Below are 115,343 nucleotides of genomic sequence, written 5' to 3' on the forward strand. Positions count from 1 at the left end.
ATCCCAGCCGAATTTTATGGCAAAGCGGCTCGCCTGCTTCTGGCAGACGACGCGTTGACCGTTCAACCGTTGAATTGATCCCTTTTTAACAAGGAATTTCTATGGCACGCATTATTGTTGTTACTTCGGGTAAAGGAGGCGTTGGCAAGACCACCTCCAGCGCGGCCATCGCTACTGGTTTGGCCCAGAAGGGAAAGAAAACCATCGTTATCGACTTCGATATCGGTCTGCGTAACCTCGACCTCATCATGGGATGTGAGCGTCGCGTCGTGTATGACTTCGTGAACGTCATTCAGGGCGATGCCACGCTGAACCAGGCGATGATCAAAGACAAGCGCACCGAGAACCTCTACATTCTCCCGGCATCTCAGACGCGTGACAAAGACGCCCTGACCCGTGAAGGGGTGGAAAAGGTGCTCGACGATCTGAAAAAAATGGATTTCGACTTCATCGTCTGCGACTCCCCTGCCGGCATCGAAACCGGTGCCCTGATGGCGCTCTACTTCGCGGATGAAGCGATCATCACCACCAACCCTGAAGTTTCATCCGTGCGTGACTCAGACCGTATTCTGGGGATCCTCGCCTCTAAATCCCGTCGTGCGGAAAATGGCGAAGACCCGATTAAAGAACACCTGCTGCTCACCCGCTACAATCCGGGCCGCGTGAACAAAGGTGACATGCTGAGCATGGAAGACGTGCTGGAGATCCTGCGCATTAAGCTGGTGGGCGTTATCCCGGAAGATCAGTCCGTGTTACGCGCCTCTAACCAGGGCGAGCCAGTGATCCTTGATACAATGGCAGATGCAGGTAAAGCTTACGCCGATACCGTTGACCGTCTGCTGGGAGAAGAACGTCCTTTCCGCTTCATTGAAGAAGAGAAGAAAGGTTTCCTCAAACGCCTGTTCGGAGGATAAGTTATGGCATTACTGGACTTTTTTCTCTCGCGGAAAAAGAACACCGCCAACATCGCAAAAGAACGTCTGCAAATTATCGTTGCGGAGCGTCGCCGTAGCGACGCCGAGCCTCACTACCTGCCGCAGCTGCGCAAGGACATCCTGGAAGTGATCTGTAAGTATGTGCAGATTGACCCGGAGATGGTCACGGTGCAGCTGGAACAAAAAGACGGGGATATTTCGATTCTGGAGCTGAACGTTACGCTCCCGGAAGCGGAAGAGTCGCGTCCGTAGGTTTGTGGTTTCATAGCCCCGGTAAGCGCAGCGCCACCGGGGGAATATGCCGGGTTTATCACCCGGCATATTTTTTATCGCGGATAGCCTTCCAGCAGCGAATTCAGGCGATCGGCCATCAATTCCCCGCGCCATCCCGCCATCATTTCCGGCACGCCATTCTGCGGCTTCAGCTTCCAGTGCCAGTTCAGCAGCTGGTTAATCTGACGACGTGAGGCGAGCAGTTCCGCGCTCAGTTTGCTTTCGGTTGCAACTGCCTGCACCAGCGCTTTGATGTCCTTGAAAGCCTTGCGATAGCCCGGCATGTCCATCAGGTTCAGCAGCGGTTCCGGCAGCGCGTCTTCCGGCAGCTCCTGCGCTTTTGCGACCAGCGCCAGCAGGGTTTTACCGTGGAAGCGGATCTCGCTGCCCGAAAGGCCAATGCTGTCCAGCTCGCCCAGGCTGCCCGGCATATAGCGCGCGATTGCCCAGAGATGCTCTTCGCGAACCACAAAGTTAACGGCCAGATCGCGCTCGCGCGCTTTACGCAAGCGCCAGTCTGCCAGCAGCTGCAGGCATGCCAGCTGACGCGTGCGCAGCTGCCAGGCGTTGCTGATATCGCGCCAGGCCTCTTTCGGGTCAACCACTTCCTGACGACGCTGCTGGGTCATACGGCATTCGTCCAGCGCAGCAGCGAGCCAGCCGGAGGCTTCCGCCTCTTTCATCAGCTGCCCGGCGATCGGCAGCAGGTAAAACACATCTGCCGCCGCGTATTCCAGCTGACGCTCGGTAAGGGGGCGCGCCAGCCAGTCGGTACGGGATTCACTTTTATCCAGCGTCAGGCCCGTATACTCCTCCACCATGGCAGCAAAGCCCCATGAGAGCGGACGATTGCTGAATGCCGCGAGGATCTGCGTGTCAATCAGCGGCTGGGGCATGATGCCAAAGGTGTTCAGAAAGACTTCCAGATCCTCACTGCCTGCGTGCAGGTATTTCGTCACGGCCGTATCGAGCAGCAGGTCACGCATCGGCGTCCAGTCGGTAATGCCGAGAGGGTCAATCAGCGACACGTGTTTACCGTCGTACATCTGAATCAAACCCAGCTGCGGATAATAGGTCCGGGTACGGACAAACTCGGTATCCAGGGCAATGGCAGGAAAGTCGCGCGTCACTTCGCACAGCGAAGCCAGCTCGTCGTTGGTCGTGATCATCTGGTAATTCAAAACGGGTTCTCTTATGTTTGCGCCCATAAAAAACGCCGGCTTAACCGGCGTCTGGGCGATTAGCGTGAAGCTCAGGCCTTATTGTCTACTTTGCCACGGGCTTCGTCACGTAATTCTCGTCGTAATATCTTTCCGACGTTGGATTTCGGCAGCTCATCGCGGAATTCAACCAGCTTCGGCACTTTATAGCCCGTCAGCTGGCGACGGCAGAACGTTACCAGCGCCTCCTCCGTCAGGGAAGGATCTTTCTTGACCACAAATATCTTCACCGCTTCACCGCTGCTGCCGGAAGGGACGCCGACAGCCGCCACTTCGAGTACGCCGCTGTGCTGCATGACAACGTCTTCGATTTCATTCGGATAGACGTTGAAGCCGGAGACCAGAATCATATCTTTCTTGCGATCGACGATGCGCAGGAAGCCTTCCTCATCCATCACCGCGATGTCACCGGTGTGCAGCCAGCCGTCTTTGATGATTTCGTCGGTCGCATCGGGACGCTGCCAGTAACCCAGCATCACCTGCGGACCTCTGACGCAAAGCTCACCCGGCTCGCCCGGCGCGACTTCGTTATCGTTATCATCGACCAGTTTGGCCTCTGTCGAAGGAACCGGCAGACCAATGCTTCCACTGTGATAGTCGATATCGTGTGGGTTCACGCTGACCAGCGGAGCACATTCCGTCAGCCCATAGCCTTCCAGCAAATACTGGCCGGTGAGCTTCACCCAGCGCTCGGCGACCGCCTGCTGAACCGGCATGCCGCCGCCCGCAGAGAGGTGCAGCGTGGAGAAATCCAGCTGCTGGAACTCTTTGTTATTAAGCAGCGCGTTAAACAGGGTATTAACCCCGGTCATGGCGGTGAACGGATATTTCGCCAGCTCTTTCACCAGGCCCGGGATATCGCGCGGGTTGGTGATGAGGATGTTCTGACCACCCAGTTCAATAAACAGCAGGCAGTTCATGGTCAGCGCAAAGATGTGATACAGCGGAAGCGCGGTGATCACCACCTCTTTGCCCGGATGCAGCAGCGGCCCGTAGGTGGCGTTCACCTGTTCAAGGTTTGCCAGCATATTGCGGTGGGTAAGCATGGCCCCTTTGGCGACGCCGGTAGTCCCGCCCGTGTATTGCAGAAACGCAAGATCTTCCGCGACCACTTCGGGTTTAACATACTGCATACGGTAGCCCGCATGCAGCGCGCGGCGGAAGGAGATGGCGTCCGGCAGGTGGTATTTTGGCACCAGGCGCTTGACGTATTTGACGACAAAGTTAACCAGCGTGCCTTTGGCGGTGGAGAGCTGATCCCCCATGCGCGTCAGGATGACGTGTTTAACCTGGGTTTTGTCGACCACTTTTTCCAGCGTATGGGCGAAGTTGGACACAATGACAATCGCGGCCGCGCCGCTGTCGTTCAGCTGATGCTCCAGCTCGCGCGGGGTGTACAGGGGGTTGACGTTGACGACAATCATCCCGGCTCGCAGGATACCGAACAGCGCCACCGGGTATTGCAGCAGGTTCGGCATCATCAGCGCGACGCGGTCCCCTTTTTGCAGCCCCAGCCCTTCCTGCAGATACGCCGCAAACGCGCGGCTACGCTCCTCAAGCTTACGGAACGTCATGACCTCGCCCATATTCACGAATGCGGGCTGGTCCGCGTAGCGCCTTACCGAGTGCTCAAATAATTCCACCAGGGATTGATAACGGTCAGGATTGATCTCAGCAGGAACATCTGCGGGATAACGGTTAAGCCAAACCTTCTTCAATGCATCACCTCTGAAATGAGTGTTCGTCGTCATCACAACCCCAATAATAAACAGTTTGTTAACATTATATTAACTCAGCGTACCAGTTTATTAATTGTTCACATTTAAGGTTGCGAAGCGCGTCACTCTTTTTTTTCGTTTTATCCGTAAAAAAACAGAGACAGCGGCTGAGCCGCTGTCTCTTTTCTAACAATAACAGTAAGTTACTCAGTAACGATCGTCTGAACCTGTGCAGGGCCCGGGTTATACCAGCCCCAGCCCGGGTAGCCGTAACGATAAGGATGTGGACCCCACATCCACGGATCCATCGGCTGAGGCGGCATGATCACCTGCTGTGCCAGCCGCCAGCGTTTATACCCGTTGACCTGCATGGTCATAAATTTATACGGCGTGCTGCCGATTTTGCCCTGCACGGCGCCGGTAATCGGCCCGACGACGGTCACCAGCTGCCCGCGAAAATCGACCGGATCGAGGAAACCGCTGACGTCCGCATAGATACGCCCGCGGGAGGCCTCACCCAGTACCGGCCGCGCGCCGCTGTCCAGCGGAACGGTCGCGATCTCCAGACGGGTTTTCCCCTGCTGGTTTTGTACGTCGATGACCTTACCGCCAAAGCGCGCTTCCTGGCCGACGTAAAGCTCAGGCGCATTCATCACTCGCACCAGATCCTGCTGTGGCGTCGGGCTGCTGCCCTTAATCGCATCAGGAACGGAAACGCATCCGCTCAGTGCTATGGCAACCGCGCCTGCCATAATAAGGCGTACTACTTTAGTCTGAACCGCCATGATGCGACTCCTTTTTCTCAGTTCCTGTTACTGAGATTCACTCGCGGCCCGGAAGTTTCTTCCACGCGACGGTGTTTCGCAAATAAACCGGCTCCGCGTGTTCAACGGCAACGGTTTTTCCTGCTGCGAGCAGCTGGCAGGCAATCGGAAGCATATCTTCCGCAGCCGGCAGCAGCATGTTGCCGTCCACCAGCGTCACACCGGTGTCGTTTGCCATGTCAGGCCACGCCTGCCAGCCGGTGCCGACGGTTGCCCACTCACCGGAGAGCTGCTGCAGTCGTTCAGTGACCGCTTCCGGCTTGAGCACGGCTTCCGTCTCTTCGCCGTGCCACACGCCCTGCTCGTCGCGGGTGTATTCGGCCCAGTAAACTTCGCCCATGCGGGCATCAATCGCGGCCAGCACGCGCGTTGCCCCGGTCATGCGCCATGCGCCCTGCGCCATCGTGGCGAGGGTAGAGACGCCGATCATCGGCAGTTCGGCGCCCAGCGCCAGCCCCTGCGCAATGCCGATCCCGATACGTACGCCCGTAAAGCTGCCGGGGCCGCGGCCAAAGGCCAGTGCATCGAGGTCGGTTAAGGAGGTGTTGCCCTGGGTTAAAATGGCTTTTACCAGGGGCAGAATGCGTTGGGTGTGTTCCCGTGGGCACTCTTCGAAATGAGCAGAAACAGCACCGTCGTTCAACAGAGCGACAGAGCAAGCCTCTGTCGCGGTATCAATAGCCAGAATTCGCATCAGTCGTCGCGCTCTCGCAAGGGTCAGTCACAAAATGGCGCGCATCTTAGCATACTCCGGGGTAAATTACTCCGCCGTTGGGTTTGCCAGGAAGCGCACCGCGCGTTTTATGTCCCGCGTCCGCGGCGCGGGCGGCAGGCTGGCAAGGAAGGTGGCGCCGTAAGGGCGCATCACCAGCCGGTTATCGCAAATGACCAGCACGCCGCGATCGGTGACGTCGCGGATTAATCGCCCTACCCCCTGCTTGAGGGTTATCACCGCGTCCGGGAGCTGTACCTCGTCAAACGGATCGCCCCCGCGCAGACGGCAGTCTTCCATGCGCGCCTTCAGCAGCGGATCGTCCGGAGAGGTAAACGGCAGCTTATCAATGATCACCAGCGAGAGCGTATCGCCGCGCACATCCACCCCTTCCCAGAAGCTGCTGGTGGCTACCAGCAGGGCATTTCCGGCGCTGACAAACTGCTGTAACAGCTGGCCTTTGCTGGTTTCCCCCTGCAGCAGCACCGGTAAGGTCATGGTGGCGCGGAACTGCTCGGCGAGATCGCGCATCATGGCGTGAGAGGTGCAGAGCATAAAGCAGCGGCCGTTGTTGGCCTCGATCATCGGTTTTAACATCGCGGCCAGGTGGCGCGCCGCACCCGGCTGGTTCGGCAGCGGCAGATTACGGGGAACGCAGAGCAGCGCCTGTTTTTCGTAATCGAACGGGCTCGGCAGGAGCAGCGATTCCGCATCCTCAATGCCGAGACGTTCCGTGAAGTGATGCAGATCGTCATTCACCGACAGGGTTGCCGAGGTGAAGATCCAGCTTCCCGGTTTTTGCGCCATCACCTCTTTAAATTTATCCGCCACCGTCAGCGGCGTGAGCGCCAGCGTGAAGTGCCGGGAGGTGCACTCATACCAGTAGCTGAACCCCGGCTGGTTAATCTCTTTCAGCCGTTTAAGCCGCCCGCGATACAGCGTGGCGCGTTCGAAGGCCGCATCCAGCAGCGCGGAGCGGCCGAGGGACAGTTTTGCCACGTCGTAGCAGAGTTCGAGGGCATCATCGAGCAGCAGCAGCGCGCGCTGGATGTTTTTGTCCGCCAGAAGCTCGCGCAGGTTACCGCGATAGCCCGGCTCGCCGAGCTGCAAGCGGAAATCCTGCGCGCTTTGCGCCAGACGGTCGGCGCACTTCTGCAGCTGCTGGGTATCTTTGAGTTCGGTCCGGTAAGCGATGGTGAAATCTTTCGCCAGATCCTGCAGCTGGCGGCTGGAAAGCGACTGGCCGAAGTACTGGCTGGCAATGTCCGGAAGCTGATGGGCTTCGTCGAAGATCATCACGTCCGCCTCCGGGATCAGCTCGCCGAAACCGCTGTCCTTGACGACCATATCCGCGAGGAACAGATGGTGGTTCACCACCACCACATCCGCGTCCATCGCCGTTTTGCGCGCTTTCACCACAAAGCAGTCTTTATACAGCGGACAGTCGCTGCCGAGGCAGTTGTCGTTGGTGCTGGTCACCAGCGGCCAGGCAGGCGAGTCTTCCGGCACGCTCGCGCAGGTGCTGATATCACCCTCTTCGGTCTGGTTCGCCCAGGCGCGAAGGATAATAACGTCGCTGAGGGTTTGCACCGGCAGGTCGCCGCCCGCCAGCGCCTGCTGCTCAAGACGTTCCAGGCAGAGATAGTTAGAGCGCCCCTTCAGCAGGGCCAGACGCCCCTTATATTTCAGCGCTTTCGCCACCGTGGGCAAATCGCGGCTGTAGAGCTGATCCTGCAGCGCCTTCGAACCGGTGGAAATAATCACCTTCTTCTTCGCGCGCAGCGCTGGAGCAAGGTAAGCATACGTTTTACCCGTGCCGGTTCCGGCTTCGACCACCAGCGGCTGAGCCTTATCGATGGCGCGTGCAACGGCGTGCGCCATCTGGCGCTGAGGCTCACGGGGCTTGAAGCCGGGAATAGCCTGCGCTAATTGACCTTCAGGGGAAAAATCGTCTGCCACGGTGCTCTCTCACTGTATTTTTGCACAGGGATTATGTCAGCCCATCCTCTCCTGTGCCACCCCAAATAGTGACGACAGGAGAACAATATGGCAGTCTTGCCGCCTGACGACGAAAAATAACGAGGAAACGTTTATGACAATTGTGCGCATTGATGCCGAAGCCCGCTGGTCTGATGTGGTGATCCATAATCAGACGCTCTACTACACCGGCGTACCGGCTAACCTGGACGCGGATGCGTTCGAGCAGACGGCTAACACCCTGGCGCAGATTGATGCGGTGCTGGAAAAACAGGGCAGCGACAAATCCCGCATTCTGGATGCAACGATTTTCCTGGCAAACAAAGAGGATTTCGCGGCGATGAACAAAGCCTGGGATGCATGGGTAGTGGCGGGTCACGCGCCTGTACGCTGTACCGTACAGGCCACGCTGATGAAGCCGGAATATAAGGTAGAGATTAAGATTATCGCGGCGGTGTAGGCCCGATTACTCTTCTGGATCTTCATCTTCATCTTCGAAACGCGCCACGATCCGCTCGCCGGAATGACTGGCGCGAATCTCCTCTGCGACAACGGTAATCGCCTGTCCGCTACTCATCCCCTGGGACATCAGTTCCTGAATTCGCTCAACCGCTTTCTGCTGCTGTTCATGGCTCAGAGAAGGTAAACCTGCAAACATCGTCAACTCCTGCTAAATTATTCGCGCTAATTATTTCACGCTGCCCGGTAGTATGCCACACATGAACATGCGCTTCCCCACTGTTATTACCCTGCCCTGGCGGACAGACGCCGCTGAATACTGGTTTGCCCGCCTGAGCCATCTTCCGTTTGCGATGCTGCTGCACTCCGGCCATGCGGACCACCCCTACAGCCGCTTCGACATTCTGGTGGCCGATCCGCTAAAGACGCTGACAACCGATGACCTGTCCTTAACTGGCGATCCGCTGGCGCAGCTTCAGCAAGCCATTAACGCGCTGGGCCTATCCGCTACGCCAAACCCGGACCTTCCCTTTCAGGGGGGCGCGCTGGGCCTGTTTGGCTACGATCTGGGTCGCCGTTTCGAAGCGCTGCCCGAGCATGCGCAGGCTGATATTCCCCTGCCCGACATGGCCGTGGGGCTGTACGACTGGGCGTTAATTGTCGATCACCTGAAAAAAACGGTTTCCCTGCTGAGCCATCGTGACGTGCAGGCGCGTCTGGCGTGGCTTGAATCGCAGCAGCCTGCACCGGCACAGACGTTCACATTGACCTCCGGCTGGCGCTCAAATATGAGTGCAGCGGAGTATGCCGAAAAATTCGCTCGCGTTCAGGCGTACCTGCATAGCGGCGACTGCTATCAGGTTAACCTCGCCCAGCGTTTCCAGGCGACGTATCATGGGGACGAGTGGCAGGCGTTTTCCCGTCTTAACGCCAGCAATAAGGCGCCGTTTAGCGCGTTTGTGCGTCTGGAACAGGGTGCAATACTCAGTCTTTCACCCGAGCGATTTATTCATCTGGCCGAGGGCACGATTCAAACCCGTCCTATTAAAGGCACCTTGCCGCGTCTTGCCGATCCCGACGCCGATCGCCAGCAGGCGGAAAAACTTGCCGCCTCGCCGAAAGACCGCGCCGAGAACCTGATGATTGTCGATCTGATGCGTAACGACATCGGCCGCGTCGCCGAACCGGGCAGCGTGCGCGTGCCGGAACTGTTTGTCGTCGAGCCTTTCCCGGCGGTGCATCATCTGGTCAGTACCATTACCGCGCGTCTACCCGCCTCTCGCACCGCCTGCGATCTGCTCCGCGCCGCGTTTCCGGGCGGCTCCATCACCGGCGCGCCGAAGGTGCGGGCAATGGAGATCATTGATGAGCTGGAGCCCCACCGCCGCAACGCCTGGTGCGGCAGCATTGGCTATATCAGTCTGTGCGGCACCATGGATACCAGCATTACCATTCGCACGCTGACGGCCTGCGACGGAAATCTTTACTGTTCGGCCGGGGGCGGCATTGTTGCCGATAGCCAGGTTGATGCGGAATATCAGGAAACCTTTGATAAAGTTAACCGTATCCTGAAACAACTGGAGTAATCACGGGTGGAAAAAGAGAACCTGACGCTGGACGATTTTTTATCTCGCTTTCAGCTATTACGACCGCAGGTCAACCGCGAAGCGCTGAACCAGCGTCAGGCGGCCGTGCTGATCCCGGTCGTGCGTCGCGCGCAGCCGGGCCTGCTGCTCACCCAGCGTTCTCCCCATTTACGTAAGCACGCGGGTCAGGTCGCCTTTCCGGGTGGCGCAGTTGACAGCTCCGACGCCTCGCTGATTGCCGCCGCGCTGCGGGAAGCGCAGGAAGAGGTTGCCATTCCGCCGGAGGCTGTGGAGGTCATCGGCGTGCTGCCGCCCGTCGACAGCGTCACCGGTTTTCAGGTCACGCCGGTGGTGGGCATTATCCCGCCTGGCCTGCAGTATCACGCCAGCGTCGATGAAGTGTCCGCGGTGTTTGAAATGCCGCTCGAAGAGGCGCTTCGGCTAAGCCGTTATCATCCGCTGGATATCCATCGTCGCGGGCATGACCATCGGGTCTGGTTGTCCTGGTATCAGCATTATTTTGTCTGGGGCATGACGGCGGGCATCATTCGTGAGCTGGCGCTGCAAATCGGCCTGAAACCTTGACTATACTTTACATTCCACCCTTTTTCGCAGGTTTGCGATCCGCGTCGCGCTATTAGCAAAACCCATCGTTAACCATTAGTTTAATTCATGTGAATAGTTAAGCCGAGGTCGGTGTTCCCTCTTACACTATGCGCAGTTATAACATCGTTACTGGAACCCCGGTAACCCTGTCAGGAGTGTGAAAGTGATTAGTATATTCGACATGTTCAAAGTGGGAATTGGCCCTTCGTCTTCCCATACTGTTGGCCCGATGAAGGCCGGTAAACAGTTCGTCGATGATCTGGTCGAAAAAGGATTACTGGAAAGCGTTACCCGTGTCGCCGTGGATGTTTACGGCTCGCTGTCATTAACGGGTAAAGGCCACCACACCGATATCGCCATTATTATGGGTCTGGCAGGCAATATGCCGGATACCGTAGATATTGATGCCATCCCGGCATTCATCCGCGACGTGGAAACACGCGGCCGCCTGCTGCTGGCAAACGGTCAGCAGGAAGTCGATTTCCCGCAGGATGACGGCATGCGTTTTCGCAGCGACAACCTGCCGCTGCACGAAAACGGCATGACCATTCACGCTTACAGCGGTGAAAAAGAGATTTACAGCAAAACGTACTACTCCATCGGCGGTGGCTTCATCGTGGATGAAGAGCATTTTGGCAAAGACAGCGTCGGCGACGTCAGCGTACCGTACCCGTTCAAATCGGCTACTGAGATGCTGGGCTACTGCAAAGAGACCGGTCTTTCACTGTCCGGCATGGTGATGCAGAACGAACTGGCCCTGCACAGCAAAAAAGAGATTGAAGACTATTTTGCGAACGTCTGGCAAACCATGCGCGCCTGTATCGACCGCGGGATGAACACCGAAGGCGTTCTGCCGGGCCCACTGCGCGTGCCGCGTCGTGCCTCTGCCCTGCGCCGTATGCTGGTGACCACGGACAAGTTCTCCAACGACCCGATGAACGTGGTTGACTGGGTAAACATGTTTGCCCTGGCGGTTAACGAAGAGAACGCCGCCGGTGGCCGCGTCGTGACGGCGCCAACCAACGGTGCGTGCGGTATCGTTCCGGCAGTGCTGGCCTACTACGATCACTTTATTGAGCCCGTAACGCCGGACATCTATATCCGCTATTTCCTGGCGGCAGGTGCCATTGGTGCGCTGTACAAAATGAATGCCTCCATCTCCGGTGCGGAAGTGGGCTGTCAGGGTGAAGTGGGCGTTGCCTGCTCCATGGCGGCGGCCGGTCTGGCAGAGCTGCTGGGCGCAAGCCCTGAGCAGGTCTGCGTGGCGGCGGAAATCGGTATGGAACATAACCTCGGTCTGACCTGTGACCCGGTCGCGGGCCAGGTTCAGGTGCCGTGCATCGAGCGTAACGCGATTGCCTCGGTGAAAGCCATCAACGCCTCACGGATGGCGATGCGCCGTACCAGCGAACCTCGCGTATCGCTGGATAAGGTGATTGAAACCATGTACGAAACCGGCAAGGACATGAACGCGAAATACCGCGAGACGTCCCGCGGTGGCCTGGCCATTAAGGTGCAGTGCGACTAATACTGCCTTTCGCCCATCTGCAACGGATGGGCGAATTTCCCTCTTCTTTCTCGTCTCCTTCTGCTTTCCCCACTACACTTTTACTGTTGCGTCCGGCTTTTGTGGCTGGTGGCTTATCAGGCGACCGTTCATGCAAACTGCACAAACGATCATTAAAAACTATCGCCGAAAACGCGCTATCGTCTGTGTGACGGTTGCGCTCCTCACGCTCATCCTGACGTTAGGCATTCGCTTTATTTCGCAGCGCAATGTTAACCAACAGCGGATCCTCGATTTTACCAGCCACACCGTTCGCGCCCTTGATAACGTCCTGCTTTCTTTAGAGAACCGCCGCAGCGTGCTGCAGCCCCTGGTGGGGCAGCCCTGCCCGCAGGCGCACCTCGCGCTGCGAAAGCAGGCAGCCATTTTGCAGACGGTACGCTCCATCGCCCTGATTAAAGACGGTATTCTGTACTGCTCGAGTATTTTCGGCAGCCGCAATGTGCCCGTTCGCGACTTCCTGAAAGAATTACCCGCCAGCACGGCGAAGCTGATTTTATCGAGCGATCAGTGGCTGCTTAAGGGTAGCCCGATATTGATCCAGTGGTATCCCGTCTCTCAGGACGGTGAAGCTGGCGTTATCGAGATCATCAATATCGATCTGATCGCCAAAATGATCCTGGAGCCCCAGCGCCCGCTCATCAATGACGTGGCGCTGACCGTGGGCGATCGCTTTCTGCGCTATGGACAACGCGTCAGCGACAGCCTGACCTTCGACGAGGAGGGCTCTCTTTTCCAGCAATCTTCAGCCCGAAATCCTTTCACCATTACGGTTAGCGGGCCAGGCCCTGGAGAATTAGCCTTAAAAAGCCTGCCAGCCCAGCTGCCTCTCGGGCTCATGCTTAGCCTGCTGCTGGGTTATCTCGCCTGGCTGGCAACGGCAAACCGGATGAGCTTTACGTGGGAGATCGATATGGGGATTGCGGGGCGGGAATTTGAGCTTTTCTGTCAGCCGCTGGTGAATGCCCGTACCCAGGCCTGCACCGGCGTGGAGATCCTGCTGCGCTGGAATAATCCGCGTCAGGGATGGATCTCCCCGGAGGTGTTTATCCCTCTGGCAGAAGAACATAACCAGATTGTCCCCCTGACCCGCTACGTCATCGCCGAAACGGTGCGCCAGATAGGCTACTTCCCTTCCAGCGCCGGTTTTCACATCGCTATTAACGTCGCCGCCAGCCATTTCCGTCACGCGGCGTTGATACAGGACCTGAACCATCTCTGGTTCAGCGCCCGTCCGCGCCAGCAGCTGGTGATAGAACTTACGGAACGGGATGCGCTGCTGGATGCGGATTATCGCATCGTTCGCGAACTGCATCGCAAAGGGGTAAAGCTGGCCATCGACGATTTCGGGACCGGGAACAGCTCCCTCTCCTGGCTTGAAAAGCTGCACCCGGACGTGCTGAAAATCGATCGGTCGTTTACCACCGCCATCGGCACCGACGCCGTGAACTCGACGGTGACGGATATGATTATTGCGTTGGGCCAGCGGCTGAATATTGAACTGGTTGCTGAAGGGGTCGAAACGGAGGAGCAGGCGCGCTACCTGCGCCGCCATGGCGTACCTGTCCTGCAGGGGTTTTTCTATGCGCGGCCCATGCCGCTACGGGATTTTCCGAAGTGGCTGGCGGGAGGCGCGCCCCCGCCAGCGCATCATAACGGGCACATCGTGCCCTTAATGCCGCTGCGCTAAGCCGGCCTACTCATTTTCGTCGTGGGCTGATTGTTCTTTAACAATGCGAACCATATCAACGCGATAGTCGTTGGCTTCAACGATCGTAATGTGCAGCGGTGCCAGCTCGATAACATCTCCGACGCGCGGGATTTGCCCGTTAACCGCGATAACCAGACCGGCAACGGTCGCGATGTCTTCTTCATCGTTGATGACGTTTTCCAGGCCCAGCGTGTGCGAGAGCGCGTGCAGGTCGGTGGTACCTTTAACCAGCCAGCCTTCACCGTCGGCAACGATCTCTGGCGTTTCGTCGGCATCCGGGAATTCACCGGCAATCGCTTCCAGCACGTCCAGCGGCGTAACCAGCCCCTGCACCACGCCAAACTCGTTGGTGACGATAACAAAGCTACCGCGAGCGCGGCGCAGCACCCCGAGCAGGTTGATAGGATCCAGCGTTTCCGGCACGACAATCGCAGGCGACGCGGCGGCAACGGCTTCCACGTTGACGCCCTCTTCCAGGGCCACCAGCATCTCTTTTGCCCGCACCACGCCGATTATCTCATCCAGCTCACCGCGACACACCGGGAACAGGCTGTGCGGAGAAGAGAGCAGCTGCTGGCGAATTTCATCGACGCTCAGGTTTGCATCAACCCAGCTGATTTCCCCGCGTGGCGTCATGATGCCGCGCAGCGAACGGGAGGCCAGGGAGAGCACGCCGTTAATCATGTAGCGCTCTTGTTCCACAAACGCCCCTTCCGGGACCGGAACCGGGTTATGGTTTTCGGAATCAGACTGGACGTTCACCTGACGACGACCGCCCATCAGGCGCAGTATCGCGTCTGCGGTACGGGCGCGCAGCGGCTGATTCGACTGCTGCTTGATAAAGTTACGGCGCGCAATCTGGTTGAACAGCTCGATCAGAATCGAGAAGCCAATCGCGGCGTACAGGTAGCCTTTCGGAATATGGAAGCCAAAACCTTCCGCCACCAGGCTCAGACCAATCATCAGCAGGAAGCTCAGACACAGCACGACCACCGTTGGATGCTGGTTAACGAAGCGCGTCAGCGGCTTCGAGGCCAGCAGCATGACCGCCATCGCAATAACGACAGCCGCCATCATTACCGGCAGATGATTCACCATGCCGACCGCCGTGATCACCGCATCCAGCGAGAAGACCGCATCAAGCACCACGATCTGCAGCACCACCACCCAGAAGCTGGCATAGCCTTTACCGTGCCCGTCATCGTGCTGACGGTTTTCCAGCCGCTCGTGTAGCTCCGTCGTCGCTTTGAAAAGCAGGAATATCCCCCCAATCAGCATGATTAAATCACGCCCGGAGAAGGTGTAGTTCATGATGGAGAATAGTGGTTTGGTCAGCGTGACCATCCAGGAGATGACGGAGAGCAGCCCCAGTCGCATAACCAGCGCCAGCGAGAGACCAATCAGACGCGCTTTATCACGCTGTTTTGGCGGCAGTTTGTCCGCAAGGATGGCGATAAACACCAGGTTATCAATGCCGAGAACAATCTCCAGCACCACCAGCGTGAGCAATCCCACCCAGATTGACGGGTCCATTAAGAATTCCATGACAAGCTCCTGCTAAAGGAATGACGAAACGGTGCCCCACTCATCGTGGGCAAAACAGAGGCAAACAGAGTTGATACGTGGCGAGGATCGCCGGTGAATAAGGCGCGAAATGGCCTGGCAGATGACTGACGTCGGTGACGGTCCATATAGTGGGCTGTAACCCTATACTCCTGAACGATTAAACGGAGGCTAAACATATCAGAGACACTGTGTTTTTAGCAAAGATTTACGTTCCTTTGCAAAGTTCTGTAACACAGCGGCTTTACGCTACAGATAAATCTGTCACGCGTGGCTAAATTACGGATCTTCATCACATAAATTATTTTTTCACTATCTAAAATAATTCGCGGAAGTCTTAGTTTTTTTGAACTCTAACCCTTATCTGAATCGATTCGGTTCGCCAATACGATTCTCAGTACGGCTGCCTGGCAGGCGTATTAATGATAATAAAAGGAGGTAGCAAGTGACCATTGCTATTGTCATAGGCACACATGGTTGGGCTGCTGAGCAGCTACTCAAAACGGCAGAGATGCTGTTGGGCGAGCAGGAAAACGTCGGCTGGATCGATTTCGTTCCCGGTGAAAACGCCGAGACGCTGATAGAGAAGTACAACGCTCAACTCGCGAAGCTGGATACCAGCAAAGGCGTGCTGTTTCTCGTTGATACATGGGGCGGCAGCCCGTTCAATGCCGCCAGCCGCATTGTCGTCGATAAAGAGCACTATGAAGTTGTCGCCGGGGTTAATATTCCCATGCTGGTGGAAACCTTCATGGCGCGCGACGACAATCCGGCGTTTGATGAGCTGGTGGCGCTGGCCGTTGAAACCGGTCGCGAAGGGGTAAAAGCCCTGAAGGCGCAGCCGGTTGAAAAACCTGCCCCTGCTCCCGCAGCGGCACCAAAAGCGGCTACACCGGCAAAACCGATGGGCCCGAACGATTACATGGTCATCGGCCTGGCGCGTATTGATGACCGCTTAATCCACGGCCAGGTCGCGACGCGCTGGACCAAAGAGACCAACGTTCGACGCATTATTGTGGTCAGCGACGAAGTTGCCGCCGATACCGTACGTAAAACCCTTCTGACTCAGGTTGCTCCTCCTGGCGTTACCGCGCACGTCGTGGATGTCGCCAAGATGATCCGCGTTTACAACAACCCGAAATACGCGGGTGAACGCGTAATGCTCCTGTTCACTAACCCGACAGACGTTGAGCGCATTGTTGAAGGCGGCGTGAAAATCACCTCCGTGAACATCGGTGGTATGGCATTCCGTCAGGGCAAAACGCAGGTCAACAACGCCATTTCAGTCGATGCGAAAGATATCGAGGCATTCAACAAGCTGAATGCGCGCGGTATTGAACTGGAAGCCCGTAAGGTTTCTACGGATCAAAAACTGAAAATGATGGATTTGATCGGCAAAGTTGGGAAATAAGCCCGCGCCGGTTCTCATATAAAGTTTATGTAATAGGAGAAGTGCAATGGAGATTACCACTCTTCAGATTGTGCTGGTGTTCGTCGTCGCATGTATTGCGGGTATGGAATCCGTACTTGATGAATTTCAGTTCCACCGCCCTCTGGTGGCCTGTACGCTGATTGGGGCCGTTCTGGGTGACATGAAAACCGGTATCATCATCGGTGGTACCCTGGAAATGATCGCCCTGGGCTGGATGAACATCGGCGCGGCGGTTGCGCCCGATGCCGCGCTGGCCTCTATCATTTCGACCGTTCTGGTTATTGCTGGTCACCAGAGTATTGGTGCCGGTATCGCCCTGGCGATCCCGCTGGCAGCCGCAGGCCAGGTGCTGACTATCATCGTTCGTACTATCACCGTTGCCTTCCAGCACGCGGCGGATAAGGCGGCCGAAAACGGCAACCTCACGGCACTGTCGTGGATCCACGTTTCATCCCTGTTCCTGCAGGCGATGCGTATCGCGATCCCGGCGGTTATCGTGGCGATCTCTGTCGGTACCAGCGAAGTGCAGAGCATGCTGAACGCCATTCCTGAAGTGGTCACCGGCGGTCTGAATATCGCGGGCGGTATGATCGTGGTCGTCGGTTATGCGATGGTCATCAACATGATGCGGGCAGGCTACCTGATGCCGTTCTTCTACCTCGGCTTCGTGACCGCTGCCTTCACCAACTTCAACCTGGTTGCACTGGGTGTTATTGGTGCGGTAATGGCTATTCTCTACATCCAGCTCAGCCCGAAATATAACCGCGTCGCGGGTGCCCCAGCGCAGGCTGCTGGTAACAACGATCTCGATAACGAACTGGACTAACAGGTGAGCGAAATGGTTGATATGACAAAAACTACCACCGAGAAAAAACTCACTCCGGGTGATATTCGTGGCGTGTTCATCCGTTCTAACCTGTTTCAGGGTTCATGGAACTTCGAACGTATGCAGGCGCTCGGCTTCTGCTTCTCCATGGTTCCGGCGATCAAACGCCTGTATCCGGAAAACAACGAAGCGCGCCGTCAGGCGATCAAGCGTCACCTGGAATTCTTTAACACTCATCCTTACGTTGCGGCTCCGGTTCTGGGCGTAACGCTGGCGATGGAAGAACAGCGTGCGAACGGCGCAGAGATTGACGACGGTGCCATCAACGGTATCAAAGTCGGCCTGATGGGCCCGCTGGCCGGCGTCGGTGACCCAATCTTCTGGGGTACCGTGCGTCCGGTCTTCGCGGCGCTGGGTGCCGGTATCGCGATGAGCGGCAGCCTGCTTGGCCCGCTGCTGTTCTTCATCCTGTTCAACGCCGTGCGCCTGCTGACCCGTTACTACGGTGTGGCCTACGGCTACCGTAAAGGGGTGGACATCGTTAAGGACATGGGCGGCGGCTTCCTGCAAAAACTGACTGAGGGGGCGTCAATCCTCGGCCTGTTTGTCATGGGGGCGCTGGTTAACAAGTGGACGCACGTGAACATCCCGCTGGTGGTATCAACCATCACCGGTCAGGATGGTCAGACCCGCGTCACCACCGTGCAGACGATTCTGGATCAGCTGATGCCGGGCCTGGTGCCGCTGCTGTTAACCTTCGCCTGCATGTGGCTGCTGCGTAAGAAAGTGAACCCGCTGTGGATTATCGTTGGCTTCTTCATCATCGGTATCGCGGGCTACGCTGTCGGCCTGCTGGGTCTCTAAGTTTCAACGCTATTGGCCGGGGGCTTGCCCCCGGTTTTTTTTATCTGGAGGATGAATGACTGTCACGGACATCGTACTGGTTCTATTTATTGCTGCCCTTCTGGCTTACGCGATCTATGACGAGTTCATCATGCCGCGCCGTCACGGCGAGACGCTGCTCTCCCTTCCCCTTCTGCGACGCGGGCGCGTGGATGCGTTTATCTTCGCGGGTCTCATCGTTATTCTTATTTACAATAACGTCACCAGCCATGGTGCAATATTAACCACATGGTTATTATGTGCGCTGGCATTAATGGCGGTTTATCTGTTCTGGATCCGCACGCCGAAAATCATTTTTAAATCCCGCGGATTTTTCTTCGCCAATGTGTGGATAGAATATAACCGTATTAAAGAGATGAATTTATCCGAAGACGGCGTGCTGGTGATGCAATTAGAACAACGCCGCCTGCTTATTCGGGTGAAGAATATTGACGACCTGGAAAAAATATACAAGTTACTTGTTAAAACTCAATGAGTTAAATATATAGCAATGGCTATATTCTGTGTTTATCTTGCGCAAGAAATATAGCCGAAGCTATATCCCCTTCGTTAATTTGTTCTCTATTTGTTAACGATATTTTCACGCTTAAAGACAAATGAAAATCGTTATCACCAAGCATTTTAAATAATGCCTCTTCGTTGTTGTTTTATATTCTCAAAATATGTTAAGGTTGCGCCCGTCGTTGGGGAGTAGCCGATTTCCTGTTCGCAGGAAATGTACGTGTCAACATACTCGTTGAAAAACGTGGCGCGTACGGATCGCTGACAGCACATCTTATGTGCGGCGCGATCAGGCGAGACCATAGATACATCAACTGCTGTTTACTGGGGGCAGTGATGTGTCATATGGATATCCCCGGTCTGGACGCTGTTATGAATATCTCCGCTACGATCCTCCTCGCTTTTGGCATGTCCATGGACGCTTTTGCGGCTTCCATCGGAAAAGGTGCCACGCTCCACAAACCTAAGTTCTCAGAAGCCCTGCGTACCGGCCTCATTTTTGGCGCTATCGAAACGCTGACGCCGCTTATCGGTTGGGGACTTGGCATGCTCGCCAGCCAGTTCGTGCTGGAGTGGAACCACTGGATTGCCTTCGTACTGCTGGTGTTTCTCGGTGGCCGAATGGTGATAGAAGGTTTTCGCGGCAGTGATGATGAAGACGAGGAGCCGCAGCACCGCCACGGGTTCTGGCTGCTGGTCACCACGGCGATTGCCACCAGCCTTGATGCGATGGCCGTCGGCGTCGGTCTGGCATTCCTGCAGGTCAATATTATCGCCACCGCGCTGGCCATCGGCTGCGCAACGCTGATCATGTCCACGCTGGGCATGATGGTCGGACGGTTTATCGGCCCGCTGCTGGGTAAACGCGCCGAGATCCTGGGAGGAATTGTGCTGATTGGCATTGGTGCCCAGATCCTCTGGGCACACTTCGCCGGTTAATCTTCGCGCTGCCAGACGTGGATACTGAAATCCGTCTGGCAGTTAAATATTGATTGTAGAGCTAACGCTTCCCACACTTCCGGTTTTGCCCGCCACGCGAACGGCGTCATCTGCAGCAGCGCGGTTGCTTCTTCCCCTTTCAGCGTCATTTCATACGCTACGGTTTGCTCCTGCTTCAGGGTAAAACCGGCCAGCTGTTCAGAATGAGGGGCATGCAGTCGCACCTCGTCGTAGATCAGGCCTTTCAGCTCCATCAGATGACGCGGGCCCGGCGTCACGGTGACGACCCATCCGCCCGGTTTCACCACGCGAGCCAGCTCTTCCGCCTTGCAGGGCGCGTAAATGCGGATAACCGCATCCATGCTGGCATCGTCAAACGGCAGCCGGTGGCTGGATGCCACGCAGAACGTCACGTCCGCGTAACGCTTTGCCGCCGCGCGAATGGCCACTTTCGACACGTCCAGACCGAATGTCAACGCGCCCTTCTCGCGTGCGATCCCGGCAAACCGTGCGGTGTAGTACCCTTCCCCGCAGCCGATATCGAGCATGGCGGTGGCTGAACCCGGCAGGATGTCATTCAGCATCTGCGCGACGGTCTCCCGCAGCGGCAGATAGTGCCCGGCATCCAGAAACGCACGACGCGCCTGCATCATCTCTGCACTGTCGCCTGGATCGCGGGAGCGCTTATGCTGCACCGGCAGAAGATTCACGTAGCCTTCTTTTGCCATATCAAACTGATGCCCCTGCGGACAGGTATAGCTTTTATCTGAATGCGTCAGGGGGGCGTGGCAAAGGGGACAGCTGAAGGACATGGTGACTCCGGAGCATAATCAAAGGGCGAAGTGTACCGCTATTCGCCCTGGTTATAAACGCCCGGTTAACGCATAACGATAAGGTGGTCGGAACCCGCCGGTAACCCGTCAGGTTTTACATTCTCCAGACGCAGCACGTTACCCATAATCTCGCTGAAAACAGGCGCGGAAACGGCACCGCCGTAGTAGGCGCCATTTTGCGGATCGTTAATGACCACCACCAGGGCAAAGCGCGGATCGCTGGCGGGCGCAACGCCGGCCGTATACGCAACGTATTTATCGACATACTTTCCGCTGTCGTCAATTTTCTTCGCCGTGCCGGTTTTCACCGCCACCCGGTAATCGCGAACGGCGGCCTTAACGCCCCCGCCGCCGGGCAGCGCAACGCTCTCCATCATGTGTTCCACCTCGTGTGCGATCTCTTCCGGCATGACCCGGTGCCCGATAACGGGTGGATCGATACGCGTAATCGAGAGAGGTCGCTCGAGCCCGAAGCCGCCGATCGTGGCGTAGACGTGCGCCAGCTGGAGCGGCGTCACCATCAGCCCGTAGCCGAAGGCAAAGGTCGCACGATCGAGCTGGCTCCAGTATTTACGATTTGGCAACAGCCCCGCGCTCTCGCCCGTTAAGCCAAGCCCCGTATTCGTGCCAAACCCAAAGTTTCGATAGGTATCAATAAGATGCTGGACAGGCATTGCCAGGGAGAGTCGGGATACGCCGGTGTCGCTCGATTTTTGCAGGATCCCGGTCATCGTCAGTTCAGGATAATAGCCCACGTCGCGGATACGATGCCCGTCAAGGGTATACGGGTGAGTGTCAATCACGCTGTCCGGCTGGACCAGGCCCTGCTGCAGGGCCGTCATCAGCACCAGCGGCTTGACCGTCGAACCGGGTTCGAACGTATCGCTGATCGCGCGATTACGAAAATCGTTTATCGTCGCGCCTTCCCGATTATTGGGGTTGAAATCCGGATAGCTCGCCATGGCGAGTATTTCCCCGGTTGGGATATTAATGAGCACCGATGCGCCAGACTCCGCCTTGTTCCAGGCCACGGCATTATCGAGTGCATCTTCGGTGATGGTTTGCAGCCGCTCGTCGATACTTAACTGGATGTTATGCGCCGGCGCGGGCGCCACTTCCGTCAGGTTTTCAACCACGCGACCGTAGCGGTCTTCCCTTACCTGCCGCACTCCGGCCTTGCCGGTCAGCTGCGCGTTAAAGCTTTTTTCCACACCTTCAATGCCCTGCCCGTCAATATTGGTGAAGCCAATCAGGTTCGCTGCCACATGGCCGGCAGGATAAAAACGGCGGGATTCATCGCGTAAATTGATACCGGGCAGATTCAGCTTATCGATCCACTTCGCCTGTGCGGGATCGACCTGACGGGCAAGATAAATAAAACGCCCCTGCGGGTTGGCGTTGATTCGCGCCGAAAGTGTGCCCAGGGAGAGATGCAGCGCGTTTGCCAACGCCTGCCAGCGTTCGTCAATGCCAACGCCCCCTTTTGCCAGCACCGTTTTAGGATCGGCCCAGACGGCCCGGACGGGCACGCTCACCGCCAGGGGGCGACCTTCGCGATCCATTATCATGCCCCGCGGCGCATCAATCGCCAGCTGGCGGAGGGATCGCATATCTTCCTGCTTCACCAGATTGTCAGGCTTGATGATTTGCAGCCAGGCAACGCGGCCCAGCAAAAAAGCCAGACTACAAAAAATAGCTAAACAGAGCAGCACAAAACGCGCTGGCGTGAAATTGCCAGCGGTGGTTATCAATTTCTTCTTCACCTGAACCCCAGGACTGTTAAACAACGCCCTGATTTAACGGGAAAAGATGGGGTTAAGGTGGCAAAACAGTGCTACTAACATCGCAGCTTTGCAACAAGTTACTAACAAGACCGCCAATGGTAATATTTTGAAAGATAAGGGACATAAAAAAGCCCCGCATTATGCGAGGCTTTATGTCTGAGATTGAAGTGCGAAGCGCTTCAGTCAGCAGCGGTTCGATCAGATAGCAGTTACGTTAACTGCAGCTGGGCCTTTCTGGCCGTCCTGAATTTCGAACTCAACGTTCTGGCCTTCAGCCAGAGTTTTGAAGCCGTTACCCTGGATTGCAGAGAAGTGTACGAACACGTCTTTGCTGCCGTCAGCAGGAGTAATGAAACCAAAACCTTTAGACTCGTTGAACCACTTAACTTGACCTTTAATCTTTGCCATTTTGCAAAATTCCTTAGAGTGTTTTCTTAGCCCGCAGGCATTAACTGAGATAAAACTGAGACATTACTGCATGAGGCACTAATATAAGGTTCGGCAGAGAAGCGGTATTCAACGACAACGTGTTTACTCAGGACTTCTTTACTGAAAATGCCACACATAAACAGAACTGTACCTCGTTTGACCCAAAACGTGTTATCACACACTATGTTTAATATGGCAAGCCATTTTTAAACATGTCTCGATCCGCCGCACAAATTCGAACAGTGCCTGTCAGGTTTTGCACAATTATGCGCATCACTTACAGACAGCTCTGCTGCGTAACAAAGACCCAGCGTTGCTTTCACAAGCGCTGTAATCTAAGACTTTTTTAACATAGCTCAATCATTACGAAGCGTCCAGCAAACGGGAAAAGAAATCTTACGTCCTGATTGAGTTAGAACAATTTGTGAAAACTTATGCTTAAATCATTGTAACGCGACCAAATTGTTTCAGAGAAAAAACACTGTTAATAACCCGCGCCGAACTGTATTAAAATGCACCAACTAATAAACAGTGTTATGCACCAAAATAATGAAATTTTTATGACTCTGCATCAAAAGAAGGCAAGCAAAACGTTTCGATAAAAATAAAACATTCCTTCACGCGTTTACATACAGAATATATGCACTACGTTATCGCTTCGCTTATAAGGATAAATATTCACCAACTTTCAGTACCCTGAAAGAATGATTAACTGGTGCTAAATTATCTAGCGCGTCAGTTAACTCCCGCACAGGTTCATCGAGGGCTTCATCTGCCAGTTCAAACACGCCCCAGTGAATGGGAAACGCCAGAGGACAACCCAGCTGCTGCCACAATGCCACCGCAGATTGCGGATCCATATGATGGACAGCCATGAACCATCGTGGGGCATAGGCACCTATTGGTAACGCGGCAGCATCGATATGGCCAAGGCGTTCAGGTATCAATAGCAGTTCAGGCGAATACCCCGTATCTCCGCTGAACCAGAAACGATGATGTCGACCTTCCATAACCCAGCCGCACCATAATGAGCGATTGCGGTTCCATGGCGTGCGCATACTCCAGTGCTGTGCCGGTACGGCGGTCAGCGTCATCCCCTGCCAGGTGAAGCTCTGCCACCAGTCGAGCTCAACCACGCGTTTTGCCCCCCGGCGGCGAAACCAGTCGGCCAGGCCCAGCGGAACAAAAAAACTGACCTCGGGGAAGCGCTTGAGAATACGGCGAATGGTCGCGTCATCAAGATGATCGTAATGATTATGGGAGATGACGACCGCATCAAGCTGATTGAGTTGACAGACTGACAGCGCGGGAGGCGTTTTGCGCTGGGGTCCCAGGAAAGGGAGTGGAGAAGCGCGCTGTGAAAAAACCGGATCGGTAAGGATGATATTGCAGTCCAGCTGCAGCATTACGCTCGCGTGTCCCAGCCACCATACCCCATCTTCATGAGGTTGCGTAAGCTCAACCGGTTGCCACCACTGTTGGATAAAGTCTTCATAGCCCAGCGCGGGTGGCTTCGGTAAACCGGCCTCTTTACGCGCTTTGCGCCAACGGTCAAGATCGCCGGGTTGATGTCCGACAGGATCGGTATTACGAAAACCGTTCGGGGTGTGATGTTTCAGGGAGGGGTCATACCAGGGATTTTTCCAAACCACAGCCACCTCCCAGCATAAAAAGATTAACGCTCAGCCACCAGGCGGATAAAGTCGTCTTCGTCTTTGCTTTCTTCAGCGACCGCGTCTTTCGGCGCGTCTTTCTCTTCCGGTTCGTTAGCCTCACACAGACGGCGTAGCAGCGCATTCTGACGTTTTTGCTGATCGAGCAGCGCTTCCAGCAGTTCAATCTGCTCGTTAGTACGGGAGCTGGCGCGGTTCACAAAAAACCAAATGACCAGGCCCACAAGCAGAACAACCAAAGAAATCATCAGGGATGCCATATTCAGCAGCCCTGAATTCAGTAACTCACCCATTTCACCACCTCAATAAAAACGTCTATTTTACCACTGGCGCGAAGGAAGGAAATCACCTTGAGAAAAAATGCGTATTACCACGGAATAAACTTATTGATTGCGCAAACGCCGCTAAAAAACTGTACATCCTGATCGCACATCACATTGATCGTCTGCGTCCATAACACCACGCACGCTATCAGCACGATAATCAGAATTACCCAGCGTATTTTTTTCACTCCACACTCCGTCTAAAAACCTGATGTAACGAGGTTAACACGCTTATCTTAAACAAGGGCTAACTGTACCGCCATCGCACTTTTTTCAGAATCCTGCACTTGTTTCATCGTGTAAACCATTTACGCTAGCTTTATGATAACAACGACAAAAGAGGTTAATGATGCGCTTCATTATTCGAACAATTATTGCACTGGCTATCGTCTGGATTGGCCTTCTGCTCACGGGTTATGGCGTGCTTGTTGGAAGCACCGAAAACGCAGCCGGGTTAGGGATTCAATGTAAATATTTAACGGCACAGGGCGTGAGCACTGCGCAATATTTGCATACTGACAGCGGGATCGTTGGCTTGACCAACTGTCCGGTCCTGCGAAAGACATCCGTCGTGATTGATAATGGCTAATCAGCCGGTGACATGACTGATATAAAAAACGCCGCAACAGATGCGGCGTTTTTTTATGCGATCAGAGATTAAAACGGGTAGTCGTGATAACCCATTTGTTCAGAAATCTTACGTGCGGCAGTGTGCAGAATAGCCACATACTCATGCAGGCGCTCTTCGGAGAAGCGTAAGGTTGGGAAGGAGATACTTAAGCCCGCGATTACTACGCCAAAGCGGTCAAACACCGGAACGCCGATGCAGCGCAGCCCTTCTTCCTGCTCTTCGTTATCTTCGCCATACCCCTGCTCGCGTACGCGATCGAGCACCGTTAACAGCGCGTCTGTGCTGGTAATGGTTCGCGAGGTACTTTGCTTGTATTCCACGCCTTCGAGGATCTGTTTCACTTCCTCACGATCGCGCCAGGCCAGCAGAACCTTACCAATCGCGGTGCTGTAGAGCGGGTTGCGACGACCAATGCGCGAGTACATGCGCAAATTGTACATGGAGTCGATTTTATGGATGTAAACAATGCTGTCTTCATCCAGCGCACCGAGATGGATGGTCTCTTTGGTCAGGCGAGAGATTTCACGCATCTGGATATCAGCGCTGCGGATCAGGTCAACATTTTGCAGCGCACGAGCGCCCAGCTCAAACAGCTTGAGCGTCAGAGAGTATTTTTCAGATTCGCCTTCCTGGGCAACGTAGCCCAGCGACTTCATGGTTTGTAAAAAGCGATATACGGTGCTTTTAGACATCATCACGCGCTGCGACAACTCTGTAATACCTATTTCACGCTCATCCCCCAGCGCCTGTAAGATGCCAAACACCTTCAGCACGGAAGAAACAGAATCTGGCTGTTTATCCAAATCCGCAATAGCCATTTACCACCTCATAGAGAGTGTTTTATAAAAATCAGAACCGGTTTTTATTATAAGTTCCCGTCATGTCACCTGCAATCAATCCGCGTTTACTTCGTTACAAATCTGCGACATATCGCGGCTGTAACAATGCTAAAATAGTTATCCTGAGAATAATTTCACGCTGAGCTTTTTTAATCCTAATGGAAAAGACCCTTTCCGATGGCCTGCCTTTACCCCAGCGGTATGGCGCTATAGCGACCATCATTATCGGTATCTCAATGGCCGTCCTTGACGGCGCAATCGCGAACGTTGCCCTGCCAACCATCGCCAGCGACCTGCATGCCTCTCCCGCCAGTTCGATATGGATCGTTAACGCATATCAGATTGCGATTGTGGTTTCCCTGCTCTCGTTCTCTTTCCTGGGCGATATGTTCGGTTACCGTCGGGTGTATCAGTGCGGTCTGGTGGTTTTCACCTTCACGTCCTTGCTATGCGCCCTTTCAGATTCGCTGCATACCCTGACGCTTGCCCGCATCGCGCAGGGTTTTGGCGGCGCGGCGCTCATGAGCGTAAACACGGCGTTGATCCGCTTAATTTATCCCCAGCGTCATCTGGGGCGCGGCATGGGGATAAACTCGTTTATTGTCGCCGTCTCTTCCGCCGCCGGGCCGACTATTGCGGCGGCGATCCTTTCCGTTGCGTCATGGCAATGGCTGTTTGCTATTAACGTGCCGCTGGGCATTGTCGCTATATTCTTTGCCCTGCGCTTTCTTCCCGCTAACGGCCCTAAAAGCACCATGCCGCGCTTCGATGTGGCGAGTGCAGTGATGAATGCCCTGACCTTTGGCCTGCTGATTACGGCGCTGAGCGGCTTTGCGCAGGGACAGTCTCTGATGCTTACCGCCGCGGAGCTCATCGCCCTGCTGGCGATCGGCTTCTTCTTTGTTCGCCGCCAGCTCACTCTCCCCGTGCCTTTACTGCCGGTGGATCTGCTGCGTATTCCCCTCTTTTCCCTCTCCATTTGCACGTCTGTCTGCTCGTTCTGCGCCCAAATGCTGGCTCTGGTTTCTCTGCCCTTCTTTCTGCAGAGCGTGATCGGCCGTTCAGAAGTGGAGACCGGCCTGCTGTTAACCCCCTGGCCACTAGCGACCATGGTGATGGCGCCGCTGGCAGGTTACTTAATTGAACGCGTCCATGCCGGTTTACTGGGAGCATTGGGGCTTGCGGTGATGGCGACAGGCCTATTCGCGCTGGCTCTGCTACCGTCATCGCCAACCGATCTGGACATCATCTGGCGCATGATCCTGTGCGGCGCTGGGTTTGGCCTGTTCCAGTCCCCTAACAATCACACCATCATCACCTCCGCGCCGCGCCATCGCAGCGGTGGTGCCAGCGGCATGCTGGGGAGCGCGCGCCTTCTGGGACAAAGCAGCGGCGCAGCCCTGGTCGCCCTGATGTTTAACCTCGCCGGGCAAAACGGCAACCATGTTGCGCTTCTCACCGCGGGAGCCCTTGCCTCGCTCGCGGCGGTCGTCAGCGGCCTGCGCGTGACCCAGCCCAGGGTTCAGGCATAAAAAAAGCCGGGCTGAGTGTTCTCCTGCCCGGCTTATTAGAGTTCTTAGCGTTACTTCAGATATTCCCCACTGCGCAGCGCTTCGATACGTTTATCCAGCGGCGGGTGAGACATAAACAGCTCGCTCAGCGATTTGGATTTACCGTTAATGCAGAAGGCCATCATGCTATTCGCTTCCTGCGGCTCGTAGCTGGTTTTCAGACGCTGCAGCGCGGCAATCATCTTCTCACGACCAACCAGCTTCGCCGAGCCGGCATCCGCGTGGAATTCACGGTGGCGGGAGAACCACATGGTGATGATGCTGGCCAGAATACCGAATACCAGTTCCAGAACCATCGAAACGGCGAAGTAGATCAGCGGGTTGCCGTTGCTCTCTTCACCTTCATCACGGTTTCCGCCCATAAAGCCTGCCGCGATCTGCGCCAGAATACGGGAGATGAAGATCACGAAGGTGTTCACCACGCCCTGAATCAGGGTCATGGTCACCATGTCACCGTTGGCGATATGGCTGATTTCGTGGGCAATAACCGCTTCGGCTTCGTCACGGCTCATGTTCTGCAGCAATCCGGTGCTGACGGCAACCAGTGACGCATCGCGACGGGCGCCCGTGGCGAAAGCGTTGATGTCCGGGGCATGGTAAATCGCCACCTGCGGCATGGCGATCCCGGCCTGACGGGATTGCTGAGCCACCGTGTTCATCAGCCACTGTTCCATATCGTTACGCGGCTGTTCAATAACCTCACCACCCACCGATTTCAGTGCCATCCACTTCGACATCAGCAGGGAGATGAACGAGCCACCAAAACCAAACAGCAGCGCCATAATCAACAGACCCTGAACGCTGCTCGACTGAATTCCTGTCAGGCTTAGCACGAGCCCGAAAACCACCATGACCGCCAGGTTGGTGAGCAGGAAGAGCGCGATTCGCATCATAATTTTCTTTTTACCTCAGTTTAACAAAACGCACTATGCGATTACCCACATCGTATGGGTATTGCGGCTATTTTCAAGCATCCGGCGGGCGTAAGTCACCAGAAAGACACAACTTTACACAATTGGAAATCTGACTGACGGAAGGATGCAGAACAAAAAGAAACAGGCACAATTTCTTGTGCCTGTTGGGAGGTTATTTTGCCGGAGCGGGCTGTACGGCTGGTTTCTCTTTTTCCTGATTCGCCAGGTCGAGAGCGATATGCACCGTCTCGTCCAGATACGGATCCGGCTCCTGGTAATCTTTTGGCAGATCGTCCAGTTTCTTGAGCAGAGGCTTGCCTTCGCGCTTGAAGCGATCGTTGATACGCGCCAGGCGGGTTGCATCATCCTCGTTGTTCTCTTTCTCACGCTGTGCATAGTTCAGAGAAACGATATTCCGCTTATCTTTCAGGGCATTGAATCGTGCAATGTCCTTCATGATGTACTGGAACTCCGGATCTTTCGCGATGCGGTCGTTATGCGCTTTCAGCAGTTCTGGGCCAAATTGCGTCATATCACCCGCTTTCACGTAGGTCGCGGCATTGATGCTGTCCCACGGCAAGGCGTTATCTTCAAACTTCTCGCCGGTTTCCGTCTCTTCCGTGCCTGTCGGCATCATGATGTCCGGCGTTACGCCCTTACGCTGCGTACTGCCGCCGTTCACGCGGTAGAATTTCTGAATGGTGTACTGAACCGAGCCCAGCGCAGGCCATTCCGGACGCAGCATCTGATCGTAAATACGATTCAGAGAGCGATACTGCTGTACGGTACCTTTCCCGAAGGTTGGCTCACCGACAATCAGCGCGCGACCATAGTCCTGCATTGCAGCGGCAAAGATTTCAGACGCGGAAGCACTGAAGCGGTCAACCAGGACCACCAGCGGGCCTTTGTAGTAGACCACACCGTCGTTGTCGGCATCTTCACGCACTTTACCGTTGTTATCGCGCACCTGAACCACAGGGCCAGATGGAATGAACAGACCGGAGAGTGAAACCGCTTCTGTCAGCGCCCCGCCGCCGTTACTGCGCAGGTCGATGATAATGCTGCTGACGTTCTGCTTCTCAAGCTTCTGCAGCTGAACTTTCACATCGTCAGTCAGCCCTACGTAGAAGCCAGGAATATCCAGGACACCGACCTTCTCTTTACCCACGGTTTTCACCGACATTTTCACCGCGCGGTCTTCCAGACGGATACGCTCGCGGGTCAGGGTAACTATACGGGTTTTAGTGCCTTTACCGGCAGGCAGAATTTCCAGACGAACCTTGCTGCCTTTCGGACCTTTGATCAGCGCAACCACGTCATCGAGACGCCAGCCGATCACGTCGACCATGTTCTGGCCTGTTTGTCCTACACCCACAATGCGATCGCCTACGCTAATCGCTTTGCTTTTGGACGCCGGGCCACCCGCGACCATGGAATTGATCACCGTGTAATCATCGTCCATCTGCAGCACCGCGCCGATACCTTCCAGAGACAGGCTCATCTCGGTATTGAACTGTTCGGTGTTGCGTGGAGAGAGATAGTTGGTGTGCGGATCAATTTCGTGCGCAAAGGCGGTCATCGCGAGTGAGAAAACATCCTCACTGTTGGTCTGCGCCAGACGACGAATGGCAAATTTGTAACGACGCGTCAGCGTATCACGGATCTCTTTTTCGTCTTTGCCGGTCAGCTTAAGGCTCAGTTCGTCGTATTTAACTTTACCGTCCCACAGCGCATTCAACTCGGCTTCATCTTTCGGCCAGGGTGCTTTACTGCGATCCAGGTTAAAGGTGTCAGTGCCGGTGAAGTCCATCGGACGTTCCAGCACTTTCAGCGCGTACTGATAGCGTTCAAAGCGGCGCTTTTGCGACAGGTTGTAGAGATCGTAAAACAGATCCAGCTTGCCTGAACGCAACTCATCACCCACCTCGGATTTGCGCTTAGCGAACTGCTCGACATCGCTGGCGAGCAAAACGTTATGGCTGTAATCCAGCAAGTTCAGATAGCGGTCAAAGATTTTGGCCGAAAAGGCCTGATCGAGATCGAACTGACGATAGTGCGAGCGGGTAAAACGTGAGGTCACGCGCTCGCTCACCGTCGCATGTTGCGTCTCTTCCTTGAGTACCGGAATTTGATCAACACGCGTGATATCGTCCACTGCAAAAGCGTGACCTGTTATGGCAAACAGGCCCGCCAGCGCGGTGAGCTTAAAAAAAGTGTTCATGCCAGGCTTGGCCTCCGTTTCAGAACAACAAGTGTTCTGCGCGTACAATCATTGACATACCAGAAGTCAGCTGTACACGAACGCCATCTTTGGTGATTTCCAGTACGGTGGCGTCCATAGCATTGTTACCCGCTTTTACCTTCAGTGCCTGACCTACGCTCAGGGCGTTAATGTCAGAAACCGGCGTATGGCGCGGCTCTTCACGAGGGGCACGCGGGGCTTTTGCTGCTGGTTTGTCTGCACGCGGTTTGCGATCGTTATTATCGTGACGGCGCGGCGCAGGGCGTGGTTTACGCTCACGACGAGGCGCTTCTTCCTGGCCGTTTGCCGCTGCGGCTTCGCGTTTTTTCGCCTGCTGTTCTGCACGTTGTGCCTGAACGCGTGCTTTGGCTTCTTCAAGCTGCTTGCGCGCGTGCTCAACGTGCTGCTCGTCCAGCTCACCGCAAGGGTTGCCGTCGAGGTCCACGCGGGTCGCGCCTGGTTTGATACCGTACAGGTAACGCCAGCTCGAAGTATAAAGACGTAAGGCGGAACGCAGCTGAGTTTTGCTGAGGTTCATTTCCCCTTCAACACGCGCCACCAGATCCTGAAAAATACCGACTTTCAGGGGACGAGCTTCACCTTCCGCGCTGAAGCACTGCGGGAAACGCTCGGCCAGAAATGCGATAACTTCTTTACTGCTATTCAACTTAGGTTGATTTTCCATGAAATTTCCTGATTACAACGGACGTTGCCAACAAGCGCAGGCATGAACAGGCGTCATTATAATGACGCTATCAGTAAATGCTACGTTATCCGTTGATTATCCTGCGACGCTCGCAAAGAATTTTTGATAATCGGTTGCAGCGAGTACGTTTTCCAGATTCGCCACCAGCTCGCGTAGCCCCTGTTCGTCCTCGGTTGTAAAGCGACTGAAGACCGTACTGTCGATATCCAGAACGCCAATAATCTGATTTTTTACCACCAGCGGCAGAACGATTTCAGAATTACTGGCAGCATCACAGGCAATATGCCCGTCAAACGCATGAACATCTTCCACACGCTGGACCTGATTTTCGGCCACCGCCGTGCCGCATACGCCACGCCCTACCGGAATACGCACGCAGGCCAGTTTGCCCTGGAACGGGCCGAGCACCAGCGTTTCACCTTCCAGGAGGTAAAAGCCGGCCCAGTTCACGTCAGAGAGACGTTCAAACAGCAATGCGCTAGTATTTGCCAGAGTAGCTAAGAAGCTGGTCTCACCCGCCATCAATGCCTTAAAATCGCGGTTCAGATCCGCGTAGAATTCTGTTTTGTTCATTATTCAATCACTTAGTTGTCTTACAAATTTACCGCATAGCCTATTAAAATAAGCATTAAATGCGCTCATGCTCAAGATGAATCCGTTCATGAGTTATTATAACTTTCAACAATACTTATTTGTGCGCAGCTGATGGCCTTAAAAACAACCAAAATTACGCCGACAAGAAAGATAACTGTCCATACGGTAAGCGAAGCTTTGCCACGTGCACATTATCAGCGTTGCCCCCAGTGCGATACGCTTTTTATGTTGCCGAAGATGAAATCGCACCAAAGTGCCTTTTGTCCCCGCTGCGACGCCAAAATTCGCGATGGCCGCGACTGGTCGCTCACCCGCCTCGCCGCCATGGCCGTCACCATGCTGCTGCTGATGCCCTTCGCCTGGAGCGAACCGCTGCTGAAACTCTACCTGCTTGGCGTGCGCATTGACGCCAACGTGCTGCAGGGTATCTGGCAGATGACCCGTCAGGGGGATCCCATCACCGCTGCAATGGTGCTGTTCTGTACCGTTGGCGCGCCGCTGGTGCTGGTCGCCGCCATTGCCTATCTGTGGTTTGGCAATATTCTCGGCATGAACCTTCGGCCGGTACTGCTGATGCTGGATAAGCTCAAAGAGTGGGTGATGCTGGATATTTATCTGGTGGGCGTGGGCGTTGCGTCAATAAAGGTACAGGACTACGCCTTTTTGCAGCCCGGCATCGGACTCTTTGCTTTCATCAGCCTGGTATTGCTGAGCATACTGACGCTTATCCACCTGAACGTTGAACAGCTCTGGGAGCGATTTTACCCTCAGCGCCCCGCCACGCGTCCTGATGAAAATCTGCGCGTCTGTCTGGGATGTCACTATACCGGCTTGCCCGACGCGCGTGGTCGCTGCCCGCGGTGCCACATTCCGTTGAGGCTGCGGCGCAACAACAGCCTGCAAAAATGCTGGGCCGCGCTGATCGCCTCCCTGGTGTTTCTGATCCCAGCCAATATGTTGCCGATTTCCATCATTTACGTGAATGGCGGGCGTCAGGAGGATACTATCCTCTCCGGGATTATCTCCCTTGCGCACAGCAACGTCGGGGTGGCGGCGATCGTCTTCATTGCCAGTATCCTGGTTCCCTTTACCAAAGTGGTGGTGATGTTTACCCTGCTCATCAGCATTCACTTTAAATGTGAACAAGGCTTACGGACCCGCATTCTGCTGCTGCGGTTCGTCACCTGGATTGGCCGCTGGTCAATGTTAGATCTGTTCGTGATTTCACTGATGATGTCGCTCATCAATCGCGACCAGCTACTTGCTTTTACAATGGGACCCGCGGCTTTTTATTTCGGCTCTGCGGTGATATTGACTATTCTTGCTGTGGAATGGCTGGATAGCCGCTTACTTTGGGATGCACATGAGTCAGGAAACCCCCGCTTCGCCGACTGAAGCGAGAATTAAAACAAAACGCCGCATTTCGCCATTCTGGTTGCTGCCCGTCATCGCCCTGATGATTGCAGGCTGGCTTATCTGGACGAGCTATGAAGATCGCGGGAGTACCGTCACTATTGATTTCCAGACCGCAGACGGCATCGTCGCCGGGCGAACGCCCGTTCGCTTCCAGGGGGTTGAAGTGGGTACGGTTCAGGATATCTCCCTTGGAAAAGGGCTGAACAAGATTCAGGTGCGGGTCAGTATTAAATCTGACATGCAGGATGCCCTGCGCAGCGAAACGCAGTTCTGGCTGGTGACGCCAAAAGCGTCTCTGGCCGGCGTGTCCGGGCTGGATGCGCTAGTGGGCGGTAACTATATCGGCATGATGCCGGGTAAAGGTGAGCCGCAGGATCACTTTGTTGCCCTGGATACACAGCCCAAGTACCGCCTCAACAACGGCGATTTAATGATCCATCTGCAGGCGCCGGATCTCGGTTCTCTGAACAGCGGTTCGCTGGTCTATTTCCGCAAAATCCCGGTTGGCCGCGTGTACGATTACGCGATCAACCCGAATAAACAGGGCGTCACCATCGACGTGCTGATCGAGCGTCGCTTCACCAATCTGGTGAAAAAAGGCAGCCGCTTCTGGAACGTCTCCGGCGTGGATGCGGACGTCAGCCTGAGCGGTGCGAAAGTGAAGCTGGAAAGTCTGGCCGCGCTGGTGAATGGTGCCATTGCCTTTGACTCCCCGGAAAACTCAAGCCCTGCCACCGCTGATGACTCATTTGGATTGTACGCTGACCTGGCGCACAGCCAGCGCGGCGTGCTCGTTAAACTCGCCCTGCCCGATGCTAAGGGGCTAAAAGCGGGTTCGACGCCGCTGATGTATCAGGGGTTGCAGGTTGGTCAGCTCACCAAAATGACGCTCAACCCGGGCGGCTCGGTCACCGGCGAAATGACTGTCGATCCGAGCGTGGTCGATCTCCTGCGCGAGAAAACGCGTATCGAAATGCGCAGTCCAAAGCTCTCTCTGAACGATGCCAGCCTCAGCACGCTGTTGACCGGCAATACGTTTGAGCTCATCCCCGGCGAAGGTAAACCCAGCAATAGCTTCGTGATTGCCCCGGCGGATAAATCCCTGCTGCAAAAGCCGGGCGTAGTGACCGTCACCCTGAATGCGCCAGAAAGTTACGGAATCGAAGCCGGTCAGCCGTTAATTTTACACGGCGTGCAGGTCGGTCAGGTGCTGGAGCGTAAGCTCTCCGCGAATGGCGTGACCTTCTCGGTCGCCATCGATCCGCAGTACAGCGACCTGGTGCACGGTGACAGCAAATTCGTGGTGAACAGTCGCGTCGATGTGAAGGTGGGACTGGACGGCGTGGAGTTCCTCGGCGCCAGCGCCAGCGAATGGGTTAACGGCGGCATCCGCATTCTGCCCGGCGATAAAGGCCCCGTTCGCGACAGCTATCCGCTGTATGCCAACCTGGAGAAAGCGGTTGAAAACAGCCTGAGCGATCTCCCTACCACCACGCTGACGCTAAGCGCCGAGACGCTGCCGGACGTACAGGCGGGCTCCGTGGTGCTCTACCGCAAGTTTGAGGTCGGGGAAGTTATCACCGTTCGCCCGCGTGCGGATGCGTTTGATATCGAACTGCATATCAAGCCGGAGTACCGCAAGCTGCTGACGCCAAACAGCGTCTTCTGGGCCGAGGGCGGCGCGAAAGTTCAGCTTAACGGTAACGGGCTGACCGTGCAGGCCTCCCCGCTCTCACGCGCGCTGCGCGGAGCGATTAGCTTCGATAACCTCAGCGGCGCGGGCGCGAATCTGCGTAAAGGCGATAAGCGTATTCTCTTCCCGTCCGAAACCGCCGCACGCGCCGTGGGTGGACAGATTACCCTGCACGCGTTTGATGCCGGCAAGCTGGCGGAAGGTATGCCAATTCGCTATCTCGGCATTGATATCGGGCAGATCCAGAAGCTGACGCTGATTACCTCGCGCAACGAGGTGCAGGCCACCGCCGTGCTGTACCCGGAATATGTGCAGACCTTCGCCCGCACGGGTTCGCGCTTCTCGGTGGTGACGCCGCAGATCTCGGCCGCGGGCGTTGAGCATCTCGACACCATTTTGCAGCCGTACATCAACGTTGAGCCGGGCCAGGGCAATGCCCGTCGTGATTTCGAGCTTCAGGAAGCCACGATCACCGACTCGCGCTACCTTGGCGGCCTGAGCATCGTGGTGGAAGTGCCGGAAGCGGGCTCGCTCAGCATCGGCACCCCGGTACTGTTCCGCGGCATTGAGGTGGGTACGGTCACGGGCCTGACGCTCGGTACGCTCTCCGACCGCGTGATGGTGGCGTTACGCATCAGCGAACGCTACCAGCACCTGGTACGCAATAACTCGGTATTCTGGCTGGCGTCCGGCTATTCACTGGACTTTGGCCTGACGGGTGGCGTGGTGAAAACCGGCACCTTCAACCAGTTCATTCGCGGCGGTATCGCGTTTGCCACGCCGCCGGGCACGCCGCTGGCACCGAAAGCGCAGCCGGGTAAACACTTCCTGCTGCTCGAAAGCGAACCGAAAGAGTGGCGTGAATGGGGAACCGCCCTGCCGCGTTAATCTGCAAGGCTCCGGTGTCAACGCACCGGAGCCTTTATGTTACACTGCGCACCTGAACTTTTCCCTGTGGTGTGCCCGTGGCTCAAAACTCCGTATTTCTTCCTGAACAATTCCTGGCGCAGATGCGCGAGGCGCTTCCCTCTCACCTGTCGTTAGACGATTTTATCGCCGCCTGCCAGCGTCCGTTACGCCGAAGTATTCGCGTCAACACGCTGAAAATCAGCGTCGATGATTTTCTGGCGCTGGTCTCGCCGTACGGCTGGCAGCTTACGCCGGTCCCGTGGTGCGCCGAGGGTTTCTGGATCGAACGCGATGACGAAGCCTCGCTGCCGCTGGGCAGTACCGCTGAACATCTGAGCGGTCTGTTCTATATTCAGGAAGCCAGCTCGATGCTGCCGGTGGCCGCCCTGTTCGCCGATGGCAATGCGCCTGAACGCGTGATGGATGTTGCCGCAGCGCCCGGCTCAAAAACCACGCAAATTGCCGCCCGGATGGGTAACCACGGGGCGATACTCGCCAACGAGTTTTCCGCCAGCCGCGTGAAGGTGTTGCATGCCAACATCAGCCGCTGCGGTATTCATAATGTTGCCCTGACGCACTTCGACGGACGCGTGTTTGGCGCCGCCTTACCGGAAGCCTTCGATGCCATTCTGCTGGACGCCCCTTGCTCCGGCGAAGGAGTGGTGCGTAAAGATCCCGATGCGTTAAAAAACTGGTCCGTGGAAAGCAACCTTGAGATCGCCGCCACGCAGCGCGAGCTGATCGAGAGCGCATTTCACGCGTTGCGCCCCGGCGGCACGCTGGTCTATTCAACGTGCACCTTAAACCGCGATGAAAACGAAGACGTCTGCCTGTGGCTGAAAGCGAACTACCCGGATGCCGTGGAGTTTCTGCCGCTTAACGATCTGTTCGTCTCGGCACAGGAGGCGGTCACGCCGGAGGGTTTCCTCCACGTGTTCCCGCAGATTTACGACTGCGAAGGGTTCTTTGTGGCGCGTCTGCGTAAAACGCAGGCGGTTGCTCCCCTGCCCGCGCCTAAATTTAAGGTCGGCAACTTCCCGTTTGCTCCCCTTAAAGGTCGCGATGCAGCACAGCTTGAAGCCGCCGCCAAAAAGGTTGGGCTGGTCTGGGATGAGAGTCTGCACCCCTGGATGCGTGATAAAGAGATATGGCTGTTCCCGGCACAGATCGAGCCGCTCATCGGAAAGGTCCGTTTTTCGCGAATCGGGATCCGCCTGGCGGAAGTGCATAACAAAGGCTATCGCTGGCAGCATGAGGCCGTTATCGCCCTTGCCGGATGCGAGAATAACTTTGCCCTGACGCATCAGGAAGCCGAAGAGTGGTACCGTGGTCGCGATGTCTATCCGGACTGCACGCCGTCAGGCGATGAAGTGATCGTAACGTATCAGGGATATCCGCTGGGGCTGGCAAAAAAAGTCGGCTCAAGGCTGAAAAACAGCTATCCGCGCGAGCTGGTTCGGGATGGCCGTCTGTTTACCGGTAACGATCGCACAGCCTGAAAAAAAGCGCATTTTTTTACTGGCGATTTTGCTCTCCTTGTCTACGATCAAAGATGGGTGATCGTACTGGTCATACCAGATTTTGACAACCGACCCGGAGAGCACTATGACGAAAACCAGCGTGCGTATTGGCGCTTTTGAGATCGACGACGCAGAGCTGCGCGGCGAAGCACAAGGCGATCGAACGTTAAGTATTCCCTGCAAATCCGACCCGGATTTGTGCATGCAGCTCGATGCATGGGATGCAGACACCAGCGTCCCGGCAATACTTGATGGCGAACATTCTGTCCTTTACCGTGAGCATTACGATAGTAAAACCGATGCCTGGGTCATGCGTCTTGCCTGACCTAAAGAGAACCCGCCCGAAGGCGGGTTATTTATTACTGCAGCTGCGCCAGCGTGAAGTAACCGTCGAACACAGCCCCCGTATCAATGTAGTGAAGATTATTAAAATTGTATCTTCTGTCGAGGGGCGTATGCCCAAACCAGAAATGATCCGCGCCGCTGATGCCCTCTCCTTTGCCCACCATAAATCCCATCAGCCTGTCGCGGTTCCATAAGACGCGCTGGGCGCTAACCGGTTTTTGCCAACAGTATTCCGCGGCCGGATAATCCGCATGGGCAATCACATTCAGACCGTTCGCACAGGTTATCTCAATGATATGCGGTAAATCGCGACAGGCGTCGAGCAACGACAGGGCAAGCTGTTGCTGGTCGCGTTCAAGATGCGAAAACCATATTCCACCATTCATCGTCCAGAGAGAAAAATCGTTATTATCCAGACTGTCGAGAGCCATTTGCTCATGGTTTCCACGCACGGCACGAAACCATTTTTCATGAATTAACTGCAGGCATTTAACGCTATCAGGGCCACGATCGATCACATCCCCGACTGAAATAAGTAAATCCTCATATGGGTTAAAATGACGGCGTTTAAGCTCATCCATAAGCCACTGGTAACAACCGTGTATATCGCTGACAACCCAGACGTGACGCCACATCCCACCTTCAATTCGCTGATACATAGGACCTCCTTTAAACAGTATAGCCGCCGCAGAAAAGGCAACAGACAGGCGCGGTCATCACGAAGTCAAACAAACGGTAAACCAAACAGAAATAAAGATCCTCGCGCTATTAATCCCTTTTTATTGGCTCTTTAGAATAAGGGTATAAAAAAAGAGGGGTCTTCACGTGTCTAATACGCACCTGCATAACGATGTTTTTTATCCGCATCGCACAAATATTATTTCCGAGCTGGTGAACGGCAAACGCGTGCCGGGTCCGATCTGGCGCAAACGCGAATATCGTCTGAAGTTCCTTTTACGCTCGCTTCTGTTCTGGTCCTCCACCCATCGCATGCTGGAAGCCCTTTCGGGTCGCGACGATTTCGACAGGCTGCTGGCCTCTCAAATTACGTTGCCCAGTAAGACCCACCGACAATATCTGATGCGCGGCCTGACGGCTAACGATCGCGCCGACGCTATCGTCAACCATTACTACTGGATTGATAGCCTGAAAGAGAGCGGTCTCGCTCAGGCCCTGACGAGCCAGCAGGAGCAAACCGTTGTGCAGTTCCATGCTAAAGACGGCGTAACCTATAGGGTCAATGCTTCCTCTGCGGGAAAAGCCGAGCGCGAAGGAGAAAGCACGCTGTGGCTACACGACAACGAGGATACGCTGCTGGCCAGCCTGACCTTTAGCGTCGCGCGCAGCAACGGTCAACATGTCATGGTCATTGGCGGGCTTCAGGGGCCCCGTCGCTGCGTATCGCGAGACGTCATTAAACAGGCCACCCGCGCCTGTCACGGCCTGTTCCCTAAGCGCGTGTTGATGGAAGTTCTTTTTCAGCTGGCTGCGCAGTCATCTGTCCGGGCGATTTTTGCCGTCAGCGACGAGGGGCACGTTTTCCGCGCGTTGCGATATCGCCTGAGCAAAGGCCGCCATTTCCACGCCAGCTACGATGAATTTTGGGCATCTCTGGACGGTAAAAAGCTTTCGGCCTTCTGCTGGCAGCTGCCGCGGCAGATGGAGCGTAAATCGCTTGAAGAGATTGCCAGTAAAAAACGTGCCGAATATCGCCGTCGCTTTGAGCTGCTCGATGAAATAGAGGTATCCGTTAAGTCCCATTTTTAAGCCTGGCTGGCGCCTTCGCCCACTGCATAGCGGATGCATTCTGTTTAAAAGAGGAATGATAAAGCAGTGCACTCTTGCGCAGGGCGAGTGCGCTCAGTTAGCATTGCGCGAAATGATACCGGCGAATGCGTTGGGAAAAGCGCACTGTGGGCGCATAAAATGAGGGACTTCGGTAATGATCTATGACTGCTTCTTATATTACGATGAAGATATGCTTCTCGAAATCAGACTGAACACGCTCGCGGACGTTGTCGATCGCTTCGTTATCGTTGAGTCAACGCATACCTTTACCGGTAAAAAGAGGCAGCTGCATTTTGACATTAATAAATACAGTCAGTTTAAAGATAAAATTATCTACATTGTGCATGATAAAGAACCGATTACGATAGCCGCCGAAGAATCTCATCCAGCCCGAGAAGTGATTCCGGGTCTGCCAGAGGGTATGGTGGTGGATGCGTGGGCAAATGAAGCCGCGCAGAGGAATGCCATCATGCAGGGTTTGACGCATGCCAACGATGATGATTTGATTTTAGTTTCCGATGTCGATGAGATATTTTCACCCCAGGTGGTAGCATCGATAAACCCCAAAAAGCTCTGCACTACTATTTATCAGAATTTCTATAACTATCAGTTCAACCTGCAGGTTTTTAATACTGACAACACGCCAAGAAAATGCAAATTACCGAGAGCCACACAATATAAAAATCTCGTTAGTTTCTTTGGCGGCGAACCTGAATCATTCAGGAATCTTAAACGCACCCGAAGCGTTAAAAACTGGTCCTGGCTAAAGTGGAACTGGTTCAAGATTAACAACAGCATCATTGAAAATGGTGGCTGGCATTTCTCTTGGGTAATGACACCCGAGCGCATCTCAGAAAAAATGTCGACCATATCCCATACAGAATACGATCTTCCTGAGTTTAACAACCCGGAACACATCATGAAGGTCATTAAAAACGCGGAAGATATCTGGGGGCGCGACAGGACATTAATCAAGCAAGAGCTAACGGTTGAAAACTTCCCGGAGTACATTGTCCGCCACAAAGACAAATTCAGCACGTTCATTATTTAACCTAGGGCTGCCCTTTTGCTCCCCAGAAGGCGTTTGCTCAGCGGTCGCTCGGCCACAAAATTTTAACAAAGATCCCAAAAAACCCTGGACGCACGCGGTCCTGAGTATGTTATGGTTTACAGAGGATATGGAATGTTCGAGTAATTTTCGGGGGATTTCATGTTAAAACCGAAAAAACCATTGAAAAACAAATAGATAAAAAGAGACCGAATACGATTCCTGTATTCGGTCCAGGGAAATGGCTCTTGGGAGAGAGCCGTGCGCTAAAAGTTGGCATTAATGCAGGCTAAGTCGCCTTGCCTTTTAAGAATAGATGACGACGCCAGGTTTTCCAGTCCACAGCTAAAGCGGTCGGAAAAAAAGCGCCAGAGCATCATTAAAAGTGAAAAACCGCAGTGCTTTCGCAAGCATCTGCGGTTTTTTATTGGAAACCCGAACGTTAGCAGAGCTTGTCGGCGCGCTCGATAAACGGTGCCAGACTCATTTTTTGTCCCGGATGCGACGGGTCATCGATTTGAATAATGCTAATCGGCTGGCCGCTGCTCTTGCCGCTGGCTACCTGCTGCTCTGCGGTATCATTCAGGGGGTATTGCACCAGCGTGCTCGGATTGATGGCATACAGCGCATGGCCTGGACGGCAGGTCAGCATCACCTCTTCGCGATTGAACGCCCATTTGTCCTTACCCACCTCGAAACGGCTCACGGTGATGACCTGCGGTGCGGCAAACGCGCTCCCCGTACAGGCCAGCAATAAGAGAGAAAGTACTGTCTTTTTCATATGATATTTAACCTTGTCAGAAGGGTTCCCAGGTGGCGAACAGGCTGACCGTTGCCAGCACCAGCGCCCCCAGCACCACTTCTGCCTGTGTCATCCTGATAAAAATCTGCTTTGCTCGCCCGGTCTCCGGACGAAAACGTGGCACCAGAAAATACCGATTTGCCAGCGCAATTACCACCATCAACGCCACCAGCGCACATTTGAACAACAAAAACTGCACGTAGCCAGCCTGCCAGGGAATATCGAGGCCCAGTATCATGAGTGCATTTATCACCCCGGAGAGCAGCACGCCCGCAACGGCATAATGCCCCACGCGCGAGAAGCGCATCATGGTAAAGATGGCGGCATTCTGCCAGCGCCCTTTCGCCAGTCGCATGCAGAACAGCAGGGGCAGTAATCCGCCAAGCCAGGTGGCGGCACAGATCAGGTGAAAAGCATAATTAAGACGCTGCAGCGCCCCCATCGGACCGTCGTTCATCGCCGCGTGACCTACCCCAGCCAGCAGGATAAGCTGGCCCATTGCGAGCAGCAGCAGACGCGAACCTTTCAGCGGCGCGAGCCATGCGGCACTGACCGTTATCGCAGCGAGGATCATTTGCCACAGCCAGACGCCGCCAAACCGGGTTCCCATCACGCTGAACCAGACCTGTGGCGCAAACACATCTCCCCAGCCGTTGCCCATCAATCCACCCTGCAGCATAAACATCAGGACCGCAGCCGCCAGGCTCACTAGGGCCGCCACTTTCTGCTGAGACTGAAAACGCCGGGACAGCAGACGGTGGAGAGAGGAAGGCGCAAACCAGACGCTATAAAGCGCATTGCCAAACACCAGCATCAGCGCCCCGAAATGGATAAAGCGTAACCCGACATAACACAGCGCCAGCATGCTATTTCACGCTAAAGTGATAGCTGCCTTTGGTTTTATGGCCGTCTACGGAGACCACGTGCCAGTCCACCTGGTAAGTTCCTGCTGCCAGCGTTTGTTCCAGCGGCACGGTAAGCTGAGCTTTGTTCTTTTCGTCGCGCGTAACGGTTCCCGTTTTGATGACCTGATTTTGCGCATCCGTTACCACCACACCGCTAAAACCAGGTTCGATACCTTCCGAAAAATTCAGCGTAAGTGCCTGAGGTGCGGTCACCACGCTGTCTGCTGCTGGGACCTGCTGGTTAAGATGCGCATGTGCAAGCACGGAGGGCGTCATCATTGTCGAGGCCACAAAAACCAGTGCGCAAACTGCGCGGGAAGCGGAGAAACCCATCCAATCATTCCTTTTTGTTATGTCTGTATGCTAAAGAATAACGCTGTATAATAAACGAGTCGAGGATCATCCTGCCTCCGCTTGTCATCATCGTGCAATCGCGGTAACGTTGCCGCCGTATAAAAAGGAGAAGGTAATGAAGATCAATCTGGCCGCCCTTCCGCAGGACGAGATGGATAAAGTGAATGTCGATCTCGCTGCCGCTGGCGTCGCGTTCAAAGAGCGTTACAACATGCCCATCGTGGCTGAAGTCGTGGAACGGGAACAGCCCGCCCATCTGCGCGACTGGTTCCGCGAAAGACTCATCGCCCACCGTCTTGCCTCGGTCAATCTCTCCCGTTTACCGTACGAGCCTAAAGTTAAATAAGCTTAACGAGTCGTTACACTTCCTTACGCGTAATCTGGCAGGATAAGAAAACCCTGATAAATATGGGTCTATTCTTAAATCTCTGCGACTCAGTGTATAAGGAAGTCACGATGTCACATTGGAATATAGCGGCAGCCCAGTATGGCGGGCTGCATCAGACCGTAGATGACCATGTTACGCACCACCTGCGCTTCATCGCCGAAGCAGCGCGGCAGCGGTGCGAACTGCTGGTTTTCCCTGAACTCTCATTAACGGGCTCTGGCGCGCCGACGTTACCTCCCCCGCCCGATGACGCGCAGCTGGAGCCGCTGCTCAACGCGGCACATCTACACCAGATTACCGTTATTGCCGGGCTCCCCCTGGAACAGAATGGCCAGCGCCAGAAAGGCCTTGTGCTGTTTTCGCCCGCCCGCCATCGCATTTTGCGCTATCCGCAAGGGCGCGGTGCCAGCCTCGTGCCGGGGGATAAACACCTTAGCATCCTTGATGCACATCCCGATTCCCCCAATCTCGATCCCCGGGCAACGCTTGTTACCAGCTGCTAGTCGGTAGGGGATAATCGCTGGCGGCAGTCCATCAGTAACCTGCAGCGCTTCGCGCATAAATATGCCATTGCGGTGCTGATGGCGAACGCCTGCGGCGGCAGCGCGCTGTGGGATGAAAAAGGCCAGCTGGTCGTGCGCGCGGATAAGGGCGAGCTTCTGGTGACCGGCACGCTCGGCGGAGAGGGTTGGCAAGGCGATATCATTCCTTTAGGCTAGGCGTTTTAAGCTCAGGAGTTTTCAATGCTGCGCGTCATCGATACCGAAACTTGTGATCTTCAGGGCGGAATAGTGGAAGTGGCCTCTGTCGACGTGGTTGATGGTAAAATCGTCAACCCCATGAGCCATCTGGTGCGTCCCGATCGCCCCATAAGCCCTCAGGCAATGGCTATCCATCGCATTACCGAATCGATGGTGGCGGATAAGCCGTGGATCGAAGAGATCATCCCTCACTACTACGGTAGTCCGTGGTACGTCGCGCATAACGCCAGCTTTGACCGCCGGGTGTTGCCTGAAATGCCGGGGGAATGGATTTGCACCATGAAGCTGGCGCGTCGTCTGTGGCCGGGGATTAAATACAGCAATATGGCGCTGTACAAGTCCCGCAAGCTCAGCGTACGTACCCCTGAGGGGCTTCACCATCACCGCGCCCTGTATGACTGCTATATCACCGCCGCGCTGCTGATTGATATTATGAATATCTCTGGCTGGACGCCGGATGACATGGCGACGATCACCGGACGTCCCGCGCTGCTGACCACGTTTACCTTTGGTAAATATCGCGGGAAGCCGGTGTCCGAGGTGGCGGATAAAGACCCGGGCTATTTGCGCTGGCTGTATAACAACCTCGACAGAATGAGCCCGGAACTGCGCTTAACGCTGAAACATTATCTGGGCGACGCTTAACGCTCCGCACGGCCTGGCAGCGTGTCCTGCGCCAGGCCTATTAAAAAGGCATATTCCAGGGCAACGCCTTCGTACGATTTAAATCGCCCCGATTTCCCTCCGTGTCCGGAATCCATGTCGGTACACAGCAGCAGCAGATTGTCATCGGTTTTCAGCTCCCGCAGCTTTGCCACCCATTTTGCCGGCTCCCAGTACTGCACCTGAGAATCATGCAAACCGGTGGTGACCAGCATGTGCGGGTAGGCTTTCGCCTCAACGTTATCGTACGGGCTGTACTCTTTCATATAGCGGTAGTACATCTCATCCTGCGGATTCCCCCACTCCTCAAACTCTCCGGTGGTAAGCGGAATGGATTCATCGAGCATGGTCGTGACCACATCGACAAACGGTACCTGCGCGACAATCCCCTTAAAGCGGTCGGGACGCTGGTTGATCGCCGCCCCCATTAGCATGCCGCCCGCGCTGCCCCCCATCCCAAAGCAGAGCTGCGGAGCGCCGTAGCCCTGCTCAATCAGCGCATCGCAGACGTCGAGGTAGTCATTGAAGGTGTTTTTCTTTTTCAGGAATTTCCCGTCTTCATACCAGTTCTGGCCCAGCTCACCGCCGCCGCGAATATGGGCGATGGCGAAAACAAAGCCGCGATCGAGCAGGCTTAACCGGCTGCTGCTGAAATCGGCATCCATGCTTGAGCCATACGAGCCGTAGCCGTACACCAGGATCGGGTTTTTGCCTTTCTGGAAATGGCCTTTGTGATAGACCAGCGAGACCGGCACCTCCACACCATCACGGGCGGTGACCCACAGATGCTCGCTGCGGTAGTTTTCGGACTCAAAACCTTTTACCTCGGTCTGTTTAATCACCTGGCGCTGCCCGGTATCCATATCCAGCTCAAACAGGGTGTCCGGCGTGGTCATGGAGGAGTAGCCGTAGCGCAACCGCGACGATTCGGGTTCAGGGTTGAACCCAATCCACGTCACGTAGGCCGGGTCATCAAACGCAATCCCCACCACTTCCCGGGTTTTACGGTTGATTTGCCGGATACTGGTCAGCCCGCGCTGACGCTCTTCCACCACCAGCCAGTCGGTAAACAGGGTGAACCCTTCCAGCATCACCTGATCCCGCGCGGGGATAAGCACCTCCCACTTGCGCTCATCGCGCACTTTGGTTTTATAGAGACCAAAGTTTTTGCCCTCGCGATTGGAGCGCAGATAAAAGCTGTGCTGGAAGTGATCCAGGCTGTACTCGTGATCCTTACGGCGCGGCAGGAAACAGAGCGGCTGGGCGTCCGGCAGTTCGGCATCGAGCAGCAGAACTTCCGACGTCGTCGCGCTGGCAAGGAAGATAATCACATAGTGGCGTGAGGAGGTTTTATGCAGGCTGACATAGAACGTTTCGTCTTTCTCTTCATAAACCAGCTCGTCGTCAGCGGAGTCTGTTCCCACGGTATGTCGCCACACCTGGTAAGGCAGCAGCGTCGACGCGTGCTTTTTGACGTAGTAGACCGTCTCGGAATCATTCGCCCAGACAAAATCCGGGGAGACGTTTTCCAGCATTTCCGGATACCAGTTGCCGGTGTCCAGATTGCGAAACCGCAGGCCGTACTGGCGGCGGGAGAGATAATCCTCCGCCAGCGCCATCACCGCGTTGTCAGGGGAAATGGACATGCCGCCCAGGGTATAAAACTCGCTGTGGGCGGCCCGCTGGTTGGCATCGAGCAGAATATCCCACTCATCCCATTCGGCGCTTAACACCGACTGACGCTGGTAGATGGGATACTCATTGCCGGGCTCGTAAATATGGCGATAGCGATAGCCGTTTTTGGTCCAGGGCGCGGAGATATCGCGCTGGGGAATACGCTGCACCATTTCATTCAGGAGCTGGTCCTGAAGCGTCTGCTGGCTGGACATGACCTTTCGGCCATAGTCGTTTTCCTCGTGCAGGTAGTCGAGTACCTCTGGCCGGGAGCGAGAATCGTCCCGCAGCCAGTAATAGTTGTCTATACGCGTATCGCCATGCGTGGTGATCGCATAAGGAGTACGTCGGGCTTTCGGTGGCATGTCATCATTCTTTTAAGTTTTACACCCTATAAGGTTGGCAAAACCCACGCATGATGCAAGCGAAACAGCGTCGCGACGGCGACGGCTATCCCTGTAACGCCTGTTTTTGCTCCCGGATATCCCGCTCAATACCCTCGCGCACGTCCTGAGGGATCTTTAACGCATCGCCCAGAGCGTTAAGGTAGCTGCGTTCCATAAAGTGATCGATATCGATGGCGGCGCAGCTGAGGAAATAGAGCTCCAGCGCCTCTTCCTCATTTTTCACACTTTGCGCAAGACGCTGCGGCTCGAGCGGCTGTTCTATCGCCTGCGCCACCAGCACTCTTCCCTTCTCTTCAACACCGGCCTCGCGCAGCTGCTGCTCGATCGCCGTTCGTTCCTTATCGTCAATATGCCCGTCGCTTTTCGCGGCAAAGACCAGCGCAAGAATGAGCCGTTCGGTACGCAGATCCAGCGGCGAGGTGTGCTCGCCGTAATGCGGTTCATCGCTGTGCGCGGTCCGTACCCTGTCCTTGTATTTATTCCACAGCACGGTGCCCGCGATGGCGCCGCCGCCGGCCAGCAGCGCGCCTGTACCATACTTTGCCAGCAGCTTGCGTGAGGATTTATTCGCGACCAGCAGGCCTGCCAGCCCGCCGAGCGCCCCGGGTACCAGCAGTTTGCTGAGGCCCCGTTCGCCAGACGATGTTTTCTGCCCTAACAGGGATTGCAATTGATTTAACCAGCCAGACATGGTTTCCCTCACTTAACGGTGAACATGTTCCACAGCGTAAGCGAGCGGGCGTCAGGAAATGTCTGGTCGGGCTAAAGAAGCGCAAATTTCTGCCCTCGCGTTTATCCCTGCGCAAGACAGACGCAAACGTTTTCGTTTATACTGCGCGCAACTTTTTCAGGGGGATTGTTATGATTCGTTTAGGAACTGCGCTGCGACCTGCGGCGACGCGAGTGATGCTGTTGGGATCGGGCGAGCTGGGAAAAGAGGTCGCCATTGAGTGCCAGCGTTTAGGTGTGGAAGTCATTGCCGTAGACCGTTACGCCGACGCACCCGCCATGCACGTCGCCCATCGTTCTTATGTGATTAACATGCTGGATGGCGATGCCCTTCGTGAGCTGATTACGCGCGAGAAACCTGATTTTGTCGTGCCGGAAATTGAGGCCATCGCCACCGATACGCTGATCGCTCTGGAACAGGAAGGCCAGCGCGTGGTGCCCTGCGCGAAAGCCGCAAAGCTCACCATGAACCGCGAAGGCATTCGTCGCCTGGCGGCGGAAGAGCTGGGATTGCCCACCTCGAGCTACCGTTTTGCGGGCGATAAGGCCGCATTCCTGAAGGCCGTCGAAGAGATTGGCTACCCGTGCATCGTTAAGCCGGTGATGAGCTCCTCCGGAAAAGGACAGAGCTTTATTCGCGACAGCAGCACCCTGGATAGCTCGTGGGATTATGCCCAGCAGGGTGGCCGGGCCGGAGCCGGTCGCGTCATCGTCGAAGGCGTCGTGAAGTTTGATTTCGAAATCACCCTGCTGACCGTCAGCGCCGTTGACGGCGTCCATTTCTGCGACCCGATTGGGCACCGTCAGGAAGATGGCGATTACCGCGAATCCTGGCAGCCGCAGCAGATGAGCACCCTGGCGCTGGAGCGTGCTCAGGAGATCGCCCGTAAAACCGTCCTGGCGCTGGGCGGCTATGGCCTGTTCGGCGTGGAGCTGTTTGTGTGCGGTGATGAGGTGATTTTCAGCGAAGTCTCCCCTCGCCCGCATGACACCGGCATGGTGACGCTGATTTCGCAGGATCTCTCCGAGTTCGCCCTGCACGTGCGCGCGTTCCTCGGCCTGCCCGTCGGCGGGATTCGTCAGTATGGCCCGGCCGCCTCGGCGGTGATCCTGCCGCAGTTAACCAGCCAGAACGTCACGTTTGATAACGTCGACGGGGCGGTGGGTGCAGGATTGCAGGTACGTTTGTTCGGCAAGCCGGAGATCGACGGAACCCGCCGTCTTGGCGTGGCATTAGCCACCGGGGATAACGTTGACGACGCCGTGGCGAGAGCGAAAGCGGCCGCTGCGAACGTCAAGGTTGCAGGATAAAAAAACGGGCCGTAAGGCCCGTTTTTCATGCGGCGAATGGCTTACTGTTTCGCACCTTCAACCGCTTCGCGAGCCAGTTTGGTGATGCGATCCCAGTCGCCCGCTTCCAGCGCATCCGCCGGAACCAGCCATGAACCACCGATGCAAAGCACGCTTTTCAGCGCCAGGTAGTCACGGTAGTTGGCAGGAGAGATACCGCCCGTCGGGCAGAAGCGCACCTGAGAGAATGGACCCGCAATCGCCTGCAGCGCTTTGGTGCCGCCGTTCGCTTCAGCCGGGAAGAATTTGAACTCTTTCAGACCGTAGTCCATGCCCAGCATCAGTTCAGAGACGGTGCTGATGCCAGGGATCAGCGGAATGGTACCTTCAGTGGCGGCTTTCAGCAGCGGCTCGGTCAGGCCAGGGCTGATGGCGAACTGCGCGCCCGCTTCGGTCACTTCTGCCAGCTGCTGCGCGTTGAGAACGGTACCCGCACCGATGATGGCGTCCGGCACTTCTTTGGCGATAGCGCGGATAGCATCCATCGCGCAGGCGGTGCGCAGGGTCACTTCCAGAACGCGAACGCCGCCCGCAACCAGCGCTTTCGCCATCGGTACAGCGTGCTCCAGCTTGTTTACCACGATAACCGGCACGACAGGGCCAGTGGTCAGGATTGCTTCTGCACTTGTTTTCCAGTTTTTCATCAGAGTTTTCTCTCGCCAGATCGTTAAAATCAAGTCGTCTTAAAACGTAATACAGGTTGCGCCCTGCTCCGCACCGGAGAGTTTCTCACGCAGCGCGCTGAACATTTCGCGTCCGGTCCCCACGCGCGATGCGCTCAGGTCAGGAATATGGGGCTGACGTGCCGCCAGCTCGGCGTCATCCACCAGCAGGGTTAACTCGCCCGTCTGGCCGTTCACGCGGATCATGTCACCATCGCGTACTTTCGCCAGTAAACCGCCGTCGTAGGCTTCCGGCGTCACGTGGATGGCTGAAGGCACTTTACCGGATGCCCCGGAGAGGCGTCCATCGGTGACTAGCGCAATTTTGAAACGGTGGTCCAATAATACACCAAGTGGTGGCATAAGTTTATGTAATTCTGGCATCCCGTTAGCTTTAGGCCCCTGGTGACGCACCACCACTACGCAGTCTTTATCAAGCAGACCGGCGTCAAAGGCGGGTAATACGTCGTGCTGGCTTTCAAACACCACCGCCGGCGCTTCGATAACCTGGTTCTCTTCCGGTACGGCAGAGGTCTTCATTACCGCACGACCGAGGTTGCCGCTCAGCACTTTGGTGCCGCCATGAGGAGAGAACGGTTTGTCGATCGTGGCAATCACCTGCGCATCAAGGGAAGCGCTCGCCCCTTCACGCCAGTCCAGCTCGCCGTTGTTCAGCCACGGCTCCTGGGTGTAGCGCTGAAGGCCAAAGCCAGCCACGGTATTTACGTCTTCATGCAGCAGTCCGCCTTTCAGCAGCTCCCGCATCAGCAGCGGTACGCCGCCTGCAGCCTGGAAGTGGTTAATATCCGCCGGACCGTTCGGGTACAGACGCGCCATCAGCGGCACTACAGAAGAGATCTCGGAGAAGTCATCCCAGTTAATCAGAATGCCCGCCGCACGCGCCATGGCCACCAGATGCATGGTGTGGTTAGTTGAGCCACCGGTTGCCAGCAGCGCGACAATCCCGTTAACAATGACTTTTTCGTCAACCATTTTACCCATCGGCATCCATTCGTTGCCGTTGCCGGTCAGACGCGTGACCTGACGGGCCGCGGCCTCGGTCAGCGCCTTGCGCAGCGGTGCATCTGGCTGGATGAAGGACGAGCCCGGAAGCTGCATCCCCATAAACTCAACGACCATCTGGTTAGTGTTAGCCGTACCGTAGAACGTACAGGTCCCCGGCGCATGGTAAGACGCAGCTTCCGCCTCCAGCAGCGCCTGACGGTCTGCTTTCCCTTCCGCGTACAGCTGGCGAATACGCACTTTTTCTTTGTTCGGCAGACCGCTCGCCATTGGGCCGGACGGGACGAAGATCGCAGGCAGATGCCCAAACGACAGCGCCGCCATCACCAGGCCCGGGACAATCTTGTCGCACACGCCGAGGTACAGCGCGCCATCAAACATATTGTGTGACAAGCCCACCGCGGCAGACATCGCAATCACTTCGCGGCTCAGCAGGGACAGCTCCATACCGTCCTGCCCCTGCGTCACGCCGTCACACATGGCAGGCACGCCGCCCGCCACCTGGCCCACCGCATTCACGCTGTGCAGCGCGTTACGGATGATAGTGGGATAGACCTCATACGGCTGGTGGGCGGAAAGCATATCGTTATAGGAGGTAATGATGGCGATATTGTTACGCAACATGCTTTTCAGCGACGCTTTATCATCAGGCTGGCAGGCGGCGAAGCCGTGCGCCAGGTTCCCGCAGGCCAGCTGAGATCGGTGGACGGTGCTGCTCTTTGCCTGTTCAATCCGGGCGAGGTAGGCCGAACGGGTCTCTTTCGAGCGCTCGATAATGCGCTGTGTTACGCGTAACAATGTCGGATTCATAAAAGCTCCTCTAAATTATCTGTCCGGCTCGGGAGTTTACAAAGTCGCTGGCAGTTGTTAACAACGCTGAAACGCTTGCTGTCCGGAGCTCAGGGGCAAAATCACTTCCGGCAGTGTAATAAAAAAAGCTCCGCGGGTGAATCCACGCGGAGCTTAAAAGTTGAAAATTGTGCCACTAGCTGTGTTAGATCATGTTACCGGTAAAATAACACTTTCGAGCTAGAGGATTATCTTACTCAAACTCGTTCCAGGAGCGGCCATCGCGGGTGATCATCGCCACCGACGCGACAGGTCCCCATGTACCAGCCTGGTACGGTTTTGGCGCATCCTGATCGGCAGCCCAGGCTTCGGTGATGGAGTCGACCCATTTCCACGCCTCTTCCACTTCGTCGCGACGCACGAACAGCGCCTGGATACCGCGCATGGTTTCCAGCAGCAGACGCTCGTAAGCATCGGCCAGGTGCGTCTGGTTGAAGGTTTCGGAGTAGCTCAGATCCAGCTTGGTGGTCTGCAGGTTGTGTTTATGATCCAGCCCCGGCACTTTGTTCAGGATCTGGATATCCACCCCTTCGTCCGGCTGCAGACGAATGGTCAACTTGTTCTGCGGCAGTTCCTGCCAGGACTCTTTGAACAGGTTCAGTTCCGGGTTTTTGAAGTACACAACCACTTCGGAACATTTAGCCGGCAGACGTTTACCGGTGCGCAGGTAGAACGGAACGCCCGCCCAGCGCCAGTCGTCGATATCCACGCGGATCGCCACGAACGTCTCGGTGTTGCTGGACTTGTTCGCGCCCTCTTCTTCCAGGTAGCCCGGCACTTTTTTGCCTTGCGCAAACCCGGCGGTGTACTGACCGCGGACGGTCTTCTCACGCACGTTGGAGCGGTCGATGCGGCGCAGTGACTTCAGCACTTTCACTTTTGCGTCACGGATGCTGTCAGCCGTCAGGTCAGACGGTGGAGACATGGCAATCATGCACAGAATTTGCAGCAGGTGGTTCTGGATCATGTCGCGCATCTGGCCGGCCTGGTCAAAGTAACCCCAGCGACCTTCAATCCCCACCTCTTCCGCTACGGTGATTTCCACGTGGTCGATAGTGCGGTTGTCCCAGTTATTCACAAACAGGGAGTTAGCGAAACGCAGCGCCAGCAGGTTCAGAACCGTCTCTTTACCGAGATAGTGGTCAATGCGGTAGACCTGGCACTCTTCAAAGAACTCGCCCACCTGGTCGTTGATTTCACGCGAGGTTGCCAGCGACGTACCCAGCGGCTTCTCCATCACGACGCGCGCCGGTTTGGCGTTCAGTTTGGCTTCGCCCAGACCTTTGCAGATGGCGCCGAAGGTGCTTGGCGGCATGGCGAAATAGTTAATGGTGACACGGTTTTTCTGATCCAGCATCGCGCCTAAGCGGGTAAACGCGCTGACGTCGTTGACGTCCAGGTTGCAGAAATCGAGGCGTCCACTCAGGGTATCCCACAAACTTTCATCAATTTTTTCTTTCATGAAAGTTTCGAGCGCCTCGCGGACGACTTTGGTGTAAGCGTCCTTGTCCCAGTCAGCGCGCCCGACACCCAGGATACGGGTATCCGGATGAATTTGGCCCGCTTTCTCCAGTTGATACAGGGAAGGCAGCAATTTTCGGCGTGCAAGGTCGCCTTTCGCGCCGAAAATGACCAGGTCACATGCCTGGGCTGTTTGCGTTACCGCCATGTCATTCTCCTCAGTTGGATCACCTGGTACTTCTGCCAGGTATCGTTGTAATTTTATTACAATGCACTGTACTGCTTTTACGTCATTCCCGAAACCATTAGCGCTTATCGTCGCGTGCGATACCGCGATTTTTCACCATCTGGGTGATTACGACGGCGTAATGACGCAACAACCGCCGTTTCTTTGCGCAACAGGGTCACAGCAAAACCCGACACCGATCAAGTAATGAAAAAAAACAACAACATTATCTTGTCGATTGTTACCCTTAATGGAAGCCACAGGGGTAATATCGGCTAAATCGAATCACGATTTCATCAATTTATGAAATCGTTTACACCCATGAGCATCCTGTTAACATGAACATGCTGGAAAAAATCCAGTTTCAACTGGAACACCTTAGCAAATCCGAGCGAAAAGTGGCCGAGGTCATTCTCGCCTCTCCCGCTCAGGCGATTCATTCAAGCATCGCCGCTCTGGCACAGGAAGCGGGTGTTAGCGAACCCACGGTAAATCGCTTTTGCCGTAGCCTGGAAACGCGCGGCTTTCCTGATTTTAAACTGCATCTGGCACAAAGTCTGGCTAACGGCACCCCATATGTTAATCGTAATGTGGATGAAGACGACAGCGTTGATGCCTATACCGCGAAAATTTTTGAATCGGCCATGGCTTCGCTTGACCACGTGCGCCAGTCTCTGGACATGAGTTCCGTGAATCGCGCGGTGGATTTGCTCACCCAGGCCAAGCGGATTGCGTTCTTTGGTCTCGGGTCGTCGGCAGCCGTGGCGCATGACGCCATGAACAAATTTTTCCGCTTTAACGTCCCGGTTATTTATTCCGATGACATTGTGCTGCAACGCATGAGCTGTATGAATTGCAGTGAAGATGACGTCGTGGTACTGATTTCGCACACCGGTCGCACCAAGAGTCAGGTAGAGCTGGCACAGCTGGCCCGTGAAAACGATGCCATGGTGATTGCCCTCACCACGGCAGGCACGCCGCTGGCGCGTGAGGCGACGCTGGCGATCACCCTCGACGTGCCGGAAGACACCGACATTTATATGCCGATGGTTTCCCGACTGGCGCAGCTTACCGTGATTGACGTGCTGGCAACCGGTTTTACCTTACGTCGGGGCGCAAAATTCCGGGATAACTTGAAGCGGGTCAAGGAAGCGCTGAAGGAATCGCGTTTTGATAAAGAATTGCTTATAAAGAGCGATGTTCCCTGATAGTTGATAACGAAGACGTAACCAATAATTACGATGTAACGATTTACGGCATTCGGTCCACTCTCCGCTGCCTTGCAGCAGATGAAGGCCGATTCAATGTTCACGCAACACCAAAGTTGTTTCAGTCAACGGAGTATTACATGTCCAGAAGGCTTCGCAGAACCAAGATCGTAACCACCTTAGGCCCGGCCACCGATCGCGATAATAATCTTGAGAAAATTATCGCTGCCGGCGCCAACGTGGTGCGTATGAACTTCTCTCACGGTACGCCAGAAGACCATAAGTTACGTGCCGATAAAGTGCGTGAAATCGCAGCCAAACTGGGCCGCCACGTTGCTATCCTCGGCGATTTGCAGGGTCCAAAAATCCGCGTATCGACCTTTAAAGAGGGTAAAGTTTTCCTCAATATCGGCGACAAATTCCTGCTGGATGCCAACCTGGGCAAAGGCGAAGGCGATAAAGAGAAAGTCGGTATCGACTATAAAGGCCTGCCGGCTGACGTTGTGCCAGGCGATATCCTGCTGCTCGACGACGGTCGCGTACAGCTGAAGGTGCTGGAAGTTCAGGGCATGAAAGTGTTCACCGAAGTCACCGTCGGCGGCCCGCTCTCCAACAATAAAGGCATCAACAAACTGGGCGGTGGCCTCTCTGCAGAAGCGCTTACCGACAAAGACAAAGCGGACATCGTCACTGCCGCGCTGATCGGCGTTGACTACCTGGCGGTCTCCTTCCCGCGCTGCGGCGAAGATCTGAACTATGCGCGTCGCCTGGCTCGTGATGCAGGCTGCGATGCTAAAATCGTCGCGAAAGTTGAACGCGCGGAAGCCGTTTGCGATCAGGATGCCATGGACGATGTGATCCTCGCATCCGACGTGGTGATGGTTGCGCGTGGAGACCTGGGCGTGGAAATTGGCGACCCTGAGCTGGTAGGGATCCAGAAAGCGCTGATTCGTCGCGCACGTCAGCTGAACCGCGCGGTGATCACCGCCACTCAGATGATGGAATCGATGATCACCAACCCAATGCCAACCCGTGCAGAAGTTATGGACGTGGCTAACGCCGTGCTGGACGGTACCGATGCGGTGATGCTCTCAGCGGAAACCGCTGCAGGCCAGTATCCGGCAGAAACCGTGGCCGCCATGGCGCGCGTCTGCCTGGGCGCTGAAAAGATCCCAAGCATTAACGTTTCTAAACACCGTCTGGACGTGCAGTTCGACAACGTGGAAGAAGCGATTGCGATGTCTGCGATGTACGCGGCAAACCACCTTAAAGGCGTTACCGCGATCATCACCATGACCGAATCTGGCCGCACCGCGCTGATGACCTCTCGTATCAGCTCTGGTCTGCCGATCTTCGCCATGTCCCGTCACGAACGTACGCTGAACCTGACCGCGCTGTACCGCGGCGTGACGCCGGTTCACTTCGACAGCACCAACGACGGCGTAGCTGCGGCGCACGATGCCGTGAACCTGCTGCGCGACAAAGGCTATCTGGTATCCGGTGATATCGTCATTGTGACCCAGGGCGACGTGATGAGCACCATCGGCTCAACCAACACCACGCGCGTTATGACCGTCGAGTAATAACGTCTGTGTTAAAAAGCCCTCTCCAGATGGAGAGGGCTTTTTTTATTTCCTCGGATAAAGCTCTTTACGTTTATAGGGCTCTGTTTCACCCGGTTTCCGCGTTTTAAGCAGCTTCAGTATCCACGTATACTGTTCGGCATGCGGCCCCACCAGTATCTCCACCTCTTCGTTCATTCGACGCGCGATCGTGTGGTCGTCTGCGGTCAGCAAATCATCCATCGGCGGACGAACTTCAATACTCAAGCGATGCGTTTTCCCGTCATAGACCGGGAACAGCGGGATCACGCGGGCACGGCAGACTTTCATCAGGCGGCCAATCGCGGGGAGCGTCGCTTTATAGGTCGCAAAGAAATCGACAAACTCGCTGTGCTCGGGGCCGTGGTCCTGATCCGGCAGATAATAGCCCCAGTAGCCCTGACGTACCGACTGAATGAAGGGCTTAATGCCATCGTTACGCGCATGCAAACGTCCGCCAAAACGACGGCGCACCGTATTCCAGACAAAATCGTAGATTTTATTTCCCTGGTTATGGAACATCGCCGCCATTTTCTGGCCCTGAGACGCCATCAGCATAGCCGGAATATCAACACCCCAGCCGTGGGGGACAAGGAAAATGACTTTCTCGTCGTTGCGGCGCATCTCCTCGATGATGTCCAGCCCTTTCCAGTCAACGCGATCGACGATTTTATCCGGCCCTTTCAGCGCCAGTTCAGCCATCATCGCCATTGCCTGCGGGGCGGTGGTATACATCTCATCAATGATTGCCTCGCGCTCGGCGTCGCTTTTCTCAGGAAAACAGTAGTAAAGGTTGATCTGCGCGCGGCGGCGGGCGCTCTTGCCTAAACGCCCGGCCAGACGGCCAATTTTACCGAGAACGGGATCGCGAACAGAGGCAGGCAGCATCGCCATCCCCGCAAAGGCGTAAACACCAAGCCAGGCGCCCCAGTTGCGCGGATGGCGGAAGGATTTTTCAAACTCAGGAATGTATTCAATATTGTTTTTTTTGGTTTCCATGCTGGATCCAGGGTCTGATGACGCAAAATTTTATTCAGATAGTGTAGCGAGGCAGTCGTCCACGCACAAAAGAAAAAGCCGGCGTCAGTGTGCGCCGGCTTTTTTAACAAAAACAGAGGGCTTAGTTTAAGCTCAGCTGCGGCATCACCTCTTTCACCTGCGCCAGATAATCAGTACGATCTTTACCGGTCAGGCCTTCGGTACGCGGCAGTTTCGCCGTCAGCGGGTTCACGGCCTGTTGGTTGATCCACACTTCATAGTGCAGGTGCGGGCCGGTAGAGCGTCCGGTATTGCCGGAGATCGCGATACGGTCACCACGCTTCACCTTCTGGCCCGGTTTGACCAGCAGCTTACGCAGGTGCATGTAGCGGGTCGTATAAGTGCGGCCATGACGTACCGCGACATAATATCCGGCGGCACCGCTACGCTTGGCCACCACCACTTCACCATCTCCAACCGCCAGTACCGGCGTGCCCTGCGGCATGGCAAAGTCAACGCCACGGTGCGGCGCGACGCGCCCGGTTACCGGGTTCAGACGACGCGGGTTAAAGTTAGAGGAGACGCGGAACTGTTTTGCCGTCGGGAAGCGCAGGAAGCCTTTTGCAAGGCCCGTACCGGTACGGTCATAGAACTTGCCGTCTTCGGCACGAATCGCGTAGTAATCTTTGCCCTCGGAGCGCAGACGTACGCCCAGCAGCTGGCTTTGCTCGCGCTTGCCGTCCAGCATTTCGCGGGACATCAGGACGGAGAACTCATCGCCCTTCTTCAGCTTGCGGAAATCCATCTGCCACTGCATGGCTTTGATCACCGAGCTGATTTCAGCGCTGGTCAGGCCTGCATCGCGCGCGCTGGAGACAAAGCTCGCGCCCACGGTGCCTTTCAGAACGCTGTTAACCCAGTCACCCTTCTGCATTTCGCTGGTCATCTTGAAACCGTTTGCAGTGCGATCGTAGGTGCGGGTTTCGCGGCGGGACATTTCCCAGGTCAGACGCTGGAGATCGCCATCCGCCGTTAAAGTCCAGGAGAGCTGCTGTCCGATTTTCAGGTTGCGAAGATCTTTATCCGCAGCCGCCAGCTGGCTGATATTGCCCATGTCGATGCCGTACTGGTTCAGCACGCTGCTCAGCGTATCCCCGGTAGAGACAACATATTCGTGGATACCCGCCTCGTTCTCGGTTTTATCGTCCAGCTCATCCTGCGGGATAGCTTCATCTTCCTGAGCCGCCTGGTCGATAGGCTCACTGGCTTCAGGCAGCAAAGAACGGATTTCGCTCTTTTCAAGCTCAATGGTTTTAATGATAGGGGCAGAACTCGGGTGGTAAACATAGGGCCGCCAGACGGCGACCGCTAAGGTGAGAACTGTAAGCGACCCCAGCATAACGCGGTGGGGTCGTGGCAGATTGTTAAATGCCAGGGCGACAGAGCGGGCTATCTGTTGCACGTATTCACTTCCTCGTTAATCTCCTTTCAGGCAGCTAGCATACTGGTTCGCCAGTTGGCTGAGGAACTGCGAATAGCTCGCTTTGCTCAACTGGATATTCGTACCTAGCGGGTCAAGGGTTCCCATGCGCACGGATGTTCCCCTGGCCACGGCTTCTACGACCGCTGGCCTGAACTGTGGCTCAGCAAAAACGCATGTCGCTTTTTGCTCAACCAACTGTGTTCTGATTTCATGTAAACGCTGCGCACCAGGCTGAATTTCAGGGTTGACGGTGAAGTGGCCCAGTGGGGTCAAACCGTAGTGTTTTTCGTAATAGCCGTAGGCGTCATGAAAAACGAAATACCCTTTACCTTTCAACGGTGCGAGCTCATTACCAACCTGCTTATCGGTTGCGGCTAATTGTGCCTCAAAATCCTTCAGGTTGGCGTCTAGTTTGGCTCGACTTTGCGGCATAAGTTCCACTAATTTGTCATGGATTGCAACCGCTGAAAGCCGCGCTATCTCTGGGGATAACCAAAGATGCATGTTGTACTCGCCGTGATGGTGATCTCCATCACCTTTTTCGCCGTCTGCGGCATGATGGTCGTGTTCGTCATCGTCGTCATCCGCCCCTTTCATGAGCAACGGTTTCACGCCGGAGAGTTCGGCAATCGCGACCTGTTTTTCGCCAGCAACCTGTTTTGCTGACTTTTGCATAAACGCTTCCATTTCAGGACCAATCCAGACAACTAAGTCCGCGTTTTGTAAGCGTTTTACATCCGACGGGCGCAGGGAATAGTCATGCTCGGATGCACCATCAGGGAGCAGAACCTGGGTTTCAGTTACCCCGTCTGCAATGGCGGACGCGATGAAACCGAGTGGTTTAAGCGAAGCGACAACCGCAGCGTTAACATCTTGTGCGGTTGTACCCCAAAGGGCAGCGGATAATGCTGCGAAAAGAAGCGTATTTTTATGTAACATAATGCGACTAATCATCGTAGTGAATGCGTGGAATGTGATATTATAACATTCGTTGACTTCTTCAAGCTTAAAATGACATGACGACATTGGTTTCTCTTGAAAATATCTCGGTCTCATTCGGCCAGCGCCGCGTCCTCTCTGACGTGTCGCTCGATCTGAAGCCCGGCAAAATTCTGACGCTGCTCGGTCCCAATGGCGCAGGCAAATCCACCCTGGTGCGCGTGGTGCTGGGTCTGGTCGCACCCGATGAAGGCGTGATTAAGCGCGAGGAAAAATTGCGTATTGGCTATGTGCCGCAAAAACTTCACCTCGACGCCACGCTGCCGCTGACGGTCAGCCGTTTCCTGCGTCTGCGCCCCGGCACCCGTAAAGCCGATATTCTCCCGGCGCTGAAACGCGTGCAGGCGGGCCATCTTGTCGATGCGCCGCTGCAAAAACTGTCCGGCGGTGAAACTCAGCGTGTTTTACTTGCCCGCGCGCTGCTGAGCAGCCCGCAGCTGCTGGTACTGGATGAGCCAACTCAGGGTGTGGATGTGAATGGGCAGGTTGCGCTTTATGATTTGATCGACCAGCTACGTCGGGAGCTTGATTGCGCCGTGCTGATGGTGTCTCACGATCTCCATCTGGTGATGGCAAAAACCGACGAAGTGCTGTGCCTCAACCACCATATCTGCTGCTCCGGTACGCCTGAAGTGGTGTCAATGCATCCGGAGTTTATCTCCATGTTCGGCCCCCGCGGCGCTGAACAGCTGGGTATTTACCGTCATCATCATAATCATCGCCATGATTTGCAGGGACGAATCGTACTGCGTCGGGGAAATGGACACTCATGATTGAACTGTTACTGCCCGGCTGGCTGGCCGGGATTATGCTTGCCTGCGCCGCGGGTCCACTCGGCTCGTTTGTTGTCTGGCGCAGAATGTCCTATTTTGGCGATACCCTGGCGCACGCGTCTCTGCTGGGCGTTGCCTTTGGTCTGCTGCTGGATGTCAACCCCTTCTACGCGGTGATTGTGGTCACGCTGCTGCTGGCCGCCGGTCTGGTCTGGCTGGAAAAGCGCCCTCACCTCGCCATTGATACGCTGCTTGGCATTATGGCGCACAGTGCCCTGTCTCTGGGCCTTGTGGTGGTCAGCCTGATGTCGAACATCCGCGTGGATCTGATGGCCTACCTCTTCGGCGACCTGCTGGCCGTGACGCCGGAAGATCTCATCGCTATCGCCGTTGGCGTGGTGGTGGTGCTCGCTATTCTGCTCTGGCAGTGGCGGAATTTACTGGCCATGACCGTCAGTCCTGATCTGGCATTTGTCGACGGCGTGAAGCTGCAGCGCGTAAAACTGCTGCTGATGCTGGTGACGGCATTAACGATTGGTGTCGCAATGAAGTTTGTCGGCGCGCTGATTATTACGTCGCTGTTGATCATCCCTGCCGCCACGGCGCGTCGCTTTGCCCGTACGCCGGAGCAGATGGCCGGCGTAGCCGTGATTATCGGAATGATTGCGGTAACGGGTGGGTTAACCTTCTCGGCGTTCTATGACACGCCTGCGGGGCCGTCAGTGGTGCTGAGTGCGGCGGTGCTGTTTATCTTAAGTATGATGAAAAAGACCGCGAATTAACATGGAGGGCGCAGAAGCCCTCACCGGCCCTCTCCCTCGGGGAGAGGGAACACAACATTACGGCATTGCCGGTGGCGTAATGCCGAAATGATTCCACGCCCGCACCGTTGCCATACGTCCACGCGGGGTACGCTGCAGGAAGCCCTGCTGGATCAGATACGGCTCCAGCACATCTTCAATCGTCTCACGCTCTTCCCCAATAGCCGCAGCCAGGTTATCCAGCCCGACCGGGCCGCCAAAGAACTTATCCAGTACCGCCAGCAGCAGTTTACGGTCCATATAGTCAAAGCCTTCGGCATCGACGTTCAGCATATCCAGCGCCTGAGCGGCGATCTCCGCGGAAATCGAGCCATCGTGCTTCACCTCGGCAAAGTCACGCACGCGACGCAGCAGACGGTTGGCGATACGCGGCGTACCGCGGGAACGCTTCGCCACTTCAAACGCGCCCTCTTCGCTCATTTCGAGCCCCATATAGCGGGCGCTACGGCCAACGATGTGCTGGAGATCCGCCACCTGGTAAAACTCAAGACGCTGCACGATGCCGAAACGGTCGCGCAGCGGAGAGGTCAACGACCCGGCGCGGGTGGTGGCGCCAATCAGGGTAAACGGCGGCAGATCGATTTTGATGGAGCGCGCGGCCGGGCCTTCACCGATCATGATATCCAGCTGGTAATCTTCCATCGCCGGATAGAGCACTTCCTCCACCACCGGCGACAGGCGGTGGATCTCATCGATAAACAGCACGTCATGCGGTTCGAGGTTGGTCAGCATCGCGGCGAGATCGCCCGCCTTCTCCAGCACGGGGCCGGAGGTGGTGCGCAGGTTGACGCCCATTTCATTGGCAACGATATTCGCCAGCGTGGTTTTGCCTAAACCGGGAGGGCCAAAAATGAGCAGGTGATCGAGCGCATCGCCGCGCAGCTTTGCCGCCTGGATGAAAATCTCCATCTGGGAACGAACCTGCGGCTGGCCGATATACTCATCAAGCAGCTTAGGGCGAATCGCGCGATCCACCACGTCATCTGCCTGAATAGTGCCTGCCGACACCAGGCGGTCTGCTTCAATCATCCTTTACCTCACAATGCAGCGCGCAGCGCTTCACGAATCAGGGTTTCACTGCTGGCGTCCGGTTTGGCAATTTTGCTCACCATACGGCTGGCCTCCTGAGGTTTATAGCCCAGCGCCACCAGCGCGGCAACCGCTTCCTGCTCGGCGTCATCATCCGTCGCAGGGCCGCCAGGTGAGGTCAGTACCAAATCGGCAGCCGGAGTGAACAGATCGCCATGCAGACCTTTAAAGCGGTCTTTCATTTCGACAATCAGGCGCTCGGCGGTTTTCTTACCAATGCCCGGGAGCTTAATCAGCGCCGCAGGATCTTCACGCTCAACGGCATTCACGAACTGTGGTGCCGACATGCCGGACAAAATCGCCAGCGCCAGCTTCGGCCCAACGCCGTTGGTTTTAATCAGCTCGCGGAACAGGATCCGTTCCTGCTTGTTATTGAAGCCGTACAGCAGCTGGGCATCTTCACGCACCACAAACTGGGTAAAGACAATCGCCTCTTTGCCCGCGTCCGGCAGCTCGTAGAAGCAGGTCATCGGCATATGGACTTCATAGCCCACGCCACCCACTTCCAGCAGCACTAACGGGGGTTGTTTTTCAATGATGATGCCTCTGAGTCTGCCTATCACATGACGCTCCTGCGTTCTGGGAGAATTTAACTGTCGACATAATAAAAAAAGGCTGGATGTTTATCCAGCCTGATTTCTGATTATCGTAACCTGCCTCGCGCCAGATTGAGCCGCGACTCGCTCATTTGCATCGCATTCTGGCTGACGTGACAGTGGGTAATCGCAATCGCCAGCGCATCCGCGGCGTCGGCCTGCGGGTTCGCGGGAAGCTTCAGCAAGGTACGCACCATATGCTGTACCTGGCTTTTCTCCGCGCTCCCAATCCCCACCACCGTCTGCTTAACCTGACGTGCCGCGTATTCGAATACCGGCAAATCCTGGTTCACGGCAGCGACGATGGCGACCCCGCGCGCCTGACCGAGCTTTAGCGCCGAATCGGCGTTTTTCGCCATAAAGACCTGCTCGATGGCGAAGTAGTCCGGCTGAAACTGGGTGATGATCTCCGACACGCCCGCATAAATGAGCTTCAGGCGCGAAGGAAGATCGTCCACTTTGGTGCGAATACAGCCGCTGCCCAGGTAGGTTAGCTGGCGTCCCACCTGACGGATAACGCCATAACCGGTGACGCGTGAGCCTGGGTCAATCCCGAGAATAATCGACATCACGCGTCTCCCGTAAAGGGTTTACAGGCTCTCATCAGAGAGTCGCTGCAACCTCATCAGAGATTTCACCGTTGTGGTACACTTCCTGCACGTCGTCGCAGTCTTCGAGCATGTCGATCAGACGCAGCAGTTTTGGTGCCGTTTCCGCATCCATGTCCGCTTTGGTGGACGGGATCATGGACACTTCAGCGTTGTCCGCTTTCAGGCCAGCCGCTTCCAGCGCGTCGCGCACGGCACCCATCTCTTCCCACGCGGTATAAACGTCGATAGCGCCGTCATCGAAGGTCACTACGTCTTCCGCACCGGCTTCCAGCGCCGCTTCCATGATCGCATCTTCGTCGCCTTTCTCGAAGGAGATGACGCCTTTTTTGCTGAACAGGTAAGCCACGGAACCGTCAGTGCCCAGGTTGCCACCGGTTTTGGTGAACGCGTGGCGCACTTCCGCAACGGTACGGTTACGGTTGTCGGACAGGCACTCAACCATCACCGCCGTACCGCCAGGACCGTAACCTTCATAAATGATGGTTTCCATGTTCGCGTCTTCATCACCGCCCACGCCACGTGCGATAGCACGGTTCAGGGTGTCACGCGTCATGTTGTTAGACAGCGCTTTATCCACCGCCGCGCGCAGACGCGGGTTAGAAGCCGGGTCGCCGCCGCCCAGACGCGCTGCTGTCACCAGCTCGCGAATGATTTTGGTAAAGATCTTACCGCGCTTGGCATCCTGTGCCGCTTTGCGGTGTTTGGTGTTGGCCCACTTACTATGACCTGCCATAAAAAGTTCTCCAAAAATCGCGCCTTCTCAGGCTGCGTTAATTACAAATTCTTCAATCGCCTGCCGGTTGCTCCACGACTTGGTCAGTGCGGCGGCATCCGCCGCATTCACCCAGCGGTAGGTCAGGTGTTCGGTAAACACGATCTCCCGTTCATGGGGGAGCGCGAGACAGAACCACGACTCCGTATTGCGCTCGGTACCCGGCGCGTAGCGATGACGTAAATGGCTAAAAATTTCGAACTCCACCGTGCGCTGACAGTCCTTCAGGGTCAGTTGCTCGCGGGCAACGTCGATGGCGACCTCTTCCTTTACTTCACGCGCGGCGGCCTGCGGCGCGGTCTCCCCCTCTTCCAGACTGCCGGTAACCGACTGCCAGAATTCAGGGTCATCGCGCCGCTGCAACATCAGCACCCGCTTCGTGTCTTCTGCATAAATGACCACCAGGACCGAAACGGGGAGCTTATATGTCATATCAGTTTTTCTCTTCCTTCTTCACCACATCAATGCCCAGTTCGGCCAGTGCGGCCGGGTTGGCAAAGCTTGGCGCTTCGGTCATCAGACACGCTGCGGCAGTGGTTTTCGGGAAGGCGATAACATCACGGATGTTATCGGTGCCGGTCAGCAGCATGGTCAGACGGTCAAGACCGAAGGCCAGACCCGCGTGCGGCGGCGTACCGTATTTCAGGGCGTCCAGCAGGAAGCCAAACTTCTCGCGCTGCTCCTGCTCGTTGATGCCCAGAATGCCGAACACGGTCTGCTGCATTTCACCGCTGTGAATACGCACGGAACCGCCGCCCACTTCATAGCCGTTGATAACCATGTCATAAGCGTTCGCGACCGCCTCTTCCGGTGCCGCTTTCAGCTCTGCCGCCGTCATCTCTTTTGGCGAGGTGAACGGATGGTGCATTGCGGTCAGGCCGCCTTCACCGTCGTCTTCAAACATTGGGAAGTCGATAACCCACAGCGGCGCCCATTTGTTTTCGTCGGTCAGGCTCAGGTCTTTGCCGAGCTTCAGACGCAGCGCGCCCATCGCATCCGCCACGACTTTCTTGTTGTCTGCGCCGAAGAAGATCATGTCGCCGTCCTGCGCGCCGGTGCGCTCAAGGATCGCTTCCACGATGTCCGCGTTCAGGAATTTCGCTACCGGGCTGGTGATGCCTTCCAGACCTTTCGCACGCTCGGTCACTTTAATATAGGCCAGACCTTTCGCGCCGTAGATCTTGATGAAGTTGCCGTAGTCGTCGATCTGCTTGCGGCTCAGGGCAGCACCACCCGGTACACGCAGCGCTGCTACGCGGCCTTTAGGATCGTTAGCCGGGCCAGCGAATACGGCAAACTCAACGCCTTTCACCAGGTCTGCTACGTCCACCAGCTCCATCGGGTTACGCAGGTCTGGTTTGTCAGAGCCGTAACGACGCTCGGCTTCAGCGAAGGTCATGATAGGGAAATCGCCCAGCTCAACGCCTTTCACGTCGTTCCACAGGCTACGCACCAGAGCTTCCATCACTTCACGCACCTGCTCGGCGGTCATGAAGGAGGTTTCCACATCGATCTGGGTAAATTCTGGTTGGCGGTCAGCGCGCAGGTCTTCGTCGCGGAAGCATTTAACAATCTGATAGTAGCGATCGAAGCCGGACATCATCAGCAGCTGTTTGAACAGCTGTGGAGACTGCGGCAGCGCGTAGAATTTGCCTTTATGAACGCGGGATGGAACCAGGTAATCGCGTGCGCCTTCCGGCGTGGCTTTGGTCAGCATCGGGGTTTCGATGTCGAGGAAACCGTGGTCATCCATAAAGCGGCGCACCAGGCTGGTGATTTTCGCACGGGTTTTCAGGCGCTGAGCCATTTCCGGACGACGCAGATCCAGGTAGCGGTATTTCAGACGCGCTTCTTCAGTGTTGACGTGGTTGGAGTCCAGCGGCAGCGCTTCTGCACGGTTGATGATCACCAGATCGGACGCCAGCACTTCGATGGCACCCGTCGCCATGTCGGCGTTGACATTTTTCTCGTCACGCGCGCGCACTGTGCCGGTAACCTGAATGCAGAACTCATTACGCAGCTCAGAGGCCAGCTTCAACGCATCTGCGCGATCCGGATCGAAGAACACCTGAACGATACCTTCGCGGTCGCGCATATCGATGAAGATAAGGCTACCAAGATCACGACGACGATTGACCCAACCACACAGGGTTACCTGCTGTCCAACGTGGGACTGACGCAGCTGCCCGCAATATTCTGTACGCATGAGATATCCCTTAATTAGCCGCAGGCTAAATGTCGCCTGGTATGCAGGCTACTATGTCGCAGCTTTCTGTATGTCACAACTGGATGAAAAAAGGCGGCTATTATACTGGAAATTCCGCCGGACGATAAGAGCGAACCACGGCCAGGCGGTCGTTTGCTGCACTCTTATTGCGCATTCTCACAAAAATTAACAAAATTATCCGACCAGGAACAGGCCATGACGTCGTATGGTGTCTGGAAGTGATTCATTTAACGGGAGTAACGATGTTAACACTTGATGCCAGTAAAACCGCACTTGTTGTGATTGATTTACAGGAAGGCATTCTGCCCTTCGCCGGTGGCCCGCATACTGCGGATGATGTGGTCAACCGCGCTGCTCGCCTGGCGGAAACATGTCGTGCCAGCGGTGCGCCTGTTGTCATGGTGCGAGTCGGCTGGTCCGCTGATTACGCCGAAGCGTTAAAACAGCCCGTTGATGCCCAGGCTCCTGCACGCGCCCTGCCGGAAAACTGGTGGACGTACCCGGCCGCACTCGGCAAACGCGACAGCGATATTGAAGTGACCAAACGCCAGTGGGGCGCTTTTTACGGTACCGATCTCGAGCTGCAGCTCCGCCGTCGCGGCATCGACACCATCATCCTGTGCGGCATTTCCACCAACATCGGCGTGGAGTCTACCGCCCGCAACGCGTGGGAGCTGGGCTTTAATCTGGTGATCGCCGAAGATGCCTGCAGCGCGGCCTCCGAGGAACAGCACCAGGGCAGCATGACCCATATCTTCCCGCGCATCGGCCGCGTGCGCAGCACGGATGAGATTGTCAGCGCGCTATGATGTACGTGGGCCTGCCCCAGTGGTCGCACCCGAAATGGGTGCGCCTTGGCATCACCAGCCTTGAGGAGTATGCCCGGCACTTCAACTGTGTCGAGGGTAACACCACCCTGTATGCGCTCCCCAAAGCCGAGATTGTTGCGCGCTGGCGGGAACAAACCACCGACGACTTCCGCTTCTGCTTTAAGTTTCCGTCCACCATTTCCCACCAGGCCGCGCTGCGCAACTGCGGTGATTTGACCGAAGAGTTTTTTACGCGCATGTCGCCGCTCGCGAACCGCATCGGTCAGTACTGGATCCAGCTACCCGCCACGTTTGGCCCGCGCGATTTGCCTGCGCTCTGGCAGTTCCTGGATGCCCTGCCCCGCGAATTCACCTACGGCGTTGAAGTCAGGCATCCTGAATTTTTTGCGAAGGGCGAAGCAGAAAAAGCGCTCAATCGCGGCCTGCTTGAGCGTTCCGTTAACCGGGTGATCCTCGATAGCCGACCGGTGCACAGCGCTGTCCCCCATAGCGAAGCCATCGTTGAAGCTCAGCGTAAAAAACCGAAAGTGCCGGTCCACGCCATCGTGACCGCGCATAACCCAATGGTCAGATTTATCGGCAGCGACAACATGCAGCAAAACCAGGCGATGTTCGCCGTCTGGCTGGAAAAACTGGCCTCGTGGGAACACGCCACCACACCGTATCTCTTTTTGCACACGCCGGATATTGCCCAGGCCCCCGAACTGGTCGATGCTCTTTGGCAGGCCTTGCAGGCTGCGGTGCCGTCCGTGGGCAGCGCCCCTTCCATCCCACAACAATCTTCTCTTTTCTGATATCACCCCCTATCATAGTGAAGTGCCATCTGCCAAAAACAGGGAGTTTGTATGGTCAGCGCGCTGTATGCGGTGTTAGGTGCATTACTGCTGATTAAGTTTTCATTTGATGTTGTGCGCCTCAGAACGCTGTACCGCGTCTCTTACGGTGACGGCGGATTTTCCGAGCTACAAAGTGCTATCCGCATTCATGGCAACGCGGTCGAATACATCCCCGCAGCCTTAATCCTGCTGCTGTTTATGGAGATGAATGGCGCAGAAACCTGGATGGTGCACATCTGTGGCCTGCTTCTTATTGCTGGCCGCCTGATGCACTATTACGGTTTTCACCACCGCTTAATCCGCTGGCGTCGTTCCGGCATGAGTGCGACCTGGTGTTCGCTTTTGCTGATGGTGCTGGCTAACCTGTGGTATATGCCGTGGGAGTTGGTTTTCTCCCTCCATTAGCGCACAATACGCCACTTTATTTTTCCCGGATTTTTACGTTATGTCAGATCGCGACACGCTTTTTTCCGCGCCTATCGCCAGCCTGGGCGACTGGACCTTCGATGAACGGGTAGCCGAAGTCTTCCCGGATATGATCCAGCGCTCTGTTCCCGGTTATTCCAATATTATCTCAATGATCGGCATGCTGGCTGAGCGCTTCGTTCAACCCGGCACGCAGGTCTATGACCTGGGCTGCTCGCTCGGCGCGGCAACGCTGTCGGTTCGTCGTAACGTTCACCACGAAGGCTGCCGAATCATTGCCGTCGATAACTCCCCGGCGATGGTTGAGCGCTGCCGTCGCCACATTGACGCGTATAAAGCCCCTGTTCCCGTAGACGTGGTGGAAGGCGATATCCGCGATATTGAGATCGATAACGCGTCGATGGTGGTGCTGAATTTCACCCTGCAGTTCCTGGTGCCTGAAGACCGTCAGCTGCTGCTGGACAAAATTTATCAGGGGCTGAATCCCGGCGGCGCTCTGGTGCTCTCGGAGAAATTCAGCTTCGAAGATGCCGAGGTTGGCGAACTGCTGTTCAATATGCACCACGATTTCAAACGGGCGAACGGCTACAGCGAGCTGGAGATCAGCCAGAAGCGCAGCATGCTCGAAAACGTGATGCTGACGGATTCCGTAGAAACCCACAAAGCGCGCCTGCGCAAAGCCGGATTTGAGCACAGCGAACTGTGGTTCCAGTGCTTTAACTTCGGCTCTCTGGTGGCGTTGAAAGCGGGAGAATCCGCATGATCGAATTCAGCAACTTCTATCAGCTGATTGCCAAAAACCAGCTCTCCCACTGGCTGGAAACCTTGCCCGCGCAGATTGCCGCCTGGCAGCGCGATCAGCAGCACGGCCTGTTAAAGCAGTGGTCAAATGCGGTGGAGTTTCTGCCCGAACTGACCCCGCATCGTCTGGATCTTCTGCACAGCGTAACCGCCGAGAGCGAAGAGCCGCTTCCGGCCGGACAGATCAACCGCATCGAAACGCTGATGCGTAACCTGATGCCGTGGCGCAAAGGGCCGTTTTCACTTTACGGCGTGAACATCAATACCGAATGGCGCTCGGACTGGAAATGGGATCGCGTTCTGCCTCACCTTTCCGACCTGACCGGACGTACCATACTGGACGTGGGCTGCGGCAGCGGTTACCACATGTGGCGCATGATTGGCGCGGGCGCGCATCTGGCGGTCGGTATTGACCCGATGCAGCTGTTCCTGTGCCAGTTTGAAGCGGTGCGCAAGCTGCTGGGTAACGACCAGCGCGCGCACCTGCTGCCGCTGGGCATTGAACAACTCCCTGCCCTGAAAGCCTTTGATACCGTCTTCTCCATGGGCGTACTGTACCACCGTCGTTCCCCGCTTGAACACCTGTGGCAATTGAAGGATCAGCTGGTCAGCGGCGGCGAGCTGGTGCTGGAAACGCTGGTAATTGAAGGCGATGAACATGACGTTCTTGTGCCGGGCGATCGCTACGCACAGATGCGCAACGTTTACTTCATCCCTTCCGCGCTGGCGCTGAAGAACTGGCTGGAGAAGTGCGGGTTTGTGGATGTGCGGATTGCCGACGTCAGCGTGACCTCGCTCGAGGAACAGCGCCGCACCGACTGGATGATCACCGAATCGCTGGAGCAGTTCCTCGACCCGGCCGACCACAGCAAAACCATCGAAGGCTATCCGGCTCCGATGCGTGCGGTGTTGATTGCGACCAAGCCGTAGCCTTTTAGCCGGGTGGCGGCTACGCCTTAACGGCCTACTCGTAGCACGTTTTCTTCGAAATAGTTCAGGTTGCAGCAAGGCGGCTACGCAGCGAATCCCCGGGAGCTTACATCAGTAAGTGACCGGGGTGAGCGAGGCGGCCAACGCAGCTGCGGCTTGAAGCATGAAAGACAAAAAAAGGCCCCTGTTGAAATTGCAGGGGCCTGGTACAAGCAAGCATCATATTGGGCGACATGATGCGCGGTAAAAATCGGTACGTTGCTACACGTGATGGCGCTCAATCAGCGACTTCATTTCCGCAACCGACTCTCCCTCTACGCCATAGCGTGAATACTCATCCGCTTCAGCATCCGTCGACATTGACAATCCTGTATTGCGATAACGCATGGGCGAAGGTATCCATTTACCCGCGGAGCTGTGCAGCTCTTCTACCCCTGCGTTTAAAAACCGTTCCAGATTGCTGGCGCGGACTCCCGCACCCGCCATTATTATTGGAACACCGGAATGTGCTTTTAGTTCCGTAATTAATTGCAGTCCTTTTTCAGCTGACGCCTGCTGACCCGATGTGAGGATGCGCGCCACGCCAAGTTCTCCAAGCGTTTCAAAGGCCTGAAGCGGATCTTTACACATATCAAATGCGCGATGAAAAGTGACGGCCAGCCCCTGCGCGGCGCTCATAATCTGACGCATGCGCGGTATATCGATATTGCCGTCTTCATCCAGCAGGCCGGTCACCAGCCCTGGAAACCCGAGGTCCCGAACGAGCGCGATATCATCAAGCATGGCACTGAACTCGCCCGCCGTGTAACAAAAATCACCGCCGCGCGGACGAATAATCGGGTGAACGGGAATGGTGACGGCCTGACGGGCAGACTTCAACACGCCGTAAAACGGCGTCAGCCCGCCCTCTTTGGGTGCCGCGCACAGTTCAATGCGGTCAGCCCCGTGCTTTTGCGCGGTCACGGCACACTCCACGCTGTAACAACAAATCTCCAGCAGCGCCATTTAATCCTCCTGAAATTCCACTAAACGAAATATCATGACACGCCGTCCGTTTTCAGTCCCGGCGTGAACTCACATCTCTTACGCTTCGCTGGCAACGATCTGCTCAATGGTCCACGGATGAAACTTCACCGTGACCTGTCCGTCAGTGACGGCCAGCGTCGGGTTAGGTAACCGCTCGCGCTCGCCTTTGGGTGAACTCGTCTTCACAAAAATTCCCGGTTTGCTTAAGCCTTCGTCGGAAAGGAGGGCCAGCGCGCGCGCGTTCAACGTTTCCGGCTCACCCGGCAGGACAATTTCGATATGCTCCCAGCCTTCGTGCGGATAGCGTTTCTCGCCCGGCCACGGCAGTTCAACCACGGTGAATTGCCAGTGCGCCACGTTCACCGGTTCATGCAGTTTGAACAGGCAAATGGGACGGCCATTGATGATGTTCTCGGAGAGCAACTCGCCGCACCGTTCGAACCCGCGACGCCAGCGCTCCGCCGTGGCATTCTGATGACAGCGCAAAGAGATGTGATCGGCCTCAAGCGGCGCGATATCCAGACCGAGACGGGTGGCAAGATCTGTGAACGCCTGGGTGAAGCGCGGTAAATCTGCGGAAATATCATGCAGTTCGTCAATGGATTGCCAGTTCGCCATAAGTCACTCTCTTTTCATGTCGCAAAGCCGCTAATTTACTCTGTTGCCCTGTTTTGACCAACCGCAGAATCTGGCTTTTTGCGACTGCATGATTATGCACACCTTCACCGCCTGGATTCTGAGCAATCTTCAGGCCCCGCAATGCTGACGCCAGAGGGCATTTGCAGTATACTCCCGCCCTAAATTCTTTAACTGGCGCGGGCGGTTGTAAGCCCGCATCAAAAACGTAAGGTATCCAGGTGAATATTCAGGCTCTTCTCTCCGAAAAAGTCAGTCAGGCACTGATTGCCGCAGGCGCGCCTGCGGATTGCGAACCGCAGGTTCGTCAGTCAGCAAAAGTACAGTTTGGCGACTATCAGGCTAATGGCGTGATGGCAGTGGCTAAAAAACTGGGCATGCCGCCGCGACAGCTCGCTGAGCAGGTACTGACGCATCTGGATCTTTCCGGCATTGCCAGCAAAACCGAAATCGCCGGTCCGGGCTTTATCAACATCTTCCTTGAGCCTGCATTCCTGGCAAGCCACGTTGACGCGGCGCTGAAATCTGACCGTCTGGGCGTTTCCCAGCCGGAGGCGCAGACCGTCGTGATCGACTACTCTGCCCCGAACGTGGCGAAAGAGATGCACGTTGGCCACCTGCGCTCCACCATCATCGGTGATGCCGCAGTGCGCACGCTCGAGTTCCTCGGTCACAAGGTGATCCGCGCGAACCACGTGGGCGACTGGGGTACCCAGTTCGGCATGCTGATTGCTTACCTGGAAAAACAGCAGCAGGAAAACGCCGGTGAAATGGCGCTGGCGGATCTGGAAGGGTTCTACCGCGAAGCCAAAAAGCACTACGACGAAGACGAAGCTTTTGCCGAGCGCGCGCGCAGCTACGTGGTAAAACTGCAGGGCGGCGACCAATACTTCCTCGAGATGTGGCGCAAGCTGGTCGACATCACCATGTCTCAGAACCAGCTGACCTATAACCGTCTGAACGTCACCCTGACCCGTGACGACGTGATGGGCGAAAGTCTCTACAACCCAATGCTGCCCGGCATTGTGGCTGACCTGAAAGCGAAAAACCTGGCGGTAGAGAGCGAAGGCGCAACGGTGGTGTTCCTTGACGAGTATAAAAACAAGGAAGGCGAACCGATGGGCGTGATCATCCAGAAAAAGGATGGCGGCTACCTCTACACCACTACCGATATCGCCTGTGCGAAATACCGTTACGAGACGCTGCATGCTGACCGCGTGCTGTACTACATCGACTCCCGTCAGCACCAGCACCTGATGCAGGCGTGGACCATCGTGCGTAAAGCCGGTTACGTGCCGGATTGCGTGCCGCTGGAACACCACATGTTCGGCATGATGCTGGGCAAAGACGGCAAGCCGTTCAAAACCCGTGCGGGCGGAACCGTGAAGCTGTCCGACCTGCTGGACGAAGCGCTGGAGCGCGCCCGCCGTCTGGTGGCCGAGAAGAACCCGGACATGCCTGCCGACGAGCTGGAAAAACTGGCCAACGCCGTGGGTATCGGTGCGGTGAAATACGCGGATCTCTCCAAGAACCGTACCACCGACTATATCTTCGACTGGGATAACATGCTGGCGTTTGAAGGCAACACGGCGCCTTACATGCAGTACGCCTACACCCGCGTGCTCTCGGTGTTCCGTAAGGCGAACATTGATGAATACGTACTGGCGAATGCAACAGTGACCATCACGGAAGATCGTGAAGCACAGCTGGCGGCGCGCCTGCTGCAGTTTGAAGAGACGCTGACGGTTGTCGCGCGTGACGGCACGCCGCACGTAATGTGTGCTTACCTGTACGATCTGGCGGGTCTGTTCTCCGGCTTCTACGAACACTGCCCTATTCTGTCTGCGGAAAACGAATCGGTCCGCAACAGCCGCCTGAAGCTGGCGCAGCTCACGGCGAAGACCCTGAAGCTGGGTCTGGATACCCTGGGTATCGAAACCGTAGAACGCATGTAATACAAAAAACCCGGCAAGCGCCGGGTTTTTTCTTATCAGAAATACTTCCGTAAATATTCCGTCAAACAGAGAATCGCCATCGCCTGTCCGTATGGCATAGACGTCAGCGGGATCTGGCGATAAAACTCAAGATCGCTGCCCATGCCCGTGCCGAACGACGTTTGCAACAGCTCGCCTTCCGCCGAAATATTTTTGACGATACCGCGAATCGCTTTTTCTGCCACTTCGGCATACTCCGCGCCAACGTAGCGCTTGCGCACGGCTTTCAGAATGCCGTAGGCAAACCCTGCCGTGGCGGACGCCTCAAGATAAGAATGTGGATCGTCGAGCAGCGTATGCCATAGCCCGCTGTCGTCCTGATATTTCGCCAGCGCGGCAATCTGCGCATTCAATACCTGCGCCAGGTAGCGGCGCACCGCGTTGCTTTCCGGCAGATCCACCAGCTCAAGGAAGTCCGGGATGACGATGGTGAGCCAGCTGTTGCCGCGCGCCCAGCGGGCACGGGCAAAGTTATGATTACCGTCATAGCTCCAGCCGTGGAACCACAGCCCGGTCTCCCGGTCCATCAGGTTCTGCACGTGCAGCAGGAACTGATAGACCGCCTCTTCAACGTACTCCGGCTTATTGAGCAGCTTGCCGATTTTCGCCAGCGGCAGCACCGTCATCATCAGCGTGTCATCCCACATCTGTTGATGGTTTTCTTCCGCCAGGGTGATGTGCTGCATCCCGCCGTGTTCCGTGCGCGGCATCTCTGCCATCGCCCATTCCGCCCAGCTTTCCAGCCACGGCCACCAGGCCTGATTTTGGGTCTCTTCGTAGCGATAAGCCAGCGTCAGAAACGGCGACATGGTATTCACGTTTTTGGTGGTCGCACCTTCCGCAAACCGGTCGGCAAACCAGCTGTCGATAATGTCTCGCATACCTTCATCGCCGGTCTGGCAGTAATACTGCCAGATACCGTACAGGCCAACGCCGTGCGTCCACTCCCATCCGGCCCAGCCTTTGGTGTCGATCACGCGCCCGTCGTCCAGCCGCAGCAAAAATTCACCCGTTTTGTCGTGGATATTGACCAGGCTATGCGTCACCTTTTGAATCAGCGATTTCAGCTCGTCCCGGGCGATAAAGCGCTCTGGCTGACGCAGTAACGGGCTATGTTTGACAGGCCAAACTTTCATCATCTTAACCTCTGTTGTATGTCGAATTCAGTACCGCGCGCTCTTTCAGAGAGGGTGCCGCTGGCTTGTTGCGATTCAGATAACCGATGTTGTTATTGCCCCACAGTGACTCATAAGGCATACCGGCCAGCATCTCAACGGTGGCGCGGGCGTGTGGCGTCGCTGACTCAGGCATCGCATGACCACACTCGCGCATTTTCGCGGTCTCCTCGCGCAGCGTGCTGTGGGTCTGCAGATTGAGCCTGAAGCGCAGGGAAACGAGGAAGCCGCAGAACAGCACCATGATGGTGCCCACGCTCAGGATCGTCAAAATGGTGTGGCTCACTTCCGCAGGCTGCACTTTCTGACCGCTGACAAAGCCGGACATCTGCATCACAATACCCACCAGCATCACCGCGCCGGCCTGTGACGCCTTACGGGTCAGGGTCATGATGCCCGCGAAGATCCCTTCGCGGCGCTGGCCGGTGATCGCCTCATCCACGTCAGCAATGTAGGTGTAGGTGTTCCATGGCACGTAGTTGATCCCGCCGCGCCCCAGCCCAGCCACCGCAGAGATCAGCAACAGCAGAGCGTAGACGTCGCTCATGCCCGCGTAATAAAGCATGGCGTAAGAGAGAGACGCCAGGCCAAACAGCACCACGGCCATGCGGTAGGACGGCGCGGGTCCGAAGCGGATACACAGCGGGATCATGGCGATAACCGCAAGGAACTGGAAGATGGCCATCGTGCCCAGCAGACTGGACGCCACTGACGCTTCCTGCATCAGCACGAACACTACGTAGTAGGTGAATACCGCGTTAAACACGTCCTGCGCGATATAGCCGCCGAGGTACATGCCCAAATGCTGACGGAAAATCTTGATGCGCAGCGTGGAGCTGAGCTCAACGATCAGGCGGTTGAGGCTTTGCCCTATCGTCAGCTTCTTCTTCTCTTCTTCAGCACGCAGCGCCGCTTCAGACCACTCTTCGCGCGGACGTTCCCAGGTGAAGAACCAGACGAAAGTCAGCATCAGCGCGCAGAGCACAGAGAAAACCAGGCTTGCGTAGAAGAAGGAAACCGCGTTGTCTTTCCCGAACCAAGTCAACAGGATCCCCGGCAGGAAGGAAGCCAGAATGGCGGACATCTGGGCCATAGCGATACGCGCCCCGGAGAACTTGGTTTTCTGTTTAAAGTCATCGGTCATTTCCGGCACCAGCGTTTCGTACGGCACCAGAATCATGGTGTAAACAATATCAAACAGCAGATAGGTCAGCAGGTAGTACCCGAAGCTCATGTCCCCAACCCACATCAGCGAGTAGCTGAACACGCAAGGGATCCCCAGCAGAATAAAGAACTTACGACGGCCAAAGCGCTTGCCGAGCCAGGTCGTACCAAAGTTATCGGTTAAAAAGCCCATCAACGGGCTAACGACGGCATCCAGCACCCTTGCCGCAGCAAAGATGAACGTTGCTTCGATCGGTGAAAGCCCGCAGAAGGTGGTATAAAAATATAAAAGCCAGGCCGCCGTAAGGGCGGTGGTACCCGCCCCGAGAAAATCACCTGACCCGTAAGCAAGATAATTCGCGAGTCCAATTTTACGTGTTTTCATTGCCGTCAACCCTAATCAGTTTCAGGAGACTCCCTGCAAGCACGCTTCGTCCGGGAGCTTTTATACGGCTACAGTAAATGCATCGACCTGTTGATACCTTTCTGTTTCTGCCACTCCTGAGAGGGTGCATGGCAAAAATACAAAGAGTAGGGTCACGCGCGTCACTGATTTATAAAACAGCGTTTCTATTTGATCAAAAGGAGAGGTCAGTTTTGAGAGCCAGCCATCAGAATGGCCTGATGGCTGGTGAAAAGGCAGGGTGTTAGCGATAGTTCACGATGACAGAATTACTCTGCACTTTCAGCGCCGGGATTAAACGTCCCCCACCCGGCACTTCCCAGATGAAACGCAAAGGTTCAATAGCCGGTACGCCGTTGAATGCCTGCGTCGTGCCATTTTCGCCGTCGATTTCCGTGCAGCGAGTCTGAGAACAAAGGCGCACCCGCAGCCCTGCGGGCGTTGGGCCAATCAGCCGGTAATTCCAGACCACAAGACCCATCTGACCGGAAACGCCTTCAGCAGGCGCCAGCGGGTTAGATGACATGGCGACGCCCCGGTTGCTGAGGGTCACCCCCATGCTGCTTGCCTGCCATGTGCCCTCCCCGGCAGCGTGCGCCGCCAGCGGGAAGAGCAAAATCCAGAGCCATTTACGCATTATTTTCCTCCAATCGTCGCGGTCATGCGGATATGACGGTTATCCGACAGCTCCATATTCGACAGCACGACCAGCTGATTCAGACTACGACGCAGGAAACGCGACAGCAGCGGACGCAGCGCATGGTTAACCAGCAGCACCGGCGGTGCGCCCAGCATCTCCTGGCGCGCCAGCGCCTCCTGCGTTTGCGCCAGCAGACGGTCCGCCAGCCCCGGCTCCAGGCCGCCCCCGCCCTGCAGGGCCTGCAGCAGCAGACGTTCAAGCGGCGTATCGAGGCCAATAACCTGCACTTCTCCGGTTCCCGGGAACCACTGCTGGGTGATCGCACGACCCAGCGCCACGCGTACCACCGCCGTCAGCTCGTGCGGATCGTTTTGTATCGGCGCATGCTCGGCAAGGGTTTCCAGAATAGTGCGCATATCGCGGATCGGCACTTTCTCTTCAAGCAGGTTTTGCAGCACCTTGTGCAGCGTGGTTAAGGTCACCACGCCCGGGACCAGATCTTCCGTCAGCTTCGGCATCTCCTGCGTGACGCGGTCCAGCAGCTGCTGCGCCTCCTGACGGCCAAACAGCTCTGCCGAGAATTGCCCAATCAGGTGATTAAGATGGGTCGCCACCACGGTACTGGCTTCAACAACCGTATACCCCTGGATTTGCGCCTGCTCTTTCAGGGCACTTTCAATCCAGATAGCGGCCAGGCCAAAGGCCGGGTCGATAGTTTGCTCGCCCGGAAGCGTGCCTGCGGCGGTGCCCGGGTTAATCGCCAGCCAGCGGCCCGGATAGGCATCACCGCTGCCAATTTCGACACCTTTCATCAGAATGCGATAGCGCGCGGGCGGCAGGTCCATATTGTCGCGGATGTGAACAACCGGCGGCAGGAAGCCCATATCCTGGGCGAATTTTTTACGGATACTGCGGATACGGCCAAGCAGCTCGCCATCCTGCTGGAAATCGACCATCGGAATCAGGCGATAGCCCACTTCCATTCCCAGGGAATCTTCCAGCTGAACGTCGTTCCAGGTCGCTTCGACGGCCTGGGTATTCTCCGGCATTTTTACCTGAACAGGCTCCGCTGCCGGTTTGGTTTCACGGCCGCGCATCCACCAGGCAAGCCCCAGCAGACCCGCAGTAAACAGCAGGAAAACGAGATTTGGCATCCCCGGCACCAGGCCGAGCAAACCCAGAACGGCAGCGGCCAGCAGCATCACGCGCGGGTTGCTGAACAGCTGGCCCACCATCTGCTCGCCAACGTCCTGATCGGTACTCACGCGGGTCACAATCACACCCGCCGCCGTGGAGATAACCAGCGCCGGGATCTGCGCAACCAGACCGTCACCAATGGTCAGCAGCGTATAGCTTTCCGCCGCGTGGCCCATGTCCATCCCGTGCTGCAATACACCCACCAGCAGGCCGCCGACCACGTTAATCACCATGATCAGAATGCCCGCGATGGCGTCACCGCGCACAAACTTGCTCGCACCGTCCATGGAGCCGTAGAAGTCCGCCTCCTGCGTCACTTCCGAACGGCGTTTTTTGGCTTCATCTTCGGCGATAAGACCGGCATTCAGGTCGGCATCGATCGCCATCTGTTTGCCCGGCATCCCGTCCAGCACAAAACGCGCGCCCACTTCCGCAATACGCCCTGCACCTTTGGTGATAACCATAAAGTTGATAATAACGAGGATAACGAACACCACGATACCGATAGCGAAATTGCCGCCCACCAGGAAGTGGCCGAACGCTTCAACCACTTTACCTGCCGCTGCCGCACCAGTGTGACCTTCCATCAGGATGATACGCGTGGACGCTACGTTCAGCGCCAGTCGGAGCAAGGTGGTAAACAGCAGAATGGTCGGGAACGCGGCAAACTCCAGGGTACGCTGGGTGAACATCGCCACCAGCAGCACCATAATGGACAGCGCAATATTGAAAGTGAAAAGCAGATCGAGGATGAACGCCGGGAGCGGGAGTACCATCATCGAAAGAATTAGCAGGATCAGAATCGGCCCGGCAAGGATTTGCCATTGGGTCGATTTCAGGTTGCCGGGCAGGCGCAACATTGCCACCAGATTAGCCATCAGTGTCCTTCTCGTTCATAAAATCCAGCGCGGCAGGCACCGGAAGGTTTTCAGGTTTTACAGGCCGCTGACCGCCAGCCAGACGCCAGCGCTTCAACTGCCACACCCAGGCCAGCACTTCCGCCACGGCGGCGTAGAGTTGTCCCGGGATCTGTTGTCCAATATCCGCATGGCGGTACAGGGCACGCGCCAGCGGAGGGGCTTCCAGGATCGGCACGCGGTTTTCAGTACCAATTTCCCTGATACGGAGTGCGATCAGCCCCGCCCCTTTCGCAACGACTTTCGGCGCGCTCATTTTGTTTTCGTCATAGCGCAGCGCAACGGAATAGTGCGTTGGGTTGGTAACAATGACGTCGGCCTTCGGCACATCGTCCATCATGCGGCGACGGGCGGCGGCACGCTGCATCTGGCGGATACGCCCTTTTACGTGCGGGTCACCTTCCATCTGCTTATATTCGTCACGGATATCCTGACGCGACATGCGCAGCTTTTTGAAGTGGGTATAAAGCTGGAAGATCACGTCAAAACCCACCATCGGGATAATGCTGAGCACCACAAGCAGCGCGCAGAGCCCGACCAGATTCAGCGCGTTGCTCATCGCGGTGAGAGGCGATTCGCTGATAAGACGCATCATTTCTGGCCAGTGGTACCAGAGGTAAAAGCCTGCGGAACTGCCCATCAGCACCGATTTGAGGACGGCTTTGAGCAGCTCAGCCCCGGTCTGCGCAGAGAACATTTTCGCAATACCCGGCAGCGGGTTCAGTTTGGAAAATTTCGGTTGCAGCGATTTGGCACTGAAAACCAGACCGCCGAGCATCACCGGAGAGACCAGCGCGACCAGCACAACCCCGGTAATCAGGGGCAACAGCGCGACCATGGCCCCCTTAATAAGCTGAATAATCTGGCTGAGGATCAGATTCGGATCGTTGACCATGCTGTGGTCAAAACGTAAGCCGGTGGACAACATTCCCGCCAGCTTTCGGGCGAGCGACTCCCCGCCCCACCAGATAATGCACACCCCTACGATAAGGATCAGCAGGGAAGTTAATTCTCGGGATCGGGGGATCTGCCCTTCCTCACGCGCTTTTTCTAGCCGGTGGGGTGTGGGGGCTTCCGTTTTGTCGTCGTTCTCTTCTGCCACAGTGCATGCTCAGCCCATTACGTCACGGGTATCATGCCAGCGCAGTCTTTCATCAATGGGTTGAAAAAACCCTATAACCGGGTCTTCTTTTCGAGTTTACCCCCCTCCGCACGTTGGGTGACGAAAGGAGAGTGAGCAATGATCGAACAAATATAGTCGAGCTTTTATGATGTTTTCGTATAAAAAATGAATTAAGCGCAGTTTCAAAGAAGATTTATGCTAAGAACATTACTGAAGAAAACCAACATAGCCGTCGAATTTAATCATCTGGCATTGCAGAATTGATATAACTATGTAAATTGAAGAATTCAGAGTAACAGGTATTATGTAAACCACTAACATGCTTAATCCAAAAATGGATTCATCTATATAACATTAGTCCTGTAACACACTTAACGGAAGAAAATTAAACGTTATAATTTCACGCGACATAATTTACTTTTCATAAAAAAGCAAAATGTATGCCAGATATTTCTTTTTACTTAAAGGGACAATTAAGATGGAGTTCAAAAAGAATATTATTTCGAGCGTAGTCTTTGCAACAGTCTCGATGAATGGTTTCGCCGCAGAAATGAATGCCGGCACGATCCACTTCACAGGCGAAATTATCGAATCAAGTTGCACCATTCAGGGTGACGATGGCACGGACAGTACAATTCCACTGGGTACCTATCCAATATCATTGTTTACGGATGTTGGTACGGAAACCGCACTTATGCCGTTCTCTATTACGCTGGCGAACTGCCCGTTAAAAAGCGATGGGCTTCCGGCTGTACAGTTGACCTTTAACGGCCCAACAACCCTGACCGGAACCAATACGCTACTGGACGTCAGTAAAATTACCACCACGGGTGAAACCGCGGCCACTGGTGTCGGCGTTGCCGTCAGCCAGGCGGGTAAAAATGATCAACTCATCACCATGGACGGCGCTGAAGAGCAAGTCTATATCGAGCTTGCGACAAAACCCTCAGATACGATTAAGGCTGACTTTAATGCCCGCTATAAATCGTTTGCATCCACAGTGACCGCCGGTCCGGCAGATGCTGATATGACTATAAATATTCTTTACCGTTAATAAATTCACTATTGACATTCAGAATATATATATATGGCATCATGACGTTTAAGGAGTCATGCTCTGATAATAGTCCGAACCCGAATTCGGACTATTATCATTTCCCCTCAACCTCCTTTATTGAAGGTTTCACCATGCGCATTTTACTCCAGGTCTTATTATGGATTCCTGTTATTGCGAGCACCTTTTGTCACGCAGCAGGTGTTCAGATCGGTCGCACACGCATAATCTACGATGCCGCGAAAAAGGAAGTTGCCCTGCCCTTACAAAATAATGATAAAGAACTTCCCTGGTTGATACAGTCATGGACGGATACGGGTGATGGTAAAACGCACGGACCGTTTATCGTGACACCCCCTCTTTTTCGACTCGATCCGCAAAAAGAGCAAAGCCTGCGCATTACCTGGAACGGGACAGCCTTAGCAGGGGATAAAGAGTCGCTGTTCTATATGAACGTGCGAACCGTTCCTGCCACGGCTACGGATGAGGGTGACAAAAACGTCCTGCGGTTAATCTATAAAACGCGTCTGAAACTGTTCTGGCGCCCTGTAGGTCTGAGCGGAACACCCTCTGAAACCTGTAAAAACCTGCGCTTCGCTCGTCATGGTCAGCAGCTCACTGTCATCAACGCGGGGGCGTTCTACAGCGTCTTTGACTCACTTGCGCTGGGCTCGCACAAAGTGGAGAAAGCAGATATGGCTGCCCCTAAATCCCGCGTTGACATTCCTCTCCCTGACAATGCTCAGGGGACGAGCGTCACCTGGCGCTGCATCACCGATTACGGCAACGCTTCAGAAAAATACACTTCCACACTTGCGCAGGATTAAAAGACCGCGATGATGACAGGACGTAATGATTTGTCATACGGGCGGCTCTTTAGACTGAATCCGCTTCTTCGCTGCCTTAGCGGTGTCTTGCTCATGGCGAGCTTCTCGACGCTGGCTCGTGAGTATCGTTTCTCTCCCTCATCGCTGGAAGGGGACATGCTGGCACAGCAGGATATCGACCTTTCACTCTTTTCGAAGTCGAATGCTCAGCTACCCGGCACCTATTCTTCACGAGTGCAGGTGAACGAACGCCGCTTAAGCACCACCAATATCGCTTACGTCAGCTCTCCGGAAGGGTCACTGATACCGCAGCTCACACCGGATATGCTGCGGGCATGGGGGGTTGCGATCGATCGGTATCCCGCCTTGCTTGCGTTACCCGCCAATAAGGCTTTGCCTGAAGATATCAGCAACTATATCCCTCTGGCCTCCGCGCGGCTTGATTTTTCAACCATGACGTTAGCGTTGAGTATTCCTCAGGCTGCGTTAAGTGGGACTGGTCACGATTACATCGATCCCTCGCGCTGGGACGACGGTGTTCCCGTGTTGTTCAGTGACTACGCTTTTTCAGGATCAAAAAATAAGGACAGCGGCGACAGCAGCGCCACCAGTCAGTATCTGAATTTGCGCACCGGCGCCAACCTGGGTGGCTGGCGAGTGCGCAACTATTCTACGTGGAGCAATTCAGAGAGTGAAAACCTGTGGGAAAATATCAATACCTTTCTGCAGCATGATGTTGACGCCCTCAAGGCGCAGTTCACGGCCGGAGAAAGCAGCACGCATGGCGAGGTATTTGATAGCTTACAGTACCGGGGCGTTAACCTTGCGTCGGATGAAGAGATGCTTCCCTATAGCCAACGCGGCTATGCCCCTGTCATACGCGGCATCGCCAGTTCAAATGCAGAAGTCTCGGTGCGCCAGAACGGCTATCTCATCTATCAGCAAAATGTCGCGCCGGGCGCGTTCGAAATCAACGATCTCTACTCCACGACCAACAGCGGCGATCTGGACGTTACGGTGAAAGAGGCTGACGGCACCGAGCATCGCTTTACGCAGCCCTACTCCAGTATCGCGGTTATGCTGCGGCCAGGGCGTATGAAGTATGAAATGACCGCAGGCCGTTATCGTGCTGAAAGCGGGAGCGACCAAAAGGAACCCGACTTTTTCCAGGGAAGCATGATTTACGGTTTAAATAACCTTCTCACCTGGTTTGGAGGAATGACGCTCTCGAAAGACTATAACGCTGCCAATACCGGTGCCGGTCTGGCGCTTGGACCGCTGGGCTCAATGTCAGCTGACGTTACCATGGCCGACACCCGACTTGACGATAACAGCCAGCATACTGGCCAGTCATGGCGCCTGCTTTATACCGGTAAACTAGATTCGACCAACACCAACTTCAGCCTCGGCAGCTACCGATACACCAGCCGCGGGTATTACAGCTTTGCCGACGCCAACCAAAAGCGTGACGGCCACGAAGACGATCTACTGTTTCGTTACAATAAACGCAACCGCATTCAGGCCAGCGTTAGCCAGGCCATTGCAGGGGTGAGTCTGTATCTTAACGGTTATCAGCAGGATTATTGGAGCACCTCTAAAAAAGAGCGCAGCCTGTCGGTTGGCTTCAATACCGTTGTTGCCGGAACGAGTTATCACATGGCCTATTCGTACAGCAAAACCAATGACGAAGAGTCTGACAGGATGGTGTCTTTGGGATTTAGCATTCCGCTCACCAGATGGCTGCCGCGCGCCTGGAGTAGCTATAACATCAGCAATACAAAAAATGGCTATACGCGGCAAAACGTGGGGCTCAGCGGCACACTGCTGGACGACGAGCGTCTGAGCTACTCGTTGCAGCAGAGCCATTCCAACCACGACGGGGAAGATACCAGTAGCGTATATGGCAGCTACCGTTCGCAATACGCCAACCTGACCGCCGGGTATTACGCTTCCACTGATGACTCTCAGCAGCTTAACTACGGCATTAGCGGCGGTATTGTTGCCCATCCTCGTGGCGTCACGCTGGCTCAATCTTTAGGTAGCCAGTTTGCTATCGTGAACGCCAACGACGCTTCCGGCGTTCGTTTTATGAACCAACGGGGTATTCAGACCGACTGGCATGGTAATGCAGTCATTCCATCCCTCACGCCCTACCAGGAGAACAATATTCGTATTGATACCTCGAGCCTCCCGGAAAATGTAGACAGCAGCGATACCGCTATCACCGTCATTCCATCGCGCAACGCGGCGGTGCTGGCCAGATTTGACGCCCACACAGGCTATCGGATGCTGGTCACCCTGAAACGTCCAAACGGTCTCTCCGTTCCGTTCGGTGCCATCGCGACCTCTAGCGCCCCGGTGATGAGCGGCATTGTCGACGAAACCGGCACCGTCTATCTGGCAGGGATTGGAGAGACCGCACAGCTCACCGTGAAATGGGGCAATGGTACGGGCCAGCAATGCCACGCCAGCATTACGCAACAGTCAGCCAACCAAACCGAAAGCCCTAACGGTATTCGCTCGGTTAGCGAGCTTTGTCAGCAGGAATAAGCACATGAGAACTATATTCAAGAAACTGGCTGTCTGGGCGTCATTGACCGCGGCCTTGAGTCTGGCCACAACCAGCCCGTGCGGGGGAGCCGTGACTTTACTGCATAACTGCTTCGGTGCGCCGCAAGCCTACACCACTTCGTTCGACCATGAGTTTTCGGCCAGCGAAAATATTGCCAATCATGACTATGATGTGCCAAATCATCTGGTGGGAGATGGCCCGGCTATAGTTGCCAACTGCACCTGCCCCGGAAATATGTTTTCTTCGAGCATGGTCTATGAAAAAACGTTTGCCGGGAGTCCGTTGAATTCTGGAACAAACGGATACGGCTACCTGACTGAAAAAATCGATGCCGATATCACCGCCTACGCTGATGCCATTAATTCTCCGGACGGCACTTCTTTGACCCCGCTACCTGTCAATGAATACCCGACGTCCAGGGGAAATATGCGTAGCACTACCGAGAATGCGCTCGCCAAAACGGAGGGAGATGCTAACGTCTGCAGTAATGGCACCCAGCCGAGCAATGCCGCTGCAATAAAGCGCAACTTCCGCTGGAACGTCGTTGCGATCATGCTTCACGTTAAAAAACCCATCCTGGGTCAAGAGGTGATCCCTTCGACGATCGTCGCGCAAAACTATGCCTGTCTCTATTTCGGTACGGGGGCAAGCTGCGATCCTGGGCAGGCAGAACAGGTCTCTGATATCTGGTTTAGCGGCACGCTATCTGCGCCGCTAAGCTGCACCATCAATGAAGGCAGCACCATTGAGGTTGAGTTCGGCAGCATTGTCAGCAAGCAATTCGTCATCAAGGGGCAACCGCCAAAACGCTATGCCCTCAAAAACGTTGATATTACCTATCACTGTGATGATAACGCAGTGGGAAACTCGGACCGGATAAAGCTTACGCTCACTGCAGATCAGGGCGTTGTAGATAGCAGTATGCCGTACATTGCAAAACTTCTGGACAGGGACGATCTCGGGGTGCGTATATATGATGAAAACAGTCAGAACGTCGCGCTGGATGGTACTTATGAATTTCCTGTAATGATGGACGGACAGGGAAACGGTAGGGTCAAAATTCAGGCTGCACCGGTCGGCACGACTGATATCCCCCCTGTCCCGGGCCGCTTTGAAGGTAACGTGACAGTGAAGATGAATCTCCGCTAACCGAAATACCCTCAGGTTGACGCCGCAGCCTGAGGGTAATCAGATCAATTAGAAACCGAGGCTGTCCAGCAGGTCGTCTACCTGATCCTGGCTTGCCACAACGCCCGCTTTGCTGGCGTCGAGCTGTGGACCATTGAGCAGGCTTTCGTTCTCGCGTTTTGGACGGGCTGCCGGTTCCGGAATGTTCTCCAGCAGAACCATCAGCAGCTGACGCTCAATCTCCTGGATAACATCCATCATGCGCTTGATCACCTGACCGGTGAGGTCCTGGAAATCTTGCGCCATCATGATGTCCAGCAGCTGGGCGTTGGTGAAACTGGTGTGGCCCGGCACATCACCCAGGTACTGACGGGTATCCGTCACCAGCTCGCGGGCATCCGCCAGCTCGATAGGATTCTCAAACCACTCGTCCCAGCGTTTGCTCAGCGCTTTCGCCCCCTTTTCCATCGCATCCTGGTGCGGCTGTGACGCTTCAACGCTGTTCAGCGCACGTTCCGCGGCCTGAGCGGTCATCTGCACAACATAGTCCAGACGATCGCGGGCATCAGGAATGGCTTCCGCCGCTTCGGCAATCGCCTGATCCAGACCCAGCTCGCGCAGGCTGTCACGCAGCATGCGCGTCAGGCTGCCGATGCGGACGATGATATCGCTCGGCGAGTGTTCTTCAACGGGTTTCATAGCAGGTTGCAACATTTCCATCACCTCACATGCCGAGTTTCTCGAAGATCTTACCGAGCTTCTCTTCCAGGGTTGCCGCGGTGAATGGCTTCACCACATAGCCGCTTGCGCCCGCCTGTGCAGCGGCAATGATGTTCTCTTTTTTCGCTTCTGCAGTAACCATCAGAACCGGCATAGACGCCATTCCCGCATCGGCACGAATGGTTTTCAGCAGTTCCAGACCGTCCATGTTAGGCATGTTCCAGTCGGAGATAACAAAACCAAACCCGCCAGCCTGCAGTTTGTTCAGCGCATCAACGCCGTCTTCTGCTTCTTCAACGTTGTTGAAGCCCAGCTCTTTCAGCAGGTTGCGCACGATGCGACGCATGGTGGAAAAGTCATCCACAACCAAAAACTTAAGCTCTTTATCCGCCATAAAATAATACTCCTGAGTCAAATACGTATTGCCTGTCCGGCACTGATTTTCGCCAGCATCTGCTGGCTTACCTGGCTAAGATCGACCACTTCGCTCACGCCACCCATATTGATGGCCTCGCGCGGCATGCCGAACACCACACAACTTGCTTCATTCTGCGCAATCGTCCAGGCGCCAGCCTGGTGCATTGCAAGCATTCCGGCGGCACCATCGTTGCCCATCCCCGTCAGGATCACCCCAACGGCGTTGCGCCCCGCATGTTTCGCCACCGAATGAAACAGCACATCCACCGACGGACGGTGCCGGTTGACCGGCGGTCCGTCATGAATTTTGATTTGATAGTTAGCGCCGCTGCGCGCCAGCTCCATATGCTTGTCGCCCGGGGCGATATAGGCATGTCCCGGGAGCACGCGCTCGCCGTCTTCCGCCTCCTTCACGCTGATCTGGCACAGCTTGTTCAGGCGTTCGGCGAACGAACGGGTAAAGCCTGGCGGCATATGCTGAGTGATCAGAATACCCGGACTTGAAAGCGGCAATGGCTGGAGTACATGACGAATTGCCTCTGTTCCTCCGGTTGACGCCCCAATGACCAGCAGTTTTTCCGAGCTGAGTAAGGGACCGGCCTTCAGGGTCGCAGGCGCGGCCAATGGCGTATGGGCAGCAAGCTTCGCACGCGACGCGGTGCGGATCTTCTCGGCGATCATTTCGCTGTAGGCCAGCATCCCTTCGCGTATGCCGAGCTGCGGTTTGGTGACAAAATCCACCGCCCCCAGCTCCAGCGCGCGCAGGGTGATTTCCGATCCTTTTCCGGTCAGGGAGGAGACCATCACCACCGGCATGGGCCGAAGCCGCATTAATTTTTCGAGGAAATCTATGCCATCCATGCGCGGCATCTCGACATCCAGCGTTAGCACGTCGGGGTTATATTTTTTAATTAAATCCCGCGCTACCAGAGGATCGGGCGCAGTGGCCACCATCTCCATGTCGCTGTGGCTATTGATAATTTCAGTCATGATCTGACGCATCAGCGCTGAATCATCGACAGACAACACCCTGATTTTACTCATGCTTTTTCCTTACTCAGCGCATATACCGTTTGCCCACGCAGGCTAAACTCACGCGCGAGGTTGCTGAAGTTTTCCGAGTGCCCGGCAAACAGTAAACCGTCAGGCTTGAGCAACGGAACAAACCGACGCAGAATGTCCTGTTGCGTCGTTTTATCAAAATAGATCATGACGTTACGGCAAAAAATGGCGTCGAACGGCCCCGGCACGTTGTACTGCTTATCCAGCAGGTTAACGGGCGCGAATTCGACGCAGTTCGCCAGCTCCTGGCGTACGCGCACCAGGCCTTCATGCGGGCCCGTCCCGCGCATGAAATAACGCTGCAGCTGCTGCGGCGACAGCGTTTTCAGTTCATCCTGGCGATACACGCCGTTACGCGCCTTCTCCAGCACCTCGGTATCGATATCGCTGGCGTAGACTTTCCAGCGTCCGGGCGTCATGCCCAGGGTGTCGGCAAGGGTGATCGCCAGCGAGTACGGCTCTTCACCCGTCGAGGCGGCCGCACTCCATACGCGATACTCCCCGGTGCGACGGCGGGCGTGCTCGGCCAGAACCGGGAAGTGGTGAGCTTCACGGAAAAACGCCGTCAGGTTGGTGGTTAACGAGTTAATAAAAGCCTGCCACTCTGCGCTGTTCTGGTTCGCCTCGAGCATGCTCAGATAGCGGCCAAAATCATCCAGCCCCAGCGTACGCAAGCGCCGCACCAGACGGTTGTAGACCATGTCCCGCTTATGATCCGCAAGCACGATCCCCGCACGCTGGTAGATTAACTGACATATCCGACGAAAATGCGCGTCGGACAGCGCGAGGCGCTGTGTCATCTGCAACAATAATGACGTTTGCCCAGGGGGCATTGGTGATGTCATAGCGCCTTCTTAATTACATTCAGGATACAACTGGCACGGCCTGCGACCGCCCGACTTCTGTTACTGCTTCAACGTGCTCTTTCACATTAAATACCGCGACCAGTCCGGTCAGACGATCCGCCTGGCTGGCCAGCTGGTCGGTTGCCGCTGCCGCTTCCTCAACTAACGAGGCGTTCTGTTGCGTCACCTGATCCATCTGGCTGACGGCCTGAGCAACCTGCTCAATGCCGCGGCGCTGTTCGTCCGACGCCGAGGCAATTTCGCCCATGATGTCGTTCACCCGCGTCACGGAGGTGACGATCTCGTGCATGGTTTTCGCCGCCGTATCCACCAGCGTTGAGCCCTGCTGAACGCGCGAGACCGACTCTTCGATCAGGACCTTAATTTCTTTCGCCGCGTTGGCGCTACGGCTCGCCAGGTTACGCACTTCCCCCGCCACCACCGCAAATCCACGCCCCTGCTCCCCGGCGCGCGCCGCTTCCACGGCGGCATTCAGCGCCAGAATGTTGGTCTGGAACGCTATACCGTCAATCACGCTGATGATGTCGCCAATTTTCTGCGAGCTGGTGGCAATCTCCTGCATGGTGCTGGCGACATGGGACGCCTGGTCCCCGCCTTTCTTTGCCGTCATCGCCGCCTGTTTTGACAGGTCAGACGCCTGACGCGCGTTATCGGCGTTCTGGCTTACCGTCGCCGTCAGCTGCTCCATGCTGGCCGCCGTCTGCGCCAGCGAGGCCGCCTGCTGCTCGGTGCGGGACGAGAGATCGTTGTTCCCCGCCGCAATCTCAGAGATCCCGGTGTGCATGGCATAGCTGCCCTGCCGCACGTCGCTCACCGTTTCCCGCAGCGATCCCTGCATCGCCTTCAGGCTGGCAAAGATCGCCGAAATTTCATTCTTGCCGAACACCGCCACCGGACGCGCCAGGTCGCCTTTCGCAATACTGTCGAAGTGGCTGCTGATAATCGCCAGCGGCTGCACGATCATTCTGCGCGACCAGAGCAGCGCCCCGCCGGTCAGCAGCCCTGCCAGAATCACAACCACGGCAAAGATGATGCCCGACATGTGATAGCTTTGACGGCTCTGGTCACCGGCACGCTGTACAGACTGGTTAATATCCTGCTGCCAGGCGTTGAAGCTGCCGTCAAACGCCGCCTGAGACGCCTGGACCGGTGCGGTCATAAAGTCCGACAGCTGGTTGTTCTCAAGCCACGTCGCCTGGTGGTCCAGATCGCTATACCACTGTTCAAAGTTCGTCTTCATGGCGGCCTTCAGCGCTTTCTCTTTCTCGCTGTCGGCGGCCTGCGCCGTAAAGGCTTTAAACTGTGCGTCAGCCTGCTTCAGGCTGTCGCGCGCGGTCGCCATCAGCGCTTTAATGTCATCCGGCGGATAACTCAGCGCGGTTAAGGTTCCCGCCTTGTTCAGCGCAGTGCTTGCCTGCAACAGCACAGCACGCGTTTGTGCCAGTGCGGAGCGCTGCTGATTACTCGCCTCAACTTCCTGCAAATTCTGATAGCCATCGCGAAACGCCCAAAAAGACAACCCGTTACTGCCAACCTGCAACACACCGCAAAGGATCAGAATCAAAAACAGTGTGGTCGAGATACGAATACGATTTAACATCCACGCTCCCATCAAGCGGCAAGCAGCCGCGGTTTAATTGTCAGTCAAAATGTTTCCCAGTTTTCATCTTGTCCGGTCGTCGCGGTGCGCGTACGGTTTGCAGCCGATTCAGCGGCTGGCGCGCGATACGTCGCCTGCGGGGTGACCGAGTTTCCAGCGAGTGAAGCGAGACGAAACGCCGAGACGGCCATCTTCAGACGGCTCGCCTGGTCTTCCAGAGCAGCGGCCGCCGCAGCGGACTCCTGCACCAGCGCGGCGTTTTGCTGTGTCACGCGATCCATTTCCGATACCGCCAGGGCAACCTGGTCGATACCACGACTCTGCTCATCGGACGCAGAGGCGATTTCACCCATGATGTCCGTCACGCGGGTAACGGCATTCACGATGTCATTCATGGTCTCCCCGGCGCTTTCCACCAGCACGGAGCCGGTATCCACGCGGGAGACGGAATCTTCAATCAGGGACTTGATCTCTTTTGCTGCGTTGGCGCTGCGGCTGGCCAGGTTGCGTACTTCCCCGGCCACCACGGCAAACCCGCGCCCCTGTTCGCCCGCGCGCGCCGCTTCCACGGCGGCGTTCAGCGCCAGAATGTTGGTCTGGAAGGCAATGCCGTCGATGACGCTGATGATGTCGGCGATTTTCTTCGAGCTGTCTGCGATTTCGTGCATGGTTTTCACCACGCCATCCACCACGCGTCCGCCGCGCTGCGCCGTCTCGGAGGCGCTTTCTGCCAGCTGAGACGCCTGGCGGGCGTTATCGGCGTTCTGCTTCACGGTCGCGGTGAGCTGCTCCATGCTGGCGGCCGTCTCTTCCAGGGCGGAAGCCTGCTGCTCGGTTCGGGATGAGAGATCGTTATTCCCCATCGCAATTTCGCTGGTGCCGGTATAGATAGCCTCCGACCCGTTGCGCACGTTGGCGACGGTTTCGATTAACGAACGCTGCATATGGTCAACGCTGTTTGCCAACTCGGTGATCTCATTGCGCCCGGAGACGGTCAGCGTTTTGGTCAGGTCACCGCCGGCGATTTCACGAATATGGGCAATGACGCGGCCGAGAGGGTTTAGCAGGATATGGCGAATGCCGTACCAGACCGCAACCAGCACAATAACCAGCGCCAGCGCCATCACGGCCATCTGCCATTTCGCAAAGCGGTAGTCATTCTGGCTTTCCGTAAAGGCCGAGTGATAGAGATCGCCGCTGGCCTTCGCGTATTCCCCCAGCGCCGCGCCGAGTGCGTTTTGCATCCCCTGCGTCGGCTGCGCGAAATAGGCGTCCATATTGCCGCTCTCCAGGAACTGAATCAGCTCTGCCAGACCGGCATGATAGGCGTTGTATTTTTCGTCAATGTTCTGGCTCACCTGCTCCATTGCAGGCTGTGGGGTAATCTTTTTAAAGGCGTCGTAATGTTTAGCGGCATCAGCGAGGGTGGCACGGGCATTTTTCAACAGATCGGTTTTCGCGCTGCTCTGCTGATTGTTCGGGTCCATCATCATGCGCGCGGACGAGCGGCTCAGGTTGATGCGCGTTTGCAGCATCAGATCCCACGTCGACGTGAGTTCACTCTGCTGCAGGCGGAGATCGTTCGAGGCCGCGAAGCTGTCCTGGTTCTGTTTTAATGACGAGAAAAAAAGCCCGCCGGAGATGAGCTGAAGAAGTGCGAAAATGACCAGCACCATCATGAGCATTGTGACAACGCGGATACGGTTCAACATACAACACCTTCTCATAGATTTATTAACGGTGTTATCGGCACAGCCCACAGGAACTTTACATTTGCGAAAGGGAAAAGCGCGGGGTTAAAACGCCACGTCGACAATCAGCGTGTCGGTGTAGGTTCCGGCGGGCGGCGTGGCCTGATTGGTCAGGACTTTAGCGGTGTAGTTGTAGGTGCGCAGTAAACCGTCGGTACTGACCTGGGACGATACCGCGCTGGACCAGCGCTCGCTGCCGCTGCCGCCCCAGCGGTTACCGGTGGCTTCCTTATAGATGTCGTAGCTCATGGCGTTGCTGCCGCTCACCATCCGCCGCACGTTGTTCAGCGCGTTGGCGCCGTTATTAATGCCGATGGTATACGAACTTCCTTTGGTACAGGTGACGGCAATCGCCTGCGAGACGGTGGGGAAACTTTGCACCAGCGGCGCGCTGTTGAAGTTCACATCTGGCGTTGTCATGGCGCTGCAGTCGTTGGTGACGGTCATATCGAGCAGGATGGTGGTTGTCGCGGTTCCCGTCTGATTGATTGTGCAAACGCCAAGCGCGCCCACGGAGCAGACGCTGTAGTTAATGCTGAAGGTTAACTGCACCTGATATGGCCCGGCAGTCACGTTTTGCCCGGCGACGGTGCGGAAATAGAGCGGAATGTTGTACTGCTTTGACCCCAGCAACCCCAGCAGGGTATTCCCGCTCCAGGTATACGATTTACTAATCTGTACCTCGCTGCTGCTCGCGCATCCTGATAACCCGCACAGCCGGGTGGGGATGACGTCGGTGATGGCCGCATTATCCGTGCGTTTCATCGTTGCCCGACTGCTGCCCGAAACCGATGCCGCGGTGTAGGTCAGCGTTACCGAGTCGCTGGTCAGCAGATTCAGCACGGCATCGCAGGCCACCACCAGCGTGCCGGAGGTTTGAACTTCCCCGGTTCCGCCGAGCGCGAACGAGGTGACGCTGCCAAACGACGCATTAACCGTGCTGACAGTACACGCCGCCCAGCCGCCGCCGGAGAACAGCAGCAGGATCAACAGCAGCAGGCGCGTCATGGCGCCTCCCGGCAAATCAGCGGCCCGTAGGTTTTCAGCTTATGCTCCGGATTGGCCTCCACGGTCAGAGTTGTCTTGCAGCGCCTCCCGTCAGGTGCGATCACCTCCAGCGGGTTCACATCGCTGAGATTTTCCAGCCAGGCGATGCCGTCATACCCCACCACCGCATTGCTGCGCGAGGCGCGTCGAACCTGGCTTCCCACCGGCAACGCCTTCCCGCGCGCGTCATGCAGAATAACGCTTGCCACCCGCTCCTGCTCCATCGGGAAATCGACCAGATAGCCGCTGTGACGCCGAATCGCGATCCGGCGTTCGGTCTCTTTCAGACGGGTATCCGCCGGCAGATTCAGAGTATCAATCCGGTAGCTTGCGGGGTAATACGCCGATACCCCGCTCACCAGCAGGTAGCCGTTGTTATTGGTTTTACCTACGGGCTGGTTCTCATAGCTGACGGGCACGTCAGGGTGGCCGTCGGTACTGATGACCACAAACGCATCGTTGATCTTATTCGCCGCGAACAGCTCGCCGTCCATAAGCACAACGGCGCCCATCGCCTCGCCCCACCAGGTCATGGTATCCCTTTCGCCATAGCCGCCGCCCTGCAGCTCGATATTGTTATTGCGCCAGCCCAGCGTACCCTGTTGATAATCACTGGATCTCGACTGGTTGGCCCAGGCCATGTTCCAGCTGAACCCACCGTCAGAAGGCATGGAGTGGTTGTAGTTAATGCGCTGGGTACTGCCTGCATCCGGAGTGTTTTCGACGGTGACGGCAGCGCTGTCGCGTGCGCCCAGCGGCACCTGCAGCGACAGCGCGACCGTCCAGTCTCCCCACTGCCGATCCCGGCTGCCGGCCAGATAAATGCTGCTCGCCCCCCACAGGTTGCGGCTCCAGGAGAGATTAAGCAGCTCGGTTTTTTGGCTATCAAAACTCTCCACGCCGATCCAGGCTGCACCGATGTTGCCGTACCGTCCCAGATTGAAGGTCAGCGAATACTGGTCCGTATTACGGCTAAAGCTGGCGATGGGCTTATCGTTTTCGTCATACACCGTCGGCTGGTCGTAAAGGGCGAGATTGCCAAAGCCGCGGTCGCGACGCGTGTGCTGGGTGGCGACGCTAAACTCGCTGGTACTGTACTGGTAACCCCAGTTGATTTGCCCGCCCGCATCACCGCGCATGCGGCTTTGCGAGTAAGAGGTATTCACCACGCCAAACTGACCGAGTTTTATCACCGTCCCCGCGCCGCCCAGCGCCAGCTCCTGCGCCCCTTCCGCGTGGCCCTCGAGGGTTAGCCAGTCCGTCATTCCGTAGCGATACGAGCCGCTGCCGGCTGCCGGACCGTAGTCAAAATTCTTGATACCGTAATTACGCCGCAGGCTGCCGAGCGTCACGGCGCCGTCGCTCAGCCCTTGCTTAAGCAGGTCGCTGGTGACGTAAAACGGTAGCGTGGTGCTTACCTGGCGCCCCAGCGCATCCGTCGTGACCAGCACCGCATCCCCGGCCCCGTTGATATAGGGCAGATTGGTCAGGGTGAAAGGCCCCGGCTGAAGCTGGGTTGAACCGGAGCGATAGCCGTTGATAAAGAGATCGACCGAAGTGGGTACCGCGGCTTCCCCCGCGAACTCGGGCAGCGGCCATGTCACCAGGTCAGGACGCAGGGAGAAATCCCGCCCGACGCTTATCCCCCCTATTCGCACGCTGGAGCTCCAGCTCAGGGCATCGCTGATCACGTCCCCGGCGCTCCAGCTCATCGCGTCATCTTCGTTGGTGAACAGCAGGGTCGTGTCATAGCGGACATACCCTTCCTGCTGGCCGTGGTTACCGGTGAAATTTTCCCGCGCGTAACCGGTCGAGGAAAACGAGCCGTTCTCGTTGAAGTAGCGGAACTCATGCCAGATCGACGCCTGACCGCCGATATGTTCCGTGTGGTTGGTGTAGAGATCGTAATTCAGCAGCGCGCCGCGCCCGAAGTGCGGTTTGGCCTGCGCCGCTTGCGGGCTGAAAGGCGTCACGCGGGCCGTCACCCAGTCGCGGGGAACGGTCAGCAGCAGGCGCTGCGCGGCGCTGTCGTACTCCACCCGAACCTGAGCAAGCGAGGAGAGATTTACCTCGCCAGTGGGAACGTGCGCCGGGGGCAGCCCCGCGCGCAGCAAATCGGCGCTGGAGATAAAGAAAGCGCCTTTACGCTGCGTCACGGGCACGACCAGGCCGGTGTCGTAGTGATTGACCACGATGGCCAGCTGGAAAACCGCTTCATCATTTATCGCCTGTGCCTGGTGAGGCGGCGGCAAACTGTCGTCGCCGGGCCTGGCCAGTGTCGCGGAACTGACGCATAGCAGTATCATCATCGCCGGCTTCAGTTGACGGGCGTCGACTGCCATTGTTCGTCCCTGGCATTAATCTGCGCGCTCATCCGCTCTGGCTGACGAACGCCAGCGGGTATAGGCCAGCTGCGGGTGCTGCCCGGCAGGACGTAACCCAGCAATCCCTCCGCCACCGTGCGTTTCTGACCTCCCTGCTCCAGCGCCACCTGGCTCATCCTGACGTGGACATCCCCCCGATTTTTGACCTCCAGCGCAGGCTTACCCTCAGCCTGCGTCACCCGCCAGCTCAGGTTTTGGGTCTCCACCAGCGCGTGATGCGCCCCCTCTTTGATGGTCGGGATCCCCTGTCCATATACGAACAGAGGGATGGAGTAACGCATCTGCAATTTCAGGCCGATGGCGGGTTCAGCTTTGGCATCTGGCTGGGGGATTTCATCGACGATAATGCGATAGGCCTGTTCGACCCCTGCAGGAACCGTAGCCTGTTTGATAAGGCGAATGAGCTGCTTGCTGCCTGTGCCAATCGTGACGATGGGCGGGCTGGCGACCACGTCCTGCTGCGCGGTATAGCGCTCGTGTCCGTCCTCCTGCTTCCAGCGCACGATGCGGACCTGCATCGTCGTGGCGCTGTTTCCCTGGTTCTGGATCCACAGTTCCGTGGCGTTGGCGTCCGCTGCAAGCCAGGGATCGATGGGCCAGAGCAGGATGGTGGCGGCCGCCTGCGCCTGGCCAGCAACCGCCATTCCCAACGCGCCCGCCAGACAAACCGGTCTGAAAAATGGCTTCATCAACACTCTCCCTTTATTACCATGACAAGGTCACGGTGAGCTGATCGGAATAGGTTCCCGCCGGGCTAAACCCGGTCAGTAGCGCCACGCCAAAAAGCGGCAGCGCGATGTTATTGCTGTTGGTATAGGTCACCGCTATCGCCTGGTTGACGCCAATTTCGCTGTTCGCGGCCAGCGAGCTGCTGCTGTAGAGCCGGTATGGCACCATATCGACGCCGTTCGCGCGCTTCATGCGACGAACGGATGAATAATTTTGACCGCCATTAATGCTCATGCTCAGCGCCACGCCTGGCGTACAGGCAATAGACAACGCCCCGTTTGGCACAAAGCTGGTGCTGACCGGCGCGCTCTCGACGCCGTTATGGCTGCCAAAATCCAGCGTACCGAGAAGCCCTCCGCTACCGGTGGCCACCGCGCATCCCGGGACAATCGTCGCGCTGACCTTAAAGGACTGGGATGTCACCGCATCCGCCGTGGGCATCATGAGCAATCCGACGATCATCGCGAAAAAAGGCTGCACGCGTCCCTCTGCGCATTTGCGCAGACCTGTGAGAGATGCCTTCATGGCGGTTCGGGACTAGTAGGTGACGCTGACGTTAATCGTGTCGGTGTAGGTCCCCGGGACGACCGTCACGCTGTTACCGCCGCCGGTAATCCGTCCGTACAGGGTGTAACTGTCCACCCCGCCTGCCGTGGACGCGATCGGCAGCGCGGCGTTATTGGCAATCACGGTGTTAAACCCGCTGTCGCTGTACAGGCTGTAGGCCACGCCCTGTGCCGCGTTGGCCGTATTCACCAGATAGCGTTCAGGCGTACCCGGCGAACCGACAACCGAGCCGGGCGCGGTGGAGTGGGTATTACCGGTGATCGCGACCGTATAGCTGGCGGTCGTACATTGAATAGTGAAGGTGTTTCCGCCGCTGGCGCCGCTCAGCTGCGTCGTAAGCGTGGAAAAGGTTGCCGGATGGGTACCAAAATCGAGCGTACCGAAGTTGATGCCACTTTGCGCGGGCGATCCGTTTATCAGACACCCGTTTGTCAGCGTCAGCGTCGCGCCTATAGTGCCGCTGCTGGTGACGGCAAGCGCCTGATGGGCCATTGTCGCAGTCAGTAAGGTGCCTGCGCCGATCAAAAGGAGTTTTCTTTTCATTTACCACCCTCCAGAAGACGTCTCCGTTCCCTTGCCACATTTTATTTTTGTCGTTCAAGATGTTAGCCCCGCTTAACGTTCCTCTGAGGGGGTTATTGAGAATTTAGTTTACGGATATCGCTTCGACCACCTGACCCTTAACGCATAAGGCATATGTCTTATTGACTCAATTTTCTTATAAATAACAGAAAGTTAAATTAATTCGGCGGGCAATTTTATTCTATCCGGGCAGAATATATCCATTAAAGTGTGACAGTGATCACAATATATCGTCGACTCATTAACAACAAAATTAATAAAACTTAAAAAGGAGTTGTATCCCCCTACACTTTGCGTCAATTTATGTGCCGAATAATTTCCCGCATCGTAATAAAAAATTTATATGTATTGATGCGGGCTACATCTGAAGCGCATAGAGGGTCTTTTTTCGTGGCAAGTGCAAACAAACTCACACTCTTCATCGTGATATTCATGCTGGCGGGTATTCTTTCAGGGGCAGCAATTCATGAGTATGCATCTGCGGATGCCATCAAAGCCTGGTCGGATAATATTACCCTTCTGACCGATATTTTCCTCCGTCTGATCAAAATGGTCATTGCACCTTTGGTCTTCAGCACGCTCACCGTCGGCATTATGAAGCTGGGCGAAACCTCCACCATTGGCCGCGTTGGCGGCAAAGCGATGGTGTGGTTTATCAGCTCATCCGTGCTCTCAATTCTGGTTGGCCTGTTCATCGTCACGCTGGAGCATCCGGGAAGCGGTCTGAACCTGACGGTTCCGACAGAAGCGGTAGATACCGGCCTGGCCGTTGGCGGCATGACGCTGAAAGCGTTCCTGTCGCACACCATTCCGACCAGTATCGCGGGGGCGATGTCGAACAATGAGATCCTGCAGATTGTGGTGTTCTCGATGTTCTTCGGCATCGGCGGCGCGTCGCTGGGGCAAAAATTCAACGCGCCGCTGGTGGCCGCGCTGGATGTGGTTTCCCATATCATGCTGAAGGTAACGGGTTACGTAATGTACGTTGCTCCGCTGGCCATTTTCGCGGCGATTTCATCCGTCATTGCCACGCAGGGTCTGGGCATTCTGCTGAACTACGCCTCCTTTATTGGCGGCTACTATGTTGCCATTCTTCTCACCTGCATGGTGCTGCTGGCCGTGGGCTACATGGTGCTGAAAAAAGAGGTGTTTCGCCTGGTCAGCATGCTGAAAGACCCGGTCCTGGTGGCGTTTACCACCAGCAGCTCTGAAGCCGCCTACCCGAAAACGCTGGAGCAGCTGGAGCGCTTTGGCTGCTCGCGCAACATCGCCTCTTTCGTTCTGCCGATTGGCTACTCCTTCAACCTTGTGGGTTCGATGGTGTACTGCTCTTTCGCCTCGATGTTTATCGCTCAGGCGTACAACATTCACCTGAGCTTCTCTGAAGTGACGGTGCTGATGCTGACTCTGATGCTGGCGTCGAAAGGGATTGCGGGCGTGCCTCGTTCATCCCTGGTAGTGCTGGCAGCAACCATTCCAAGCTTTAACATTCCGGTGGCGGGTATTCTGCTGCTGATGGGGATCGACCACTTCCTGGATATGGGCCGTTCCGCAATTAACGTGCTGGGGAATGGGATCGCGACCGCGATGCTGTCCCAGAATGAAGGCTCGCGGGAAGCTGAAGCTGAACTGGTAAAGCAGGAAGCGTAAGGTGAAAAAAAGGTGAGGCCTGATGCCCTCACCCCAGCCCTCTCCCACAGGGAGAGGGTGCAAACACAAAAAACGGCAACCTGGGTTGCCGTTTTGCATTTACCTACGCTACGTGACTCGCGGCGATATCCAGCAGCGCCATCTCATCGCTGTTCAGCAACTTCTCAATGTTCACCAGGATCAGCATACGCTCGCCGAGCGCGCCCAGGCCGGTCAGGTATTCGGTCGACAGCGTGACCGCAAACTCCGGCGCAGGACGAATTTGGTCAGAGGTCAGGGAAAGCACATCAGATACGCCGTCCACCACGATACCTACCACGCGCTGCCCCAGATTCAGAACGATCACCACGGTGTTGTCGTCGTAGTCAACGTCGCCCTGGCTGAACTTCACGCGCAGGTCCACGATTGGCACAATGACACCACGCAGGTTGGTGACACCTTTAATAAAAGCAGGCGTGTTAGCGATGCGGGTAACCTGGTCGTAACCACGGATTTCCTGCACTTTCAGGATATCGATGCCGTACTCCTCATCGCCTAAAGTGAATACCAGGAATTCCTGCCCTGATGGCTCGCCCGCCAGTTTCGTTACATTACTCATACCGGTCATGTTATTACCTTCTACTTAATCAGGCGGCTGTGTACGCCACACGTTGTTCACGATTTAAACCCTGAAGCGCCGACACATCGACGATCAGCGCCACGCTACCATCACCCAGAATGGTGGCGGCAGAAATACCCGGCACTTTGCGGTAGTTGCTTTCGAGGTTCTTCACTACCACCTGGTGCTGGCCAATCAGCTGATCGACCAGCAGCGCGTAGCGACGGCCCGCGCTTTGCAGGATCACAACGATGCCCTGCGTGGCCTCTGTCTTCGCCCCGTCCACTTCGAACACTTTCCACAGTTCCACCAGCGGCAGGTATTCACCGCGCACTTCGAGCACGCGCTCGCCGCCCGCCAGCGGATGCAGATCTTCTTCACGCGGCTGCAGGGATTCCATCACGGCGTTCAGCGGCAGGATAAAGACTTCGTCCGCCACTTTGACAGACATGCCGTCGAGGATCGCCAGCGTCAGCGGCAGCAGAATGCGAATGGTGGTGCCGGAACCCTGTTTAGACTGGATCTCAACGTGGCCGCCCATCTCCTGGATGTTACGTTTCACCACGTCCATGCCTACGCCGCGCCCGGACACGTCAGTCACCTGCTCTGCGGTAGAGAAGCCCGGCGCGAAGATGAGCATGCCCACTTCTTCGTCGGTCATGTTTTCATTGACCGCCATTCCCTGCGAAATCGCTTTTGCCAGGATGCGCTCGCGGTTAAGACCCGCGCCGTCGTCGGTCACTTCGATGCAGATGTTTCCGCCCTGGTGTTCAGCGGAGAGGATCAGGTTGCCGACCGGGGATTTACCGGCGGCAATGCGGTTTTCCGGCAGTTCGATACCGTGGTCGAGGCTGTTACGCACCAGGTGCGTTAACGGGTCGATAATGCGCTCGATCAGGCTCTTATCCAGTTCGGTTGAGCTGCCCATCAGGGTCAGTTCAATCTGTTTATTCAGCTTGCTGGCAAGGTCGCGGACCAGACGCGGGAAGCGGCTGAAGACATATTCCATCGGCATCATACGGATGGACATGACCGATTCCTGCAGGTCGCGGGCGTTACGCTGCAGCTGGCCCATGCTGGTGATCAGATCGCCGTGCGTGACCGGGTCCAGTTCGTTAGAACGCTGGGCCAGCATCGACTGGGTGATGACCAGTTCACCCACCAGGTTAATCAGCTGGTCGACCTTCTCAACGGCAACGCGGATACTGGTTGACTCGCTGGAGCGCGCGGCAGGCTTTTCACCACGGCCAGGTGCCGCGGCCTCTTTTGGCACGGCCTTCAGCGCCGGAGCCGCAGGAGCCACAGCCGGTGCGGCGGCCTGAGCGACAGAGGCCACCTCTTCCGCAGCGGCAGGGACTTCAACCGCAGCCGTTTCGGTTTCGAAGGCGATCTGGTCAGCTTCGATCACAAAGCACAGTACCGCCACGATATCGTCCTGGCCAATACCGTCATCAAGCGTCGCGGCAAGGCTGTCTTTGCCTTTTACCACGTTGCTTAATTTCGCCAGGTTACCCAGCTCTTCTTCCAGTAGGTTAACTTCACTCTCTTTAAGGCGAGACAGCACAACGCGCAGTTTGCCCGCTTGTGCAGCGGCTGGCGCGGCCTCGGCGGCAGCAACCGCATCGACAACGCTCAGTTTCGCCGCAGGGACAACGGCTGCTGCGACCTCACCTTTTGCTTCCAGGGCGAGCTGGCGCAGCGCGTTACAGATGTATTCAAAGCTGGCGGCATCAGGCTCTGCCGAACTTTTATAGGCGTCGAGCTGTTCCTGCATAATATCTTTGGTTTCCAAAAACAGGTTGATAATGTCGGTATTGAGCTGCATCTCACCGCGTCGTGCTTCATCAAGCAGGTTTTCCATTAAATGGGTCGTTTCCTGCAGGATGGTAAATCCAAAGGTTCCGGCTCCGCCTTTAATAGAGTGCGCCGCACGGAAGATGGCATTGAGCTGCTCGGAGTCCGGTGCTTCGGGCACCAAATCGAGCAAGTGTTGCTCCATATCGGCCAACAATTCGTCGGCTTCATCAAAGAATGTCTGGTAAAAATCGCTAATATCCATGCTCACGCTATCACCTCGGATTGGCTGGTGGCGATGTTGGAACGGCAGCCGAAGGAACGGCCCCAGGCTGTTTTAAATCGTCCAGTGACTCATTCTGACTTTCGGCGTTTTCATGCAGGATGGCCTGCTCCGCCTGCTGGTTCAGCACTAAAAGACTGATACGACGGTTGATGGCATCATCCGGCCCGCGGTCGGAAACGCGCATGGTTGCGGCCATGCCGACTACGCGCAGTACCTTGCCATCATCAAGCCCACCTGCCACCAGCTCGCGACGCGAGGCGTTGGCACGATCGGCAGAAAGCTCCCAGTTGCTGTATCCCTTCTCCCCACTGGCGTACGGGAAATCATCCGTGTGTCCTGACAGGCTGATTCGGTTAGGAATGCCGTTCAGCACCGGTGCAATGGCACGCAGAATGTCGCGCATGTACGGTTCGACTTCCGCACTCCCGGTTTTAAACATTGGGCGGTTCTGGCTGTCGATAATCTGAATACGCAGCCCTTCCTGCACCAGGTCGATCTTCAGATGCGGGCGCAGCGCGCGCAGCTTCGGATCCGCCTCAATCAGCTGATCGAGATCGCCACGCAGTTTCTTCAGACGCGCCTGCTCCATCTTTCTTTTCAGCTCGTCGATGTTCGGCTCTTTTTTCACCTCACCCTTCTGCTGGGTGTAATCATCGCCGCCGCCCGGGATCGGGCTTTCGCTGTTAGAGATACGCGGCCCGCCGGCCACCGCCGTTGCCAGCGGCGTACGGAAATATTCGGCAATCTGGATCAGTTCTTTTGGGCTGGAGATGGAGATCAGCCACATCACCAGAAAGAACGCCATCATTGCGGTCATAAAGTCGGCGTACGCAATTTTCCACGAGCCGTGCGCGCCATGCCCGCCGCCCTTGTGCTTGCGTTTTTTTACGATGACGATCGGATGGGACTGGTTTTTCATGCGTCCTCAGTTGTCGTCTGTTGGTTTGGGTTTTTCACCGCACGCACGTGTTCTTCAAGCTCGATAAACGACGGACGCTCGCTGGAGTAAAGCGTTTTACGGCCAAACTCAACCGCGATCGGTGGCGCGTAACCGTTGAGGTTAGAGAGCAGCGTGATCTTCACGCACTGCATCATTTTGGTGGTTTCCGCGCTCTTCTGGCGCAGAACGCTCGCCAGCGGCGAAATGAAGCCGTACGCCAGCAAAATACCGAGGAAAGTTCCCACCATCGCGTGGGCAATCAGCGCGCCCAGCTCGGCTGCCGGACGGTCTGCCGAGGCCAGGGCGTGAACCACGCCCATTACCGCGGCAACGATACCGAATGCCGGAAGCGAGTCGCCGACCAGCGCCAGGCTGTTGGCCGGCACTTCAGATTCGCTTTCGTGGGTTTCAATCTCTTCGTCCATCAGCGCTTCGATTTCGAAGGTATTCATGTTGCCGCTGATGATGAGTCGCAGATAGTCGACGATGAAATCCAGCATCATGGCGTCAGCAAGAATTCGCGGATAGCTGGCAAAAATTTCGCTTTCTTTCGGGTTTTCAATATCCCGTTCAAGCGAGAACATGCCCTGCTGACGCGACTTCGCCATCAGGCGATAGAGCAATGCCAGCAGATCCATATACATACTTTTGGTGTATTTCGAGCGACGGAACAGCAACGGAATCGCTTTCAGCGTGCCCTTGATCGATTTACCGTTGTTACCAACGATAAAAGCCCCTACCCCTGCGCCGCCGATGATAATAAGTTCAGCCGGTTGATAGAGTGCTCCAAGGTGCCCGCCGGTCATCATGTAACCGCCGAAAACTGTACCGAGAACTACCAGGTAACCTAATAAGATAAGCACGACATCATCCTTCCGCTAGTGACTATGGCAAGGACGTCCAGCTCGCAGCGTTTACCGTTTGCGGGGTAAAAAAAAGCAGCGGTAATTGCTTACCGCTGCTGGAATCTTTCCCACACGTTCGGGTTAAACAGCTTGTTCGATCTGTTCATCCAGCAGTTGTGGAATAATATCGGCAGCATCCCGGGAAAGTTTACGTCTTTTTACTGCGCGGGATGGAGGCTGACATAAACTACAGGCGAAGCTGCCTGCAGGCTGATGAGCATGGGTAATAAAATTGCCGTCGCAGCAGTTGCAGCGCGACAGTTCAAGCATTCCGCTCTCAACAAAACGCACCAGCGTCCATGCGCGGGTCAGCGCCAGCAGAGGGCCTTCTTCCTGCTGTGGGCATTGTTCAAGGTAAAGTTTGTACGCTTTGATCACGGCGTCAACGCCGCTGCACAAACCGGTTTTGAGAAGATACTGCCAGGCATTACAGAACATGGAAGCATGAATATTCTGCTCCCACGTCATAAACCAGTCGGTAGAAAACGGCAGCATGCCTTTCGGCGGGGGACTACCACGTAACTCTTTGTACAGCTTGATGAGACGACCACGGCTCAGCTGAGTCTCGCTTTCCAGCATTTGTAAACGAGCACCCAGCGTAATCAGCTCCATGGCCAACTGTATGTCACGCGCTTCCTGAACAATGCTTTTCTCGCTCATTGCTAGGCCCTTTTCTTACGGGCTACGTCATCAGGCTGGCTGATTTCGTTAAGCAAGCGAGTGGAAAGAAGAATGCCGGTATGGATCTGCTGAAGATCGTCCACACGGGATTCCTGCGTCAGACGCGTTATTGTCTGCGAATCATCGAAACGGAACTGGCAAACCAGTTGATTCGTTTCAGCCAGTTTAACCATCTGCGGGAGGGTTAAGCCGCCCAGCATGGTTGCCATTTCTTCGTTAATACCCAGACGAAACATCGCGGACGCCTTGTCCTGACTAATCAAACGCTGCGCGAGCAGTAAATACGACAAATTGATGTCATAGATATGTTTTAGCAACTCGGATGTATGCATTGTTCCCATCCCGAATAACCAACTATTATTTTTATGCGGAAAGACCGCACCCCGTGATGTCGCCGGGAAATCACCCGGTATAAAAAAGAAAAGGCTAAATGCATAGTTGAATTTAGGTTTGTATTCACTGAAACCGTAAGAGAGAAACCGCGAATGCGTCTCTTACATGATTTATCATTTCTTACAAATAACTAAGATTTTTCCTAATTCGACGCAAACTCTACTCGTCAGTTTTGACACATACAATCCAGCCACCCTCAAATTTAAAAAAAATGTGATCCACGTCACACAATTTAAGTGAATATGACCAATAAATCCATCAGTATGACTTGTAATTTGTTCAATATTTAGACAATCAGTACTGTTTTGTATTCTTAATTGACGAATACTCATGCAGAAGGGTGATCCGAACTGGCATGCAACGTGCTTTTCCTGCCGTAAGCGCCGCGCGGAAACATTTACATCAGGCCCCTCTCCTAGAAACATTTTTCTTACCGTGAAAAAACATATAGTTATGCAGCTAGTACAAAAAAGTTGTTTCAGGACGTGATCATTCGAAATGAGTTTGTAACGCATCAAAACGATTTAACAGTCAAAGCGTGGATTTGTGTGATTTACGTTAAGTTGTTAATTTTTTTCATTTAGGCGCATTTTTCAGTTATTCTTCTTATAAGAATAATTAATGAATAATTATGATAAGCTTCACACTAATGTCGTAATCTGCTCTTGCAGAACCGGAGATTTCGCGGTAAAGGTGGTTAAACGCTGTCTTTCAGACATCCAAGGAGTGCGCCATGAGTTACTCCCATCTTCTTGTTTCCGTTGCAGTTTCCCCCGAAAGCCATCAGCTCGTCGCCCGGGCAGTTTCCATTGCCAGACCCCACAATGCCCGCATCAGCCTCATCACGCTCGCTGCCGAGCCGGAGATGTATAATCAGCTGGCCGCCCCCATGCTGGAGGATATTCGCGAGGTTCTGCAGGAAGAAACGCAGCAATTTCTGCGCGAATTAGTGGAAAAGGCACAATATCCTGTTTATGAGACCGTTATTGCGACCGGGGAACTTAACGCCCATATTCTCGATATGTGTCGTAAACAAAATATTGATTTAGTGATTTGCGGGAACCATAACCACAGCTTTTTATCGCGGGCAGCCTGCGCGGCGAAATCTATTGTCGCGTCGAGCCAGGTCGATGTGCTATTAGTGCCGCTTGGGGGGCATTAACCCCCCAGCAGTAAATCAGGCGAGTTTAGGGAAGGTCGCGATCTTTTTTTGCAGATCGCCTTCATGACTTTGCGGAGCGATATCCCGGAGATCCTGAATAAAACGCGCCTGCCAGTGGTTAATATCGTTCTTCCGGATTGTTTCCATCATGTCAGCATGGCGGGAAATACGTTCCGTGAGCGGCATTGTCAGGGCGCGATTCAGCGCATTAGCCACGTCATCCCTGTCGTAAGGGTTAACGATGAGCGCCGACGTGAGCTCATTTGCGGCCCCGGCAAACTGGGAAAGCACCAGAACACCCGGGTCGGCAGGATCCTGGGCCGCCACATACTCTTTCGCCACCAGGTTCATCCCGTCGCGCAGCGGCGTGACTAGCCCAACGTCCGCATAGCGGAAGACCTTCATCAGGATCTTACGGTCAAAGTGTTGATTCAGGTAAAACAGCGGCGTCCAGCCCAGCTGGCCGTAGCGGCCATTAATGCGCCCTGCTTCTGTCTCCAGCTGATGGCGAATATCCTGATAGGCCTGAACCTCACCGCGCGACGTCGGCGCGATCTGGGTATAGCGGATTTTCCCGTGATGCTGCGGGTATTTATCCAGCAGCGTTTCATACGCCAGGAAGCGTTCCGGCAGCCCTTTGGAATAATCAAGACGCTCAACCGAGAAGATATTTTTCACGTGCTTGAGTTCATTCTTAAGCTGCGCCAGCTTCGGCGGCAGCGGGCCGGAAGCCTGCTCCGCGATTTCGTCAGGTTCAATCCCTATTGGATAGACCTCGGTGTGGAAGGTTTTCCCCCACGCCGTATGGGTTTTCCCGCCTTTGGTCACCAGACGCGCTTTGCCAGACACGGAGTCAAGGAACGCGAGGCGGTCATTTTCGGTCTGGAACCCAAGCAAATCGTAATCACACAGCGCCTCCAGCAGCTCTTCATGCGGCGGCAGCGCGGTAAAAATCTCCGGCGTCGGGAACGGGATGTGCAGGAAGAAGCCAATGCGGTTATTTACCCCCCTCTTTCGCAGCTCGCGCGCGAAGGGCAACAGGTGATAATCGTGGATCCATAAAATATCGTCTTCTTCGATTAATGGCAGCAGTTTATCCGCCAGCAGCGCATTCACGCGCGAGTAGCCTTCGAAGGATTCACGCTGGAATTTGACCAGGTCAAGACGATAGTGAAACGCAGGCCACAGGACGGCATTTGAGAACTGCGAGTAATACTCGTCATAGTCTTTCTCTTTCAATGCAAATGAAGCCCACGTAATGTTTCCTCGCGTCACCTTTTTGAGCGGTTTCTCTTCTTCACTGATTTCTCCACTCCAGCCAAACCACAGCCCGCCAGCGGCTTTTAAGGCACCTAACACCCCTACCGCCAGGCCACCTGCACTGGCTTTTTTATCGTCAGGCGGTGCGATTCGGTTAGAGACGACGACTAAGCGACCCATAATGGTTTCCCCCTTTGCTTTGCGCTATTTGTTGTTGTTGCTGGTTAGCGATGTCAGATATCCACTGCCAGACGCTGGCGACATCCGCCAGTCGCCATTCGGCAACGGTGTCACCAGGCCCCACCTTGACGGCGATCCCTTCGGCCTGATTCACCACGCGAAACCCGGCCTCGTCGGTCAGGTCATCGCCAATAAATACCGGTGTACGTCCCTTAAATGGCGGTTCCGCCATAAACGCCGCAATAGCAGCACCTTTATTAATCCCCTCAGGTTTTATCTCAACGACGCACTTCCCCGGCTGCAGCGCGAGCTGCGGGTGTGCATCGGCCACGCTGCGAGCAATCGCAAAGACCGCCGCCTCGTGATGCGGTGCCTGCCGATAGTGCAAAGCGAAAGCCATGCCCTTCTCTTCCAGTTCAGTGCCCGGAAGCGACTCAAGCGCCGAGGAGAGTTGAGTGTGTAACGCCTTAATTAAGGTCTCAGGAAGTGATACAACGTGCAGTTGATCATGGATATCGCGGCGCTCCGCTCCGTGTACACCGGCTAGCGGAAAGTGGTAAGGACTGGCGAGCACGTCCAGCTCGGCCATTGAGCGCCCTGAAATCAATGCCAATGCGCCCTCGTTCAGTCTTGAGAGCTGCTGCAAATTCTCTAGCACCGTATCCGGGACGACCACGTCGTCAGGATGCGGCTGGATCCCGGCGAGCGTCCCGTCGAGGTCAAAAAAGAAAGCATATTTTCCGGGCAGTACAGGCGGTGCGGTTAACAAGTCAGCCACCCTTTTCCTCCTTACGGTTTACGAGAGGTAAACGCCTTTACCTCTTTCATAGTCATGTAAGTATAGACAGTGTGACGTGGCTCGCCATTTGACAACCGCCCCGCCAGTATTACTGGCGAGGCGGTTAAGGGGTCAACTATGGTTATAAGTTGAGCAATAAAAGGTGGGGAAAAGGACTAAACGGTACGCTTCGCTTTTTGCTTGTAACGGTCGAAAATCACCGCTGCCAGCAGGATCAGGCCACGCACGACGTACTGCGAGAACGGCGAAATATTCAGCAGGTTCATGGCGTTCTCTACCGTGCCTAAAATCAGGATACCGGCCACCACATATGAGATTTTTCCGATGCCGCCCTTGAGGGAAACGCCCCCTAAAACGCAGGCCGAAATCACGATCAGCTCGTAACCAATAGAGGTCATCGGCTGGCCGCTGGTCATGCGCGACGCAAGAATAATTCCCGCAGCGGCAGAAACCAGCCCTGAGAGCACAAAGATAATAATCTTGGTTCGCACTACCGGCACCCCGGCCAGACGAGCGGCCTCTTCGTTACCGCCAATCGCCAGCGTATTGCGGCCAAAGGTGGTCCGGTTGAGCAGGAAGCCGAACAGGATCAGGCAGGCCACGGTCAGCCAGATTGGCGCAGGCAGACCCAGCCAGTTGGCGTAACCCAGGGTAAAGAAGCGCTCGTCTTCAATCCCCACAGCTTTACCGTCGGAGATAATATAGGCCAGCCCGCGGACAATTTGCATTGTCGCAAGCGTGGTGATCAGGGCGTTAATCTTCAGGCGTGCGATAACAAACCCGTTCACCAGACCGCTGATGACGCCGAGTAGCAGACCGGCCAGAACGCCAATCCACAGGCTCTCCGTCATGTTGATCACCACTGCCGTCGTGACGCCCGCACAGGCAATCACCGACGCTACTGACAGGTCAAAATCGCCGGAGGCCAGACAGAACAGCATCCCGCAGGCCACCATCCCGGACATGGAAATGGCCAGCCCCAGCCCCTTCATATTAATGAAGGTGGCAAAGTTAGGAACAAAGATCGCGCAGGCGAGGAACAGCGCGGCAAAGACCACAAGCATGCCGTACTGATCCCAGATACGTCCAAAACTCAGCGCCGACTTCGACTTAGGCGCTCCGGATGTAGTAACAGAGGACATCATTAACTCCTTACTCAGGCGACAGCCTGGCTGACTTTAGGCATGGCGAGGTTCAACGCCTGTTGTTCATTCGCCTGTTCATGAAGTAATTCACCGGCAATTTCGCCTTCACGCATCACCACAATGCGGTCGGCCACGCCAAGCACCTCCGGCAGATCGCTGGAGGCGAAGAGCACCGCCACGCCGCGTTTTGCCAGCTCATAGATCACGTTATAAATCTCGTGTTTTGCCCCCACATCGATACCGCGCGTCGGCTCATCCAGCAAAATGACCTTCATATCTTCGGACAGCCAGCGGCCTAAAATCGCCTTCTGCTGGTTTCCGCCTGACAGATTCATGATCAGCTGTTCCGGACCCGGCGTTTTAATATTCAGCGAGCGAATATGGTGGTCGGCATTGCTCGACTCCCAGCCATCGTTTATCAGGCAGCCTGCGCGAATAAACTTGCGGCGGGCGGAAATATTGATGTTGTCGCGTACCGAATGCACCGGAATAATCCCCTCGGCTTTACGGTCTTCCGGGCAGAGCATCATGCCCGCCCCGATCGCGTGGGCCGGTTTCTGGATATCGACCCGTTCACCGTCAATAGAAACCTGCCCTTCGGTAATACGGGTTCCACCGAACAGGCCTTTCATTAATTCACTGCGCCCCGCCCCCACCAGACCAAACAGGCCGACAATTTCGCCGCTGCGAACGGATAACGAAATAGGCGTGCGCACGCCCGGCGCTTTGACGCTGTCCAGGCGCAGGCGTTCAGGGCCATACTGACGCGGCTGCCAGTGATAAATATCACCCAGCTCGCGTCCGACCATCGCCTGAACAAGCTGGTCATGGTTAACCTGCTGCATGTCGGTAAAGGTGCGCACATAGCGCCCATCTTTAAAGACGGTGATGGCGTCGCTCAGGGCAAATATCTCTTCCATGCGGTGCGAGACATACAAAATCGTACGGCCTTCCTGACGCAATTCGCGGATCACGCGGAACAGATTTTCTATTTCACGCGCAGAGAGCGAACTGGTGGGCTCATCGAAGGCGATAATTCTGGCGTTACGCGCCAGCGCCTTGGCAATTTCAACCATCTGCCACTGGCCGATGGAGAGATATTTCAGCGGCGTCTGGGGATCGACGTCCAGACCCAGGTGTTTAAGCTGCAGCCCCGCTTCATAATTAAGTAGCGAACGATTTACCACGCCGCCTTTGTGCGGGAGCTGTCCTAAATAGATGTTTTCCGCCACGGTCATCTCAGGAATGAGGTGCAGCTCCTGATAGATGATCGCAACCCCGGCATTGAGCGCCGCCGTGGTATCGGCAAACGCCACCTCTTCGCCGCGAATGGCCAGCGTGCCGGTCGTAGGTGCATAGTTGCCGCTGAGGATCTTCAACAGCGTGGATTTCCCCGCGCCGTTTTCCCCCATCAGGGCGTGAACCTGGCCGGCATAGCAGTCGAAGCTGATATCGGTCAGCGCGTTCACACCGGGGAAAGTTTTCCCGATGCCGCGAAAAGAGAGATACGGATCAGACTGTCGCATAACGTCTCCGTGATTCCTGTAGTGTGTACGTCTGGCCCCTCACGAAGCATGAGGGGCACAATCACCGCGTATTACTTACCGCCCAGCCCTTTTTTCGCCAGCTCCTCTTTGAAGTTGTCGCGGGTAATCAGCACCACGTCGGTCACTTCGGTAAATTTCGGCGGTTCGGCCCCTTTGGTTACCCAGTTGTAGAGCATCTCACTGGATTTGTAGCCGTGAACGTCCGGGCTCGGCAGCAGAGAACCGTAGAAGCCAGTAGCCTGCGCTTTGGACAGCTCGCTGACGGCGTCAACGCCGTTGATGCCAATCCCGATCACGTCAGGCGCTTTGAAGCCCTGGCCTTCCGTCGCGCGTACCCCGCCCAGCACGGTGTTGTCGTTCATGCCGACCACCAGCCAGTGTTTGACCTCCGGATGCTGGACCAGCATAGAGTTCGCGGCGTCGAAAGCGCCCGGGATATCGTTGGATTTGGTTGGGACTTTATAGATCTGTTTTTCCGGGAAGCCGGCCGCTTTCAGCGCATCCATTGAACCGGTAGTACGACGACGGGCGGTGTCCAGCTCGTCAGCCGTGATAGCCATTACCGCGGTCTCTTTGACATCCCAGCCGCGCTTTTGCATCTCTTTATAGAGTTCCTGGCCCTGGCGTTCGCCGATTTTGGTCGCCGCCATCATGACCAGCGGGACGGTGTCCATCGGCTTGCCTTTGGCGTTAACGAACTGATCGTCAACCGCGATGACCTTCATATCGTAACCGCGCGCTTTCGCCGCGATTGCCGACCCCAGCTTTGGATCCGGGGTACAGATAACGAAACCTTTTGCACCGCTGGCCGCCAGGCTGTCGATGGCGTTCAGGGTTTTTTCGCCGTCAGGCACGGCGATTTTAATGACTTCAAAACCTAAATCTTTCCCGGCTTTATCTGCGAATTTCCACTCAGTCTGGAACCAGGGCTCTTCGGGCTGTTTTACCAAAAAACCGAGTTTTAAATTCTCAGCGATAGCGGATTGTGACATAACGGCAGCCAGACCGATGGCCGCCAGCGCTTTAGTAAATTTGTGCATGGTAAACTCCAGCTTTAGCATTCTTTTCTGTAGGGAATAAGTGCGTGCTTCTTATTTAATCGGACTTAAAACAAGGCATTAGCGCTTACCTCGTCATAAGCGTTATTGCTGGTGATAGTTTTAGCGGGAAATTAATCATCCATAAGAGAGCCCCATCACACCGCAGAATTACAGTAATTGCGTACATAAATTCAGCGAAAAATGACATAATAAAGGCGGGATTTGTCAGACAAATAGAAAGGGGTTAAGCAGAATTATCCATAAGATTAGCCAAGATATCCCTGATGCCTCTCAGCGGGCAAAACGCAGCTGGCGTTAAAGGGGTTCAACATGTTTTTCATCAAGAATGTACAACGCACCTGTAAAAACGTTATTTCGCAGAAATTGATTTAGCGCAATTTTATTGGCACATCATATATTCGAAACGATTAAACCGTATTTCTCTTTTTCTCGGAGTAATATTCCAATTTAATATTCCCGAAAGAGTAACAGTGTGCCTTAATGGTAAAAACCCTTAATTATTAGCTTATTAAGTCACATTCAATTCATGGCGAGCTAATTGTATTTATGTACTATATTAAACTTTGTAATGTATGGTAAATACAGCCTGATTAAGAGTTTTCTTAGACTCAAGACAAGGGTATGCTTATTTATATCGAACACAGGAAGTGAATTTCGGTCGACTTCGGTCACGGCAGAATGTCTATTTCTGCTCTTTTCTTCGTATTTGCCTGGCGCTCAGGTTAAGCAACGGACATCACGTCCCACAGTCAATAAGGATATGAGTATGGCTACCCAAACGATGATGCAAAAACTTAACGCGCAGATGAACCTTGAGTTCTACGCCTCGAACCTGCACCTTCACTTAAGTGCGTGGTGTGCCGAGAATAGTCTTACGGGGTCTGCTACATTCTTTCGCTCGCAGGCGCAAAGTAACGTCACCCATATGATGCGTGTCTTCAATTTTCTGAAAGCCGCAGGGGCAAATCCTGTCGTTAAAGCCCTTGATGGGATCAACGAAAACTACTCCTGCCTGGAAGAACTGTTTCAGAAAACGCTTGAAGAGTATGAGCAACGCTGCAGCACGCTCAGCAAACTGGCCGATGAAGCCAAAGCGCAGCAGGACATTACGACGCTCAAATTCTTACGTGATATGGACAAAGAACAGCAGCAGGATGGCATGCTGCTGAAGACGCTGGCGGATGAGATCCATAATGCGCAGCAGGCGGGTTTATGTCCTGAGCAAACCGACCGTCATCTGCTCGACATTGTGGCGGTACAGCACCACTGAGTTTTTTAATCTGCTCCAACCGGGCTGAGGGTTTCCCAGAAATTTATTAAACTGAAGCGATGAGTTTTGTATCAGGCAAGTGAATAACTGACAGTGATGTCCTGGTCCGGCTGTAAATCGCCGAAGCGGCGATTTACAGCCGGGAGCCCGGGTCGCCAGGGCGGCGGCGATTGAGCCGCCCTGGCACGTTCACCGGTCATGTCGTTAAAGAGTAGCAAGGAACATGAAGTGAACGGAATGACCACCACAGCCGTATGTTCCCCCTCACCCCAGCCCTCTCCCTCAAGGGAGAGGGAGTCGTCCGTGCAGGTATTGTTTTGTGGGGATCCCTCCTCCCACCTGAGGCAGGATTACTTTTCCCATCTCCAACCTTCTGCTTTTGCTGAAATTTAACAAATCAGATCTGGCTCCCAATGATTAACCACACAACGTGTGATGATTTATTTAGTTACATAATCATTGACGAGGGAGCATCATGATCACCATTGAGTTTGTTGTCATTCTCCTCTGCCTGCTGACGGGTACGCGTTTCGGCGGTATGGGGCTGGGGTTAATCAGCGGCATTGGTCTTTTTATTTTATGTTTTGTCTTTGGTCTGCAACCGGGTAAACCGCCGGTTGACGTTATGCTGACCATCCTTGCGGTGATAGGTTGTGCGGCTACGCTGCAGACTGCGGGCGGCCTCAACGTCATGATGCAGTTTGCTGAACGCCTGCTGCGCAAACACCCGCAGCACATCACCCTGCTCGCCCCTTTCACCACCTGGATGCTGACCTTTCTGTGCGGCACCGGGCATGTGGTCTACACCATGTTCCCCATCATTGCGGATATCGCCCTGAAAAAAGGGATCCGCCCGGAGCGCCCCATGGCCGTGGCGTCGGTGGCATCACAGATGGCGATTACGGCATCCCCCGTTTCCGTTGCCGTTGTGTCGCTGGTGTCCATCCTGGCGGCCCAGCATGGGATCGGCCACGCGTGGGGGATCCTGGAAATTCTCGCCGTGTCGGTTCCCGCTTCGCTTTTCGGCGTAGCCATTGCGGCCCTGTGGAGCTTACGCCGTGGGAAAGATCTGGCTGACGACATAGAGTTTCAGGAAAAGCTGAAAGATCCTAAGCAGCGCGAGTTTATCTACGGCGGTACGGAGACGTTAATGAATCAGCGTTTCCCTAAACAGGCCTACTGGTCCACGTGGATTTTCTTTGCCGGTATTGCCGTGGTCGTTTTGCTGGGGGCATTCCCGGAACTGCGCCCCGCCTTTGAAGTGAAAGGCAAAATGACGGCGCTGTCGATGAACCTTGTCATTCAGATGATGATGCTAATTGCGGGCGCCGTGATGCTGATGGCCTGTAAGGTTAATGCGTCGGCGATTTCCAACGGCGCGGTGTTCAAGGCCGGTATGGTCGCGATCTTCTCGGTGTTCGGCGTGGCGTGGATGAGCGATACCTTTTTCCAGGCGCATCTCGACGAGTTAAAGCTGGCGCTGGAAGGCGTGGTGAAGAGCCACCCGTGGACGTATGCCATTGTGCTGTTTCTGGTGTCAAAACTGGTGAACAGCCAGGCGGCTGCGCTGACGGCCGTTGCGCCAATGGGCCTCATGCTGGGCATCGACCCGAAAATGCTGATCGCCTTTTTCCCGGCGTCCTACGGCTATTTTGTCCTGCCGACCTATCCCAGTGATTTGGCCTGCATCGGCTTTGACCGTTCAGGCACCACCCGCATCGGTAAATTTATCATCAACCACAGCTTTATTCTGCCTGGGCTGATTGGAGTAAGCTGCGCGTGCGCGGCGAGCTACCTGCTGGTCCAGACGTTCTTTTAACAGCATCAAAGGGCGACACGTGCCGTC

108 protein-coding genes, 2 pseudogenes and 1 riboswitch (1 of these 111 only partly in view) are annotated in these 115,343 nt (G+C 55.6%); of the genes and pseudogenes, 43 read left to right on the forward strand and 67 right to left on the reverse strand.

Features of this window, described 5'->3' with window-relative positions; genetic code table 11:
• The 3 genes in view from minC to minE are tightly spaced (at most 23 nt apart) and all read left to right on the forward strand, a layout consistent with a single transcriptional unit that may run on beyond the window.
• On the forward strand, positions 1-78 hold the end of the coding sequence (gene minC / locus SPG90_RS08785) for a septum site-determining protein MinC (protein WP_023312186.1). 630 nt of this gene lie to the left of the window's left edge; only the last 78 of its 708 coding nucleotides appear in the window; its start codon lies off the left edge, out of view; its stop codon occupies positions 76-78.
• Positions 79-101: 23 nt separating this feature from the next.
• On the forward strand, positions 102-914 hold the full coding sequence (gene minD / locus SPG90_RS08790; protein WP_023312187.1) for a septum site-determining protein MinD: 813 nt from the start codon (positions 102-104) through the stop codon (positions 912-914).
• A 3-nt stretch (positions 915-917) separates the two neighbouring features.
• Positions 918-1,187, forward strand: coding sequence for a cell division topological specificity factor MinE (gene minE, locus SPG90_RS08795; RefSeq protein WP_008500504.1), 270 nt, complete (start codon positions 918-920; stop codon positions 1,185-1,187).
• A 74-nt stretch (positions 1,188-1,261) separates the two neighbouring features.
• On the opposite strand, the gene rnd is transcribed toward minE, so the two are convergent.
• From rnd to SPG90_RS08820, 5 genes are all read right to left on the reverse strand, one after another.
• Positions 1,262-2,389 carry a ribonuclease D gene (gene rnd / locus SPG90_RS08800; RefSeq protein WP_100245662.1) on the reverse strand — a complete coding sequence of 376 codons (1,128 nt, stop codon included), beginning with the start codon at positions 2,387-2,389 and terminating at the stop codon, positions 1,262-1,264.
• Positions 2,390-2,460: 71 nt separating this feature from the next.
• Positions 2,461-4,146, reverse strand: coding sequence for a long-chain-fatty-acid--CoA ligase FadD (gene fadD / locus SPG90_RS08805; protein ID WP_075204798.1), 1,686 nt, complete (start codon positions 4,144-4,146; stop codon positions 2,461-2,463).
• 203 nt (positions 4,147-4,349) lie between these two features.
• The gene (locus SPG90_RS08810; RefSeq protein ID WP_032658483.1) at positions 4,350-4,931 is read right to left on the reverse strand and encodes a Slp family lipoprotein; all 582 of its coding nucleotides are present in this window, start codon (positions 4,929-4,931) and stop codon (positions 4,350-4,352) included.
• A 37-nt stretch (positions 4,932-4,968) separates the two neighbouring features.
• Positions 4,969-5,664 (reverse strand): tRNA (adenosine(37)-N6)-threonylcarbamoyltransferase complex dimerization subunit type 1 TsaB, encoded by a 696-nt coding sequence (gene tsaB / locus SPG90_RS08815; RefSeq protein WP_045404354.1) that lies wholly within the window; start codon positions 5,662-5,664, stop codon positions 4,969-4,971.
• Positions 5,665-5,730: 66 nt separating this feature from the next.
• Positions 5,731-7,641 (reverse strand): ATP-dependent DNA helicase, encoded by a 1,911-nt coding sequence (locus SPG90_RS08820; RefSeq protein ID WP_039263631.1) that lies wholly within the window; start codon positions 7,639-7,641, stop codon positions 5,731-5,733.
• A gap of 133 nt (positions 7,642-7,774) precedes the next feature.
• Here SPG90_RS08820 and SPG90_RS08825 point away from each other — a divergent pair, with 133 nt between their 5' ends.
• On the forward strand, positions 7,775-8,119 hold the full coding sequence (locus SPG90_RS08825) for a RidA family protein (protein ID WP_023312193.1): 345 nt from the start codon (positions 7,775-7,777) through the stop codon (positions 8,117-8,119).
• 6 nt (positions 8,120-8,125) lie between these two features.
• Here the strand turns inward: SPG90_RS08825 and SPG90_RS08830 are convergent, their stop codons facing one another.
• Positions 8,126-8,317, reverse strand: a complete 192-nt coding sequence (locus SPG90_RS08830; protein WP_033145823.1) for a YoaH family protein — start codon at positions 8,315-8,317, stop codon at positions 8,126-8,128.
• Positions 8,318-8,378: 61 nt separating this feature from the next.
• Between SPG90_RS08830 and pabB the strand changes: the two genes are divergently transcribed.
• From pabB to SPG90_RS08850, 4 genes are all read left to right on the forward strand, one after another.
• Positions 8,379-9,704 (forward strand): aminodeoxychorismate synthase component 1, encoded by a 1,326-nt coding sequence (pabB, locus tag SPG90_RS08835; protein ID WP_126303768.1) that lies wholly within the window; start codon positions 8,379-8,381, stop codon positions 9,702-9,704.
• A 6-nt stretch (positions 9,705-9,710) separates the two neighbouring features.
• A complete protein-coding gene (locus SPG90_RS08840) occupies positions 9,711-10,289 on the forward strand; it encodes a CoA pyrophosphatase (protein ID WP_023312196.1) in 579 nt (192 codons plus the stop codon).
• A 184-nt stretch (positions 10,290-10,473) separates the two neighbouring features.
• Positions 10,474-11,838 carry an L-serine ammonia-lyase gene (gene sdaA, locus SPG90_RS08845; protein WP_023312197.1) on the forward strand — a complete coding sequence of 455 codons (1,365 nt, stop codon included), beginning with the start codon at positions 10,474-10,476 and terminating at the stop codon, positions 11,836-11,838.
• A gap of 130 nt (positions 11,839-11,968) precedes the next feature.
• Positions 11,969-13,567, forward strand: coding sequence for a cyclic diguanylate phosphodiesterase (locus tag SPG90_RS08850; protein WP_126303771.1), 1,599 nt, complete (start codon positions 11,969-11,971; stop codon positions 13,565-13,567).
• A gap of 6 nt (positions 13,568-13,573) precedes the next feature.
• Here the strand turns inward: SPG90_RS08850 and yoaE are convergent, their stop codons facing one another.
• Together yoaE and SPG90_RS22370 are read right to left on the reverse strand one after the other, a co-directional pair.
• Positions 13,574-15,133: a CNNM family cation transport protein YoaE gene (yoaE, locus tag SPG90_RS08855; RefSeq protein WP_126303773.1), complete on the reverse strand. Its 1,560-nt coding sequence runs from the start codon at positions 15,131-15,133 to the stop codon at positions 13,574-13,576.
• Entirely contained in the window at positions 15,121-15,330 is a 210-nt protein-coding gene (locus SPG90_RS22370; protein ID WP_416178197.1) for a protein YoaL, read from the reverse strand. Before SPG90_RS22370 ends, yoaE begins: the two co-directional genes overlap by 13 nt.
• 266 nt (positions 15,331-15,596) lie before the next feature.
• Between SPG90_RS22370 and manX the strand changes: the two genes are divergently transcribed.
• The 5 genes from manX to mntP all read left to right on the forward strand — a co-directional run bounded on the left by manX (position 15,597) and on the right by mntP (position 19,752).
• Positions 15,597-16,562 (forward strand): PTS mannose transporter subunit IIAB, encoded by a 966-nt coding sequence (gene manX, locus SPG90_RS08860; RefSeq protein ID WP_045404371.1) that lies wholly within the window; start codon positions 15,597-15,599, stop codon positions 16,560-16,562.
• A gap of 46 nt (positions 16,563-16,608) precedes the next feature.
• The gene (gene manY / locus SPG90_RS08865) at positions 16,609-17,409 is read left to right on the forward strand and encodes a PTS mannose transporter subunit IIC (RefSeq protein WP_008500490.1); all 801 of its coding nucleotides are present in this window, start codon (positions 16,609-16,611) and stop codon (positions 17,407-17,409) included.
• A 12-nt stretch (positions 17,410-17,421) separates the two neighbouring features.
• Entirely contained in the window at positions 17,422-18,273 is an 852-nt protein-coding gene (locus tag SPG90_RS08870; protein WP_028018668.1) for a PTS mannose transporter subunit IID, read from the forward strand.
• Between the two features lie 55 nt (positions 18,274-18,328).
• Positions 18,329-18,787, forward strand: coding sequence for a DUF986 family protein (locus tag SPG90_RS08875; protein ID WP_045404374.1), 459 nt, complete (start codon positions 18,329-18,331; stop codon positions 18,785-18,787).
• A gap of 198 nt (positions 18,788-18,985) precedes the next feature.
• A riboswitch (yybP-ykoY riboswitch) is annotated at positions 18,986-19,175 on the forward strand.
• Positions 19,176-19,185: 10 nt separating this feature from the next.
• Positions 19,186-19,752 carry a manganese efflux pump MntP gene (mntP, locus tag SPG90_RS08880; protein WP_126303775.1) on the forward strand — a complete coding sequence of 189 codons (567 nt, stop codon included), beginning with the start codon at positions 19,186-19,188 and terminating at the stop codon, positions 19,750-19,752.
• Here the strand turns inward: mntP and rlmA are convergent.
• The 7 genes and pseudogenes from rlmA to mgrB form a co-directional block, all read right to left on the reverse strand.
• Entirely contained in the window at positions 19,749-20,564 is an 816-nt protein-coding gene (gene rlmA, locus SPG90_RS08885) for a 23S rRNA (guanine(745)-N(1))-methyltransferase (RefSeq protein WP_126303777.1), read from the reverse strand. The two genes, mntP and rlmA, sit on opposite strands and share 4 nt — an antisense overlap.
• A gap of 65 nt (positions 20,565-20,629) precedes the next feature.
• Entirely contained in the window at positions 20,630-22,348 is a 1,719-nt protein-coding gene (ftsI, locus tag SPG90_RS08890; protein ID WP_045355990.1) for a peptidoglycan glycosyltransferase FtsI, read from the reverse strand.
• Between the two features lie 219 nt (positions 22,349-22,567).
• Positions 22,568-22,777 (reverse strand): transcription antiterminator/RNA stability regulator CspE, encoded by a 210-nt coding sequence (cspE, locus tag SPG90_RS08895; RefSeq protein WP_001062678.1) that lies wholly within the window; start codon positions 22,775-22,777, stop codon positions 22,568-22,570.
• A gap of 13 nt (positions 22,778-22,790) precedes the next feature.
• Positions 22,791-22,935 (reverse strand): annotated as a pseudogene (locus tag SPG90_RS08900) (DUF2627 domain-containing protein).
• A gap of 525 nt (positions 22,936-23,460) precedes the next feature.
• Positions 23,461-24,450 (reverse strand): MBL fold metallo-hydrolase, encoded by a 990-nt coding sequence (locus SPG90_RS08905; protein ID WP_045404382.1) that lies wholly within the window; start codon positions 24,448-24,450, stop codon positions 23,461-23,463.
• A gap of 23 nt (positions 24,451-24,473) precedes the next feature.
• A complete protein-coding gene (locus SPG90_RS08910) occupies positions 24,474-24,764 on the reverse strand; it encodes a YebO family protein (RefSeq protein WP_023312206.1) in 291 nt (96 codons plus the stop codon).
• A 74-nt stretch (positions 24,765-24,838) separates the two neighbouring features.
• Positions 24,839-24,982: a PhoP/PhoQ regulator MgrB gene (gene mgrB / locus SPG90_RS08915; protein WP_006175995.1), complete on the reverse strand. Its 144-nt coding sequence runs from the start codon at positions 24,980-24,982 to the stop codon at positions 24,839-24,841.
• 161 nt (positions 24,983-25,143) lie between these two features.
• Here mgrB and SPG90_RS08920 point away from each other — a divergent pair, with 161 nt between their 5' ends.
• Positions 25,144-25,383: a YobH family protein gene (locus SPG90_RS08920; protein WP_023312207.1), complete on the forward strand. Its 240-nt coding sequence runs from the start codon at positions 25,144-25,146 to the stop codon at positions 25,381-25,383.
• 68 nt (positions 25,384-25,451) lie between these two features.
• Here SPG90_RS08920 and kdgR read toward each other — a convergent pair whose 3' ends face one another.
• Positions 25,452-26,243, reverse strand: a complete 792-nt coding sequence (kdgR, locus tag SPG90_RS08925; RefSeq protein ID WP_045405207.1) for a DNA-binding transcriptional regulator KdgR — start codon at positions 26,241-26,243, stop codon at positions 25,452-25,454.
• 179 nt (positions 26,244-26,422) lie between these two features.
• Here kdgR and SPG90_RS08930 point away from each other — a divergent pair, with 179 nt between their 5' ends.
• The gene (locus tag SPG90_RS08930) at positions 26,423-27,796 is read left to right on the forward strand and encodes an MFS transporter (RefSeq protein ID WP_045620335.1); all 1,374 of its coding nucleotides are present in this window, start codon (positions 26,423-26,425) and stop codon (positions 27,794-27,796) included.
• 50 nt (positions 27,797-27,846) lie between these two features.
• On the opposite strand, the gene htpX is transcribed toward SPG90_RS08930, so the two are convergent.
• The 4 genes from htpX to SPG90_RS08950 all read right to left on the reverse strand — a co-directional run bounded on the left by htpX (position 27,847) and on the right by SPG90_RS08950 (position 32,270).
• Entirely contained in the window at positions 27,847-28,728 is an 882-nt protein-coding gene (gene htpX, locus SPG90_RS08935) for a protease HtpX (protein ID WP_014884290.1), read from the reverse strand.
• A 193-nt stretch (positions 28,729-28,921) separates the two neighbouring features.
• The gene (gene prc, locus SPG90_RS08940) at positions 28,922-30,970 is read right to left on the reverse strand and encodes a carboxy terminal-processing peptidase (RefSeq protein WP_029741991.1); all 2,049 of its coding nucleotides are present in this window, start codon (positions 30,968-30,970) and stop codon (positions 28,922-28,924) included.
• 19 nt (positions 30,971-30,989) lie between these two features.
• Entirely contained in the window at positions 30,990-31,676 is a 687-nt protein-coding gene (proQ, locus tag SPG90_RS08945) for an RNA chaperone ProQ (protein ID WP_014884292.1), read from the reverse strand.
• Positions 31,677-31,772: 96 nt separating this feature from the next.
• A complete protein-coding gene (locus SPG90_RS08950) occupies positions 31,773-32,270 on the reverse strand; it encodes a GAF domain-containing protein (protein ID WP_008500476.1) in 498 nt (165 codons plus the stop codon).
• A 132-nt stretch (positions 32,271-32,402) separates the two neighbouring features.
• Here SPG90_RS08950 and yebS point away from each other — a divergent pair, with 132 nt between their 5' ends.
• The 4 genes from yebS (at position 32,403) to SPG90_RS08970 (ending at position 38,154) form a co-directional block, all read left to right on the forward strand.
• On the forward strand, positions 32,403-33,686 hold the full coding sequence (yebS, locus tag SPG90_RS08955) for a membrane integrity lipid transport subunit YebS (RefSeq protein WP_023312213.1): 1,284 nt from the start codon (positions 32,403-32,405) through the stop codon (positions 33,684-33,686).
• The gene (locus tag SPG90_RS08960; protein ID WP_045355985.1) at positions 33,655-36,288 is read left to right on the forward strand and encodes a PqiB family protein; all 2,634 of its coding nucleotides are present in this window, start codon (positions 33,655-33,657) and stop codon (positions 36,286-36,288) included. Before yebS ends, SPG90_RS08960 begins: the two co-directional genes overlap by 32 nt.
• A gap of 77 nt (positions 36,289-36,365) precedes the next feature.
• Positions 36,366-37,808 (forward strand): 16S rRNA (cytosine(1407)-C(5))-methyltransferase RsmF, encoded by a 1,443-nt coding sequence (gene rsmF / locus SPG90_RS08965; protein ID WP_126303779.1) that lies wholly within the window; start codon positions 36,366-36,368, stop codon positions 37,806-37,808.
• A gap of 106 nt (positions 37,809-37,914) precedes the next feature.
• Complete coding sequence (locus SPG90_RS08970) at positions 37,915-38,154, forward strand: YebV family protein (RefSeq protein WP_008500472.1); 240 nt, start codon at positions 37,915-37,917, stop codon at positions 38,152-38,154.
• A gap of 34 nt (positions 38,155-38,188) precedes the next feature.
• Here SPG90_RS08970 and pphA read toward each other — a convergent pair whose 3' ends face one another.
• Positions 38,189-38,833 carry a protein-serine/threonine phosphatase gene (gene pphA, locus SPG90_RS08975; protein ID WP_045405214.1) on the reverse strand — a complete coding sequence of 215 codons (645 nt, stop codon included), beginning with the start codon at positions 38,831-38,833 and terminating at the stop codon, positions 38,189-38,191.
• A gap of 166 nt (positions 38,834-38,999) precedes the next feature.
• On the opposite strand from pphA, the gene SPG90_RS08980 reads away from it, so the two are divergent.
• Complete coding sequence (locus tag SPG90_RS08980; RefSeq protein WP_045405217.1) at positions 39,000-39,941, forward strand: VirK/YbjX family protein; 942 nt, start codon at positions 39,000-39,002, stop codon at positions 39,939-39,941.
• Between the two features lie 175 nt (positions 39,942-40,116).
• Complete coding sequence (locus SPG90_RS08985; RefSeq protein ID WP_045405219.1) at positions 40,117-41,013, forward strand: benzoate transporter; 897 nt, start codon at positions 40,117-40,119, stop codon at positions 41,011-41,013.
• 439 nt (positions 41,014-41,452) lie between these two features.
• On the opposite strand, the gene SPG90_RS08990 is transcribed toward SPG90_RS08985, so the two are convergent.
• The 3 genes from SPG90_RS08990 to yobA are packed head-to-tail and all read right to left on the reverse strand — an operon-like array spanning position 41,453 to position 43,050.
• On the reverse strand, positions 41,453-41,791 hold the full coding sequence (locus tag SPG90_RS08990; RefSeq protein WP_045404471.1) for a YebY family protein: 339 nt from the start codon (positions 41,789-41,791) through the stop codon (positions 41,453-41,455).
• Positions 41,792-41,807: 16 nt separating this feature from the next.
• Positions 41,808-42,677: a copper homeostasis membrane protein CopD gene (gene copD, locus SPG90_RS08995; RefSeq protein WP_047173216.1), complete on the reverse strand. Its 870-nt coding sequence runs from the start codon at positions 42,675-42,677 to the stop codon at positions 41,808-41,810.
• A 1-nt stretch (position 42,678) separates the two neighbouring features.
• Positions 42,679-43,050, reverse strand: a complete 372-nt coding sequence (gene yobA / locus SPG90_RS09000) for a CopC domain-containing protein YobA (RefSeq protein ID WP_045355979.1) — start codon at positions 43,048-43,050, stop codon at positions 42,679-42,681.
• Between the two features lie 136 nt (positions 43,051-43,186).
• Between yobA and SPG90_RS09005 the strand changes: the two genes are divergently transcribed.
• From SPG90_RS09005 to exoX, 3 genes and pseudogenes are all read left to right on the forward strand, one after another.
• Positions 43,187-43,417: a DNA polymerase III subunit theta gene (locus SPG90_RS09005; protein ID WP_013096102.1), complete on the forward strand. Its 231-nt coding sequence runs from the start codon at positions 43,187-43,189 to the stop codon at positions 43,415-43,417.
• A 110-nt stretch (positions 43,418-43,527) separates the two neighbouring features.
• Positions 43,528-44,178: pseudogene (locus SPG90_RS09010) on the forward strand (nitrilase-related carbon-nitrogen hydrolase).
• 24 nt (positions 44,179-44,202) lie between these two features.
• Positions 44,203-44,865: an exodeoxyribonuclease X gene (exoX, locus tag SPG90_RS09015; RefSeq protein WP_010432611.1), complete on the forward strand. Its 663-nt coding sequence runs from the start codon at positions 44,203-44,205 to the stop codon at positions 44,863-44,865.
• Here exoX and ptrB read toward each other — a convergent pair.
• Both ptrB and SPG90_RS09025 read right to left on the reverse strand, forming a co-directional pair.
• Complete coding sequence (gene ptrB / locus SPG90_RS09020) at positions 44,862-46,922, reverse strand: oligopeptidase B (RefSeq protein WP_045404467.1); 2,061 nt, start codon at positions 46,920-46,922, stop codon at positions 44,862-44,864. The two genes, exoX and ptrB, sit on opposite strands and share 4 nt — an antisense overlap.
• An 85-nt stretch (positions 46,923-47,007) precedes the next feature.
• The gene (locus tag SPG90_RS09025; protein ID WP_045404465.1) at positions 47,008-47,655 is read right to left on the reverse strand and encodes a tellurite resistance TerB family protein; all 648 of its coding nucleotides are present in this window, start codon (positions 47,653-47,655) and stop codon (positions 47,008-47,010) included.
• Positions 47,656-47,825: 170 nt separating this feature from the next.
• Between SPG90_RS09025 and purT the strand changes: the two genes are divergently transcribed.
• Positions 47,826-49,004 (forward strand): formate-dependent phosphoribosylglycinamide formyltransferase, encoded by a 1,179-nt coding sequence (gene purT, locus SPG90_RS09030; RefSeq protein ID WP_045404464.1) that lies wholly within the window; start codon positions 47,826-47,828, stop codon positions 49,002-49,004.
• Positions 49,005-49,045: 41 nt separating this feature from the next.
• Here the strand turns inward: purT and kdgA are convergent, their stop codons facing one another.
• The 3 genes from kdgA to zwf all read right to left on the reverse strand — a co-directional run bounded on the left by kdgA (position 49,046) and on the right by zwf (position 53,246).
• A complete protein-coding gene (kdgA, locus tag SPG90_RS09035; protein ID WP_014884307.1) occupies positions 49,046-49,687 on the reverse strand; it encodes a bifunctional 4-hydroxy-2-oxoglutarate aldolase/2-dehydro-3-deoxy-phosphogluconate aldolase in 642 nt (213 codons plus the stop codon).
• A gap of 39 nt (positions 49,688-49,726) precedes the next feature.
• Positions 49,727-51,538, reverse strand: coding sequence for a phosphogluconate dehydratase (gene edd / locus SPG90_RS09040; protein ID WP_126303785.1), 1,812 nt, complete (start codon positions 51,536-51,538; stop codon positions 49,727-49,729).
• A 232-nt stretch (positions 51,539-51,770) separates the two neighbouring features.
• Positions 51,771-53,246, reverse strand: coding sequence for a glucose-6-phosphate dehydrogenase (gene zwf, locus SPG90_RS09045; RefSeq protein ID WP_023312228.1), 1,476 nt, complete (start codon positions 53,244-53,246; stop codon positions 51,771-51,773).
• Positions 53,247-53,602: 356 nt separating this feature from the next.
• Between zwf and SPG90_RS09050 the strand changes: the two genes are divergently transcribed.
• Together SPG90_RS09050 and pyk are read left to right on the forward strand one after the other, a co-directional pair.
• The gene (locus SPG90_RS09050) at positions 53,603-54,472 is read left to right on the forward strand and encodes a MurR/RpiR family transcriptional regulator (RefSeq protein ID WP_023312229.1); all 870 of its coding nucleotides are present in this window, start codon (positions 53,603-53,605) and stop codon (positions 54,470-54,472) included.
• Positions 54,473-54,612: 140 nt separating this feature from the next.
• Complete coding sequence (gene pyk / locus SPG90_RS09055) at positions 54,613-56,055, forward strand: pyruvate kinase (protein WP_008500455.1); 1,443 nt, start codon at positions 54,613-54,615, stop codon at positions 56,053-56,055.
• A 45-nt stretch (positions 56,056-56,100) separates the two neighbouring features.
• On the opposite strand, the gene lpxM is transcribed toward pyk, so the two are convergent.
• The 3 genes from lpxM to znuA form a co-directional block, all read right to left on the reverse strand.
• Positions 56,101-57,072, reverse strand: a complete 972-nt coding sequence (lpxM, locus tag SPG90_RS09060; protein ID WP_023312230.1) for a lauroyl-Kdo(2)-lipid IV(A) myristoyltransferase — start codon at positions 57,070-57,072, stop codon at positions 56,101-56,103.
• 121 nt (positions 57,073-57,193) lie between these two features.
• On the reverse strand, positions 57,194-58,513 hold the full coding sequence (gene mepM / locus SPG90_RS09065; protein WP_023312231.1) for a murein DD-endopeptidase MepM: 1,320 nt from the start codon (positions 58,511-58,513) through the stop codon (positions 57,194-57,196).
• Between the two features lie 15 nt (positions 58,514-58,528).
• The gene (znuA, locus tag SPG90_RS09070; protein ID WP_126303855.1) at positions 58,529-59,473 is read right to left on the reverse strand and encodes a zinc ABC transporter substrate-binding protein ZnuA; all 945 of its coding nucleotides are present in this window, start codon (positions 59,471-59,473) and stop codon (positions 58,529-58,531) included.
• A 77-nt stretch (positions 59,474-59,550) separates the two neighbouring features.
• Here znuA and znuC point away from each other — a divergent pair, with 77 nt between their 5' ends.
• On the forward strand, positions 59,551-60,306 hold the full coding sequence (gene znuC, locus SPG90_RS09075) for a zinc ABC transporter ATP-binding protein ZnuC (protein ID WP_023312233.1): 756 nt from the start codon (positions 59,551-59,553) through the stop codon (positions 60,304-60,306).
• Positions 60,303-61,088: a zinc ABC transporter permease subunit ZnuB gene (gene znuB / locus SPG90_RS09080; protein WP_045404458.1), complete on the forward strand. Its 786-nt coding sequence runs from the start codon at positions 60,303-60,305 to the stop codon at positions 61,086-61,088. The genes znuC and znuB overlap by 4 nt, the downstream gene beginning before the upstream one ends.
• Positions 61,089-61,145: 57 nt before the next feature.
• Here the strand turns inward: znuB and ruvB are convergent, their stop codons facing one another.
• The 6 genes from ruvB to aspS all read right to left on the reverse strand — a co-directional run bounded on the left by ruvB (position 61,146) and on the right by aspS (position 66,401).
• Positions 61,146-62,156, reverse strand: a complete 1,011-nt coding sequence (ruvB, locus tag SPG90_RS09085) for a Holliday junction branch migration DNA helicase RuvB (protein WP_023312235.1) — start codon at positions 62,154-62,156, stop codon at positions 61,146-61,148.
• Between the two features lie 8 nt (positions 62,157-62,164).
• The gene (gene ruvA / locus SPG90_RS09090) at positions 62,165-62,779 is read right to left on the reverse strand and encodes a Holliday junction branch migration protein RuvA (RefSeq protein WP_045355971.1); all 615 of its coding nucleotides are present in this window, start codon (positions 62,777-62,779) and stop codon (positions 62,165-62,167) included.
• Positions 62,780-62,859: 80 nt separating this feature from the next.
• Entirely contained in the window at positions 62,860-63,381 is a 522-nt protein-coding gene (gene ruvC / locus SPG90_RS09095; RefSeq protein WP_003859749.1) for a crossover junction endodeoxyribonuclease RuvC, read from the reverse strand.
• Positions 63,382-63,415: 34 nt separating this feature from the next.
• On the reverse strand, positions 63,416-64,156 hold the full coding sequence (locus tag SPG90_RS09100; RefSeq protein ID WP_008500447.1) for a YebC/PmpR family DNA-binding transcriptional regulator: 741 nt from the start codon (positions 64,154-64,156) through the stop codon (positions 63,416-63,418).
• 27 nt (positions 64,157-64,183) lie between these two features.
• Entirely contained in the window at positions 64,184-64,627 is a 444-nt protein-coding gene (gene nudB, locus SPG90_RS09105; protein ID WP_008500446.1) for a dihydroneopterin triphosphate diphosphatase, read from the reverse strand.
• A 1-nt stretch (position 64,628) separates the two neighbouring features.
• Positions 64,629-66,401 (reverse strand): aspartate--tRNA ligase, encoded by a 1,773-nt coding sequence (gene aspS / locus SPG90_RS09110; protein ID WP_045355970.1) that lies wholly within the window; start codon positions 66,399-66,401, stop codon positions 64,629-64,631.
• Positions 66,402-66,664: 263 nt separating this feature from the next.
• On the opposite strand from aspS, the gene SPG90_RS09115 reads away from it, so the two are divergent.
• The 5 genes from SPG90_RS09115 to cmoB are packed head-to-tail and all read left to right on the forward strand — an operon-like array spanning position 66,665 to position 70,245.
• Positions 66,665-67,231 carry a hydrolase gene (locus SPG90_RS09115; protein WP_047173221.1) on the forward strand — a complete coding sequence of 189 codons (567 nt, stop codon included), beginning with the start codon at positions 66,665-66,667 and terminating at the stop codon, positions 67,229-67,231.
• Positions 67,228-68,046 (forward strand): DUF72 domain-containing protein, encoded by an 819-nt coding sequence (locus SPG90_RS09120; RefSeq protein WP_045404455.1) that lies wholly within the window; start codon positions 67,228-67,230, stop codon positions 68,044-68,046. The genes SPG90_RS09115 and SPG90_RS09120 overlap by 4 nt, the downstream gene beginning before the upstream one ends.
• Before the next feature lie 51 nt (positions 68,047-68,097).
• On the forward strand, positions 68,098-68,493 hold the full coding sequence (locus SPG90_RS09125; protein WP_021240443.1) for an MAPEG family protein: 396 nt from the start codon (positions 68,098-68,100) through the stop codon (positions 68,491-68,493).
• A gap of 40 nt (positions 68,494-68,533) precedes the next feature.
• A complete protein-coding gene (gene cmoA, locus SPG90_RS09130) occupies positions 68,534-69,277 on the forward strand; it encodes a carboxy-S-adenosyl-L-methionine synthase CmoA (protein ID WP_045355967.1) in 744 nt (247 codons plus the stop codon).
• Positions 69,274-70,245, forward strand: a complete 972-nt coding sequence (gene cmoB, locus SPG90_RS09135; protein WP_045404454.1) for a tRNA 5-methoxyuridine(34)/uridine 5-oxyacetic acid(34) synthase CmoB — start codon at positions 69,274-69,276, stop codon at positions 70,243-70,245. Before cmoA ends, cmoB begins: the two co-directional genes overlap by 4 nt.
• Positions 70,246-70,506: 261 nt before the next feature.
• Here cmoB and cutC read toward each other — a convergent pair whose 3' ends face one another.
• Positions 70,507-71,250, reverse strand: a complete 744-nt coding sequence (cutC, locus tag SPG90_RS09140; protein ID WP_322408086.1) for a copper homeostasis protein CutC — start codon at positions 71,248-71,250, stop codon at positions 70,507-70,509.
• 78 nt (positions 71,251-71,328) lie between these two features.
• Positions 71,329-71,889: a VOC family protein gene (locus SPG90_RS09145; protein WP_045404453.1), complete on the reverse strand. Its 561-nt coding sequence runs from the start codon at positions 71,887-71,889 to the stop codon at positions 71,329-71,331.
• Between the two features lie 239 nt (positions 71,890-72,128).
• On the opposite strand from SPG90_RS09145, the gene argS reads away from it, so the two are divergent.
• On the forward strand, positions 72,129-73,862 hold the full coding sequence (argS, locus tag SPG90_RS09150) for an arginine--tRNA ligase (protein ID WP_047173223.1): 1,734 nt from the start codon (positions 72,129-72,131) through the stop codon (positions 73,860-73,862).
• 35 nt (positions 73,863-73,897) lie between these two features.
• Here the strand turns inward: argS and SPG90_RS09155 are convergent, their stop codons facing one another.
• The 5 genes from SPG90_RS09155 to flhB form a co-directional block, all read right to left on the reverse strand.
• A complete protein-coding gene (locus SPG90_RS09155) occupies positions 73,898-75,037 on the reverse strand; it encodes a glycoside hydrolase family 88/105 protein (RefSeq protein ID WP_163354110.1) in 1,140 nt (379 codons plus the stop codon).
• Positions 75,038-75,041: 4 nt separating this feature from the next.
• The gene (locus SPG90_RS09160; RefSeq protein ID WP_126303793.1) at positions 75,042-76,625 is read right to left on the reverse strand and encodes an MFS transporter; all 1,584 of its coding nucleotides are present in this window, start codon (positions 76,623-76,625) and stop codon (positions 75,042-75,044) included.
• Positions 76,626-76,887: 262 nt separating this feature from the next.
• Positions 76,888-77,280 (reverse strand): flagellar protein FlhE, encoded by a 393-nt coding sequence (flhE, locus tag SPG90_RS09165; RefSeq protein ID WP_045404450.1) that lies wholly within the window; start codon positions 77,278-77,280, stop codon positions 76,888-76,890.
• Positions 77,280-79,358: a flagellar biosynthesis protein FlhA gene (flhA, locus tag SPG90_RS09170; protein ID WP_023312249.1), complete on the reverse strand. Its 2,079-nt coding sequence runs from the start codon at positions 79,356-79,358 to the stop codon at positions 77,280-77,282. The genes flhE and flhA overlap by 1 nt, the downstream gene beginning before the upstream one ends.
• Complete coding sequence (gene flhB / locus SPG90_RS09175; RefSeq protein WP_033145863.1) at positions 79,351-80,499, reverse strand: flagellar biosynthesis protein FlhB; 1,149 nt, start codon at positions 80,497-80,499, stop codon at positions 79,351-79,353. Before flhB ends, flhA begins: the two co-directional genes overlap by 8 nt.
• Before the next feature lie 499 nt (positions 80,500-80,998).
• Here flhB and SPG90_RS09180 point away from each other — a divergent pair, with 499 nt between their 5' ends.
• The 4 genes from SPG90_RS09180 to SPG90_RS09195 all read left to right on the forward strand — a co-directional run bounded on the left by SPG90_RS09180 (position 80,999) and on the right by SPG90_RS09195 (position 86,122).
• A complete protein-coding gene (locus SPG90_RS09180) occupies positions 80,999-81,574 on the forward strand; it encodes a fimbrial protein (protein WP_126303795.1) in 576 nt (191 codons plus the stop codon).
• A 134-nt stretch (positions 81,575-81,708) separates the two neighbouring features.
• Positions 81,709-82,401: a molecular chaperone gene (locus SPG90_RS09185; protein WP_045404442.1), complete on the forward strand. Its 693-nt coding sequence runs from the start codon at positions 81,709-81,711 to the stop codon at positions 82,399-82,401.
• A gap of 93 nt (positions 82,402-82,494) precedes the next feature.
• Positions 82,495-84,951 carry a fimbria/pilus outer membrane usher protein gene (locus SPG90_RS09190; protein WP_322408087.1) on the forward strand — a complete coding sequence of 819 codons (2,457 nt, stop codon included), beginning with the start codon at positions 82,495-82,497 and terminating at the stop codon, positions 84,949-84,951.
• A 4-nt stretch (positions 84,952-84,955) separates the two neighbouring features.
• A complete protein-coding gene (locus SPG90_RS09195) occupies positions 84,956-86,122 on the forward strand; it encodes a fimbrial protein (protein ID WP_047634886.1) in 1,167 nt (388 codons plus the stop codon).
• 48 nt (positions 86,123-86,170) lie between these two features.
• On the opposite strand, the gene cheZ is transcribed toward SPG90_RS09195, so the two are convergent.
• The 11 genes from cheZ to SPG90_RS09250 all read right to left on the reverse strand — a co-directional run bounded on the left by cheZ (position 86,171) and on the right by SPG90_RS09250 (position 97,787).
• Positions 86,171-86,815: a protein phosphatase CheZ gene (gene cheZ, locus SPG90_RS09200; RefSeq protein WP_023312251.1), complete on the reverse strand. Its 645-nt coding sequence runs from the start codon at positions 86,813-86,815 to the stop codon at positions 86,171-86,173.
• 10 nt (positions 86,816-86,825) lie between these two features.
• Complete coding sequence (cheY, locus tag SPG90_RS09205) at positions 86,826-87,215, reverse strand: chemotaxis response regulator CheY (RefSeq protein ID WP_008500431.1); 390 nt, start codon at positions 87,213-87,215, stop codon at positions 86,826-86,828.
• Between the two features lie 17 nt (positions 87,216-87,232).
• On the reverse strand, positions 87,233-88,282 hold the full coding sequence (locus SPG90_RS09210; RefSeq protein ID WP_023312252.1) for a protein-glutamate methylesterase/protein-glutamine glutaminase: 1,050 nt from the start codon (positions 88,280-88,282) through the stop codon (positions 87,233-87,235).
• Complete coding sequence (gene cheR / locus SPG90_RS09215; RefSeq protein ID WP_023312253.1) at positions 88,279-89,145, reverse strand: protein-glutamate O-methyltransferase CheR; 867 nt, start codon at positions 89,143-89,145, stop codon at positions 88,279-88,281. The genes SPG90_RS09210 and cheR overlap by 4 nt, the downstream gene beginning before the upstream one ends.
• Positions 89,146-89,164: 19 nt before the next feature.
• On the reverse strand, positions 89,165-90,766 hold the full coding sequence (gene tap, locus SPG90_RS09220; protein ID WP_126303799.1) for a methyl-accepting chemotaxis protein IV: 1,602 nt from the start codon (positions 90,764-90,766) through the stop codon (positions 89,165-89,167).
• Between the two features lie 44 nt (positions 90,767-90,810).
• Positions 90,811-92,478 carry a methyl-accepting chemotaxis protein II gene (gene tar / locus SPG90_RS09225; protein WP_023312255.1) on the reverse strand — a complete coding sequence of 556 codons (1,668 nt, stop codon included), beginning with the start codon at positions 92,476-92,478 and terminating at the stop codon, positions 90,811-90,813.
• 84 nt (positions 92,479-92,562) lie between these two features.
• On the reverse strand, positions 92,563-93,525 hold the full coding sequence (locus tag SPG90_RS09230) for a spore coat U domain-containing protein (RefSeq protein WP_045404432.1): 963 nt from the start codon (positions 93,523-93,525) through the stop codon (positions 92,563-92,565).
• Positions 93,522-95,906, reverse strand: coding sequence for a fimbria/pilus outer membrane usher protein (locus SPG90_RS09235; RefSeq protein ID WP_322408088.1), 2,385 nt, complete (start codon positions 95,904-95,906; stop codon positions 93,522-93,524). The genes SPG90_RS09230 and SPG90_RS09235 overlap by 4 nt, the downstream gene beginning before the upstream one ends.
• Positions 95,882-96,637, reverse strand: coding sequence for a molecular chaperone (locus SPG90_RS09240; RefSeq protein WP_045404427.1), 756 nt, complete (start codon positions 96,635-96,637; stop codon positions 95,882-95,884). Before SPG90_RS09240 ends, SPG90_RS09235 begins: the two co-directional genes overlap by 25 nt.
• Before the next feature lie 16 nt (positions 96,638-96,653).
• Complete coding sequence (locus tag SPG90_RS09245; RefSeq protein ID WP_045356795.1) at positions 96,654-97,202, reverse strand: spore coat U domain-containing protein; 549 nt, start codon at positions 97,200-97,202, stop codon at positions 96,654-96,656.
• Between the two features lie 12 nt (positions 97,203-97,214).
• The gene (locus SPG90_RS09250) at positions 97,215-97,787 is read right to left on the reverse strand and encodes a spore coat U domain-containing protein (protein ID WP_045404424.1); all 573 of its coding nucleotides are present in this window, start codon (positions 97,785-97,787) and stop codon (positions 97,215-97,217) included.
• A gap of 429 nt (positions 97,788-98,216) precedes the next feature.
• Between SPG90_RS09250 and SPG90_RS09255 the strand changes: the two genes are divergently transcribed.
• A complete protein-coding gene (locus SPG90_RS09255; RefSeq protein WP_126303803.1) occupies positions 98,217-99,476 on the forward strand; it encodes a dicarboxylate/amino acid:cation symporter in 1,260 nt (419 codons plus the stop codon).
• Positions 99,477-99,579: 103 nt separating this feature from the next.
• Here SPG90_RS09255 and cheW read toward each other — a convergent pair whose 3' ends face one another.
• The 6 genes from cheW to flhD all read right to left on the reverse strand — a co-directional run bounded on the left by cheW (position 99,580) and on the right by flhD (position 105,012).
• Positions 99,580-100,083 carry a chemotaxis protein CheW gene (gene cheW, locus SPG90_RS09260; RefSeq protein ID WP_023312262.1) on the reverse strand — a complete coding sequence of 168 codons (504 nt, stop codon included), beginning with the start codon at positions 100,081-100,083 and terminating at the stop codon, positions 99,580-99,582.
• Positions 100,084-100,102: 19 nt separating this feature from the next.
• Positions 100,103-102,139, reverse strand: coding sequence for a chemotaxis protein CheA (gene cheA, locus SPG90_RS09265; RefSeq protein WP_322408089.1), 2,037 nt, complete (start codon positions 102,137-102,139; stop codon positions 100,103-100,105).
• Positions 102,140-102,143: 4 nt separating this feature from the next.
• A complete protein-coding gene (motB, locus tag SPG90_RS09270; RefSeq protein ID WP_008500418.1) occupies positions 102,144-103,073 on the reverse strand; it encodes a flagellar motor protein MotB in 930 nt (309 codons plus the stop codon).
• The gene (motA, locus tag SPG90_RS09275; protein WP_008500417.1) at positions 103,070-103,957 is read right to left on the reverse strand and encodes a flagellar motor stator protein MotA; all 888 of its coding nucleotides are present in this window, start codon (positions 103,955-103,957) and stop codon (positions 103,070-103,072) included. Before motA ends, motB begins: the two co-directional genes overlap by 4 nt.
• 123 nt (positions 103,958-104,080) lie before the next feature.
• Entirely contained in the window at positions 104,081-104,659 is a 579-nt protein-coding gene (gene flhC, locus SPG90_RS09280; protein ID WP_013096051.1) for a flagellar transcriptional regulator FlhC, read from the reverse strand.
• Between the two features lie 2 nt (positions 104,660-104,661).
• Positions 104,662-105,012: a flagellar transcriptional regulator FlhD gene (gene flhD / locus SPG90_RS09285; RefSeq protein ID WP_008500415.1), complete on the reverse strand. Its 351-nt coding sequence runs from the start codon at positions 105,010-105,012 to the stop codon at positions 104,662-104,664.
• 794 nt (positions 105,013-105,806) lie between these two features.
• Here flhD and uspC point away from each other — a divergent pair.
• The gene (gene uspC, locus SPG90_RS09290) at positions 105,807-106,235 is read left to right on the forward strand and encodes a universal stress protein UspC (RefSeq protein ID WP_023312265.1); all 429 of its coding nucleotides are present in this window, start codon (positions 105,807-105,809) and stop codon (positions 106,233-106,235) included.
• 15 nt (positions 106,236-106,250) lie between these two features.
• On the opposite strand, the gene otsA is transcribed toward uspC, so the two are convergent.
• The 5 genes from otsA to araF all read right to left on the reverse strand — a co-directional run bounded on the left by otsA (position 106,251) and on the right by araF (position 112,206).
• Positions 106,251-107,675: an alpha,alpha-trehalose-phosphate synthase gene (gene otsA / locus SPG90_RS09295; RefSeq protein WP_029741334.1), complete on the reverse strand. Its 1,425-nt coding sequence runs from the start codon at positions 107,673-107,675 to the stop codon at positions 106,251-106,253.
• Entirely contained in the window at positions 107,650-108,453 is an 804-nt protein-coding gene (gene otsB / locus SPG90_RS09300; protein ID WP_023312267.1) for a trehalose-phosphatase, read from the reverse strand. The genes otsA and otsB overlap by 26 nt, the downstream gene beginning before the upstream one ends.
• Before the next feature lie 176 nt (positions 108,454-108,629).
• The gene (gene araH / locus SPG90_RS09305) at positions 108,630-109,616 is read right to left on the reverse strand and encodes an L-arabinose ABC transporter permease AraH (RefSeq protein ID WP_023312268.1); all 987 of its coding nucleotides are present in this window, start codon (positions 109,614-109,616) and stop codon (positions 108,630-108,632) included.
• Between the two features lie 14 nt (positions 109,617-109,630).
• Positions 109,631-111,145 (reverse strand): L-arabinose ABC transporter ATP-binding protein AraG, encoded by a 1,515-nt coding sequence (gene araG / locus SPG90_RS09310; protein ID WP_047173093.1) that lies wholly within the window; start codon positions 111,143-111,145, stop codon positions 109,631-109,633.
• A gap of 71 nt (positions 111,146-111,216) precedes the next feature.
• The gene (araF, locus tag SPG90_RS09315) at positions 111,217-112,206 is read right to left on the reverse strand and encodes an arabinose ABC transporter substrate-binding protein AraF (RefSeq protein WP_003859687.1); all 990 of its coding nucleotides are present in this window, start codon (positions 112,204-112,206) and stop codon (positions 111,217-111,219) included.
• A gap of 787 nt (positions 112,207-112,993) precedes the next feature.
• On the opposite strand from araF, the gene SPG90_RS09320 reads away from it, so the two are divergent.
• Together SPG90_RS09320 and SPG90_RS09325 are read left to right on the forward strand one after the other, a co-directional pair.
• Complete coding sequence (locus tag SPG90_RS09320) at positions 112,994-113,497, forward strand: non-heme ferritin-like protein (RefSeq protein WP_023312270.1); 504 nt, start codon at positions 112,994-112,996, stop codon at positions 113,495-113,497.
• Between the two features lie 475 nt (positions 113,498-113,972).
• A complete protein-coding gene (locus SPG90_RS09325) occupies positions 113,973-115,316 on the forward strand; it encodes an anaerobic C4-dicarboxylate transporter (protein WP_023312271.1) in 1,344 nt (447 codons plus the stop codon).
• The last annotated feature ends 27 nt before the right edge of the window (positions 115,317-115,343 follow it).

Source organism: Enterobacter sp. D2 (genome assembly GCF_034427575.1).
GTDB classification, from domain to species: domain Bacteria; phylum Pseudomonadota; class Gammaproteobacteria; order Enterobacterales; family Enterobacteriaceae; genus Enterobacter; species Enterobacter cloacae_M.

Coding starts and splice junctions, on each gene's coding strand:
- minD (WP_023312187.1), top strand. CDS start 102: ATGGCACGCATTATTGTTGTTACTTCGGGTAAAGGAGGCGTTGGCAAG.
- minE (WP_008500504.1), top strand. CDS start 918: ATGGCATTACTGGACTTTTTTCTCTCGCGGAAAAAGAACACCGCCAAC.
- SPG90_RS08810 (WP_032658483.1), bottom strand. CDS start 4,931: ATGGCGGTTCAGACTAAAGTAGTACGCCTTATTATGGCAGGCGCGGTT.
- tsaB (WP_045404354.1), bottom strand. CDS start 5,664: ATGCGAATTCTGGCTATTGATACCGCGACAGAGGCTTGCTCTGTCGCT.
- SPG90_RS08825 (WP_023312193.1), top strand. CDS start 7,775: ATGACAATTGTGCGCATTGATGCCGAAGCCCGCTGGTCTGATGTGGTG.
- SPG90_RS08830 (WP_033145823.1), bottom strand. CDS start 8,317: ATGTTTGCAGGTTTACCTTCTCTGAGCCATGAACAGCAGCAGAAAGCG.
- pabB (WP_126303768.1), top strand. CDS start 8,379: ATGAACATGCGCTTCCCCACTGTTATTACCCTGCCCTGGCGGACAGAC.
- SPG90_RS08850 (WP_126303771.1), top strand. CDS start 11,969: ATGCAAACTGCACAAACGATCATTAAAAACTATCGCCGAAAACGCGCT.
- yoaE (WP_126303773.1), bottom strand. CDS start 15,133: ATGGAATTCTTAATGGACCCGTCAATCTGGGTGGGATTGCTCACGCTG.
- SPG90_RS22370 (WP_416178197.1), bottom strand. CDS start 15,330: ATGTTTAGCCTCCGTTTAATCGTTCAGGAGTATAGGGTTACAGCCCAC.
- manY (WP_008500490.1), top strand. CDS start 16,609: ATGGAGATTACCACTCTTCAGATTGTGCTGGTGTTCGTCGTCGCATGT.
- SPG90_RS08870 (WP_028018668.1), top strand. CDS start 17,422: ATGGTTGATATGACAAAAACTACCACCGAGAAAAAACTCACTCCGGGT.
- SPG90_RS08875 (WP_045404374.1), top strand. CDS start 18,329: ATGACTGTCACGGACATCGTACTGGTTCTATTTATTGCTGCCCTTCTG.
- mntP (WP_126303775.1), top strand. CDS start 19,186: ATGAATATCTCCGCTACGATCCTCCTCGCTTTTGGCATGTCCATGGAC.
- rlmA (WP_126303777.1), bottom strand. CDS start 20,564: ATGTCCTTCAGCTGTCCCCTTTGCCACGCCCCCCTGACGCATTCAGAT.
- cspE (WP_001062678.1), bottom strand. CDS start 22,777: ATGGCAAAGATTAAAGGTCAAGTTAAGTGGTTCAACGAGTCTAAAGGT.
- SPG90_RS08910 (WP_023312206.1), bottom strand. CDS start 24,764: ATGGGTGAGTTACTGAATTCAGGGCTGCTGAATATGGCATCCCTGATG.
- SPG90_RS08920 (WP_023312207.1), top strand. CDS start 25,144: ATGCGCTTCATTATTCGAACAATTATTGCACTGGCTATCGTCTGGATT.
- kdgR (WP_045405207.1), bottom strand. CDS start 26,243: ATGGCTATTGCGGATTTGGATAAACAGCCAGATTCTGTTTCTTCCGTG.
- SPG90_RS08930 (WP_045620335.1), top strand. CDS start 26,423: ATGGAAAAGACCCTTTCCGATGGCCTGCCTTTACCCCAGCGGTATGGC.
- htpX (WP_014884290.1), bottom strand. CDS start 28,728: ATGATGCGAATCGCGCTCTTCCTGCTCACCAACCTGGCGGTCATGGTG.
- prc (WP_029741991.1), bottom strand. CDS start 30,970: ATGAACACTTTTTTTAAGCTCACCGCGCTGGCGGGCCTGTTTGCCATA.
- proQ (WP_014884292.1), bottom strand. CDS start 31,676: ATGGAAAATCAACCTAAGTTGAATAGCAGTAAAGAAGTTATCGCATTT.
- SPG90_RS08950 (WP_008500476.1), bottom strand. CDS start 32,270: ATGAACAAAACAGAATTCTACGCGGATCTGAACCGCGATTTTAAGGCA.
- yebS (WP_023312213.1), top strand. CDS start 32,403: ATGGCCTTAAAAACAACCAAAATTACGCCGACAAGAAAGATAACTGTC.
- SPG90_RS08960 (WP_045355985.1), top strand. CDS start 33,655: ATGAGTCAGGAAACCCCCGCTTCGCCGACTGAAGCGAGAATTAAAACA.
- SPG90_RS08970 (WP_008500472.1), top strand. CDS start 37,915: ATGACGAAAACCAGCGTGCGTATTGGCGCTTTTGAGATCGACGACGCA.
- pphA (WP_045405214.1), bottom strand. CDS start 38,833: ATGTATCAGCGAATTGAAGGTGGGATGTGGCGTCACGTCTGGGTTGTC.
- SPG90_RS08985 (WP_045405219.1), top strand. CDS start 40,117: ATGATCTATGACTGCTTCTTATATTACGATGAAGATATGCTTCTCGAA.
- SPG90_RS08990 (WP_045404471.1), bottom strand. CDS start 41,791: ATGAAAAAGACAGTACTTTCTCTCTTATTGCTGGCCTGTACGGGGAGC.
- copD (WP_047173216.1), bottom strand. CDS start 42,677: ATGCTGGCGCTGTGTTATGTCGGGTTACGCTTTATCCATTTCGGGGCG.
- yobA (WP_045355979.1), bottom strand. CDS start 43,050: ATGGGTTTCTCCGCTTCCCGCGCAGTTTGCGCACTGGTTTTTGTGGCC.
- SPG90_RS09005 (WP_013096102.1), top strand. CDS start 43,187: ATGAAGATCAATCTGGCCGCCCTTCCGCAGGACGAGATGGATAAAGTG.
- exoX (WP_010432611.1), top strand. CDS start 44,203: ATGCTGCGCGTCATCGATACCGAAACTTGTGATCTTCAGGGCGGAATA.
- ptrB (WP_045404467.1), bottom strand. CDS start 46,922: ATGCCACCGAAAGCCCGACGTACTCCTTATGCGATCACCACGCATGGC.
- SPG90_RS09025 (WP_045404465.1), bottom strand. CDS start 47,655: ATGTCTGGCTGGTTAAATCAATTGCAATCCCTGTTAGGGCAGAAAACA.
- purT (WP_045404464.1), top strand. CDS start 47,826: ATGATTCGTTTAGGAACTGCGCTGCGACCTGCGGCGACGCGAGTGATG.
- kdgA (WP_014884307.1), bottom strand. CDS start 49,687: ATGAAAAACTGGAAAACAAGTGCAGAAGCAATCCTGACCACTGGCCCT.
- edd (WP_126303785.1), bottom strand. CDS start 51,538: ATGAATCCGACATTGTTACGCGTAACACAGCGCATTATCGAGCGCTCG.
- zwf (WP_023312228.1), bottom strand. CDS start 53,246: ATGGCGGTAACGCAAACAGCCCAGGCATGTGACCTGGTCATTTTCGGC.
- SPG90_RS09050 (WP_023312229.1), top strand. CDS start 53,603: ATGAACATGCTGGAAAAAATCCAGTTTCAACTGGAACACCTTAGCAAA.
- pyk (WP_008500455.1), top strand. CDS start 54,613: ATGTCCAGAAGGCTTCGCAGAACCAAGATCGTAACCACCTTAGGCCCG.
- lpxM (WP_023312230.1), bottom strand. CDS start 57,072: ATGGAAACCAAAAAAAACAATATTGAATACATTCCTGAGTTTGAAAAA.
- znuA (WP_126303855.1), bottom strand. CDS start 59,473: ATGTTACATAAAAATACGCTTCTTTTCGCAGCATTATCCGCTGCCCTT.
- znuC (WP_023312233.1), top strand. CDS start 59,551: ATGACGACATTGGTTTCTCTTGAAAATATCTCGGTCTCATTCGGCCAG.
- znuB (WP_045404458.1), top strand. CDS start 60,303: ATGATTGAACTGTTACTGCCCGGCTGGCTGGCCGGGATTATGCTTGCC.
- ruvB (WP_023312235.1), bottom strand. CDS start 62,156: ATGATTGAAGCAGACCGCCTGGTGTCGGCAGGCACTATTCAGGCAGAT.
- ruvC (WP_003859749.1), bottom strand. CDS start 63,381: ATGTCGATTATTCTCGGGATTGACCCAGGCTCACGCGTCACCGGTTAT.
- SPG90_RS09100 (WP_008500447.1), bottom strand. CDS start 64,156: ATGGCAGGTCATAGTAAGTGGGCCAACACCAAACACCGCAAAGCGGCA.
- nudB (WP_008500446.1), bottom strand. CDS start 64,627: ATGACATATAAGCTCCCCGTTTCGGTCCTGGTGGTCATTTATGCAGAA.
- aspS (WP_045355970.1), bottom strand. CDS start 66,401: ATGCGTACAGAATATTGCGGGCAGCTGCGTCAGTCCCACGTTGGACAG.
- SPG90_RS09115 (WP_047173221.1), top strand. CDS start 66,665: ATGTTAACACTTGATGCCAGTAAAACCGCACTTGTTGTGATTGATTTA.
- SPG90_RS09120 (WP_045404455.1), top strand. CDS start 67,228: ATGATGTACGTGGGCCTGCCCCAGTGGTCGCACCCGAAATGGGTGCGC.
- SPG90_RS09125 (WP_021240443.1), top strand. CDS start 68,098: ATGGTCAGCGCGCTGTATGCGGTGTTAGGTGCATTACTGCTGATTAAG.
- cmoA (WP_045355967.1), top strand. CDS start 68,534: ATGTCAGATCGCGACACGCTTTTTTCCGCGCCTATCGCCAGCCTGGGC.
- cmoB (WP_045404454.1), top strand. CDS start 69,274: ATGATCGAATTCAGCAACTTCTATCAGCTGATTGCCAAAAACCAGCTC.
- cutC (WP_322408086.1), bottom strand. CDS start 71,250: ATGGCGCTGCTGGAGATTTGTTGTTACAGCGTGGAGTGTGCCGTGACC.
- SPG90_RS09145 (WP_045404453.1), bottom strand. CDS start 71,889: ATGGCGAACTGGCAATCCATTGACGAACTGCATGATATTTCCGCAGAT.
- SPG90_RS09155 (WP_163354110.1), bottom strand. CDS start 75,037: ATGAAAGTTTGGCCTGTCAAACATAGCCCGTTACTGCGTCAGCCAGAG.
- SPG90_RS09160 (WP_126303793.1), bottom strand. CDS start 76,625: ATGAAAACACGTAAAATTGGACTCGCGAATTATCTTGCTTACGGGTCA.
- flhE (WP_045404450.1), bottom strand. CDS start 77,280: ATGCGTAAATGGCTCTGGATTTTGCTCTTCCCGCTGGCGGCGCACGCT.
- flhA (WP_023312249.1), bottom strand. CDS start 79,358: ATGGCTAATCTGGTGGCAATGTTGCGCCTGCCCGGCAACCTGAAATCG.
- SPG90_RS09180 (WP_126303795.1), top strand. CDS start 80,999: ATGGAGTTCAAAAAGAATATTATTTCGAGCGTAGTCTTTGCAACAGTC.
- SPG90_RS09185 (WP_045404442.1), top strand. CDS start 81,709: ATGCGCATTTTACTCCAGGTCTTATTATGGATTCCTGTTATTGCGAGC.
- SPG90_RS09190 (WP_322408087.1), top strand. CDS start 82,495: ATGGCGAGCTTCTCGACGCTGGCTCGTGAGTATCGTTTCTCTCCCTCA.
- SPG90_RS09195 (WP_047634886.1), top strand. CDS start 84,956: ATGAGAACTATATTCAAGAAACTGGCTGTCTGGGCGTCATTGACCGCG.
- cheZ (WP_023312251.1), bottom strand. CDS start 86,815: ATGTTGCAACCTGCTATGAAACCCGTTGAAGAACACTCGCCGAGCGAT.
- cheY (WP_008500431.1), bottom strand. CDS start 87,215: ATGGCGGATAAAGAGCTTAAGTTTTTGGTTGTGGATGACTTTTCCACC.
- SPG90_RS09210 (WP_023312252.1), bottom strand. CDS start 88,282: ATGAGTAAAATCAGGGTGTTGTCTGTCGATGATTCAGCGCTGATGCGT.
- cheR (WP_023312253.1), bottom strand. CDS start 89,145: ATGACATCACCAATGCCCCCTGGGCAAACGTCATTATTGTTGCAGATG.
- tap (WP_126303799.1), bottom strand. CDS start 90,766: ATGTTAAATCGTATTCGTATCTCGACCACACTGTTTTTGATTCTGATC.
- tar (WP_023312255.1), bottom strand. CDS start 92,478: ATGTTGAACCGTATCCGCGTTGTCACAATGCTCATGATGGTGCTGGTC.
- SPG90_RS09230 (WP_045404432.1), bottom strand. CDS start 93,525: ATGACGCGCCTGCTGCTGTTGATCCTGCTGCTGTTCTCCGGCGGCGGC.
- SPG90_RS09235 (WP_322408088.1), bottom strand. CDS start 95,906: ATGGCAGTCGACGCCCGTCAACTGAAGCCGGCGATGATGATACTGCTA.
- SPG90_RS09240 (WP_045404427.1), bottom strand. CDS start 96,637: ATGAAGCCATTTTTCAGACCGGTTTGTCTGGCGGGCGCGTTGGGAATG.
- SPG90_RS09245 (WP_045356795.1), bottom strand. CDS start 97,202: ATGAAGGCATCTCTCACAGGTCTGCGCAAATGCGCAGAGGGACGCGTG.
- SPG90_RS09250 (WP_045404424.1), bottom strand. CDS start 97,787: ATGAAAAGAAAACTCCTTTTGATCGGCGCAGGCACCTTACTGACTGCG.
- cheW (WP_023312262.1), bottom strand. CDS start 100,083: ATGACCGGTATGAGTAATGTAACGAAACTGGCGGGCGAGCCATCAGGG.
- motB (WP_008500418.1), bottom strand. CDS start 103,073: ATGAAAAACCAGTCCCATCCGATCGTCATCGTAAAAAAACGCAAGCAC.
- flhC (WP_013096051.1), bottom strand. CDS start 104,659: ATGAGCGAGAAAAGCATTGTTCAGGAAGCGCGTGACATACAGTTGGCC.
- flhD (WP_008500415.1), bottom strand. CDS start 105,012: ATGCATACATCCGAGTTGCTAAAACATATCTATGACATCAATTTGTCG.
- uspC (WP_023312265.1), top strand. CDS start 105,807: ATGAGTTACTCCCATCTTCTTGTTTCCGTTGCAGTTTCCCCCGAAAGC.
- otsA (WP_029741334.1), bottom strand. CDS start 107,675: ATGGGTCGCTTAGTCGTCGTCTCTAACCGAATCGCACCGCCTGACGAT.
- araH (WP_023312268.1), bottom strand. CDS start 109,616: ATGTCCTCTGTTACTACATCCGGAGCGCCTAAGTCGAAGTCGGCGCTG.
- araG (WP_047173093.1), bottom strand. CDS start 111,145: ATGCGACAGTCTGATCCGTATCTCTCTTTTCGCGGCATCGGGAAAACT.
- araF (WP_003859687.1), bottom strand. CDS start 112,206: ATGCACAAATTTACTAAAGCGCTGGCGGCCATCGGTCTGGCTGCCGTT.
- SPG90_RS09320 (WP_023312270.1), top strand. CDS start 112,994: ATGGCTACCCAAACGATGATGCAAAAACTTAACGCGCAGATGAACCTT.
- SPG90_RS09325 (WP_023312271.1), top strand. CDS start 113,973: ATGATCACCATTGAGTTTGTTGTCATTCTCCTCTGCCTGCTGACGGGT.